70 protein-coding genes, 1 tRNA gene and 7 pseudogenes (1 of these 78 only partly in view) are annotated in these 86445 nt (G+C 69.1%); 44 read left to right on the top strand and 34 right to left on the bottom strand.

The features are described 5' to 3' along the window. Window positions 1-278 (bottom strand): hypothetical protein (locus ABT245_RS10850; protein ID WP_351731499.1); only part of this gene is annotated, 278 nt, incomplete at its 3' end. A gap of 99 nt (window positions 279-377) precedes the next feature. Between ABT245_RS10850 and ABT245_RS10845 the strand changes: the two genes are divergently transcribed. The 4 genes from ABT245_RS10845 to ABT245_RS10830 all read left to right on the top strand — a co-directional run bounded on the left by ABT245_RS10845 (window position 378) and on the right by ABT245_RS10830 (window position 2835). Next, the gene (locus ABT245_RS10845; protein WP_351731496.1) at window positions 378-1169 is read left to right on the top strand and encodes a Pr6Pr family membrane protein; all 792 of its coding nucleotides are present in this window, start codon (window positions 378-380) and stop codon (window positions 1167-1169) included. 32 nt (window positions 1170-1201) lie between these two features. Beyond that, a tRNA-Pro gene (locus ABT245_RS10840) sits at window positions 1202-1275 on the top strand. A 236-nt stretch (window positions 1276-1511) separates the two neighbouring features. Next, a complete protein-coding gene (locus ABT245_RS10835) occupies window positions 1512-2369 on the top strand; it encodes a TIR domain-containing protein (protein WP_236041878.1) in 858 nt (285 codons plus the stop codon). Between the two features lie 13 nt (window positions 2370-2382). Beyond that, window positions 2383-2835, top strand: coding sequence for a hypothetical protein (locus ABT245_RS10830; RefSeq protein WP_079088253.1), 453 nt, complete (start codon window positions 2383-2385; stop codon window positions 2833-2835). Between the two features lie 78 nt (window positions 2836-2913). Here the strand turns inward: ABT245_RS10830 and ABT245_RS10825 are convergent, their stop codons facing one another. The 3 genes from ABT245_RS10825 to ABT245_RS10815 are packed head-to-tail and all read right to left on the bottom strand — an operon-like array spanning window position 2914 to window position 5184. Beyond that, on the bottom strand, window positions 2914-4446 hold the full coding sequence (locus tag ABT245_RS10825) for a LacI family DNA-binding transcriptional regulator (RefSeq protein ID WP_058081348.1): 1533 nt from the start codon (window positions 4444-4446) through the stop codon (window positions 2914-2916). A 51-nt stretch (window positions 4447-4497) separates the two neighbouring features. Next, entirely contained in the window at window positions 4498-4878 is a 381-nt protein-coding gene (locus tag ABT245_RS10820; RefSeq protein ID WP_058081347.1) for a helix-turn-helix domain-containing protein, read from the bottom strand. Window positions 4879-4926: 48 nt separating this feature from the next. After that, on the bottom strand, window positions 4927-5184 hold the full coding sequence (locus ABT245_RS10815; RefSeq protein WP_058081346.1) for a helix-turn-helix domain-containing protein: 258 nt from the start codon (window positions 5182-5184) through the stop codon (window positions 4927-4929). A gap of 512 nt (window positions 5185-5696) precedes the next feature. Between ABT245_RS10815 and ABT245_RS10810 the strand changes: the two genes are divergently transcribed. The 6 genes from ABT245_RS10810 (at window position 5697) to ABT245_RS10785 (ending at window position 11935) form a co-directional block, all read left to right on the top strand. After that, window positions 5697-6629 (top strand): hypothetical protein, encoded by a 933-nt coding sequence (locus ABT245_RS10810; protein WP_058081345.1) that lies wholly within the window; start codon window positions 5697-5699, stop codon window positions 6627-6629. Continuing rightward, on the top strand, window positions 6626-7327 hold the full coding sequence (locus ABT245_RS10805; RefSeq protein ID WP_079088045.1) for an ATP-binding protein: 702 nt from the start codon (window positions 6626-6628) through the stop codon (window positions 7325-7327). The genes ABT245_RS10810 and ABT245_RS10805 overlap by 4 nt, the downstream gene beginning before the upstream one ends. Before the next feature lie 234 nt (window positions 7328-7561). Then, window positions 7562-8845, top strand: coding sequence for a hypothetical protein (locus ABT245_RS10800; RefSeq protein ID WP_203348981.1), 1284 nt, complete (start codon window positions 7562-7564; stop codon window positions 8843-8845). A 183-nt stretch (window positions 8846-9028) separates the two neighbouring features. Continuing rightward, window positions 9029-9520 carry a plasmid mobilization relaxosome protein MobC gene (mobC, locus tag ABT245_RS10795; protein WP_058081343.1) on the top strand — a complete coding sequence of 164 codons (492 nt, stop codon included), beginning with the start codon at window positions 9029-9031 and terminating at the stop codon, window positions 9518-9520. Further along, window positions 9517-11250, top strand: a complete 1734-nt coding sequence (locus tag ABT245_RS10790; RefSeq protein WP_058081342.1) for a relaxase/mobilization nuclease domain-containing protein — start codon at window positions 9517-9519, stop codon at window positions 11248-11250. Before mobC ends, ABT245_RS10790 begins: the two co-directional genes overlap by 4 nt. A gap of 205 nt (window positions 11251-11455) precedes the next feature. After that, window positions 11456-11935: a class III extradiol ring-cleavage dioxygenase family protein gene (locus ABT245_RS10785; RefSeq protein WP_159103823.1), complete on the top strand. Its 480-nt coding sequence runs from the start codon at window positions 11456-11458 to the stop codon at window positions 11933-11935. A gap of 91 nt (window positions 11936-12026) precedes the next feature. On the opposite strand, the gene ABT245_RS10780 is transcribed toward ABT245_RS10785, so the two are convergent. Next, the gene (locus ABT245_RS10780; protein WP_058081340.1) at window positions 12027-12848 is read right to left on the bottom strand and encodes an SPDY domain-containing protein; all 822 of its coding nucleotides are present in this window, start codon (window positions 12846-12848) and stop codon (window positions 12027-12029) included. A 37-nt stretch (window positions 12849-12885) separates the two neighbouring features. Beyond that, the gene (locus tag ABT245_RS10775; protein ID WP_058081339.1) at window positions 12886-13239 is read right to left on the bottom strand and encodes an SPDY domain-containing protein; all 354 of its coding nucleotides are present in this window, start codon (window positions 13237-13239) and stop codon (window positions 12886-12888) included. A 191-nt stretch (window positions 13240-13430) separates the two neighbouring features. On the opposite strand from ABT245_RS10775, the gene ABT245_RS10770 reads away from it, so the two are divergent. Further along, complete coding sequence (locus tag ABT245_RS10770; RefSeq protein WP_058081338.1) at window positions 13431-14135, top strand: nucleotidyltransferase domain-containing protein; 705 nt, start codon at window positions 13431-13433, stop codon at window positions 14133-14135. 48 nt (window positions 14136-14183) lie between these two features. On the opposite strand, the gene ABT245_RS10765 is transcribed toward ABT245_RS10770, so the two are convergent. After that, a complete protein-coding gene (locus tag ABT245_RS10765; RefSeq protein WP_058081337.1) occupies window positions 14184-15137 on the bottom strand; it encodes an FAD-dependent oxidoreductase in 954 nt (317 codons plus the stop codon). Window positions 15138-15147: 10 nt separating this feature from the next. Continuing rightward, window positions 15148-16593 carry an NsdA family TPR-like regulatory protein gene (locus ABT245_RS10760; protein ID WP_058081336.1) on the bottom strand — a complete coding sequence of 482 codons (1446 nt, stop codon included), beginning with the start codon at window positions 16591-16593 and terminating at the stop codon, window positions 15148-15150. Window positions 16594-16797: 204 nt separating this feature from the next. Here ABT245_RS10760 and ABT245_RS10755 point away from each other — a divergent pair, with 204 nt between their 5' ends. The 9 genes from ABT245_RS10755 to ABT245_RS10715 are packed head-to-tail and all read left to right on the top strand — an operon-like array spanning window position 16798 to window position 26048. Beyond that, complete coding sequence (locus ABT245_RS10755) at window positions 16798-17322, top strand: ATP-binding protein (RefSeq protein ID WP_351731484.1); 525 nt, start codon at window positions 16798-16800, stop codon at window positions 17320-17322. Window positions 17323-17366: 44 nt separating this feature from the next. After that, entirely contained in the window at window positions 17367-18677 is a 1311-nt protein-coding gene (locus ABT245_RS10750; RefSeq protein WP_058081334.1) for a glycosyltransferase family 4 protein, read from the top strand. Continuing rightward, window positions 18674-19672: a D-2-hydroxyacid dehydrogenase gene (locus ABT245_RS10745; protein WP_058081333.1), complete on the top strand. Its 999-nt coding sequence runs from the start codon at window positions 18674-18676 to the stop codon at window positions 19670-19672. Before ABT245_RS10750 ends, ABT245_RS10745 begins: the two co-directional genes overlap by 4 nt. Before the next feature lie 3 nt (window positions 19673-19675). Next, the gene (locus tag ABT245_RS10740) at window positions 19676-20785 is read left to right on the top strand and encodes a radical SAM protein (protein ID WP_058081332.1); all 1110 of its coding nucleotides are present in this window, start codon (window positions 19676-19678) and stop codon (window positions 20783-20785) included. Next, window positions 20785-21903 (top strand): hypothetical protein, encoded by a 1119-nt coding sequence (locus ABT245_RS10735; RefSeq protein WP_058081331.1) that lies wholly within the window; start codon window positions 20785-20787, stop codon window positions 21901-21903. The genes ABT245_RS10740 and ABT245_RS10735 overlap by 1 nt, the downstream gene beginning before the upstream one ends. 17 nt (window positions 21904-21920) lie before the next feature. After that, window positions 21921-22712, top strand: coding sequence for a radical SAM protein (locus ABT245_RS10730; RefSeq protein ID WP_058081330.1), 792 nt, complete (start codon window positions 21921-21923; stop codon window positions 22710-22712). 17 nt (window positions 22713-22729) lie between these two features. Beyond that, on the top strand, window positions 22730-24445 hold the full coding sequence (locus ABT245_RS10725) for a carbamoyltransferase family protein (protein WP_058081329.1): 1716 nt from the start codon (window positions 22730-22732) through the stop codon (window positions 24443-24445). Window positions 24446-24450: 5 nt separating this feature from the next. Beyond that, complete coding sequence (locus ABT245_RS10720; RefSeq protein WP_058081328.1) at window positions 24451-25065, top strand: HD domain-containing protein; 615 nt, start codon at window positions 24451-24453, stop codon at window positions 25063-25065. Then, complete coding sequence (locus ABT245_RS10715) at window positions 25062-26048, top strand: glycosyltransferase (protein WP_053212850.1); 987 nt, start codon at window positions 25062-25064, stop codon at window positions 26046-26048. The genes ABT245_RS10720 and ABT245_RS10715 overlap by 4 nt, the downstream gene beginning before the upstream one ends. A 7-nt stretch (window positions 26049-26055) precedes the next feature. Here ABT245_RS10715 and gltX read toward each other — a convergent pair whose 3' ends face one another. Then, window positions 26056-27429, bottom strand: coding sequence for a glutamate--tRNA ligase (gene gltX, locus ABT245_RS10710; RefSeq protein WP_237281144.1), 1374 nt, complete (start codon window positions 27427-27429; stop codon window positions 26056-26058). A gap of 609 nt (window positions 27430-28038) precedes the next feature. On the opposite strand from gltX, the gene aspS (ABT245_RS10705) reads away from it, so the two are divergent. From aspS (ABT245_RS10705) to ABT245_RS10690, 4 genes and pseudogenes are all read left to right on the top strand, one after another. After that, window positions 28039-29349, top strand: a complete 1311-nt coding sequence (gene aspS, locus ABT245_RS10705; RefSeq protein ID WP_058081327.1) for an aspartate--tRNA(Asn) ligase — start codon at window positions 28039-28041, stop codon at window positions 29347-29349. A 124-nt stretch (window positions 29350-29473) separates the two neighbouring features. After that, window positions 29474-30044: pseudogene (locus ABT245_RS10700) on the top strand (nucleotidyltransferase domain-containing protein). 206 nt (window positions 30045-30250) lie between these two features. Further along, window positions 30251-31558, top strand: a complete 1308-nt coding sequence (locus ABT245_RS10695) for a DNA cytosine methyltransferase (RefSeq protein ID WP_237280896.1) — start codon at window positions 30251-30253, stop codon at window positions 31556-31558. 404 nt (window positions 31559-31962) lie between these two features. Beyond that, window positions 31963-32271: pseudogene (locus ABT245_RS10690) on the top strand (very short patch repair endonuclease); the annotation flags it as partial. 90 nt (window positions 32272-32361) lie between these two features. Here the strand turns inward: ABT245_RS10690 and ABT245_RS10685 are convergent. Then, entirely contained in the window at window positions 32362-32550 is a 189-nt protein-coding gene (locus ABT245_RS10685) for an AbrB/MazE/SpoVT family DNA-binding domain-containing protein (RefSeq protein ID WP_079088043.1), read from the bottom strand. A 233-nt stretch (window positions 32551-32783) separates the two neighbouring features. On the opposite strand from ABT245_RS10685, the gene ABT245_RS10680 reads away from it, so the two are divergent. Genes ABT245_RS10680 through ABT245_RS10670 form a run of 3 tightly spaced genes read left to right on the top strand, consistent with a single transcriptional unit; the run spans window position 32784 to window position 37413 of the window. Next, entirely contained in the window at window positions 32784-35117 is a 2334-nt protein-coding gene (locus tag ABT245_RS10680; protein WP_058081325.1) for an ATP-binding protein, read from the top strand. A 14-nt stretch (window positions 35118-35131) separates the two neighbouring features. Then, window positions 35132-36790: a DEAD/DEAH box helicase gene (locus ABT245_RS10675; RefSeq protein WP_351731475.1), complete on the top strand. Its 1659-nt coding sequence runs from the start codon at window positions 35132-35134 to the stop codon at window positions 36788-36790. Between the two features lie 56 nt (window positions 36791-36846). Continuing rightward, window positions 36847-37413, top strand: coding sequence for a hypothetical protein (locus ABT245_RS10670; RefSeq protein WP_058081323.1), 567 nt, complete (start codon window positions 36847-36849; stop codon window positions 37411-37413). 119 nt (window positions 37414-37532) lie between these two features. Here ABT245_RS10670 and ABT245_RS10665 read toward each other — a convergent pair whose 3' ends face one another. The 3 genes from ABT245_RS10665 to ABT245_RS10655 are packed head-to-tail and all read right to left on the bottom strand — an operon-like array spanning window position 37533 to window position 43529. After that, the gene (locus ABT245_RS10665) at window positions 37533-39287 is read right to left on the bottom strand and encodes a DUF8724 domain-containing protein (RefSeq protein ID WP_058081322.1); all 1755 of its coding nucleotides are present in this window, start codon (window positions 39285-39287) and stop codon (window positions 37533-37535) included. Between the two features lie 19 nt (window positions 39288-39306). Beyond that, window positions 39307-42357, bottom strand: coding sequence for a DEAD/DEAH box helicase (locus ABT245_RS10660; protein WP_058081321.1), 3051 nt, complete (start codon window positions 42355-42357; stop codon window positions 39307-39309). Continuing rightward, window positions 42354-43529 carry a sigma-70 family RNA polymerase sigma factor gene (locus ABT245_RS10655; protein WP_159103822.1) on the bottom strand — a complete coding sequence of 392 codons (1176 nt, stop codon included), beginning with the start codon at window positions 43527-43529 and terminating at the stop codon, window positions 42354-42356. Before ABT245_RS10655 ends, ABT245_RS10660 begins: the two co-directional genes overlap by 4 nt. A gap of 947 nt (window positions 43530-44476) precedes the next feature. Here ABT245_RS10655 and ABT245_RS10650 point away from each other — a divergent pair. The 5 genes and pseudogenes from ABT245_RS10650 to aspS (ABT245_RS10630) all read left to right on the top strand — a co-directional run bounded on the left by ABT245_RS10650 (window position 44477) and on the right by aspS (ABT245_RS10630) (window position 48827). After that, window positions 44477-45166 carry a DUF488 family protein, N3 subclade gene (locus ABT245_RS10650; protein ID WP_351731469.1) on the top strand — a complete coding sequence of 230 codons (690 nt, stop codon included), beginning with the start codon at window positions 44477-44479 and terminating at the stop codon, window positions 45164-45166. Window positions 45167-45296: 130 nt separating this feature from the next. After that, window positions 45297-45841 (top strand): annotated as a pseudogene (locus tag ABT245_RS10645) (DUF8758 domain-containing protein). A gap of 23 nt (window positions 45842-45864) precedes the next feature. Continuing rightward, window positions 45865-46299 (top strand): annotated as a pseudogene (locus tag ABT245_RS10640) (nucleotidyltransferase domain-containing protein); the annotation flags it as partial. Between the two features lie 108 nt (window positions 46300-46407). Then, window positions 46408-47037: a hypothetical protein gene (locus ABT245_RS10635; RefSeq protein WP_351731466.1), complete on the top strand. Its 630-nt coding sequence runs from the start codon at window positions 46408-46410 to the stop codon at window positions 47035-47037. Between the two features lie 479 nt (window positions 47038-47516). Then, window positions 47517-48827 (top strand): aspartate--tRNA(Asn) ligase, encoded by a 1311-nt coding sequence (aspS, locus tag ABT245_RS10630; RefSeq protein WP_351731464.1) that lies wholly within the window; start codon window positions 47517-47519, stop codon window positions 48825-48827. A gap of 57 nt (window positions 48828-48884) precedes the next feature. Here the strand turns inward: aspS (ABT245_RS10630) and ABT245_RS10625 are convergent, their stop codons facing one another. From ABT245_RS10625 to ABT245_RS10610, 4 genes are read right to left on the bottom strand one after another with little or no spacing between them, the layout of a single operon-like run. Further along, the gene (locus ABT245_RS10625; RefSeq protein WP_351731462.1) at window positions 48885-49655 is read right to left on the bottom strand and encodes a hypothetical protein; all 771 of its coding nucleotides are present in this window, start codon (window positions 49653-49655) and stop codon (window positions 48885-48887) included. Window positions 49656-49692: 37 nt separating this feature from the next. Continuing rightward, window positions 49693-50598, bottom strand: a complete 906-nt coding sequence (locus ABT245_RS10620) for a radical SAM protein (RefSeq protein ID WP_351731460.1) — start codon at window positions 50596-50598, stop codon at window positions 49693-49695. Next, entirely contained in the window at window positions 50595-51896 is a 1302-nt protein-coding gene (locus ABT245_RS10615; protein ID WP_351731457.1) for a radical SAM protein, read from the bottom strand. Before ABT245_RS10615 ends, ABT245_RS10620 begins: the two co-directional genes overlap by 4 nt. Before the next feature lie 5 nt (window positions 51897-51901). Beyond that, window positions 51902-52261 carry a hypothetical protein gene (locus ABT245_RS10610; RefSeq protein WP_039654280.1) on the bottom strand — a complete coding sequence of 120 codons (360 nt, stop codon included), beginning with the start codon at window positions 52259-52261 and terminating at the stop codon, window positions 51902-51904. A 358-nt stretch (window positions 52262-52619) separates the two neighbouring features. On the opposite strand from ABT245_RS10610, the gene ABT245_RS10605 reads away from it, so the two are divergent. Further along, window positions 52620-53894: an NsdA family TPR-like regulatory protein gene (locus ABT245_RS10605; RefSeq protein ID WP_351731454.1), complete on the top strand. Its 1275-nt coding sequence runs from the start codon at window positions 52620-52622 to the stop codon at window positions 53892-53894. Here the strand turns inward: ABT245_RS10605 and ABT245_RS10600 are convergent. Then, window positions 53875-54534 carry an HAD family hydrolase gene (locus ABT245_RS10600; protein ID WP_351731451.1) on the bottom strand — a complete coding sequence of 220 codons (660 nt, stop codon included), beginning with the start codon at window positions 54532-54534 and terminating at the stop codon, window positions 53875-53877. The genes ABT245_RS10605 and ABT245_RS10600 overlap by 20 nt on opposite strands. Before the next feature lie 679 nt (window positions 54535-55213). After that, window positions 55214-55915 carry a restriction endonuclease gene (locus ABT245_RS10595; RefSeq protein ID WP_351731448.1) on the bottom strand — a complete coding sequence of 234 codons (702 nt, stop codon included), beginning with the start codon at window positions 55913-55915 and terminating at the stop codon, window positions 55214-55216. 550 nt (window positions 55916-56465) lie between these two features. Between ABT245_RS10595 and ABT245_RS10590 the strand changes: the two genes are divergently transcribed. After that, window positions 56466-57911 carry a site-specific DNA-methyltransferase gene (locus ABT245_RS10590; protein WP_351731445.1) on the top strand — a complete coding sequence of 482 codons (1446 nt, stop codon included), beginning with the start codon at window positions 56466-56468 and terminating at the stop codon, window positions 57909-57911. Then, window positions 57908-60343: a DEAD/DEAH box helicase gene (locus tag ABT245_RS10585; RefSeq protein WP_351731442.1), complete on the top strand. Its 2436-nt coding sequence runs from the start codon at window positions 57908-57910 to the stop codon at window positions 60341-60343. The genes ABT245_RS10590 and ABT245_RS10585 overlap by 4 nt, the downstream gene beginning before the upstream one ends. Before the next feature lie 744 nt (window positions 60344-61087). Here ABT245_RS10585 and ABT245_RS10580 read toward each other — a convergent pair. Continuing rightward, window positions 61088-62335, bottom strand: coding sequence for a phospholipase D-like domain-containing protein (locus ABT245_RS10580; protein WP_351731440.1), 1248 nt, complete (start codon window positions 62333-62335; stop codon window positions 61088-61090). A gap of 225 nt (window positions 62336-62560) precedes the next feature. Between ABT245_RS10580 and ABT245_RS10575 the strand changes: the two genes are divergently transcribed. From ABT245_RS10575 to ABT245_RS10555, 5 genes are all read left to right on the top strand, one after another. Continuing rightward, a complete protein-coding gene (locus ABT245_RS10575) occupies window positions 62561-63844 on the top strand; it encodes a ferredoxin reductase family protein (protein ID WP_351731437.1) in 1284 nt (427 codons plus the stop codon). 19 nt (window positions 63845-63863) lie between these two features. Next, window positions 63864-64286 carry an FMN-binding protein gene (locus tag ABT245_RS10570; RefSeq protein WP_351731434.1) on the top strand — a complete coding sequence of 141 codons (423 nt, stop codon included), beginning with the start codon at window positions 63864-63866 and terminating at the stop codon, window positions 64284-64286. Between the two features lies 1 nt (window position 64287). Next, window positions 64288-65028 carry an FAD:protein FMN transferase gene (locus tag ABT245_RS10565; protein ID WP_351731432.1) on the top strand — a complete coding sequence of 247 codons (741 nt, stop codon included), beginning with the start codon at window positions 64288-64290 and terminating at the stop codon, window positions 65026-65028. 265 nt (window positions 65029-65293) lie between these two features. Then, complete coding sequence (locus tag ABT245_RS10560; protein ID WP_351731429.1) at window positions 65294-65545, top strand: type 2 periplasmic-binding domain-containing protein; 252 nt, start codon at window positions 65294-65296, stop codon at window positions 65543-65545. Beyond that, window positions 65542-65865 carry a LysR substrate-binding domain-containing protein gene (locus tag ABT245_RS10555; protein ID WP_351731426.1) on the top strand — a complete coding sequence of 108 codons (324 nt, stop codon included), beginning with the start codon at window positions 65542-65544 and terminating at the stop codon, window positions 65863-65865. The genes ABT245_RS10560 and ABT245_RS10555 overlap by 4 nt, the downstream gene beginning before the upstream one ends. Window positions 65866-65889: 24 nt before the next feature. Here the strand turns inward: ABT245_RS10555 and ABT245_RS10550 are convergent, their stop codons facing one another. The 3 genes and pseudogenes from ABT245_RS10550 to ABT245_RS10540 all read right to left on the bottom strand — a co-directional run. After that, on the bottom strand, window positions 65890-66351 hold the full coding sequence (locus ABT245_RS10550) for a DUF7144 family membrane protein (protein WP_351731424.1): 462 nt from the start codon (window positions 66349-66351) through the stop codon (window positions 65890-65892). A gap of 814 nt (window positions 66352-67165) precedes the next feature. Beyond that, window positions 67166-68482 carry a hypothetical protein gene (locus tag ABT245_RS10545; RefSeq protein WP_351731421.1) on the bottom strand — a complete coding sequence of 439 codons (1317 nt, stop codon included), beginning with the start codon at window positions 68480-68482 and terminating at the stop codon, window positions 67166-67168. Between the two features lie 424 nt (window positions 68483-68906). Continuing rightward, window positions 68907-69518: pseudogene (locus ABT245_RS10540) on the bottom strand (aminotransferase-like domain-containing protein); the annotation flags it as partial. On the opposite strand from ABT245_RS10540, the pseudogene ABT245_RS10535 reads away from it, so the two are divergent. Next, window positions 69519-69869 (top strand): annotated as a pseudogene (locus ABT245_RS10535) (LysE family translocator); the annotation flags it as partial. Between the two features lie 143 nt (window positions 69870-70012). Then, a complete protein-coding gene (locus tag ABT245_RS10530) occupies window positions 70013-71947 on the top strand; it encodes an NAD-binding protein (protein ID WP_351731665.1) in 1935 nt (644 codons plus the stop codon). A 617-nt stretch (window positions 71948-72564) separates the two neighbouring features. Here the strand turns inward: ABT245_RS10530 and ABT245_RS10525 are convergent. Then, complete coding sequence (locus tag ABT245_RS10525) at window positions 72565-74364, bottom strand: S9 family peptidase (protein WP_351731418.1); 1800 nt, start codon at window positions 74362-74364, stop codon at window positions 72565-72567. A 136-nt stretch (window positions 74365-74500) separates the two neighbouring features. Between ABT245_RS10525 and ABT245_RS10520 the strand changes: the two genes are divergently transcribed. Next, window positions 74501-75292: an SURF1 family protein gene (locus ABT245_RS10520; RefSeq protein ID WP_351731416.1), complete on the top strand. Its 792-nt coding sequence runs from the start codon at window positions 74501-74503 to the stop codon at window positions 75290-75292. 31 nt (window positions 75293-75323) lie between these two features. Here the strand turns inward: ABT245_RS10520 and ABT245_RS10515 are convergent, their stop codons facing one another. From ABT245_RS10515 to ABT245_RS10485, 7 genes are all read right to left on the bottom strand, one after another. Further along, window positions 75324-76544, bottom strand: coding sequence for a hypothetical protein (locus ABT245_RS10515; RefSeq protein ID WP_351731413.1), 1221 nt, complete (start codon window positions 76542-76544; stop codon window positions 75324-75326). Next, a complete protein-coding gene (locus ABT245_RS10510) occupies window positions 76541-77218 on the bottom strand; it encodes a SigE family RNA polymerase sigma factor (RefSeq protein WP_351731410.1) in 678 nt (225 codons plus the stop codon). Before ABT245_RS10510 ends, ABT245_RS10515 begins: the two co-directional genes overlap by 4 nt. Window positions 77219-77666: 448 nt before the next feature. After that, window positions 77667-78719: an aspartate-semialdehyde dehydrogenase gene (locus ABT245_RS10505; RefSeq protein WP_351731408.1), complete on the bottom strand. Its 1053-nt coding sequence runs from the start codon at window positions 78717-78719 to the stop codon at window positions 77667-77669. Further along, window positions 78716-79993, bottom strand: coding sequence for an aspartate kinase (locus ABT245_RS10500; RefSeq protein WP_351731406.1), 1278 nt, complete (start codon window positions 79991-79993; stop codon window positions 78716-78718). Before ABT245_RS10500 ends, ABT245_RS10505 begins: the two co-directional genes overlap by 4 nt. Before the next feature lie 230 nt (window positions 79994-80223). Further along, window positions 80224-80883 (bottom strand): DUF5063 domain-containing protein, encoded by a 660-nt coding sequence (locus ABT245_RS10495; RefSeq protein WP_351731403.1) that lies wholly within the window; start codon window positions 80881-80883, stop codon window positions 80224-80226. Then, entirely contained in the window at window positions 80876-81475 is a 600-nt protein-coding gene (gene recR, locus ABT245_RS10490; RefSeq protein ID WP_351731400.1) for a recombination mediator RecR, read from the bottom strand. The genes ABT245_RS10495 and recR overlap by 8 nt, the downstream gene beginning before the upstream one ends. Before the next feature lie 95 nt (window positions 81476-81570). Continuing rightward, window positions 81571-81915: a YbaB/EbfC family nucleoid-associated protein gene (locus ABT245_RS10485; protein ID WP_351731398.1), complete on the bottom strand. Its 345-nt coding sequence runs from the start codon at window positions 81913-81915 to the stop codon at window positions 81571-81573. A gap of 245 nt (window positions 81916-82160) precedes the next feature. On the opposite strand from ABT245_RS10485, the gene ABT245_RS10480 reads away from it, so the two are divergent. Then, on the top strand, window positions 82161-82910 hold the full coding sequence (locus ABT245_RS10480) for an SLATT domain-containing protein (RefSeq protein WP_351731395.1): 750 nt from the start codon (window positions 82161-82163) through the stop codon (window positions 82908-82910). Between the two features lie 131 nt (window positions 82911-83041). Here ABT245_RS10480 and ABT245_RS10475 read toward each other — a convergent pair whose 3' ends face one another. From ABT245_RS10475 to ABT245_RS10465, 3 genes and pseudogenes are all read right to left on the bottom strand, one after another. Next, entirely contained in the window at window positions 83042-84571 is a 1530-nt protein-coding gene (locus ABT245_RS10475) for a substrate-binding domain-containing protein (RefSeq protein ID WP_351731392.1), read from the bottom strand. A 147-nt stretch (window positions 84572-84718) separates the two neighbouring features. After that, window positions 84719-85471: a hypothetical protein gene (locus tag ABT245_RS10470; protein ID WP_351731672.1), complete on the bottom strand. Its 753-nt coding sequence runs from the start codon at window positions 85469-85471 to the stop codon at window positions 84719-84721. A gap of 828 nt (window positions 85472-86299) precedes the next feature. Beyond that, a pseudogene (locus ABT245_RS10465) lies at window positions 86300-86445 on the bottom strand (serine/threonine-protein kinase) (its annotated part continues 1240 nt past the right edge of the window); the annotation flags it as partial.

Below are 86445 nucleotides of genomic sequence, written 5' to 3'. Positions count from 1 at the left end.
GTGCGGAGGAGCGGGGAACGGCCGACGCCGCTGGGCCGGGAGTAGCGGAGGAGCGGGGAACGGCCGACGCCGCTGGGCCGGGAGTAGCGGAGGAGCGGGAAACGGCCGACGCCGCTGGGCCGGGAGTAGCGGAGGAGCGGGGAACGGCCGACGCCGCTGGGCCGGGAGTAGCGGAGGAGCGGGGAACGGCCGACGCCGCTGGGCCGGGAGTAGCGGAGGAGCGGGGAACGGCTGACGGCGCTGGTGCCAGGCGGGGTGGCGCGGGAAGCGCACCCCATCCGAGTGCCTGACCGAGGGTATTCCGACTCCAATTCCGAATTAACCCGCCCAGCCCACCCCACATCGCCCGTTTCGCCCATTCTGCTTAGCGTGAGGGCATGACGGCTCCGATACCCAGGGAGATCCCGGAACTGCCCGCGGTTACGGGCACGCCGGTACTGATGCCCTCGTACGTCCCCGCCGCCGCAGTGATGGCCCCCCGCCCCCGCCCGCTGACGGCGCTGTACCGCCTGCTCATCGCTCTGATGGCCCTCACAGGCGTCGCACTGGAGCTGTTGCTCGGCTCCCCGACCCGCGTGCTGAGCTACTTCAGCATCCAGAGCAACGCCTTCCTGGCCCTGGTCATGGTCATCTCGGCCCACCGCGCGTGGGCGGCCCGCCGCCCCCTGCCGGCAGTCGTCACGGGAGCCGCACTGCTCTACGTACTGACCACGGGCCTCACCTACCACCTACTCCTCGGAAACACCACGCCGCCGTTCTCGATGACGGGCGCGACCACACCACCCATCCCGTGGCACGGCCAGTGGACGGCCCTCCGGCTCCTCCACACCGCAACCCCGATCGCGGCGCTCCTGGACTGGCTCCTGCTCACCGCCCGCGGCCATCTGCACCTCCGCCAGACCGCCGCGTGGCTCGTCTACCCCCTGGCCTACCTGGCCTTCTACCTCGGCAGGGCCGAACTGCTGATCCCCGGCACGGCCGGCCGCTACCTCTACCCCTTCCTGGACGCCGACCACCAGAGCTACCGCGGCACCCTCGCCAACGCCCTCCTCCTCGGCCTGGCCATGTACGCCCTGGCCATCCTCCTGGTCCTCCTGGACCACACCCGCCCGAACCCCGTCCGCCGCCGCGCCAGAACCGGATTTCGTCTCCGGCCACCGGTGGGCTAAAGTAAACGTCGTCGCCGCGACAGCAGCGACATCGGGGTGTAGCGCAGCTTGGCAGCGCGCTTCGTTCGGGACGAAGAGGTCGTGGGTTCAAATCCCGCCACCCCGACGCTGTAGTACCAGGTCAGGGGCCTGATCCGCAGAGCGGGTCGGGCCCTTGAGTGGTTCCGGGGACCATTCTGGGAGCCAGTTGGGAGCCAACTTCGGAATCCGGCTCCCATCATCGGGCTCCATTCGTTGTCAGTGCCTGCCGCTACCGTCGCTGAGGACAGTTCTCCCTCGACCGTGAGTGGTGAGCAAGACATGGCAGACCGAGTGGCCGAGGGCGGCGCAGACCCTCGCAAGGTGTTCGTGATCCACGGACGGAACGAGCTCGCGCGCAAGGGGCTCTTCGAGTTCCTGCGCGCTATCGGCCTCGATCCAATCGAATGGTCCGAGGCCATCCAGATGACTGGCAAGGGCTCCCCATACATCGGCGAGGTCCTGGACACCGCGTTCTCACAGGCGCAGGCCGTGGTGGTGCTCCAGACCCCCGACGACGTCACCTACCTGCACGAGAGCCTCACGTACGCCGGAGATCCCGAGTGCAACCCGCAGATGCAGCCCCGACCGAACGTGCTGTTCGAGGCAGGGATGGCCATGGGCCGGGATGAGAACCGCACCGTGATAGTCGAGCTCGGGCAGGTGAAGGTCTTCAGCGACATTCACGGCCGGCACGTGATCCGCCTCGACAACTCCACGAGGAAGCGGCAGGATCTCGCGACTCGTCTACAGACTGCGGGGTGCGCCGTGCGGCTGACCGGTACGGATTGGCATGACGCCGGCGACCTCACTCCGCCTGTCCCACCAGGTGGCGGGCTTCCGCTGGGACGGAAGCTTCCGTCGTCGCAAGCAGCCGGTACCCCTCGGCTCAGTGCCCGCTACGTCGACAACGGGTCGAGAAAGATGGGGACGGTCGTGATCACCAACCACGGCCCAGGAGACGTCTACGACCTGGATGTGGAAGCCGAAGAGGAGAACAGGCTCATTACCCACAGCGAGGGTGAGTTCCCCGTCCCGAAGTTGCCCGCCGGTAAGTCGGTGCGGGTAATGAGTGCTCGCTCTCTGGGGATGGGGGCCAGCTCGTACTTCAACGTCGTCCTGACGGGGAAGACCGCCGACGGGGTGCCGATCAGGGTCGAAGAGTTCGTGGATGGGGCGTGACATGGAAATTCCGATGAGCCTGCCCCTGGACCACGACGGCTTCGTGCGTCGGGAGTGTCCCCACTGCATCAACCAGTTCAAGTGGCACCACGGACCGGCGAATGAAGAGGCCGAGCAGCAGCCGTCGCCCCCTGCCTACTACTGCCCTCTCTGTGGGCAGCCGGCGGGGCCGGACTCCTGGTGGACGCAGGAACAGATCGACTACGCCAGGGGCCTGATCGCTCCCGCCGCAGCGCGAATGGTGGAGGACGAGCTTAAGAACGCGCTCAAGCCGATCCGCAGCAAGCACGTGAAGGTCGACTTCAAGGGCACCGTGGATACTCCAGAGGTTCCATCACCCCTCACCGAACCCGACGACATGGTCATCGTGTCATCCCCCTGTCACTCGTACGAGCCGGTGAAGGTACCCGAAGACAAGTCCGGCCCATATCACTGCCTCGTATGTGGTCAAGCCTTCGCAGTCTGAACCGAGGCGGCCGCAGCGGCGGTCACGAACCACGTGTGCCCCTACACGGTGATCGCGTAGGGGCACACGTTCCGAGCATCACCCAGACATCGCCAACCGGTGGGCATCCCTGCGTGTCCGCAGGAGCTCGTTGAGCACGCGCACCGGCGACGCCGGAGACAGCGCCAGTCGGGCGTCGAGCGCCGACTCCCATTGCTCGGTCAGCCCGAACTTGAGGCGCTGCCGCATGCCTGGGGTGACGTGGGCGTAGCGCGCCGAGACCGAGCCGTCGATGTGGCCCATGCGTTCATCCATGAGCACCTTCTCGGTTCCCAGGTCCTCCATCATCGTCCGGTGGGTGTGGCGAAGGCCGTGGGGCGTGAGCCCCTTGGCTATCGGGAGCCAGCAGGCGTCGGCCCGATCGCTGGCACCCCGCCCCCGTGCTGGGACACCGGGCCACGGCTCGCCGAGCAAGGGCACTGGCCGTGGCTCCTGCGGCGCCTTCTTCGGGTACCAGCCGGAGACCGCCGGCGTGAATAGCCAGGTCGCGAAACCGTTCCTGCGCCAGTGGGCGGCATGCTCCGGCACGACGCCGCCCCGCACGAACCGGAGGTCCGCGATGGCCTGCTCGACCTTTGCTCGCGTGGCCTCGGTGACGCGTTCGGGGTGGTTGAGGACGTTGGACACCGTGCCAGTTGAAACGCTGGCACGACGGGCGACGTCGACGAGCTTCGCGCCCTGGTGGCCCCCGGTACGGGCCGCGCCCTGTCCTCGGAAGACGTAGGTCTTGCCGTGGCAGGGGCACGGCTTGGGCTTCGTGCGGGCGATGTGGTTGGCGACCAGTGCCGACAGCCAGTCCATCGAGTCGATGGTGCGGTAGCTGTCGTCCTTCGGCGGGCAGCGCACCAGCTCTCCCGTGTCGAGCTCGTACAGCTGCCACTCGACCCGGACGGCTCCAGGGCGGACGAACGCGGTCTCCAGGCCGACGATCTCGCCCCAGCGCATGCCGGTGTAGCCCTTGAGGACCACGGCGACGAACTCGTCGTCGCGGCCGGAGAGCAGGGCGGCACGCTCGGCGGCCAGCAGGATGCCGAGCGCGTCGGTGACCACCTTCTCCGGACCACGGTCTCGGGAGCGGCCGGCGCGCTTACCTCGCCCGCGCCGCCGGGCAGCCGGGTTGGACGTGATCAGGCCCTCGTCGATCGCGTCCTCGAAGATCAGGTGGAGCGTCGAGCGCCAGGTCTTGACGCTGGAGGCGGCATAGAGGGCCTTCTCCGTCTTCTCCCACAGGTCGACGTCCGTACGCAGGATGCCGGCGAGCGCCTTGTCCTCGAACTCGGGGAGCAGGTGCTCCTCGATGTGGCGCTTGTAGTTCTGCATGGTCGAGGCCGCCAGGTCCTGGGCCTCGTACCAGCGGTTCGCGTACTCGCCGAAGGTCTCCTGGCCGAGGGCCGGGTCGCGCCAGTCGCCGCGACGGTACTTGTTCTCGGCCTCGGCCGCTGCCCGTTGGGCCTCGCCCTTGGTGGCGAACCTGATCGCCTTGCCGTTCTCGTCGACGACCGTGTTGTGCTTGCCGGGCGCGACCTTGTACCGGCCACGCCAGTAGTTTCCGCGCTTCTCCGCGAAACCCAAGTTCCGCTGTCCCCCTCTTGATTGTCCTCGTCTACGGCAGGTTCGATCCGGTCACGCGACAGTGCCGTACTGCTGCTGTCGACGCGGCGGGCGAGCCCGTAGGCGGGTCGTCGGAGCAACGACAGGGCGGCGACGTTGCGCGGAGCCGGTCTGCGTACCGGGCTCGGAGAGCAGCTCGGTCGCCCGCGCGGCTGTCTGCGCAGGCTGGGCCGGCCGCTCCTCGTAGAGGCGGATGATCTCGGCCAGATGCTCGGCGGTGAAGCGGTAGGCACGGCCGACCCGGGTGTGCGGTATCAGGCGCCGTCGCGCTCGGTCCTTGACCCACCAGGCCGAGCAGCCGAGGGTGTCAGCGATCTCTTCGGGGCGGTAGAGGCGGGGCGGAGGGGCGTCGGACGGCCTGTGGGGGACGGACGCGGGCGTGGATCGGTGCAAGGGGGGCGGCTCCTAGTCGCGAAGTCGGGGGACGGATGCGTGAGCGGCTCAGGTGGCGCCCGGGCCCTGCAGGAGAGCGAGGGGTGATACCTGCAGGGCTTCGGCGATAGCGACGAGGTCGTCGATATCGCATCGCCGCTTGGCGAGTTCGATGCGGGACAGCATCGTGTTGGACATAGGGCGACCCAAAGCGGAACACCGCGCGGCGAGTTGGCGCTGCCCAAGGCCGCGTTCCGTACGCAGGATTTCGATGGTGCGAGCCGCCAGCATTCCTGCGGGCCCTATTTCCAGAGATCGTGCTGCCATGGCTCCAGTTGTAGCGTGCATTCGCCGGTTTGGTTAACCGGCGATCGTCGGCTATGTTGCGCCGCGCTCAATGGGCGAGCGGGACGGTCGGGGTGCTGCGAAGGTCCGGATCCCCGAACGGGCCCCGACACCAGAGACCCTCTCTGACGTGGGGTGTTGTGTTGTAGCTTCATCGCTCGCAGGACGTCAACGGCTTCCCGATGTGATCCTTCCGGCTCGGGATGCCGGGCAACTATTTGGTCAACCGCCGATCGTGCCCTACCGTTTTCGCACCGCCCTCGCCGACTCGATTTCCAGCAGCATTTCTGCCGTGAGAGATTGCGCCGGATAGGGCTGGACTTGCGCGACCTGGGTGTGGCTATGTTGACGACACCCCCGGAAAGCGCGAGCGGCCATCAACGCACCCCGCCTCAACGGCCGGACATCCCCCGCCCTTCACGCCCGTCCCACCCCCGACCGACGGTGAACCGTGGGCACCCAGCCCACCGGTCACCGAGTGAGGACCGCCCCTCTTGGCACGAATCCGCACCATCAAGCCCGAAGCCTTCGTCTCCGAGTCCCTGGCCGCCGTCACCCTGACCGCCGAGCGCACCTTCTTCGGCCTGCTCACCCAGGCCGACGACCAGGGCCGCCACCGCGACCACGCCGCGATCATCGCCGGGCAGCTGTGGGTCCTGCGCCCCGAACACACACCTGCCGACGTCGAGAAGGACCTCGCCCAGCTCGCCGACACCAGGCTGATATGCCGCTACAAGGGCCCGGATGACAAGCGCTACCTGCACATCGTCACCTGGCGGCAGCACCAGAAGATCAACCGCCCCAGCGCGAGCCGGCTTCCCGCCTGCCCACACCACGACACGCCGGCCCGCACCGCACCCGGCGTCGGCGCCCCGACTGCGGGAGTCGGGCTCACGGAGCCCCCACCGCAGCCTCACGGAGTCCTCCGTGAGAGCTCCGGGCGAATACGCGAGCCTGCGGTGAATCCGGGCACCGATGAGGAAGTAGCAGGTCAGAGCGATTTCCGTGAGCCCTCCATGAGGCAGCAGGGACAGCTCAGTGAGGGAGCGGTGACAGCTCACGGTCCGGATCTAGGACCTAGGATCATGGATCTAGGAGATACCCCTTCGGGGGGCGCGAGCGCCCCCGCATCCGGCACCGTCTCGGCCAACCAGCTCATCGCCGAGTACGCCGTCGCTTGCGCACACCGTCCGCCCGAGAACATCCTGGGCCATCTCGGCCGGGAGGCGCGAAAGCTGCTCCTGGAGGGCATCGCGCCCGCTCACATCCGGGCCGGGCTTGACCTGCATCGCGCCAAGGGCCTGCATCCCAGCACTTTGCCGAGCCTCGTGCACGAGGCCATGAACGCGGCCTCCGCCGCGCCGGTTGTCCACAGGGCGTGGACAAACCCCGCCGATGTCGAAGCCGCCTACGGAGGTGACCTCTGACCGCCACCCTCACCCGCGAGCCCCACCGGGTCGGCCCGCTCGCCGACCGGCTCAACGGCATCCTTGCCAGTCGCGGCATCGACCTTGCCACCGCCGCCGTCGAGGAAGGGCACGTCGAGCCCGTCACCGCGCTGGAACTCGCCGCCGCCAGGATCCCCGCCCGCTACCGTCGAGCCCTGGCCGACCACCCGAAGGTCACCGCCTGGGCCGACGAGATCGCCCGCGCCGGACGCCCCGGCCCCGGCGGGCCGGGCATCGCCGAAGGCCCGTCGCTGCTGATCGCCGGCCCCACGGGCACGGGCAAGACGTACCAGGCGTACGGCGCCATCCGCACCCTGCTCGCCCGAGGGGTCCGTCTGCGCTGGGAAGCGACCACCACCGCCGACTTCCACGCGCGCCTACGCCCCCGCGCCGGCCACGACGCCGAACGTGACCTGCAGACCCTGGCGCGCTGCCCGCTGCTGTTCCTGGACGACCTCGGCGCGGCCAAGACCAGCGAATGGACCGAGGAGCTGACCTACCGGCTCATCAACCACCGGTACGAGCACATGCTCCCGACACTCATCACCACCAACCTTCCGATGGAGCAGCTGCGCGTCACCCTCGGTGACCGCGTCGCCTCCCGTCTCGCCGAGATGACGGAGCGCGTCATCCTCGACGGCCCCGACCGACGACGCCGCACAGCGCCCGCCGCCTGACTGGCCGCCCCAGCGCCCGCCCTCCTGGCCGGCCCCGCCGCATCACCCGCGCTCACACCAGCCCTGCCCGCGCCAGCCACTCGCGTAGGCGGTTGCTCGGCGCTCCGTCGATTCGCCCTTCGCCCTCAATCCTCGACGCCTTGGAGCCCCCTCCTGCCTCCTCTCAGCCCCGTCCCCCTCGCCATACGGATCAGCGGCACGCCGCTCCTCCCTGACTGGGCCACCTCCCCGGTGATGACCGTGGCGCTCCTCATCCCGCCCGTGCTGCTCGGCCTGCTCGCCGGGTGGCTGAGCCGCCAGCAGCGCCGCCGGCGGCATCACACCAACCGCTGGCGCGGGACTGTCGCGGTGCCGGTCGCGGCCGTGGCCGCGCTCGGCTGCACCGCGTACAGCGCGGACACCAGCTGGCGGTTCGCCGCCGACTACCTCGACATGGGCGGCGCCGCCGAGCGCGTCGCGATGTTCGCCGCCGCCGAGCTGGCCCTGTTCGCCACCGCCCTGATGGCCCGGCAGAACCTCAACGGCCCGAAGCAGGCACCCGGGCTGCCCGGCACCCTCACCTGGGTCATCACCGCAGTCCAGGTTCTGCCCGCCTACGCCGAGTCCGGGCTGGTCGGTGGCACCGTGCGAGCCTTCGTCGGCCCGGTCATGGCCGCGATGCTGTGGCACCTGGCCATGGGCATCGAGCTGCGCCACCGCGCCCCCGACGCCGCCTCACGCAGCCTGGCCGCCGTCCTCGTCCGCCAGGCACGCGAACGCCTCCTGGCTCGCCTCGGCATCGCCGACCAGGACGCCGATGCCGCCCGACTCATCCGCGAGCGCGCGCTGAGCGAAGCCGTCGCCCTGATCCTGCGCGCCGAGTCGATGACCGACAAGCGCGGCAGACGGCGGAGACGACGCCTGGCAGAGCGCCTGCACCAGGCTCTCGAGCGGGCCGGCGTCGACGGCGACCCGCTCCAGGACAAGCTGCTGCTGCACAAGCTCGCCACCCGCAAGCAGGCCCTCGGCCTCGCTTCCATCACGCTGCCGCCGCGCTGGGAGGTCCCGGCCTCCAACCCCGCCCGGGAATCCGGGCACAGCAGCCCGCGCGCCGGCCGCACGGCACAACTGCCGCGGGCAGAGGAAACTGCCCGCCCGCACCCGTCAGATCGGGGTGACGACGAGGTCCCTCCGGCTGCCCGCCCACAGCCTGCCCGCCCGGAGTCCGGGCTGCCCGCACGGGCAGAAACTGAAGAGAGCCGGGCGCTCACGGGCAACAGCTCGGGCAGCCCTTCGGGCAGGCACGAGCGGAAACCGGCTGCCCGGAAGAAGCGCGACGCCAGCAAAGCCCGTGCCTCCGACGAGGTCATCCTCAAGCACGCTCGCCGCATCCATGAGCAGACCGGCAGCGTCGGACGCGACCGGGTTGAGGACGCCCTGCGCGCCGCTGGCTACACCGTCTCCAGCGACGGCGTCGGACGAGTCGTCCGCGAGTTCAAGGCCCAGCTCAAAGCCGCAGCCAGCCATCCACCCCGCTGATCCCCGCCGCACCAGCACTCCCGACCACGCCCCGACCCGGAAGGCCCCATGCAGACCCCGCACCACGAAGGCCCCATGGCCCCCGAGGAATCCCTGCCGTCCAATCCTGTCCCAGGCGGAGCAAGTTGGAGGTCCGGACACTCCCCCGTCGGGGGAGCGCCCGAACCCGACCCCGCCCCAGGGGTGGCGGGGCCCGTCTGGCGCCAGGGGGCGCCGAACGGGAAGGCTGCGACCGAGGGCGGACCGCAGCCAGGCAAGGCCAGCCGCAAGGGCAAGGCCAGGAAGGGGAAGTCGCGTCCGCGTGACAAGAAGCAGCGCCCCGCGCACAGCGTCCGCCTCAACGAGCTAGAACTCGCCGTCATCCAGTCCGGCGCCGACCACGTCGGCATGAGCGTGGCCGGGTTCCTGGCCCACTCGGCGCTGGCCGCTGCCCGTGACCAGTCCCGGACCGCGGCGACCATCGCCACCGAGCGGGACATCCTGACCGCGCTGTTCGGTGTGCGCCGTCAGCTCGGCTGGGCGGGCAGCAACGTCAATCAAATCGCCAAGGCCCTCAACTCGGGTGCCCACGTACCGCACTTCGCCGCTGCCCTCGCCGACCTGCAGCGTGCCGCACAGGCGGTCCAGCGGGCAGCCGACAGGGTCGCCAACGGGCAGGAGGGGCAAGCGGCTTGATCCCCCGGATCCACCAGCAGGGCAGCAACACCCTCGGGCTTTTGCACTACCTGTACGGCAAGGGCACCCACGAGGAGCACATCGACCCGCACCTGGTCGCTTCCTTCGACGGCATGGCCCCCGACCCCGGCCGCGACCCCTCGGTCACGAAGAAGGACCTCCAGCACCTCCTCGACCAGCCCCTGTCGCTGCTCGACGCGGACCAGCGTCCCGACAAGCACGTCTGGCACTGCTCGGTGCGCGCCGCGCCCGACGACCCGGTCCTGTCCGACGAGCAGTGGGGCGACATCGCCCGCCGCATGGTCGCCGCCACCGGCATCGACCCTGGCGACGGCGCCGGCTGCCGCTGGGCTGCCGTCCGGCACGCCGACGACCACATCCACATCATCGCCACCCTCGTCCGCGAGGACGGCCGCCGCCCCGACCACCACCGCTCCGGCAAACGCGCCCAGGCCGAGTGCCGGCTGATCGAAAAGGAACTCGGGCTGCACCAGGTCGCCCCCGGGGACGGCACCGCCGCCAAGCGGGCCACCAGCGCGGAGCGGTACAAGGCCGAACGCACGGGCAGGCAGCGCCCTGCGCGCGAGGAGCTGCGGGAGACCGTACGGCGCGCGGTGGCCGGCGCGACGAGCGAGGAGGAGTTCTTCGACCGGCTGGCCGCCGCCGGCCTGCTGATCCGCAAACGCGTCGCGCCCTCCGGCGACCTGCTCGGCTACAAGGTCGCCCTGCCCGATGACCGCAACGGTGAGAAGGAGCCGGTGTTCTACGCGGGTTCCACGCTCGCACCCGATCTGTCCCTGCCCCGCATCCGCGGACGCTGGACGCTTCCTGCGGAGGCCGCTTCGGCGGACGGCTCACGGCCGGAGCAGCCCGCCCTGCCGGACGTGACAGGTCCCGCGTTCGCGCGGCGCCGGGCCACCGCAGCCACCTGGCAGGCACTGCTGATCATCGACCACGGTGACGACGGTGCAGCAGCGGCGCAGATCGCCGCTGCGGGTGAGGTCCTGGACGCGCTGGCCAAGACCTCCGCCGCCCATATCCGCGCCGAGCTGCGCGAGGCGGCGTTCGTGTTCGAGCGGGCCAGCCGCTCCCACGTGAGGGCCGTACGCGGGCACGACCGCGCCCTGCGCCAGGCCGCCCGTGACCTCGTCCGCAGCGGACCAGCCCTGGGCCGCGGGGAAGACGGCGCCACCGCCGCCATGCTCATCGACATGGCCTTCTTCCTCGCCATCGCCGCGGCGAACTGGCACGCGAAGAAGGAGCACGCGCAGCAGGCCGCCGCAGCTCAGCAGGCAGCTGAACACCTTCGGGCAGCCTACGAAACCGCAGCAGCCGAGCCGATGGCCGTCCTGCGGCAGCGAGGCAAGCGTCTGGCGCCGCGTGTTCGGCAACGGCACGCCGCGCTACTTCAGCAAGTGCTGCCGGAGCTGGCCGAGCGGATCCGCGCCGAGGCCGGCTGGGCCGCCTTGGCCGCCACCCTCGACGAGGTCCGGAAGGCCGGCCACGACCCGGCCGTTCTGCTGGCCGACGCCGCCCGACGACGTGAGCTCGACACCGCCGACTCCATCAGCGATGTCCTGGTGTGGCGCCTGCGCCGCAGTGCCCACCTGCCGGCACTACCCGCAAGCCCCGACGGAACGGCCACGATGGGCACTCGGCGCACCGCACCCCTCGCGCCCGTCACGCGACCGGCCACCAGCGCCGTGAACGACCCCAGCCGACGGCGCTGACCAGCGAAAAACGGGCGAAACATAGCCGACGATCGGCGGTTGGCCAAACCGGCGATCCTCCGGACCATTGGTGCCCCAGAAGCCCCACAACATGCCCTTGGCACCCTCGTCCCTACCGCAGTCAAGCGCGCGGCACCCCCGCCGCCGGCCCACGCTGAGCAACCACCCTTCCGCGAGCACCCTGCTTCTCGCAGCCCACACCTCCTTGACCAAGGCACCCGCACGTCATGCCCCGAGCACCACCTGCCAGCTCACCAGCACAAACCGATCTCACGACACCACACAAGGAACCACCCATGCCCTCCTCCGTTCGCCCCGAAGTCGTCCTCCTCCTCACCAAGTTGACCTCAACCACCCCGACATCCGGACGCGCCCTTACCACCGCGACGGACGCCCGTTCACCCGCGCCGAGCGCGACCTGCTGACCACCTTCACCCCGGAGGAAAAGGCCGCCGCGATTGCGCAGATACAGCTCGAAGACGAATGGCAGCGTGAACTCGACGAAATGAAGGACGCCTTCGTCGACCTGCTCATGAAGTACTTCGCCAAGCTTCCCAAGGGATCCGTGGTCAGCAACGCCGTCGCCATCATGACCGACGAGGACTACGCGGAGTTCGAACGCCTGGCCGAGATCGTCACTGCGGAAGACACCCTCGAATTCCGCGCCCTGTACGAAGGAAGCTGACCGGCCGCACACCAACGGCGGCCCAATCTGCGGGTACACGAAGCCGGGCCTCCCCGACGGGAGGCCCGGCTTCAATGCGTTGGACGGGCCCTCAGCAGGCCGGAGCGCGCAGGAGCCGATCGCGCGTACTCTCCGGCAGCACCCGGCGCAGCACCGGCGCGCTGGAGCTGAGGGAGTCGGCGAACGCGGCGACGAGGTCGTGCGGCACTCTGGCGCTGAACGACGCGGCCCACAGGTAGCCCGCGCCGAGCACCGGCTCGGCCCACGCCTGCCACCCGGCCAGGGCCGCCTCCTCCGCCTCAGCCACCAGCGCCAGTGGATCGCCATCCTGGATGAGGGGCGGCACCTCGCCGAGGCGGACGTGCGAGGCGAACGTCGGATCCACCGCGCCCGTGCTGGGCTGGTCGACGTCACGCAGCCAACCGTGCGCCGTTACCGCGTCGAGGACCAGCTCGGGGCCACCGCATGGCAGGGCGGGCTGATTGCGGGCGTCGAGCGCGGTGAGGAAGCCGGCGAGGATCTCCCCCGGGACGTCGGGGGTGAAGTAGGCCGACCACTGGGCGAGCGGACTGCTCGGGTGGGTACGCGCGGACACTTGCCAGGCGATCGGCAGGTTCCCCAGGTGGAAGGGCTCGTCCGGCAGGACCCACTGGGCCCACCGCAGGGAGTCGGGGCTGATGTGCAGGACGGTGCTGCGCAGGACCTGACGGTCCTCCGGCGCCTCCTCCGGCTCCTGGCGCCCGCGGACGAGCGTCAGGCTCGTCCAGCCCAGGCCGGCGAGTGTGTCAGCGACGGCGTCGTAGAGGCGTCCGTCGTCACCGGCCAGGTGCCGGGGACCGACCCAGTAAGCGGACGGGACGCAGGCCGGAGCGGGTGGATCGATCGGGAAATCGGGATGCAGGTATGCCTCCAAGAGGTTGGGGGGCTGGAGCGACTCGAGCCTCTGGCTGTCACACCCGCTGGGAGGTCTCCAGCACGCGCGCGACTGCGGCAGCGACGACGTCCGCCGGTGTCTCCGTGTCGAAGGACATGTGGTAGCCGCGCACCTTGGCCGTACCGGTGACGGCGATCTTCCACCCCTCGCCGTCGGTACCAGGGCGGCCGGACGGAAACCACCCGAGATAGAAGGATCCATCCTTCGAGTTGACGTGTACGTCCGCGCGGTCGTCGACGACCAGGTGGAAGTCGTCGGCGGAGAACTGATCCATCACGAGTGTGGCCTGGCCCGGGCCGAGCAGCCATTCACGCAGCCGCAGGGCCTCGACGCTGGTGGAGAATCCGGGGCCCTGGGGTGCCGCAGTCACGAGCAATCACCTCTTTGACCTGGTGTTTTGCGAGAAGGTCGTCCAGGTTCACATGCCCTTGCGGCGCTGACCAGTCATTCGTGGATCTTTGCTGTCTGCCCCCGGCGAACTGAGACGCAGAGCGCGAGACCTCGCTGTCCAGCCGCAGAAAACGGCGTGCGCCCGGTGTGGGCAGTGCTGATAGTTGCCGCATGGATGCGATCGAGGCCGCACGCGCCGTCGTGGATGAACAGCACCCCGAAACGCGCACCGCGTTCCTGGGCGGCAGCGTCGTGACAGCCCGCCGAACGGCCACGTCGGACCTCGACGTCGTGGTCCTGCTCCACGGAGCCCCAGCCCCCTACCGGGCGAGCCTCCAGTACGCCGGCTGGCCGGTGGAGATGTTCGTTCACACCGAGGCGACGTGGCACGCCTACGTCGAACGGGAGCTGCGCAAGCGCCGGTCACCGCTGCTGTGGATGTGTGCCGACGGACTGCTGCTCTTCGACACCGACGGTCTCGGAGCCCGCCTCGCCGCACAGGCCCGGAAGCTGACCACCGCCGGACCACCCCCGGTGTCGATGGAAGAGATCGACGACCGCCGCTACGCGATCACTGACCTGCTGGACGACCTCGCGGGAAGCGACGACCAGAGCGAGCGTCTCTTCATCGCGACCGAACTGGTCCGACGCACCGGTGAGCTGGCACTGGCCGTTGCCGGTTCGTGGGGTGGCGGTGGGAAGTGGCTGGCACGCCGCCTTGAGACGACCGCGCCAGGGCTCAGCACACGCCTCCACCACGGCCTACAGGAGGTATTGGACGGGAGAGTCGAGACCCTCGTGGCCGTCGTGGACGAGGTGCTCGGGCAGACCGGTGGCCGGTTGTGGGTCGGCTACAAGCGTGTCGGGGCGCCCTGAGCGATCCCGCGCTGCGGACGTCGCAACGTCTGTTCCTCCACGTGCAGATCACTCGATCGACAGCAAATCCCGGGTCTCCTCGGCGCACCCCCACGACAGCGTGACGCCGGCGCCTCCGTGCCCGTAGTTGTGCACGACCACGGTGCCATCCTCCCGCACCTCTTCCTCCACACGGACCGTGGCGCGGGTCGGTCGAGCGCCGATCCGGTGCTCCAGGACACGGGCCTCGGCGAGGCGGGACTCGACCTCGGCACAGCGGGCGAGGATGCCGGCAGCCGCCTTGTCGTCGGGGGCCAGATCGCCTTCGCCGTCGATCGCTGTGCCGCCCAGGACCACGGTGTCGCCGTGGGGGTAGAAGCACAGGAGGTCCGGAGAGAGGCCGGTGTCCTCGGAGAAGAACTCGGTCAGCCCGGGGTTGGTGACGACGACGTGCTGGCCGCGGATGGGCCGGAGGTCAGGGTCCGGAACCAGGTCGCGCGCCCCGAGGCCCGCGCAGTTGACGATCGCCGAAGCCGGACCGGCGTCCGAGAGCGACGTCAGCCGTCGCTGCTCGACCACACCGCCGGCGTCGCGGAGCCGGCGCAGGAGGTAGTCGAGGTAGGTGGGCATGTCGATCAGTGGCACGGTGAACCGGTAGCCCGCCGTGAACCCGGCCGGAAGTTCGGCCCGCTCGCACGGCCGGAAACCCGGCAAAGTGGTGGCCCAGTCTGGCGCGGCTTCTGCCGTGCGGGATGCCTCGATGCCACTGGTGAGCCGGACGCCCGTCGCCGGGTCCTGGGCCAGCTCCCGGAAGATCTCCAGGGACCGTTGTCCCCACTGGTCGACCTTGTCCTTCGGTTCGACCAGGTAAGGCCCCCACATCGCCCCGGCCGCCAGCGACGTGACCCCCGGCACCTGCTCGGCGATCACGTGCACCGAAGCCCCGGCCTCGGCGAGAACGACGGCCGTGGTGAGCCCAGCCACCCCAGCCCCGACAACGACAACGCGCTCCCCTGCGGTCATGAACCTGACCCTAACGGCCGGGTTGCGTCGATGGGGCGTGTTGGGCGAGGGCGTTCTCCAGGGCTGGCAGGAAGCCGCGCACGTGAGGGTTGCGCTGTCGGCGACGGAGGTCGGCGGCAAGTTGGTGGAGCAGCGCCGCGCTGCGAGGCGAGCGGACGACATCGAGGCGGTCGGCGGCGACCTGGCCGATCTCGCAGGCTGCCTCCAGGTCTCCGTGCGCGCTGTGTCCCAGGGCCAGCCAGGCTCCCTCGAACATGGCTCGGCGCTGGCTTGGGTCGCCGCGCGGCACGTCGTACGCCCCGGACCTGAGCATCTCGGTCCCCTGGGCGAGGAAGCGACGGCTCTTCTTTCCGCTCTCCGCCTTCTGCTGTGCACGACCCATCTGGATGAGGCCGTAACCAGCCTGGCAGTCCAGGTGGTTGTCGGTGAGGAAGTACATCCAGCGGGGCTCTTCTTGGCGGCCGTCCCGGCTTGCGATCAGTTCGCGGGCAGCGCCACGAGTGTGGGCGAAGTCGTTGTCACGGCCGGCGGCGGCGTACGCGTAGGCGAGCCGGGACAGGACGGACGCCCGGACGGCCAGCGGGGCGGCGTCGCTCGCACGGCGGGCGGCCTCACCGAGGGCAATGGCGTCCGCGGGGTGTCCTCGACTCGCCGCCTGGAAGGAGAGGTCGCCCAGGATGTGGGCGCACAGGGGGAGATCATTGACCTGATGGGCGGCACGTAGCGCCGTGACGAAGTAGCGCTGCGCCAGTCCGTGGTCGGCCGCGTCGAAGGCCATCCAGCCGGCCAGCTGGCCGATCTCCGCGAGCGCGCGGATCAGACGGCTCGCGGCAGCCGGAGAGTGGCCGCCTTCGCGAATCAGCAGCCCGACGGCCCGGAACTGGGCTCCAACGTAAGGCAGATGACGTGCCCCTCCGTGCTCGTCATCGAGCAACTGGAGCATGGGAAGGTGCTGCTCGACCTGGTCCACGAGCGGATCGGTGCCGAGCGACGACGTCATTCGAGGCGTGTACTGGCCGCGTCCCGCGGTGCCGTCGAGGTACTGGGCGACGATCGCGAGGAGTCCCGCGCCCGAGATCGCGAGGAACCGGCGACGGTCGACAAGCCCTCCCATCACCCAGTCCTCCACGATCGCCTCCATGCCCTGCGCGGTCCAAGGCCGCGCGAGATCCGTGTCCGCGGGAACCAGCGCTGACGAGTCGCCCACACGGCCCTGCCACAGTTCGGCCACCGAGACATTCCTACCCAGCTCCTGGGAGAGCACGTAGGCGGCCATCATCGGCAACGGCGAACGCGGCAGGGAGCCGGCGTCCCGCCAGTGGTACGGCGCCGACTCGGCCACCGTCCCCGCTCCGAACACCCGGTTGAGCTTGCGAGCGAGCGCCTTCGGGCTCCACCCGAGTTCGTCTAGGCACCCCGCCAGTACGACGTTCGGCTCGCCTGTCTGCGGTGCCACGTGCGACCACCCTTCACTCCAGTGGTTCGTCCCATCACTTCGCGAGCCCCATGGTGATGCCCCTGGACGGACGATTCACCACCGCCGCATGGAAGTTGACCGAGTTGACCCACTGATCGGGTCCTGCCTGACCGTCCCCCTCCTGTGTTCTTGGATCCCGGCGGAGGCGCCCGTCTTCCGAGCCGACGGAGAAAGAGGTGGGCCTTGAGACAGCACACGAGCACCTCCCCAGGCCGACCGGGCGATGTGCTGGACCGTGACGCCGGACGACCAACCTCCGCCCCCGGACGCGGGCTCGTCGCTGGCGACGGCACGACCACCCTGATCACGGATCTGCCGTACGGACCGGAAGCGGCTGAGGTCGCCCGGGGCGCCGTGACGCTGGCGCTGCGTGGCAGTGAGACGGACGTACTTGCTGACGCCCGCCTGATCGGGTCGGAGCTCGCGACGAACGCCTTCGTCTCGGGCAGTCCTCCGTTGGTTCTGTGCGTCGACCGCAGGAGTCTGGCCGGCGGCGGCCTGGAGATCGAGATCACCGTCACCGACGGCGGCTGTTCCCGGCCGGCACCCGCTTCTCCTACCGCGCCCGACGAGCAGGCCGAATCAGGACGGGGACTGGTCATCGTCGATGCCTTGGCCGATGCCTGGTCGCTGACGACTGGCACCAGCGGCTCTCGTGCCTGGTGCCGACTCACCCACAGGCCGTGCTCCTCGTCCACCGGCGCCTGATGTCCACGCCTGCCCAAACCCGTCCTCCAAGGAGGCACCACACAGTGCGCATCGACCATGCGACTTCCCCACCCTCACGCACGGCTGTGCCGGAGGCCGCTCGTCAGCCCAGGGTCGTCGTCGCTCTCCACGAGGGCTTCTACGGCGCGGAGTCGGGCACCGGCTTCAGCAACCGCGCCTTCCTCACGGCGCTGGCCCGGCTCCTGCCGACAGGCCGCCTCTCGGTGATCACCCCGCACGTGCCCGAGACCGCGGGAGCGCACAATCAGCGGTGGGTCGGCGAGGTGCGGCAGATGCTGCGGCAGGCCGCGGCCGAGGTCATCACGATCCCGAAGGTCAACGCGCCGCCGGACTCGGTCCGCGGTTCGGTTCAGCTGTGCGACCTGGCGGGCGAGGCGGCCATGCGCATCTCCGCGCTGGCGAGCCGGTGCCTCATCGTCGGCCTCGACATCCCGTTCCTGGGGCTCGCGCCCTACACGTCGCCGACCACGGATCTGCTGCTCGTGCCCCGCTCCACGACCGCGCTGACGCGGCCCAAGGATGTCTCCCGCGTCCGCTGGGAGCGGGACGCCCTGCGAGCGGCGACGCTCCGAGGTGCGCGCGTCGGGGCTATCTCCTCCCACATGCGAGGCCACCTCGTCGTCAACTACGCCGTCCCTCGGTCGAGCATCGTGAGCATCCCGAACGGGCTGATCCGTGAGGAGATGGTCAGGCCGGCCACGGCTCTGCCGCTGCCTTTCAAGGCCCGCGCCGGATTCCTTCTCGCCATGGGCCGGGCAGTCCCGACGAAAGGTTTCGAAGACCTCCTGGAGGCGTTGCGTCTGCTGAAGGAACGCGGTGTCCCCGTTCCTCACCTGCTGCTGGCTGCCGTGACCTCGGAGGAACACAAGCACCTCTCCTCGTACCAGCAGGACCTGGCGGCAGACATCCGCGCGCACGATCTGGACGCGACTCTGATCACTCGCTTCACCCCCGCGATCCGTGCCTGGCTGCACAGCCCGGCCCTGCGCGCGGTCATCGTTCCCTCTCGTGAGGAACCCTTTGGCCGGATACCCCTGGAGGCGTTCGCAGCCGGTGCGGGCCCGGTGGTCGCGACCACGGCCGGCGGCCTGGCTCAGACCGTCATCGAGGGCGAGACCGGCTTCACGGCCGCACCGCAGGACCCCAGGTCGCTGGCCTCAGCCCTGCACCGGGCCCTGACCGTCCTGCCCCGCGAACGCGATCGACTCCGGAGCGCCGGGGCGGCCCTGGTGCGCTCCCGCCACGACTACGAGGCCAGCGTCGGTTCCGTCATGGACCGCATCGCCCCTTGGGCGCTGGCCCAGTCAGCCACTGCGGAGGGCCGCGCGCGATGAACCAGCCGGTGGTGCTGATCAGCCTGGAGTCCCCGCACTCCTTCTGGCGACTGTCCTCCGAGCACGAGCGTGCGCTGTCCGCCTCATTCCCCGGCATTGAGTTCCGCAGGGCGACCGAGGAGGCCGTGCCGCACCAGCTGGCCGACGCACACGTCTACTTCGGGTGGCGATTCGCGCCCTCGTGGCTGTTCGCCGCGCCACATCTGAAGTGGATCGCTTCCCCGGCCGCCGGCACGGACCATCTGCCCGTCGCCGAGGCCCACTCCGTCGGGGTAGCGCTGACCCGCTCGTACGGCTTCCACGGCAGCCCCATGGCCGAGCACGCCATGGGCCTGATCCTGGGCTTCTCCCGCGGGCTGTTCATCAGCCAGCGAGTCCAGCGGAACCGTGCCTGGTGGAAGGACGACCTGGCCGAGGAGTTCTTCGACCTGGCGGGGGCGACGATGACCATCGTCGGCTGCGGCAGCGTCGGACGCCACCTCGCCCACGCCGCCCGGGCCTTCGGCATGAACGTCATCGGAGTGCGCCGGACACCACCTGCGGCTTCCGAGGACGGGATCACGTGGGTGCACACGACGGCGGTGCACCAGGCGGTGTCCGTCGCCGACGTCGTGGTCAATCTGCTGCCCGCGACCCCTGACACGCACCGCTACTTCGACCACGACCTCTTCTCGGCGTGCAAGCCCCGCTCTCTCTTCCTCAACCTCGGCCGCGCGGCAACCGTCGACCAGTCGGCCCTCCTGGCCTCCCTCGACACCGGCCACCTGCGCGGTGCGGCCCTGGACGTGTTCGATCCGAAACCGCTGCCTGCGCGCCATCCGCTACGGCTCCACCCCCGGGTCGTACTCACCCCGAAAAGCTCGGTGTTCTGCCGCGCGTACATGGACGAGGCGGTGGCGTTCTTCGCCGACAACCTGCAGCGCTACCTCTCGGGCCAGCCCCTCAACGGCCTGGCCGAGACGCCCGCCACCCGCTCTCCGCTCATAGGAGGCTGACCAATGCCCACCGCAGACCACGACGACCTGGCCGCCGCCTTCGCCGCCGCAGGCCGCAACCACCCCTACCTGGCCCTCACCCTGAACTCGCTGTGCAACCTGGACTGCGTGTTCTGCAAGCCCCGGTGCATGCCGGACTACGGACACAAGGACCGGCCCCTGACCGCCTCCGACTACGCGGCCATCGCTGCCGAGGCCGGGGCCTGGAAGATCAGGAAGGCACACTGCTCCGGCGGTGAACCGACCCTCCGAGCCGACATCCTCGACGTCATCGCGGGCCTCGCCGACGGCCTCGGGCCCGATGCCGCGATCGGCATGACCAGCCACGGCAACCTGCGCCGTGGGCTGAGCGCCGAACAGCTCCACCACGCCGGGCTGACCTACCTCAACCTCAGCCTCCACAGCCTCGACCCGGCGCGGTCCGCCGCGATCATGGGCGGCGGCGACCCGCGCACCACCCGGAGCACCCTCGACACCGCCCTCTCCCTCGGCCTGCGAGTGAAGATCAACTGCGTTCTTCAGCACACCTACCTGGACGACGCGTTCGCCGTGGCCCAGCTCGCCCGCGACCTGCCCGTGGCCGTCCGCCTGATCGAACTCCAGAACATCGGTCCCGCCCAAGCGCTCTTCGACACCGAGTTCATCACCGAGGCAGAGGTACGCGACCGTCTCCACGAGTGGTTCGCGAACGCCGGCGAAGTCCCCCGGGACCAGCTGGGCGTCCGCAGCCCCGGGCAGTACCTCCGCCCCGACGGATGGGCAGGATCGATCGGCTTCATCTCCAACTCCAGCTGCGCCACCTGCTCCGACGCCAACCGGATCAAAATCACGCCCACCGGAGTGGCGCGGCCCTGCATCCTGCACAACCGCGACATCCCCCTGAAGCCCCACCTCGCCGACGGCACCCTCGGCGACGCGTTCGCCCACCTCTTCCAGGCCATGCTCGACCGCAACACCAACGACGCCTGGCAGGGCTTCCACTACGTCGACTACGACCTGCGCTGGGACCGGATGGAGCGCCCCGAAGGCACTCCGGTCCTGCCCCTGCTCCCCGTTCTCCCCACGGAAGCGGCCGGCCCCTCCTGCGCCCGCGCCTCCACCGGGGAGCGGTGATGGTCGTGGTTGACGCGCCGCCTCTCTACCAGGAGCTCGGCGCTCTGTACGAACGCGAGCTGGACGCTCAAGGCGTCGGGGCCGTGATGCTCACCCACAAGTGGCAGCCGGCCGACCTGCTGGCTCCGCACTCCGACATCGACGTACGCGTCCTCCTTCCCCAGGCCCCCGCCGACTGGGAAGAGTGGAACCACCGCCTGGCCGCCGCACACGCCGCCGCGGTCGGCCGGGAAGTCTTCCATCGACGTCTCCTGGAGCACCCGCCCGGCTTCGCGTTCACCGTGACTGAAGCGGACGGGCGACTCGTCTCTGCGCCCGAACTCGCGACCTGGTCACTGATCAGCGGCAGCGCGCGGGACTTCCAGCGCTGGAAGTCCCGGGCCCAGATGGCGCCCTGGTGCGAGGTCGATGAGCGGTTCTACCGGGGAATCCTCCAGGCCCGGATGGGCGGTCGATACCAGCTGGCTGCGGACAGCACGGACAACGTGGTCGAGGACATCGCCGCGTACCGGCGCCACTGCGTGGCGTGGCACTACCTCGCCCCGTGCTGGTTCGCTGCCGCCGCACTCGCGACACGGACGCGCTGCCCCGGAAAGACGGCGACCCTCACCCAGTGGCGGCCGGAGGGACTGGACGGATACGCCGAGCTGTTCCTCCGGCACTCAGAGAACCGCTCCGATGCCCACCCACGGAGTCCGCGCCACCTGCTCCGCGCGGCCCATGTAGCTCTGGAGGCGGCCATGCGCCGCGTTCCTGACGGGGCTCGCCCAGACGGCCAGGGGCATGAGCACGCTCGTACTGACTGGGTGATGACGGCCGGCATGCTCCGTGTACGCGTCGCCCGCTGGCTGTACTACCTCGATCCGCCGCCCGGCGTGGCGACCGAGTACCTGATCCGGCGGGAGGCGAAGGAACTCCGCTCCGCCGCGCAAACGCTGACCGTGCTCGCGGCAGACGAGGCGACTGCCGCCCAGCGGCTGGCCGCCCGGATGGCGGCGCTGATCCCCACTGGACCCGCCACCGCCGACACCCTGCGCGCGACCCTCGCGCGCTGGCACCAGCAGAAGACCACCGTCCAGGACTTCCTCAGCTTCACCCCCGACGACGTCCACCTCTGACCCAAGGAGTCTCGCCAATGACCCCGCGTGCGCCGGTGCCCCGCACCCTCAAAACGGCCAAGGTCAAGATCACCACGAAGTGCAACCGGCACTGCGACTTCTGCATCTTCGCCGACGGCGCCCAGGGCGAGAACATGCCCCTGGAACTGTTCTCCACCATCCTGACCCGACTGGAGACCATCCCCTTCCAGCAGCTGCACATCAACGGCGGCGAACCCACCGTGCACCGGGACTTCCCGGCACTCAGCGACGCCGCCCGCACACGGCTGCCGGACAAGGTCATGGTCCTGGGCACGAACGCCATCACCCTGGCCCGCAACCAGCCGATCATGGACGCGACCCTCCGCTCCTACGACCAGATACTCATCGGCTGCGACGACGAACACGGGAACTACGACGAGGTGCACGCCGTCGTGCCCCGTCTCCGCGAAGTCGGCAAGACCGTGGTCGTCAACAGCGTCCTGGAAGGCATCAGTTCCACCCGGCTCACGCAGCTCGGGACGCTGTGCGAGAAGTACGGCGCCATCCACGTCACCAACCACGTGCACCACGTCGACGTCGGCCAGCCCGCGAACGAGCTGCGCGGCCTCTGCGACCGCTACCTCGACCAGCACCTCATGATCGAGATGGACGGGTCCTGCTACCGCTGCTTCAACGCCATGGCGAAGGACGACAGCGAGTTCAGCATCTGGGACGAGGACTTCGCGGCCAAGGTGTTCGCGCCCCGCGCGCACCACTTCCGGTTCTGCCTGCGCTGCCACGAGTACACCGACTCCGGCGCCGCACTCGTCCCCGCCCTCGCCGTCTGACCGGGAGGTACACCACCATGCCCGCAGTCCTCGGACTGAACTTCCACCACGACACGGCCGCCGCGTTAGTCGTCGACGGCCGCATCTACGCCGCCGAAGAGGAGCGCTGGAGCGGCGTCAAACACAACCACCCCACCCGCAAGGGCACGCTCACCGCCCCGACCCGCGCACTCCAGTGGTGCCTGGAGGCCGCCGGCATCGAACCGGAGGACGTGGACGCCGTCTGGGCCGCCTCCATGCGCCCCAACCCCGCGGCCGGCTGGTGGCTGGCTGAGGAACGGGAGGAACTCGCCGCCCTCCTGCCCGCCCCGCTCGGCGAACACCTCCGTCTCCTGTCCCACCACACGGCCCACGTGCTCTCCGGCTACCTGCTCTCCGGGCACGAGCACGCCGCGGGCCTCGTCATCGACGCCGGCGGCTCCTCACTGGGCTCCGACTTCGGCCCGGGCCGGGAGCGCATCACGGGGTACGACCTGTGGCCCGATCGCATCGACCGCCTCCACCAGGGCATGCCGGCCGTCGTGCCGGGCCCGGTCGGGCCTCGGCGCGTCCACTCCTCCCTCGGGCACTTCTACAGGAACCTCGCCCGGAGGGTGATCCCACCCGGCGACGAGCCCGAGGGCAGCATGATGGCGCTCGCCGCTTTCGGCGATCCCCAGCGCTACGGCGCACACGTCCGCGAACTGGTCCGGCTCGGAGACGAGGGCGAGGTCCGCATCGATCATCCGTGGGGTTCGGCGGACAGCAGCACACCGCTGCTGCTCGATGGCCGGGCCTGGACCGCCGACAACGTCGCGGAACAGCCGGAACACAAGCGTGCCGACCTGGCCGCTGCCGTCCAGGAGATCTTCGCCGAATCGGTCGTCCACGTCGCCCGCCACCTGCAACGACTCACTCGGGCCTCAACGTTGCTGTTCTCCGGCGGATGCGCCCTGAACTCCCACCTCAACGGCCAGCTGGCCGCCAACAGCGGTTTCGACACCCTCTTCGTCGCACCGGCCCCGCACGACGCCGGCACAGCCGTTGGCGCCGCGCTCTACGGCTGGCACTACCAGCTCGGGCAGGAGCGCCTGCCGGTGCCGACCGACGCGGCCTGGGGCCCGAACCCGGGCGCGTTGCCAACGACAACGGTGCCGCCCGGCTATCACGCCTTGCCCCACCTCGGGCTCGGACTGCCGGCCACAGTGGCGGCACTGCTCGCCGAGCACCGCATCGTCGGCTGGGTGCAGGGGCAGCTCGAATTCGGGCCGCGTGCCCTCGGCCATCGTTCGATCCTCGCCCACCCCGGTCACGCCGCCACGAGGGACCGACTCAACGCGATCAAGAAGCGAGCCGCGTACCGCCCGTTCGCGCCGGCCGTCCTCGCCGAGCACGCCACGGAATGGTTCATGTCGGCGGGCGACCCGTTCATGAACCGTGTCGCCACCGTCCGACGGTGCCGAGCCGACCGAGTCGCGGCGGTCACCCACCACGACGGCACCGCCCGCGTCCAGTCCGTCGCCGCCGACCACCAGGGCCTGCGCGATCTCCTTGAGCAGTTCCGCGACCTCACCGGACTGCCGCTGCTGCTGAACACATCCTTCAATCGCAAAGGCACCCCGATCCTGCGGACCGCTGAGCAGGCCGTGGCAGCGGCGGTGGACCTACGCCTCGACGCCCTCGCCGTCGGGGACACCCTGCTGCTCGCCGACCACGTCCCCGACCCCCGTGCCACGTCCCTTCGTACGAGGTGAGGCGGATGGACCCCATCGATCTCGACCACGTCCTGACCGTGCTCGGTGCCGCCGCGTGGGGCCCGGACGAGCAGTCCCGCGCCCGCGTGGCCGCCGGCCTCGCCCTCACGGTCTACGACGGCCATACCCGCGACCAGGGCACGCCTTATCTGGAGCACCCGCTGGCCGTCGTCAGGCTCTTGCGAACGGAGATCGGCGTCCAGCGCCCCGAAACCCTCCACCTCGCTCTCCTCCATGACGCCTTGGAGGTGTCCCCTGAGTCGGAGGCACTGCTCGTCCATCACCTCGGCGGCCCGTTCACCGCCCGCCTGCGTGACATGACGGCCGACCACCGCCTCGAACAGCGCCGCAAGTCCGACGGCGACGAGACCCGCTGGCGCGCCAAGCAAGCCGCGCTCCCGCCCGAGGACCTCCTCGTCCGGCTCGCCGACCGCCTGCACAACCTGCGCGACCTCGCCGCGTCCCCGAACCTCGACCGACGCCGACGATTCCTCCAGACCCTGGGCGATTTCCACCTCCCCCTCGCCGACGCCGCCCGTGACCTCGGCCTCCATCTGGAGACCATGCACGCGCGCCTGCACGCCGAGTACGTCCACCACATACAGGAGGTACGTCCGTGAAACGGGTCGTCTACTCGATGGAGCCGGTCGGCCGGACCGGCGGCCGGGTCTACCTACGGATGCTCCACGAGGTGACGGCCGACGACGTGGAATGGCGCACGGTCCCGGACCACAAGCGGACCTACCGGGTCCGCCGCTGGCGCAAGCTCCGCCACCTCGCCCGCCTGGCCCCTTCCATACGGGCGCTGCACGGCACCACCGGCACCTTCGTGTGGGACGACCTCAGCCTGCTGCTGTTCACGCCCGAGATGCGCGCCCGCACGGTGTTCCTCCTGCACCACTACGAGCCGCTCCAACATGACTCCGCCCCCATCGAGGCCATGCTCTGGGAGCGGCTGTTCCGCGTTCTGCCGCAGTGCGCCGCCGTCGTGTGCGTCGCCCCGTACTGGGCCGACCAGCTCCGCGCCCGAGGCGTCCGCAACGTACGGGTGATCTACAACGCCTTCGACATGGCCGAAGTAGAGCAGGCACGCGGTTACGACCGGGCCGAGTGCCGCGCCGAGTTCGGCCTACAACCCGACGTGATCGGCGTCTACGCGGGCAAGGCCGTGCACTGGAAGGGGACCGAGGAGGTCTCCGCAGCACTGGCCGGCGTTCCCGGACTGCGGGTGATCACCAGCGGCAGCAACACCATCGGCCTCGACAGCGCGCACTACGACGTCGAACGCGAGCGGTACCTGCGTCTGCTGCGCGCCTGTGACGTCGGTGTCTTCCTCCCACGGATGCGGGAGGGCTGGAGCCGTTGCGCCGCCGAGGCTTTACTCCTCGGCCTGCCCTGCCTCATCCGTCCGGTGGCCGGCCTGGGCGACCTCGCCGCACTGGCTGGCCAGCCGGCCCCGGACCTCCGCCGTCTCCCGGCACAGGTCCGGGAGCGTGCGGCGGCACGCCACACCGAGGCCAAGGCGGGGTACGAGGCCCTGGCCCGGTTCGACCTGAACTACTTCGGCGACGCCTGGGGCAACCTCCTGACGCAGGTCGCCTGACCAGCGGCTAAGCCTGCGCGACCAGCTTCTTGCTGGCAGCTTCCAGACGGGCCAGCACGCGGTCCCGGCCGAGCAGCTCCATGGACTCGAACAGCGGGAGTCCGATCGTCCGGCCGGTGACCGCGACCCGGATGGGCGCCTGGGCCTTGCCCAGCTTCAGCCCGTGCTTCTCCCCGACGGCGAGCAGGACGGCCTTCAGGTCGTCCGCCTTCCAGTCCGCGACGTCGGCCAGCTCGGCGCGGGCGTCCGACAGGATGTCGCCGGCGCCTGCCTTCATCGCCTTGTTCCACGACGCCTCGTCCTCGACCGGCTCGTCGAGGAACAGGAAGTCCACATAGCTGGTGATCTCGGAAAGCAGCGCCAGCCGGGTCTGGGCCAGGGAAGCCGCCGCCTCGAAGACGTCCTTGTCGAACGCCTCCGGCCGCCACGGCGCGTACGGGGCGACGAGCCACGGCGCGCAGGCGGCGGCGAACTGCTCCGGCGACAGGGCGCGGATGTACTCGCCGTTGAACGCCGTCAGCTTCTTCACGTCGAAGAAGGCCGGCGCTGTGTTGACGTCCTCGATCCGGAAGAGCTGCTCCAGCTCCTCGTACGGCCTGATCTCCCGGTCGTCACCCGGGCCCCAGCCGAGCAACATGAGGTAGTTCACCATCGCCTCGGGCAGGAACCCCTCGGCGAGGTAGTCCTCCAGCGCCACCTTGTCCCGGCGCTTTGACAGCTTCTGCCGCTTCTCGTTCACGATCACCGGCAGGTGCGCCCACACAGGCGGCTTGGCACCGAGCGCCTCCCACAGCAGCTGCTGCTTCGGCGTGTTCGACAGGTGCTCCTCGCCTCGGATGACCTGCGTGATTCCCTCGTCCAGGTCGTCCACGACGTTGGCGATCAGAAAGACCGGGGACCCGTCGCCACGGGCGATCACGAAGTCCTCGATCGCGCTGTTCGGGAACGCCGGCTCCCCGCGGACCAGGTCGACCACGACGGTCTCCCCCTCGTCCGGCGTCCGGAACCGCAGCGCCCGCCCCTCCTCGAAGGCCAGCCCCCGGTCCCGGCAGAACCCGTCGTACCCGAGGTGCTCCGACCCCGTGCGCTCCTTCAGCTGCTCCCGCGTGCAGTCGCAGTAGTACGCCCGGCCGGCCGCGAAGAGCTGCTGAGCCGCTTCCCGGTGCCGGTCGGCGTTGTGCGACTGGAAGTACGGCCCCTCGAAGGCCGGGGCCTCACCATGGATGCCGATCGCCGCGAGCGCGCTGATGATGCCCTCGGTCCACTCCGGCTTGTTCCGGGCTGCGTCGGTGTCCTCGATCCGCAGCACGAACCTGCCGCCGGACTGTCGTGCCACCGCCCAGTTGTAGAGAGCGGACCGTGCACCACCGACATGGAACATGCCGGTCGGGGACGGGGCGAAACGAACGCGAACCGGGGCAGTAGACATGCGCTCCAGGGTACCGACGCGGGACCTACACCCCGGACCACTCGCCCTACCTCCGCACCGACGTTTTTCGGCCGACCCCGTACTCCTCTCGCCCGTCCTCTCCCACTGCAGGTGCGTATCCGTACCTCGGCTGACCGCTCGCCAAGGCTCCAGCCGACCTCGACCGCAGCCACCCGGACACGCTCCACGCCCGCATGCATGTGCGACGCCGCGCCGGATACAAAGCCCCGCGACGCTGCCCTCGCATTCTCGATTGCGGACGCGATCGTGGCGTTCGTATCCTTCCGGGCAACGCGTTGACGGAGACGAGTAGCCAGGGACCACGCGAGCAGAGAGAGCCGCCGGCAGCTGGGAAGGCGGTCTCGCGCCCCGAGGCGAAGACCCTCCCGAGCGCGGGGAGGAACGGCCCCCTCTTATGGCCCAATGCCCCGCCGGTCGGCCCCCGTCACCGGGCCAGAACGAGGCCGCCACCTGGTGGCGGTGAAAGTGCGGTGGTACCGCGAGTTGCCCTTCTCGCCCGCACTCCCAAGGGATCATGACGATGTCCTTCGGAGGACCGCAATGATCCAAAGCCGCGTACACGTCTCCGACCTGCGAGAACACGTCGGCCGTACCGTCACCGTCTGCGGGTGGGTGAACACCCTGCGCCTGCAGAGCAAGATGCAATTCGTCGTCGTACGCGACGGAACCGGCATGGTGCAGGTGACCCACAAGCGCGACAACGGGCCGTTGGAGGCCCGACTCCAAGCCCTCACTCCCGAATCCGCCGTCAAGATCACCGGACGGGTCGTGGACGCCGCCCAGGTCAAGCTCGGCGGCCTGGAGATCGTGCCAGAGGCCGTCGAGGTGCTGAACCCGGCCGCCACCCCGCTGCCGATCGACAAGCAGACGGGGATCGAGCATCGGCTGGACTGGCGCTTCCTGGACGTGCGCCTCCGTCCCGCCGCCCAGCTGATGTTCGCCGTGCAGACCACGCTGGAGCAGGGGATGCGCGAGTACGCCTACACGCAGGGCGCCACGGAGATGCACACCCCCAAGCTCATGGGCACCGCCTCGGAGTCCGGAGCGGAGGTCTTCGAGCTCGGCTACTTCGGCCGCAGCGCCTACTTGGCCCAGTCGCCGCAGTTCTACAAGCAGATGGCGATCTCGGCCGGAATCGAGAAGGTCTTTGAGATCGGTCCCGTCTTCCGTGCCGAGCCGTCGTTCACCTCCCGGCACGCCACCGAGTTCACCGGCGTCGACGTAGAGCTGGCCTGGATCGACGGCGTCGAGGACGTCATGGCGTTCGAGGAGCGGATGCTCGCCCACGCGATCGCCAAGGTGGCCGACGCCCACGGCGAGGCCGTCCGCGAGCGGTTCGGTGTGGAGATCACGGTCCCCACGACGCCCTTCCCCCGCATCACCATGGCCGAGGCGCACGAGATCCTTTGCAAGGGCGGCTGGCACCCGGAGGGGATCAAGGAGGACTTGGACCCGGAGGGTGAGCGGAGTATCAGCGCCCACATCCGGCAGGGCACCGGCCACGAGTTCGTGTTCGTCACGCACTACCCCGTGGGCATCCGGCCCTTCTACCACATGCGGCCGGCCGACGACCCGAGCGTGACCCTGAGCTTCGACCTGCTCTGGAAGGGGCTGGAGATCACCACCGGCGCCCAGCGTGAGCACCGCTACGACGTGTTGCTGAAGCAGGCCGCCGAGAAGGGCATGAGCCCGGAGCCGATGCAGGACTACCTGAACGCGTTCCGGTACGGGTGCCCGCCGCACGGCGGGCTGGGCATGGGCCTCGGACGCGTACTGATGGTCATGCTCGGCCTGGAGTCGATCCGCGAGGCCACCTTCCTCTTCCGCGGACCGAACCGTCTCACCCCGTAGCCAACCGCCGCATTCTGCCGACCTGCGATGTTCCGCCCAGCGCCTCGTTCGCTGAAAGCATGGACGGGTGAGTGTTCATGAATTGGGGCGCTGGGTGCCGGCTCGTCCGGAGGACCTGGCCGTGATGTTCGCCGAAGCCGACTTCCCGTGGTGGATCGCCGGCGGGTACGCGATCGAACTCGCCGTAGGTCGCGAGCTACGCCCGCACGGTGATCTCGACGTCCTTGTCCTTCGTCGCGATCAAGCGCTCGTGCGAGACGTGCTGAGCAACTGGGACATGTACGTTGCGTGCGGACCCGCCTGGCGCGGGGCACCTACGTCCCTGGCGTCTGGGGGAAACGCTTGAACATCCCCTCCACGACATCTGGTGCAGACGTACACGTAACGCGCCCTGGTCGGTGCAACTCATGCTGGACGAGGCCGAGGGCGCCCATTGGGTCTCGCGGCGCAACCCAGGGGTCCGACTTCCGCTCGGCCGAGTGGGGCGGAGGAGCCCGACCGGAATCCCTTACCTTGCGCCCGAGGTCCAGCTCTTTTACAAGGCCAAGGCCACACGGGCCAAGGACGAGACTGACTTCGAAGCGGTATTGCCACTACTGGACGAGTCACAACGCGTCTGGCTAGCGGATTCGATCGCGATGACCGTCCCAGCCCATCCCTGGAGGAAACGTCTCTTGTCCGCAGACCGAACGTGAAAGGCCAGCCGTCCTGCGCCAATGCCCTAACTGCCCTGCCTGAGCCAGGCTCGCTCCGACGCACCGTCCAAGTTGCCTCGTACACGTCCATGCGCTCTTGACTCGCATGGTGAATCAGTGCACTTGGCTTCCCAGAGGGACCTACTCCGCGGTATGGTTTTACAATGTCTGAGCAGCAAGAAGAACGATCTCCTGACCGTACGGCGGTGGAGCTGTTCGCCGGCGGTGGCGGCCTGGCCATGGCCGTCGGGCGAGCGGGGTTTAGGCCGCTCCTCTACAGCGAGGTCGCCACACGCGCCTGCGAGACGCTGGAGGCCAACGGCGCCAAGGAGCGGGGCGATGAGGAGTGGATCCCCGATCCAGGTGGGCCCGTGCCCCTCGTCAAGGGCGACGTCCGCAGGCTCGACATGAACTACCTGTGCGGCAAGGTGGATGTCTTGGCCGGCGGGCCGCCATGTCAGCCGTTCAGCTTGGGGGGCATCGCCAAGGGGGACGAGGACAAGCGAAACATGTTCCCGGAGATGTTCCGGGCCGTCCGCGAGATTCAGCCGAAGGCCGTCATCTGCGAGAACGTCGTCGGGCTTCGACGTAAGTCCTTCGAGCCCTACTTCCAGTACATCCTGCGGGAGTTGTCTTACCCCTACCTGAAGCGCGACCCGGACAGCACGTGGCAGGAGCACGACGCCCTCCTGCGCTCCTACGACGCTGGTTTGAGGGACGGCCGCTCCTCCGATCCGTCCGGGGGCCACGAGCTCTACGACGTGGTGGCCACGACCGTCAACGCGGCCGACTATGGCGTACCGCAGATCAGGAACCGGGTGATCATCGTCGCGTTTCGTCGAGATCTCGGCGTGGACGTCGAGGAGTTCAAACGGAGCGTGAGGCCCACGCACTCCTACGCGGCTCTGGTCCACTCCATGCGGAAGGGCGATTACTGGGAGCGACACCGTGAGATTCGCGGCCACGCGGTTCCCGACCACGTGCGTGAGCGCGTCATGGCCGGTCTCCCCAAGCAGGTCGAGTTCGACACGGAGGAGGCTTCCCGCCTCCCGTGGCGGACTTTCCGTGACGCCCTCGCCGGACTGGACGGCGAGCCGCCGCTCCCCCAGGACCTTTGGAGCTACCTGGACCGCAAGGAGCACCGCCTGAGCGGCGTGACGAACCACATCGGTTGGCCTGGGGCGCGTATCTACAAAGGGCACACTCCGAACGAGCTGGACCGCCCGGCGAAGACGGTGAAGGCGGGTGTCCACGGAGTACCGGGCGGGGAATCGGTGATGCTGACCGATGATCGCGTTCGCGACGCTTCCGTTCCGGGCGGATGGAGGTACAAGCATCGGTACATGACCGTGCGAGAGACGGCTCGCGTGATGACCTTCCCTGACAGTTGGGTATTGGAAGGCCCGCGGGGAGAGCAGATGCGGCAGCTCGGGAACGCCGTTCCCGTCCTGTTGGGCGAGTTCTTCGCGAAGGCGGTGGCCAACGCCCTGGACAACGCACGGAGCACGAGGTGACCTCCGTGAAGGCACCCCCCCACCAGGGTCGTTGGAAGGACAAGCAACCACCCGCGAGGGCATGGAAAGGGCGACCCGGCAGGACAAGGGCCCAAGCCACGGCGGAGCAGGACAAAGCCGCTGGCGGACCTGACCGACGCTGGGTGGACTTGGGTGACGGGCGCCGGGCGCGCGCCTCCGTCGAGCTGAAAGTGTTGACCAAGACCCGACGGATCCGCGCCTATTTGCGCTGGTCCGACAAGGGGTCTACCCGCAAGCCGATCTACCTCGGGGAAGTCGAGCACGAGACCCGTCGCGGGAACCTCGCCGAGGCTTGGCGCAGGGCCATCGAGCGCGGTCACGTACTGCCCCAGGAAGAAACGCCGGCGTCCTCCTGGGCGGCGAGCCGCTCGGTTCGCGCCTCCATGCGGGGCAATCGCTCGCGTGACACGACTCCGGAGAAGCTCCTACGCAAACACCTGCACGAGCGGGGAGTGCGATACCGCGTGTCGCATCGCCCTATGCCTAGCGTGCGGCGAACCGCTGACGTCGCCTTCCCCGGCGTGAGGGTGGCCGTGTTTGTGGATGGATGCTTCTGGCACGGATGCCCGGATCATTGCCGGTGGCCAGGAACGAACGAGGAGTTCTGGCGAGAGAAGATCGAGGGGAACCGCACGAGGGATTCCGAGACCAACCGCCTGTTGGAGCAGTCGGGGTGGCTGCCTGTGCGAGTCTGGGAACACGAGGACCCATCGGAGGCGGCCGACAAGATCATCGCTCTCGTGAGAGCCCGGCGACGCGTCAGCGCTCCCAAGACGCGTGCTTCACAGGTCGCCCTCTCCCAGAAGGTCGGCGACGGCGTCCTCAGCGCGACGCAGCATGATGCGGCCGTCGCCCGCGCTATAGGCAAGCAGACGGCTGCCGCAACCAAGGCCGGCCTCCGCCAGTAGCCCCATGGGCAGCTCGACCCGACCGTTCTCGTCGATGGTTACCTCGGCGGGCTCTCGGATCATGAGAACCAGTCTGGCATGCGTGAGGAAGGATCGTCGGCGGTGCGTCGCCGCTGGTGCGCGGGCTGATCCTGCGGATCCCGAACTGATTGTCAGTGGGCGTCAGTAGAGTGAACGCATGCTGACGCGAGGTATCTCGGGGGGCGAGTCGCGGGCAACGCGAAGCTCAAACCCCGCCGGTCAAACGCACTTCACCAAGCACGACGCGGTACACGGCACCCGGGGAGCGACGACGCATGTCTGAAGGCCAGTACATCAACGTGATGCCGCACCCCCGCATCCTCGGTGTCCTGGGGGACATCGAGTTCGCGGCCTGGCAGTGCCTCGCCGAGCTCGTGGACAACGCCTTCGACGTGTTCCAGTCCTCTCCCGGGACGGGCGGCGAGAGGCCCACCGTGAGCATCTCGCTGCCGACCGCGCAGGACTCCCGGTCTACGGCTGAAGTGATCGTCCAGGACAACGGCCGAGGCATGAGTCTGGACGAGGTGCGTAAAGCGATCAGCGCCGGCTGGAGCGGAAACGGCCGACACGGCGCGCTCGGCCTGTTCGGCATGGGCTTCAACATCGCGACCGCCCGCCTCGGTCGCAAGACCGTCGTCCGTACAGGGCGTTCCGGCGACTCCTACTGGACCGAGGTCACGCTTGATCTTCCACAGATCGAGGCGTCGGCCGCCTACCAGGCTCCGTACCGCCAGGTGCCCAAGGCGAACCCTGATGAGCATGGGACCGTCATCACCATCAGCGACCTCAAGGGGGAGCAGTTCGAGGCGCTTCGTCGCCCCAACGCCCTCAAGGTGATCAGGGAAAAGCTGGGTGATGTGTACAGCTACCTCCTCACCGAGCGGGGCTTCCGGCTGACGATCAACGGGAAGAAGCTGCCTCCTAGGAAGCCCTGCGTCTGGGAGGAGAAGCGCACCGTCACACGGCGAGGCGTGGAGATCAGCGCCGTTCAGCGCATAGACGTCCCCCTCTCGGACAAGAAGGCGTGCATGGCCTGCGGGTACTGGAACCCGCTCGACGTTGATCGCTGCCGTGAGTGTGACCAGGACCGGCTGGAGGTTCGTTCCCGCCGTATCTGGGGCTGGCTCGGGATCCAGCGCTACGTGCACCGCACGGACTATGGCATCGACTTCCTGCGCAACGGCCGGAAGATCCTACTCAAGGACAAGCGGGTCTTCTACTGGACCGACGAGGACGGCCTCGGCGAGCCGGAACTCGAGTACCCCATCGACTCCAAAGCGGCGACTGGGCGCATCGTTGGGGAGATTCACTGCGACCACGTCACCCCGAACTACCAGAAGACGGCTTTCGAGTTCGAGACCGCCGAGTGGCACCAGGTGCTGCGGGCCATTCGTGGGGAAAGCCCGCTGCGCCCGGAGATCGCCAAGCGACGCCAGCTCCCGGAGAACGACAGTCCGCTCGCGCTCCTGTACTCGGGCTTCCGCCGCCAGGACCCCGGCCTGAACTACTTGGTACCCGGAAACGGCAAGGAAGCCATCCACGAGAAGACCGTCCAGTGGGCGAAGCTGTTTCGGGACGACCATCCCGACTACCAGAGCGACGACATCTGGTACGAGGCGGCCTACAGCCACGATCATCCACACCAGGACGACCGGGGTTCCGACTCGGACAGCGACACCGACGAGCTCCTGCCGGGCCTTGGGCCCATAACTCCTGGTGAGGAGGACGACGATCAGGAAGTCCCCGGGGCAGAGGACGTACCGCTGGCCGACGATCCGGCGCCGGCAGAAACCTTCGAACAACGGCTGCAGCGTTATCGCGACAACGCGGACCAGTTCCCCGACCTCGCCGGCGAGTACTTGATTCCCGAGATGGGTCGGATCGAACTGAGGGTCTGGGCCGTGCGGGACCAGCGACTCACCAACGCCAAGGATCAGGAGACCCCGGCCTTCGCCATCATGCTGCGCTCTCCGCAGCTGGAGGTCTTCGTCGACTCCGATCACCAGCTCTACCGAGAGCACGGGGCGGACATGCGTGACGTCGCGCTGCTGGAGGCGGCCGAGTACATGCGCGTCCGGCAGAACGACAACTCCACGCCGCTGTCGCAGTTGCTGCTCCTGTTCAAGGAGCGCTCCTCCAGCCCCCGCCTCACCCCGACCGCGATGGCCGACGAGGCCGAGCGGTTGTTGGAGCGGATCCGCACCCTGATGGCCCCGGTGATCGCGGAGACCCCTGCTGTTCACTGGCTGCAACTACGAGCGGACGAGAGGGAGGCCGCTGAGGAGCGTTTCGCCTTGGAGTCCGAGCCCGGGCTCGACTGGAACGAGGCGGTGAACAATGGCGACTTCATCCGTTTCGCTCCCGCCAGTGCCGTCCTGCGCGTCATCAGCGAGTCGCCGGCCCTCTTCATGGACGGAAAGGTCTTCCGACGCTCCTATGCCGCGCTGTCGGCCTCGGACGCCCGCGACTTGATCGTGGAACGCTTGATGAACCCTCTGAGCGACCTGGCGCTCCTCGCACAGCACCGGCCGAAGGTCACTCCAGAAGAGTTGGGGCGCATTCGCGTCAGCTGCCGCTTGATCGCCCGTGACCTCGCGGACGACAGCTGAGGATCGGAGAGGCGATGCACAGCTTCCTGGACCCGGGCCCACTTCTCGACGCCGGGCCACTGCAGTTCCCTAGGCGTGTCGAGCGGCTCCTGTGGCATCTCGGTTTCACGGACGTCGCCGTTATCGATGGCTCCGGTGACGAGGGTGGCGACGTCCTCGCTCGTCGGAAGGGAGAGCTGTGGGTCTTCCAGTGCAAGTGGAAGCGACGGGGGGTCGTCGGCGCTGACGCCGTGGACGAGGTCGACAACGCGCGAGACCACTACAGCGCGCATCAGGCCGTCGTCGTAACCAACAGCCGCTTCAGCTCGGAAGCCCGGCGCCGAGTCGACGTTCTGTCCCGTATCCGTCCCAGCATCCACCTCTGGGAGGGCGGTCACCTCGCCCGCAGCTTCAAAGGGATCCCGCCCCGCTTCGGGGAGGTGACGCCTCGCCCTTACCAGGCCGAAGCCCTTTGGGCCCTGGACAAGGACCTGGACTCACACGGACGCGCCCTGCTCATCCTGGCTACGGGGCTCGGCAAGACCGTAGTCGGCGGCGAGGTCATCGCGGCGCACCTCCGCCGTCACCCTACGGATCAGGTTCTCGTTGTCGCTCACGCCAAGGATCTTGTCCAGCAGCTGGAGCGCGCCCTCTGGCGACACCTCCCCAAAGACATCCCGACCCGTCTCCTCACTGGGGACACTCGACCGGACGACCTGTCCGGAGTGACGTGTGCCACGGTGGGCTCCGCTCTGCCAGCCGCCCGCTTCGGCTACCGGCCAGCACTCGTCATGGTTGACGAGGCTCACCACGTCGGCGAGGACGGTCAGTACGACGAGTTGCTCGACGTGCTGTCTGCCGCTAGGCAGTTCGGAGTCACGGCCACACCCTGGCGAGGGGACTCGCACGACATCAGCCACCATTTCGGGCCGGCGAGCTTCACGCTCGGCATCGAGGAGGGCATGCGTCGGGGTTACCTGGCACAAGTGGATTATCGGTTGTTCGTCGACAACGTCGACTGGGATGTCGTTAAGGCGGCTAGCGAGCACGAGTACGGCCTGGCTGACCTCAACGCCCGCCTCTTCCTGCCACAGCGGGATGAGTCCATCCGTGATGAGCTTGCTGCCGCGTGGGCGGCAACCGCGAATCCCCGAGCCATCGTGTTCTGCCGCACAGTTGAACACGCCGAGCGACTGGCCGAACTACTGCGTCGCACCCCCTTGTGGTCCGGCGCCCTTGCTCTGCACGCCGGCCTGGCCAAACGTGAGAGGCAAAGCCGCCTCCTAGCCTTCCGCAGCGGCGACGTCCCCATCCTCACCTCGGTTGACATCCTCAATGAGGGGGTGGACGTCCCCGACGTCAACATCCTCTGTTTCGCCCGAGTGACTCACTCCCGGCGTATCTTCGTCCAGCAGCTGGGGAGGGGGCTCCGACTCCGGGACGGCAAGGAGCGCGTGACGGTGCTGGACTTCGTCAGCGATCTACGCCGGATCGCGGCGGCCCTCAACATGAAGCGAAGCCTGGAGGGCGGCGAAGTCGAGGTCCTGGACCAAGTCACCCCATCACAAATTGAGTTCAACGACCAACGGGTTGCGACCCTTATGAAAGAGTGGATCAAGGACGCGGCCAGTCTCGAAACCGCGTACGACGAGCACCGCCTGCAGTTCCCGTCCGCCCTCGCCGCCTTGGAGTAGCCGCCTTGCCGCAGCTCAACCTTCCGGAAGCTCTTCGACGTCGCATTCTCCTCAGCATGTACCGCACCGCCGACGAGCTGGATTGGGAGTTCCTGAGTAACCCCGGGAAGACCGCTCAGTACCGCCGATGGTTCGATGACGCAGACATTGGCGGGGAGCTCCGAAGGTTCGCCAGCGACCAGGACGTCCGGGTATGGATCAAGGACGTACCGATGAAGGAGTACGCCAGGGCTCAGGAGGGTATCGGCAACTTCGTCCCGTACGTCCGCCGCCGCTTTCGCGGGGCGGACGAGATCGTCCAATTCTTCTGCGGGACTGATTGGTCAGTTGTCCCGGACTCGGTGGAGGGCAAGCCCAACCACTGTCTCGCCACTGACGGCAACGCCACGCGATACATCTGCTGGGGTAAGGCCGGGGTCTTGAAGGACCTCATCTGGGCAGCGCTGCACGAGGCCATCGACTCACCCACGCGCCCCGGCATCGTGATCACGACCAGGGACGGCGAGACGATCTCCCAGCACGCGCGCGAGCGTCATGCTCGGCTGGCGAATCACTGCGGCGTCGATCTCGATCACCTGCACCGCTCCATGATCGATAATCCCGACCTGACCACGATGCCATAGATCACGACCCTCCGGATCATCCACAGCCGCCCAGCTCCGCAGGCCAAGGTCCTGGAGGATGAGGCCGGCGCTCGCCCCACCTGGTTGGAAGGGCGAGCGCCGAGGCGATGGCGTTCAAGTTACGGCTTGTGGTGTGCGGTGGTGGCGAGGAAGCCGTCGGGGCCGAAAAGGGCAGTGCGGTTCAGGTATCGATTGAAGTGGTCACACGCTGGCTCGCCTAGGTGCAAACAGGCGGGGCAAGCGCCGCCATTACGCTCGCAGGCCGGATCCATGGCACATCTGGATTCGGCGCCAGCGATGCTGCCGAGCAGAATGTGTAGGTCGTTCTCAAAGACAGCTTGCAGGCCACCCAGGACGAAATCGCCGCGGCTGGCAGCGAAAACGAAAAAGCCGTTGTGTCGAGGGATGAGGTATTCACCCAGTCCTTCTCGGTCGACACCAGCGAAGACAGCGAGTTGGCGGATAGCCCGGTGTGCGTAGGAGTGGATGAGGGTGAGAAGGTCCCGGCCGACAGGCGACGCATCCTCCGGGTCACTAAAGCGAGAAGGCGGGGTCACGTGGGCGGCGAGAACAGTGCGGGCGGTGCGCGGGTCACTTGCTGGCGGGAGCACATGCCCGCGTTGACGCAAGGCGGTGTGGACTAGGAGCGGATCGAGGCGGAAGAACAGCGCCTCAGTGGATCGTAGATCAGCATAGATTCGTCGCCCGCTCTTTCCCGTGAACAGACTCAGGCGGGAGGTACCAGGCTCACCCCCACCTCTTGTATACCCGTATACGGCCTTGAGGACGGGGAAGTCTGTGAACAGATCCACCCCCGAAAGGCCAGCGCGCCGCAGAGCCGCAGGATAATCGACTTCATAGCGGGTTCGAACGGTGAGCGGAGTCGCAGGGGTGATGAGGTCGGCAATACGCTGGCGGGAGCCCTTCTCGGTCGCCGCCAAGGCGACGTCTACGGCCTCCCGTTCAGCGGCCTCGATTTGCAGGCTGGGGGCACTGGCGAGTTCGCCGAGGTCTTCCTCAGCACCTAGTTCACCTGCTTCGCCAGCCACAGCGGCCATCTTCTCGGCAACCGCGCGGGTCAGCCCAGAAGCGACGAGCTGGTCGACTAGGGAGGTCTCGGTCTGGCGGCCCGCGCCTGGCCGGGAGTCCTCAAAACCACCCAAGGCCCAAACCAAGGCACGACGCGGTCCCCCAGACTCGGTTACACGGCGCATCGCGGCGCGGCTTGCTGGGTTGATTTGCGTGAACGTCTGCGGCGTATAAACGCTGGCGGATCGATGGACGTTGTAGCGCAGGTACTCAGCGTTCTTGGCCTCGGAGTACCTACGCCCGCAGGGACACTTGCGCCATGCGAAGCCCTTCTGGATCTCCTTCTGGCAGACCGGGCACTCGAAACGGATACGCGCGGCGTCCATGCTCGACTGATGGGGCATGCGGACCTGTCGATGCTCACGGCATAGAGGAATCGCTGGTTGTTCCAGCAGTCCACAATCATGGAATCCGACGAAGTGCAGCTGTCGCCAGTGATTGTTCCCGCACTGGCAGGTCTTGGCGGCGCCGGTCTCTACACGCCGGCATACTCTGCACACCCATATCAAGGGAAAGCGCTCGACGCGCACTCCTCGTTCGGGATTAACCCCGACGACTTCGACCGGACCGCCCGCGCGCAGGTAGTTCACCGCAGTGGCGTCCAAGCCGCGGCCCACCCAGCCCTCGAGTTCGGAGATCAGGCGGCCCCTGATGATCGAGTCCTCGACGTCAACGGGGCGCGGGTCCTTCCATTCGGTGGTGCGCCAGATTCCGCCCTTCAGGTCAGCGGTCTGCTGCGGGAGGAAGCTGTAGAGGATCTGGGATCCGCTGCGCTCGTCCTTCATCGCTGTGCCTTCCCTGTGGTTAGTCGTCGCTGACGGGGATCTGGGCTTCGACATCGCGCAGGGAACGCATGGGGGCGCGCGCGAGCAGCTGGTTGGGCCACTTGGCCCCGTCTCCGGGGTTCTCGAGACGCATGAAGTAAGTCTCGAGCTGCCGGGAAACATCGGAGAAGGCCAGATGGTGTTGTTCAGCCACGCCCAGGGCGGCGGCGCAAGCTCTGGCCTCCTCCTCGGCGGTCAAGCCTGTCTGGGTGGTGAACTTGCGAAGCAGGTCCACGGTGGTCAACCGTCCGCCAGCGGAACGCGGTTCGTGGACGAACAGACGGCGGGACTCGATTGCCGCGCTCGTAGTCAACTCCAGTACACGACGGCTGGCGCGGGTGATGGGAATGGGTTCCACGAAGCGGTCGCCCTGCTCGATGAAGGGCCGGAACTGGGAGAAGACGGCGGAGTCTCGTTCGCGGCCGATCTTGTGGATGACGTAAACCAAGCCGGGATGAGCGCGTCCTACGCGGGCCGTAGCCTGAATGAACTCCGCGGTTGTCAGCGGCACACCGAGCACCGTCATCACGTTCAGCCGGTCGACGTCCACGCCGTGCGAGATCATCGAGGACGCAGTGACGACGTGCAGGCGCTCCAGGAAGTTGGCCTCCGGGCGCAAGAGGCGCTGCAGGGTCTCGCGCACTTCTTCGAAGGGAGTCTGCCCTGTGAGTTGGGCGGCGTTGAGTGGGCTGACGGGGACCTGGGTTCCGAGAGAGCGCCGGGCGGCCTCGACATCGCGCACGGTATTGCCGTACACGACATGAGTGCCGTAGAGGTTCAGGAGCATGGGCACGTGGACGAGGTCGACGCCTGCCTGAGCGCATACGGCCTGGGGCTCGTCGAGCAGGCGGCGTACGGACTGCTGGAGGATGGTCGTAGTGCGGTCTGAAACCCACTCGAGTGTGACCCCGCGCGGCCACACCGCGACGAACCTGCGCAGCAGCCGATCCGTCTCACGAGACCAAAAGGACTCGCGAGCGGAGGGCCCAGGAACCGGGAAGACGCGCCCTCGTCGGTTGTACAGAACCTCCACCTGGCGCTCAAATCCAGTGAGAGTCGCCGACGAGGCGATGATTTTCGGGGCTCGGCCGGTGAGTTCCGTTTGCAAGGCGTCCAGCAACGACTCGTAGTGAGAGTCCACCGCGCCGAGGGAGTCCCGGAGCAGGTGCAGTTCGTCTTGCAGTCGGAAAGAGGGGGCGAATCGCGCACGGTCCCGAGCTGCCAGGGGGGTGGTGTCACCAGGGCAATCGGGGACCAGACAGCCGGTTGGCCGTTTGGCTCGCTTCGCGTAAGTGAACCCATGGCCAGGACGTGAACAGCGCCCGGCCGGCCCCTCGAAGAATCCCCGCATGCCTCCCTGCATGGCGATCAGAGCGGCCTTGTCCAGCGTGCCGATAACGACGGTGGGCAGGAAGCGATAGATCTCCTGGTCGACGACGTACACCGGTAGCGGCTTGCCTTCGCTGGGGCACCCAGCCGCGACGCACAGGTGGCGCAGGGTCCAGTCACCGCGGTGGAACTTCATGCGGATCTCCTTGGACCCGCAGAACGGGCAGGCCGTGAGGACCTGGTAACGGTCTGCCATACGAGGCTCGTCCACATCGATGGGGTTGTGATCGGTGGGCGCGGTAGGAACTTCGTTCGGGGTCGCGCCAGCGCCGATGAAGTAGCCCAGGGAAATAGGCTCTCCACCGATCGTGCATTCGCGACGCACCAGCTCGGCTGCGGCCAGGGCATCCGCGAAGCGCTGGGTCTGCTGGAGGGACAGCATGCGTAGCGGGAATCGACTCCAGGCCGTGATGCCTGCGAGCTTCCCGCGTAGCCGATCGTAAAAGGCGGCTAGGACGAGCAGACCGAGATACGTCTCGGTCTTGCCGCCACCGGTGGCGAACCACACGATCTCAACCTGCTGCCAGTCTTCACCTTCATTCACCAGGGAGGGCAGCACTGAGAGGATGAAACCGATCTGGAACGGGCGCCAGCCGACGTAGCGCCCACGGGCCGCGCGGCGCATGGCGCGGTTCATGAGCTGGAAGGCTTGGCGTAGATCGGCGTCCCGTTCCAGAACGGCCACGCCGGCACGTAGCCGCTGGAGTTCGGCCGTATGCTCCGCAGCGGCTCCCACGGCTTCTTGAAGCATCTCCGGCTTCCAAGATTCCTCTGTGGAGCGGCGTTGCAAGGCTTCCGAAGTCCAGTGCTCAAGCCCCCATGCCTCGTACGCCTCTACCAGTCGCGCGAGGGTGGCCACCGGTTCTTGGGCAAGGTTCTCGAAGGTCAACGGCAGGAGCCGTGCGTCTGTTCGCTCAAAGGCGTATTCAGGACGGTATCGGTCGACAACCACCTGATCGGTCGTTACAAGTTCATTGGCGCTCCGGACAGCAACGCCACAGTTGATGCCGATGGCCGGCAGGCGCCGGTCGTAGCGAAAACTCTCGGGCAGGGATTCGAGCAGGAAGGGAGTGGTCAACAGGTCGAGGACCGTCAGTTCCACCTCGAAGAGATGGCGCTCGCCTCGCTGACGTGAACCCTCAGGCGTGGTGTTCACGAGTTCCACCACGAGCTCAGGACTGCCGCGCCAGGACTCATCTGTCACGCGCACTTCCGCACACGAGCCCACCGCCCCCGCGGCATCAAGGGCCTCGGCGATCTGGCGCCCGCCGAAGGCCGCTCCCGCAGCGCCCAAGGGGACTTCGATCGGCAACACTACGTCGATCGACGCCGTCTTCTCCCACTTCTCGCCTCGTCCCTCCGAACCCCGCACCTGGTTCCAGGCCAGCGCCCGCACGCGCGCCCGCAAGGTCCATGGCCCCTCGCCCTCAGGCCGCACTCGCAGGCCAATCGCGCATGGGTCCATGCGTCGCTCCCTGCGTACTGTGGCCGCCTCGCTTTCCGGAGCCAGCCGGCCCAACCAGTACACCCCGGCAGGGTCCGCGTCCAGGACGTCGTCCCGATCGCCTCGACCCTCCGCAGTTACCTGACTGTCGAGCCAGTCCACGAACCGGCTCTGTGCATCCACCGCGTCCTGCGTCACGCCGCCTCCATCGCCAAAAACTCCAGCGTCAGCCGCTTAAGGCGGCAGTTATCCCGCAGACGCTCGAGCAACTTCTTCTCCAGTTGCCGCACCCGCTCACGAGTGCAGCCGAATTCCTTGCCCAGCGCCTCCAGCGTCATGGGATCCTCGCCGTCCAGGCCGAACCGTCCCTCCAACAACCGCGCCAAGCGTGGGTCAGCGTCAGTGAGCATGGCGCCGATCGTCCCCAAGATCTGATCCTTCAAGAGCCGCCGAATGATCTCGTCCTCCGGCCGTTCCGCCTTGGACGCGAGTACCAGATCGCCGAGCGTGGCGCCGCCCTCCTCGTCTACCGGAATATCCAGGTGGATAACCGGGGCGGAGTAGTCCAGTAGTGCGCGGATATTCTCCGGCTTCTCCCCCAGCCCCTCGGCCAGTTCCACCACGGTGGCGGAGCGCCCATTGCGCTCCTCGAAACGTCGCGCGTACTGCTCCACGCGGCGCAGGTCGTCACGGACATGCACCGGCAAGCGCACCACGGAGCCGGTGTTCGCGATGGCCCGGGTTACCGACTGCCGCACCCACCAACTCGCGTACGTCGAGAACTTGTAACCCATGGTCGGATCGAACTTCTCCGCCGCGCGGTTGAGACCGAGAACCCCTTCCTGGATCAAGTCATCAAGTTCCAGGTCGCCAGCACTCGGCAGGTAGCGCCTCGCGATGTCGATAGCAAGGCGTACGTTGTGCCGGACCAGTGTCTTGCGAGCTTCCTCGCCGTCACGAATCAGCTCAGCCACATCACCGGACGCCTCACAGTCGGCTGCGGACTCTTCCGTCCGCAGAGACTCCTTCGCCCGCAGCCCCATCTGGATGCGTCGCCCCAGGGCCACCTCTTCCTCGGCCGCCAGGATCCGATGACGTCCCAGCCGCCCCGGGTAGGCGTCTGACTCTTCTCGACCGCTGAACGCCGTGGGCTTGACGTCCGCCTCGGCTCCGCCACGGGCCAAAGCGTTGTTCTGCGGTTCTTCGCTCAGCACCCCGTGCTCACGCAGGACGGCCAGGACACGGCCCAGCCGCTGCGGATCAATACCCCGGCGGCTGGCCACCTGCACTACGTGAGCGCGCTCAAGTCGGCCAAGGCGCTCACTGTCCTCCAGCAACGCCTCGACGCAGGCTTCGATCACGTCTTCCACGCTGAAGACGCCCTCCCCTGAAATCAAAAACGAGTTTCCTGGCGCCGAGCGATGCTGTTCCCCGCCCCCTCGACCCAGTGCAAGAAAGCTAGGACCGCAGATCTACCGAGCGCAAGCGGAAGTTCGATTTATGGCTACTCAACGCCTTTTAACGCCGACTGCCGGAATGCTTCCCAGGAAGGCCAATATGAGAGTTAGGCCCGACTCGTTGACTCGCCGCCTCCGGGCCGCTACATTTGCCGCACAGGCTGAAACTCGATCTTAGACCATATGTTCGAGGAGTGCCGCGTCAGCGGCTGACAACCTCGCCTTGTACGCGCTCGCAGGCCGCTCGTCGCACACAGAATTCCCTGCGCACTGGCGCATGCACTTTCTGACGTCCGCTATCACGTGGTGAAAGAATCCGCGATCGACGTCCGCCAAGTCCAACTTATCGTGGGCGGACTCTGAGGCTCCTCTCAAAAGCCGGCGGGTGGAGGACTCATGTGAGCCAGCACCGCAGAATGAGGCGGGCTCGGCAGCCGCAGGGAGACGATGCTGGGAGCCATCTGGGAGCCAACCCGCTCCCCGAGCCCCTTCGAGCCTACGCGAGACCAACCGTTCCCCCGCCTCTGACCTGCGGAAATGTCGTCGCTGCTGGCAGGCTCACCAACCGAACCTCATTCGGGACGAAGAGGTCGTGGGTTCAAATCCCGCCACCCCGACAGTGAAGTACCAGGTCAGGGGCCTGATCCGCAGCGCGGGTCGGGCCCCTGAGTGGTTCCTGGAGATCGCTTGGGAGAAATCTGGGAGAAGATCTTGGTCGGCTTCTCCCAGGAGCAGTCTTCAGTGCCGCAGGAAGAGCGGTGCCTGCGCGCCCTCGGACCTGCGCGTTCGCGAATCCAGGGCTCGTAGCTGACCAGGAACACCGCGGCGGGCCGCCCCAACGGTCGTTAGGAACACCGCACATGGCAGGTCATCGCTCAGCGCCTCCCCACGACCACGCCCGTGCGCTCGCCCGGCGGGTACGGGCGTTGCGGGAGGACCGCGGGTGGACGCGGGAACGGCTGGCCAAGGAGGCGGGCATCGCCGTCGGGACGTTGGGCCGGCTGGAGAGCGAGGGAGCTATCCAGCCAGGTTTCTTCACCGTCGGCGCGGTGGCCGAGGCTCTTGCGGTCTCCCTCGATGATCTGTACCGGGCGGCCCAGATCCCGCCCGTCACGCCCGGTCTCTGGTCAGCCGGATACGAAGGGCGGGACATCGACTCGTTCGTCGCCTCGCTCGTCGAGAGCCGCATCAGTGTCGTGGCGGACGTACGGCTAACCCCGATCAGTCGCAAGAAGGGCTTCAGCAAGACCCGCCTCGGGGAGGCTCTGACCGAAGCCGGCATCGAGTACACGCACCTGCGTGGCCTGGGCAATCCGAAGGACAACCGGGAGCCCTTCTGGGACGGCCGCGTCGAGGTGGGACGGGCGCGCTTCCGTGGCCTGCTGCAGTCCGAAGAGGCCCAGGCCGATCTTGACCGCCTCGCAGAGCACGCCCGAGCGTCGCGGGTCGCGGTGCTGTGCTTCGAGAAGGACGAGAGCCGCTGTCACCGGCAGGTCGTCCTGGAGACGGTCCGAGGCCGGGTCTCGGTCCCTGTGAATCCCCTGGCCTGACTTCGCCCCCGGCTTTCACACGCGCCCTTGCCAGCGGTGCATGCCTCTCTTCCAATCAGATCGGGGAGACCGATGGAGGGGGCACGCCATGGCGTCGTCGGCATTCGGGAAACGGCAGCGCGCACGGATCATGATCACGGTCAAGACGTATCCGGAGCTGTCCAACAAGTACCGCGAGACCAGCTGCGTGGCCGGCATACGCCTGGACCAGGGCGAGCCGCAGCACGTACGGCTCTTCCCGGTGCCCTTCCGGCTCCTGGCCGAGGACGCCCAGTTCTCCAAGTATTCGATCATCGAGGTCGACGTCGAGCCGCACAGTCCGGAGCGAGACTCACGCCCGGAGAGTCTCCGGCCCGACCTCGACACCTTGGAGATCGTGGGTGAGGTGCCGTCCGACGGCGGCTGGAAAAAGCGGTACCGGTATGTCGAGCCGCTGGTCGCCCCATCGCTCTGCGCCATCAAGCGGGATCAGGAGAAGCGTGGAACTTCTCTGGGGGTCTTCCGGCCCGCCGAGATCAAACGCTTCCGGCTGACCGGATGTGTGCCCCGAACCGGGCCGTCCACTTCTTCGTAGGCAACATCGCGGCCCATCCCAAGACGTTCATGCTGCTGGCCGTCTTCTACCCGGAGCGGAAGGTCGTCGAGTACGTGCAGGACAGTCTGTTCGGTGAGTGACGCGCCCCAGCCGGAAATTCCGCGCCGACGGGCTGCTGCTCTTCGACATCGACGGAGTCGGCGCCCGCCTCGCTGCTGAAGCCCGAAGGCTGACCGCCGCCGGACCGCCCACCGTGTCGGCCGAAGAGATCGATGACCGCCGCTACGCGATCACCGACCTCCTCGACGACCTCTCGGGAAGCACCGACCAAGGCGAGCGGCTGTTCATCGCCACCGAACTGGCCCGACGAACCGGTGAGTTGGCCTTGGCCATCGGCGGGTCTTGGAATGGAGGCGGGAAGTGGCTGGCTCGTCGACTTGAGTCCACGGCACCAGGGCTCAGCATGCGCCTGCATTACGCCGTCCGTGAGGTGCTGGACGGTCAGATCGAGCCCCTCCTCGACGTGGTGGACGAGGTACTCGGGCAGGCCGGCGGCCGGTTGCGGGATGGCTACAAGCGCGGCGGCGTAGCGCCATGAGCGGGCTGGAACCTGGCCGGGCGAGCGGCCTCGCTCGGCACCCGGCGCAGGCGGGGAGTGCGCAGAAACGGGTCGAGAGAGACGCTGAGGCGCTGGCACTCTGGGGCGATGTTGTTCAAGCTCACCGGGTCCAGCTGCTCGGGCAAGACGACGCTCGCTTACGCCGCGGTCGGCAGGCTCCGGCAGATCGTCGTGCACGACTTCGACGAACTCGGTGTGCCGGAGGGCGCCGACCTTCACTGGCGCCATCGCATGACCGAGATGTGGGTGCGACGTGCGCTGGAGTACCAAGAACGCGGCGTTGACCTTCTGCTCACGGGGCAGTCTCCTCTGGGCGAAGTCCTCGCCGTGCCCTCCGCGCCACTGCTGAACGGCATCGCCGTGTGTCTGGTTGATGTCGCCGACGAGGTCCGGCGCGCTCGCCTCGCCGAGCGTTCCCCCGGCCGGTGGGACGCTCCGGCGGTCGACGCCTTCCTCGGCTGGGCCGCATGGCACCGCAAGCACGCCCTCGACCCCCGCCACCGGCCCGACGTCATCATCGACAACAGCTGGCCCGAGATGGCCTGGCACCGCTGGACCAGCTGGCACGCCGGTGATCCTCGATGGCGCACTCAGCTGCTCGACACCACGGACCAACCAGTCACGAAATCCGTGGCCCAGGTCGAGCAGTGGGTCAACGAGCAGCGTGACGTGCATCAGGCTGGCCAGCTCGCCCTGAAACACGGTTGGGCATCATGATCCGTGCCGTCCCTTCTCACGACCATCGATCGCCTCTCGGCGTAGTCCAGGGCTCCGTCGGGCAGGGACGCGACAGTCGGCGGATCCGGTGAGTTCCTCGGCATCGGCGACCACCGTTTGTCACACGGACACGCTCACGGCAGGTTCTCCCCTCCACAAATGAGTTTCTTGATTGCCACCGCTGCCGCACGCTCCGTATCCTGCTGGGCAACGCGTTGAAGGAGACGAGTAGCCAGGGATCACGCGAGCAGAGAGAGCCGCCGGAAGCTGGGAAGGCGGTCTCGCGCCCCGAGGTGAAGACCCTCCTGAGCGCGGGGAGGAACGACCCCGGCTGGTGGTCCAATGCCCCGCCGGCCGGCCCCCGTCACCGGGCCTGAATGAGGCCGCCACTTTGTGGCGGCGAAAGTGCGGTGGTACCGCGAGTTGCCCTTCTCGCCCGCACTCCCAAGGGATCATGACGACGTCCTTCGGAGGACCGAATGATCCACAGCCGCGTACACGTCTCCGACCTACGAGAACACGTCGGCCGTACCGTTTCCGTCTGCGGGTGGGTGAACACCCTGCGCCTGCAGCGCAAGATGCAGTTCGTCATCGTGCGGGACAGCACCGGCATGGTGCAGGTGACTCACAAGCGTGACGACGGGCCGCTGGAGGCCCAGCTCGAAGCCCTCACATCCGAGTCCGCGGTGAGGATCACCGGCCGCGTCGTCGACGCTGCCCAGGTCAAGCTCGGCGGACTGGAGATCGTCCCCGAAGCGGTCGAGGTCCTGAACCTGGCCGCCACGCCGCTCCCGATCGACGAGCACACCGGCCTGGAGCAGCGGATGGACTGGCGCTTCCTGGACGTGCGCCGCCGTCCCGCCACCCAACTGATGTTCGCCGTGCAGACCACCCTGGAACAGGGCATGCGCGAGTACGCCTACGCCCAGGGCGCCACCGAGATGCACACCCCCAAGCTCATGGGCACCGCCTCGGAGTCCGGCGCGGAGGTCTTCAAGCTCGGCTACTTCGGCCGCAGCGCCTTCCTGGCGCAGTCGCCGCAGTTCTTCAAGCAGATGGCGATCGCGGCCGGCGCCGACAAGGTCTTCGAGATCGGGCCGGTCTTCCGCGCCGAGCCGTCGTTCACCTCCCGGCACGCCACCGAGTTCACCGGCGTGGACGTGGAGTTGGCCTGGATCGACGGGGTCGAGGACGTGATGGCGTTCGAGGAGCAGATGCTCGCCCATGCGATCGCCAAGGTCGCCGACGCGCACGGTGAGGCGATCGCCGAGCACTTCGGTGTCGAGGTCACCGTGCCCACGACGCCCTTTCCCCGCATCACCATGGCCGAGGCGCACGAAATCCTACGCAAGGGCGGCTGGGACCCCGCAGGGGTCAAGGAAGACCTGGACCCGGAAGGCGAGCGGAGCATTTCGGCCCACATCAAGGAGGCCACCGGACACGAGTTCGTGTTCATCACGCACTACCCGGTCGGCATCCGGCCCTTCTACCACATGCGGCCGGCCGACGACTCGAGCGTGACCTTGAGCTTCGACCTGCTGTGGAGGGGCCTGGAGGTCACCACGGGCGCGCAGCGCGAGCACCGGTACGACGTGCTGCTGAAGCAGGCCGCCGAGAAGGGCATGAGCACCGAGCCGATGCAGGACTACCTGAACGCGTTCCGGTACGGGTGCCCGCCGCACGGGGGCCTCGGCATGGGCCTCGGCCGGGTGCTGATGGTCATGCTCGGCCTGGACTCGATTCGCGAGGCGACCTTCCTGTTCCGCGGGCCGAACCGGCTTACTCCGTAACTCGGTTGTGGCTGCGTCCCACGACACGGGGAGCGCCTCGTGTCGTGGGACGCCGTCTCAGTAGCAGACATTGCGTAGGTCGTGCATCCACGCCTCGGAGGGGTTCTTGTCCCAGTAGGCCCGCAGTGCCAACTCCCGCTCAGAGAAGCGTCCTTGGTGGCACAAGCCACCGTGGGAAAGGGTGACGCTCATGGCGAGCTCCGACTTGGTGGTGACCCAGTGGGGTGTCAGAGCGTGGCTCCACAGCTGGTCTCCGGGCCGCATGGTGACGGAGTGGCGATCGGCCACATCGTGCTCGGGCGGTTCCTCGCCGGTCGTCTCACCGACGACCGCGGCGTCGGCCGACAAATGCTTGTCGGGGTCGAGGTAGCTGTGGAACGTCTTGGTGCCGTGGACCTGCCAGACCAGTCCGTGCGAGTTGTCATTGTGGTACGTCGAGGACGCGCCCTCGGTGGACAGGAACAGGATGGGTGCCAGACGCTGCCAGGTGAATCCCCGGGCAGACAGGTGGGTGCGCCAGGGGACCATGACCTCATCCTGAAAGCCGCTCAGGAGGTCGTCGTAGAAGCGGCCGGGATTGAAGTGCACCAGCCGGAACGGCCAGGTGACGACCTCTTCGAGCGGGGCGGTGCGGAAGGCGGCGGTACGGTCCATGCGCACCTGCCAGTCGTCGTCCCCGAGGATCGTGAACCGGACCTCCTCGTCCTGGCGGATGTGGTCCAGTACGTCGACGGCGGGCAGGAACGTGTAGTCGAAGCGAACGTCCAGCGGGAAGTTCGGCGGCTGCCGCCACCGGCGGGTGAAGTCATCAAGTGTCGTGATCGTCATAGGGCAGTCCATGGAGTCGTGTGCGGGCAGCCCGCCCTCACGCCTGCGTGGCGCACGACGCACTGCGTTCCTCGGACGCGGCGAAAGGGCGGCAGATGGCAGCGCAGTCCGGGGTTACCCGGTCCTGCGCCGGAGCGGTCAGGAACTGTCCGATCTCGGCACGGGGCGCGTGGACGCTGACAGACGCCTGGCCGTAGGGGCAGCGCCGCATGTGGCCGTCAGCGGACACGTACACGGTCGCCGAGCGGCACGACCAGCGATCGCCCCCTGTGGCGGGCAGCTGGAGATCCCGCAGCTCGCCGAGGTACTCCCGGTACCGGTCGGACAGATTGAAGTAGCGGCCCAGCACGTCGGCGTCGAGATGTTGCTGGACCAGATAGTCCTGCACCGACTTGCCGTCGCGGCGCAGGGCGCGCTCGTCGAGGACCACCGGGCTGAACTGGACCTCCACTCCTGCGTCGGATACGAGGCCGGCCAGGTCTCGGCACTCGCTGTCGCTCAGGCCCCAGCAGGTGACATGCAGGATCTTCGTCTCGGTGCTGATCGCGCGCAGCGTGTCGATGCCCGAAACAGCTGTGCGGGTAGTGCGTCCCAGCAGCATCGCGCCTTGTGAGTCGGCGGAGACGGTCACGTTGGCTAGCAGGTGCGCCACCGTGGTGAGGGTGACGACCTCGGCCACGGCCCGAGCCGAGGTCACCATCGACACCGACATGCCGAACTGGCGGGCCAGCCGTACGAGCTGCCTGAGCTGCGGATGGTGGGTCGGTTCGCCGCCGGTCAGGCATACGCCGTCCACGCCCAGCTCTTTCAGCCGCGACAGGGTGCGGGTGTAGGTCGCGGTGTCGAGGAAGCCGTGGGCGCGGTCGGCACGGAAACAGAAGCCACAGGCCACCTTGCAGTGCCCTGCGGTGGAGATCAGGGCCGTGCGAACGGGGGCGTTCATTGGACCCCCGTGTTGTCCCACACGGCGATCTCCACGGTGCTCGTGTAGAACGCGCACATCTCGAGGTCCGGGGTATTGCCACCAATGAGGGCCTGCTCGTTGCGGGACGGGCCGCCACAGATGGCGAGCGCCGGGCAGTTCCCGCACTCGGGGATGGGGGCGACCTTCTTCGCCACGCCGGTCAGGCTGTCCGGATCGGCTCGCACCTCATCGAGGGTGCGCAGGAACGACGGCTCGGTGAAGTTGATGTCGCACAGGCTGACCCGGTTGCCGGGCAGCAGGGCGGCGTTCAGGCTGCGGTCGCCTTGCATGTGGTCGAACAGCATCGGCCGGCGGGTGTCCAGGGCCTGGAAGGCGCGGTCCAGGACGGAGAACAGCATCCCACCCCGTGCCAGTGCGGTCAGCCGGGCCTCGTACAACTCGCGCGCCAGATCGGTGCCGTTGACTTGCCAGCGGCCCGCAGTAGGGATGGGCGTGTTGACGTAGATGAACTTCAGCCCGAGGTCATCGATGATCCACCGGACGGTCTCGGCGAGGCGTCCGATGTTCGCGGCCGTCGGGGTGAGGTTGCAGCCCACGTGCAGCCCATCGGCCTCGACGAACCGGGCGACGTTGCGGCGGATCCGGTCGTCCGCGGGCTGGCCGCCGAGCAGAAGGCGGTGCGCGGAGTTGATTCCCGGGGGACCGTCGATGGAGATGCCGACTCCGTACTCGTACGCCACGAAGTGGTTGAGGGCATCGTCGGTCAGGCGGGCACCGTTGGTGACGACCGTGCGCCGCACCCTCGCCACGTCGTAGCGGTCGGCGAGCGTGTCGGCGAGCCGGTCGCCGTACTGCATGAGGTCGAAGCGGATGGTCGGCTCGCCGCCGAACCACTGGATGGACACCTCTTCCTGCCCGGCGTTCTGCTCGAACAGGAACTCCAGGCCCTCCGAGAGCTCTTCCTTCGTCATGTCCGGCTTGCCGGTGTTGGTATCGACGAAGCAGTAGGTGCAGGCCATGTTGCAGCGGTCGGTGAGGACCACGCGCAGACCGCTGATGCGAGAGGGGCTGGCGTCCAGGCCGAGGAATCGAAGACGGTCACGGAGTGCGTCGCGCCGGTCGGCCACGGGGCCGCCGGGGGTGAAGCCGAGCCCTGCAAGGGCTTCATGAGTTGCGGTCGGGGGGACCCCGGCGAGGTCGTTGACCTCGCCGGAGTCGATGAACACACTGTCCAGCGCGACCGGGTCGAGGAGAACCGCTTCCCCGTCCCGCTCGTACTGGAAGTATTTCCCCCACAGCATCCGGGGGACGGCCATGGTGGTCAGGCCGCCGTTTCCTCTTCGGCGATCCCGAGTTCGCCCATGACCTCGCGGACCTTCTCCTCGGCGGCGGCCTGGAGCTTCGCGGAGGTGGCCGGCGAGCCACCGTCGGCGAGGACGATCACACCGGGCAGCGTCGGGTTCGGCGCGATGACCGTGATTCCGGCCGGGTCGGTACCGATGACCATGACCGCGTCCTTCAGCTCGACCCAGTCGGTGCGCTCCTTGAGCGCCTCGATGATGCGGCCCTGCTTCTCCTGGAAGGAGGCGCGCTCCCCCATCCACACGCCCGCCTTGGACTTGGAGTCCACGACGTCCGCGTAGATGAGGTGGTCCTTCTTCTCTCGCCTGGCTTGAGGCATGGCTGATCCTTCCTCGTGCGCTGGATGTACTCGAACAACCCCCGGAGACCGGCGGGTGCCGCCCCGCTCGGGGGGTGCGGGCGGGGCGGCGCTTGGCAGCACTGCGACAACCGGGCACGGGGTTGTGCAGGCCCCCGGTCTTCAGCCCCGCCGCTCTGCGGTGCACAGCAGCGTGGTGAGACGTGGCTTCGCAGTGACGTGATGACATCATGCTGACCCATGAGGTCCTATTCGAGGACTCTGACAGGTCATCAAGAGGACTTGTACGGGACCTTGTTGCTCTCTGGTGGGTGTGTTTGCGCCACGATGAGGACATCGCATGTCGCTCTCTGACGAGAGCTCGTCCCAGAGGAGATCCATGGCGCGTCCCGCAGGCAACATCAAGCTCAAGGCCGCCCGTCTGGCTGCCGGATACAACTCCCAGCAAGCCTTGGCCGACGCCATCACCAAGGTGGCGCCAAGCCTCGGCATCAGGGGACTGGCTGTCGGCGTCCGGCAGATCCGGCGCTGGGAATCAGCCTCACCGCCCTGGCCGCAGCCCGATGTGCACCGGGTCCTGACCCACCTCTTGGGGCAGAGCATGGAAGACCTCGGATTCACACCTCCGTGGGGAAGCGCACGGACCCAGCCCAGCACCGCGACCGGCAACACCTCCCGAGCACCCCTGGCCGGAGCCAGGCTCGCTTCCGTCCCCGCTCAAGGCGGAGCCACAACACAACCGACGACTGTCGGCAGGGATTTCGAGGCTGTCACCCGCGCGCATCGGCACCTGTACTGGTCCGTCGCCCCTGCCGTGCTGCATCCGGCGATCCTGGAGCATGCCCGTCTGGGGTGCGCTCTCCTCCCAGAGACGGCGAACCCAACCCGTCAGACCGTCGCGGCCGCACTGGCCGAGTCCTACCTGCTGGCCGGCCGTATCGAGTTCTTCGACCTGCAACAGCCAGGGCAGGCTTCAGAGACCCTCCTGCGGGCTCTACAGGCAGCAGGAGAAGCGGACGACCCTCTGCTCGGAGCAGCCATCCTCGCGCACATGGCCTTCATCCCGGGCTGGGCGGACGACCGGGAAGCCGCAGTCGAGCGCATGCTGGCCGCCCGTACCTACGCCCGCCGCGGGCACGCATCGGCGGAGTTCTGGGCGTGGCTGGATGCCGTAGAGGCGGAATGCGAGACCCGCTGCGGAGATCCTCACGCAGCCCTGCGCTTGATCCGCCGCGCAGAGGACACACTCGCCGAAGGCTCCGAACATGCCACGCCCGACTGGATGGACTGGTTCAGCCCCGTCCGCCTGTCCGCGTTCAAAGGCAACACACAGTTGAAGGCCGGCCACCTGCCGCAGGCTCGCCAGACGCTCCACGACGTACTCGACGGTCTGCCACCCGAGTCGGACAAACAGCGCACCGTCGTCCTCGGCGACCTCGCTGCGGTCGAAGCCGCGGACGGCAAACCGGAGGAGGCATGCAGGTACGCCATCATGGCCCTCGACCAGTTGGCCATCACTTGGTACGCCACTGGTATGGATCGCATCCGGGAGGTCCGGCGCACGCTCGCCCCCTGGCAGAACGAGCAGTGCGTCCGGAACCTCGATGACCGTCTCTACGACTGGGGCACGACGGTCAGCGCCCTTCAGCGTTGAACTTGGCGATCTTCTCCGGCAGTTCCGCCAGCGAATCAATGCGCATCGTCGTGATCGCGTCCGCGTCCGGGTCGCGCTGCTGGATCGTGCCCCAGGGGCCGCGCCGGATGAGTGCGGTCAGGAGCCCCGCCTGCACGGCAGGGCGGATGTCGTTGTCGAGCCGGTCACCGACGTAAAGGATCTCGCCGGGCTCGGCAGGCGTCGCCTCGATGACGTGCTCGAAGAAGCTGACGTCCGGCTTTGACGCCCCCCAGTCGTCACTGGTGGCGATCATGTCGGAAGGAAGGTCCAGCCCGCGCAGCAGACCGCCGGCCCGCACGGTCTGGTTCCCGGCGATGCCCACCCACAGCCCCGCCTCCCGCAGGGCGGCCAGAGTGGGCCGGACGTCCGGGTAGAGATCATCCTCGCCAAACCACTCCGGCTTCCCGGCAGCCGCGCGCTTCTCCCGCTCCTCGGTCAGGTCGAACCCGGGCCGGAACTCCTGGAACGTCTCCCGGTAGTCGCGCCCCTGCGCGATGACCGCCCCGAACATCGCCGCGAAGGTGTGCCGTGGCACCCCCAGCCAGTCCGCCCACGTCCCATACTCCCGGGTCTCGTCAACCAGACACTCGCCCACGTCGAATACCACCGCACGAATCATGCTCCGCAGGTTAGACGGTTCGGCACGACGGGCGAAGGGGAGCCTCTCGGACCGCAAAGGTCTCGACCGACGGCTGGTGAGCAGTGGATTCGGAGCATCCGGATGGGGAAACCGAGGACACGGGCCGGAGCTACCGGATCTGGCCCGTGTAGAGCGTGGTCAACGTGGTGCCAGTCACCAGGACGGGCAGGAACAGCACCTGGAGGCGCCGAAGCCGAACCGGCAGACGTATTTTGCCGATGCCGCAGCACCCATCCGATCTAGCCCAGCAGCTTCCGGAGAGGCCGTTGCCGCATGGTGTTGATCACTCCGCCATCCTCCGTAAGACCGTGGGAGCGACGGCGTCGACGATTGCCCGCGGCGTCGTGATCAGCGCCCGGTCCGGGCCTTCCAGGTAGCGAGGTTCCTCCTGGCCTTTTCCAGACGGCCCAGCATTACGAGCAGGGGGTGACGATCCCGGTTGCCCTCCCCTGCTCGACCGCCGCCAGGGCGTTGTGCCAGCCCTCGCACAGGGCGCGGCTCTCGAACGGTGCTGCCGGTCGACGTACGCCTCCACCACCTCCCAGTCATCTCGGCAACGGGCGAATTCAGCCGTTGCCGACAAGGTCCAGGACTGGGTCCGAAGACCCCGGGGGCAGCAAGCGCCGACACAGGCACCCATCCAATAGGCGAGGGGTCCCTACTCGTATGTCTCCTTCCAGCGGGCACGATGCCTACGGTCACCCTGCCCCGACCCGTTCACCTGGCTGAATGACAGGATCGAAGCGCCGTTGTTCCACAAACCGAGGTGATCACGGTGGACCGCGATCATGCCATTCTGCACTGCGGTCTGCTCAGCCGGTCCGGTGAAGTACGTGGTGGTGACGAAGATCGCGACATCGGTCTTGAAGTGAACCTGGGCCCCTAGAAGGTTTCGGACCTCAGGGCTCGAAACCCTGCTCTTCGGCGAGTAGCGCTTGCACTGGATCACCATGCTCCGGCCGTCCGGCAGACATCCCAGCACGTCCGCGCCATCGTCATGCGTGCCACCTACCCGACGAACCTCGGTGCATCCATTCCGTCGGCACAGGTCCACGACAAAATCTTCGAACTCGCCCCCCAACATCGCATCCACCTCGGTGAGGGACCGGTGGCCGGCCTTGACGGCCTCCTCCTGGCGCCACTGGTGATCACGGCCCTTGACCAGTCGGTTCGTACGCCATAGCCACCACCCGCCGACGGCGGCCCCACCGACAACGAGCCCGCTCACGAGGTACGGCCAGACCATCTGCCAGAACACGACCAGCAGGGCGAGGATGCCCGCACCGCCAATCAAGCTGACCTTGAGCCGCTGCTCGCGGCGCTTCCGCGCAACCGATCGACGTCGTTTACGTGCCGCCACCCAACCCCTCCCCGTCTTCTGAGGAGCAGTCTCTGCAACGCCCGCGGACCTCGATAAGGGCGCAGATCAGCCAATGGCTGACTTCGCCGACGGTGCTGTTGCACGGCCGCCCACGACGCATGAACAGTCTGGCAGTAGGTCGTCACGGGGAGTCGTCATCCCGGCCTCGGCGCCGTTGCACGAGCGCAGGTCTTTGGGCCAGGGCATGCGCCACCGCGAACCCACTCGGCCGTCACCGAGACACCTTCGTCACCCGTGGGCGCCCCGGAGGCATGATCGGAACGCACTGAAGCTGGATCGCGAGGTACGGCCGTGTCAGTGGCGGCCGGTACGGTTGCCATCAGTGTTAAAGACTCCGTGACGAATGTCGCGAGTCGGGCGGACGTAGAGGGAGTGGTCGACGGTGGCGAGTGGGCGCCTGACCCTGTCGTGGGTCGGCAGGGATGAGGCCCTGCTGAACACAGCGGACGGCGGATATGAGTGGGTATCTCGCCAAGACCCCCGGATTACGGAGGTGCGCCTACTCCGGGAGACCGGCAAGACGGGCGAGGTGACCGGAACTCCGACGGACAACCTGCTCATCCATGGCGACAGCTACGACGCCTTGCATGCCCTGACTCGCACTCCGGAGTACAAGAAGCACTACCGGGGAAAGGTCAAGCTCGTCTACATCGACCCGCCTTTCAATACCGGCCAGGCGTTCGAGCACTACGACGACGCACTTGAGCATTCCGTGTGGCTGACGATGATGCGGGACCGCCTGCTCCTCATCCATGATCTCCTGGCTCCCGACGGCTCTGTCTGGGTGCACTTGGACGACGCGGAGATGGCGTACTGCCGCGTACTCATGGATGAAATCTTCGGGCGAGGGAACTTCGTTGGCACCGTGGTATGGCAGAAGATCCACGCCCGGAACAACTCCGCCCAACATTTGTCCGCGGTTCACGACTACCTGCTCGTCTATGCCCGTTCCAAGAGTGACCTCGTACTCAACCGGATCGACCGCACTGAGCTGAGCGACCAGGAATTCTGGAACCCGGACAACGATCCTCGCGGACCGTGGCGCAGGTCGGACCTCACCGCGTCGCACGCTTATGAGGACGGCCGTTACGAAGTAGTCGGGCCGCATGGCGATGTGTTCGCTCCACGAGGAAACCGCTGGTGGTCGTGTTCGAAGGAGACCTTCGAAACACTGAGGCAGGACAATCGTCTCTGGTGGGGAAAGACCGGGCGTACCTTTCCCTTCCGAAAGAGGTTCCAGTCGGAGCTGGGCGGTCTGGTACCCACCACGTTTTGGACCCACGACGAAGTTGGGGACAACCGCCAGGCCAAGGGTGAGGTGACTCGCCTGTTCGACCGTTCGCGGATCTTCTCCACTCCAAAGCCTGAAGCGCTGCTGAAGCGAGTAATCCAGATCGCCAGCGACCCGGGAGACGTTGTCGCCGACGTGTTCGCCGGCTCCGGCACCACGGCAGCAGTCGCGCACAAAATGGGGCGCCGTTGGGTAACCGCCGAGCTTCTCGCAGAGACAGCAGACACCTTCACCCGTCCGCGATTGGAGAAGGTCGTCTCTGGCGACGACCCCGGAGGAGTAACGAAGGCCGTAGGCTGGGTAGGCGGAGGCGGCTTCCGGAGCCTGCAGGTGGCCCCGCCCGCGTTCGAAATCGCCCTTGGTCGGGCCTTCCTCGCCGACTGGGTCCACGGGGAAGACTTCGCAGCAATGGTGACTGCCCAACTTGGCTTCACCTTCGATGGAGTGAACAGCGGACCGTTCTGCGGGAGCCAAGGCCGGACCCGCTTGGCCGTGGTGGATGGTGTGGTGGACGACATCGTGGCCCGAAGCATTCTCGGACAGCTGGACGAAGGAGAGCGCGCAGTGCTCGTGGGCAAGGGAGTTACTCCCGAGGCCGAAAGTCTCGTTTCGGACTTGAGCCGTGGGTCCAAGGTACTGAAGGCCCCCCGTGACCTGGTGCGTCGTGGGAAGGTCGTGCGATGACGTGGATCAGCTATGACGCCGGGCTCGTGGACGACATCGCCGCGAGGCTCGACCTTCGGACGCCCAACGCCGGAGCCATCCATGCGGTCGCCGAGGCGATCGTGGATGGGGACGGCCGTGAGGTCGTCTGCGACCTGGCAACAGGCGTGGGCAAGACCTACATCCTCGCCGGGCTGGTGGACTATCTGGCCTCACAGGGGGTTCGCAACATCCTGGTGGTCACGCCGGGGACAACCATCCAGGACAAGACGCTCGCCAACTTCACTCCAGGGCACCCGAAGTACGTACCTGGCGGTGAAATCGAGCCCCTGGTGATTACCACTGAGAACTTCGCCCGCGGGCAAGTGGGCGACGCCCTGCACGACGACACCGTCACAAAGTTGTTCGTCTTCAACGTGCAGCAGCTGATCAGACCCAGCGACAAGACCTCCCGTCGCGTCCGCGCGCAGGACGAATTCATCGGCACTGGCCTGTACCAGCATCTCCAGCAGGTCGACGACCTCGTCGTGATCGCTGATGAGCATCACGTCTACAACACCAAGGCCAAGGCGTTCAACAACGCGATCGAGGATCTCGGGGCCCGGGCTGTGGTCGGCCTCACCGCGACCCCCGCACCCGGCGTCGAGCCGATCTTCCGGTACTCGCTGGCCGAAGCCATCGCCGACGGCTACGTGAAGATTCCCGTGATCGTCTATCGCCCCGACGGGCGCAAGGACGAGCAGACGGTACTGGCAGATGCCTACCACCTGTTGCGGATAAAGGACGCCGCGTGGACCGCCTGGGCGGAGAGCCAGGAGGAAGCTCCTGTCCACCCCGTGCTGTTCGTGGTGTGCCGCGACATCTCGGACGCCGATCGGGTCGCGAACCGGCTAACCGCCGAGGACATGTTTCCTGGCGAGGGACAGGTTCTCACCATCACCTCGCAATCCAGCGACGTCGCGCTACGGGCGCTGGCCGCCGTGGAGGAACCCGACTCGCCAGTGCGTGTCGTGGTGTCGGTGAACAAGCTGAAGGAGGGCTGGGACGTCAAGAACATCGGCGTCATCGTCGGTCTTCGGGCCCTCGCTTCGGAGACCCTGACGGAGCAGGTTCTCGGCCGTGGCCTGCGACTGCCCTACGGGCGTCGGGTCGGCACGCCGATGGTCGACTCGGTCGACTTGGTCGCCCACGAGTCCTACCGGCAGCTGTTGGCCAACAAGGAGGCGCTGCTCCAGCAGGTTCTGCCTGCTGGCGGCGGTGAGATCGACGATGATCGTCCCCGGCTTGCCGTCCCCGCATCTGGTCAGCCGGGCGGCGAGGGGCAACAAGCACAACAGGACATGCTGAACTTCACCTCCAGGCCGCGCATCGTCGGCGACGACTTGGTGGACGGCTCACTGCTGCTGCAGGTCGAGTCGATGGATGACGCACTCGCCCAGGGCGAACGTGATAAGAAGGCCGCCGCCACGCTTCGTGCCAAAGTGCCCGGTGCACCAACGATCCGCTTCCCTCGGCGTGAGCGAGAGATCCTGCCGGTCAAGTTCTCGTTCAGCTACATCGACAACTCGTCTGCCCGGGCAGAGGGAGCCGCCTACGCACAAGAGTTCAAAGTCACGCTCGCCCGTCTGGAAGCGGATCCTCAGCGCCGCATGGACGGAACGCTCGGAGTGCATTGGAAAGCCGCCGAATCGGTGGATGCCACACAGAAGCACATCCCGATTTCCGCGTTGCGCAGTGACCTTTTTGACCGGATCTGGAACAGCGGTTACGTGGACGAGAACCTCGCGGAGGTTCGGGCCGCCGAGCGCGTCGTGCGCGAGTTCCTAGCTGGCGCCGGCGTCACCGCAGAAGACCAAGACCACCAGTGGGGAGAACTGCGGGCCACCCAGGCCGCCACCGCCCTCGGCAATCTTGTCGAAGCCGCCTACAACAACCGCAAGCTCCAGCCCAGTTATGCCTTCCGACCGGTCGACGTGCCGACCGTTCCGCCGCCGCCCATGCCGTCGAACGTCGTGAGTAAATGGGAGAAGTTCCGCAAGGACCTCTGGTACGCAGACTGGGAGCATTCCATCGAACCGGTCGCCTCCTTTGATGCCCGCAGTACCGAATACACCTTGGCGCACCTGTTCGACGGTAGCCCCAGCATTCAGTGGTGGTTGCGCAACTACGATCCAGGCCCCATCTGGATAGAGCGGGACAACGGGAAGAAGTACTACCCGGACTTCATCGTCCTGGACACACAGGGCACGTACTGGGTCGTGGAAGGGAAGGCCAACGACCGGGCCAACGACCCTGAGGTGCAAGACAAGAAACGGGCCGCCGAGGACTGGGCTCGCTTCGTCCGGGACTTCGAAGAATTCGGCACGTGGCGGTACATCTTCGCGACGGAAAGCATCATCAAGAACGCCCAGAATTCTTGGGAATCGCTCCTCGCACTCGCCAAACCCGAGTAGAGCCACGTATGGCAGACCCACGTATGGCGGGGCTTTCCGTTTCGGATGGCCCCGCCACCGCTGTATCCCAGTTGCAGATGCCCGAGGACTCTGGTGCCTTCAGCCGACCACAGTGACGCCCGCGCCCCTCCGGCTCGGCCATCGACTTCACTCATTCCGGCGCTCGGGCCCGCGGCCTCGACCGACTACGAACCTACCCCGCCTGTTGTCCGCCCTGCAGCAGGCGGGCTATGTGAACGCAGCGCGCTTCACCGTCACGACCTCGCCCGCTTCCTTCAGTTCATGCTGCAGTCGGCCAGCATCTCCGGGTGGGCCGGATTCGGCCCTGCCTGGACTGCACGGTCGCTCTGATCTCCCACAGCATGGCCCTCGGTGACTCCCACTTGGTCGTCCTGCCGATCAGCCCGATGCGTAGTAACCACCGGCCCGCACCCTGCCTACCTACCGGTCGCGTCTCCCAAGGTCGACGAGCTGAACACGCTGCCGATCTGTACGGCGCGCCGTTACGTCTACACCCAGCCGGGCAGTCCCCTGCGCCCCTTCATCACCCGGCAGATCCATGAGCGCGAGTGCGCCGAGAGATGGCCTTCTGTCGGGTGACCGTGAAACCGCTTTGGGGTCAGACGTCCTGGTCGAGTCGCCAGGCCGTGCGGTACTGCCACCGCCACGATCGGCACCGTGGACTCGACGTTCCTGCTGCCGGATCCCGCGGCAGCGGCAAGCGGGAGGCACCACGGCTGACAGTTATCGGCGCTGGTCAGCGATCAGCTCAAGGTAGCGGGCGTACTGGGTGTCGGCGATCTGGCGGTTGCGGACGAGGCTTCCTTCTTCCATGCGGTAAGTGCGTTCGGGGTCACCTTTGAAAGAGAGCCAGTTGAACGACGTGGTCACCCAAACGTCGTCGTGGACGAGAACCTTGGCGTGGGTGCTCTTCAGGCGCGTGAAGCTGAGTTTGTCGCGGTAGCGGTCGGCGAGGTTGGTGAGTTTACGGACGGAGGCCGGGTCGGTCTTGGTGTCGTTCTCCTCGTAGCCGTAGGCAATGTCCACTTTGACGCCTTGTTTGACCCGTCGTTCGAGTTTGCTGAGGAAGTCGGTGGTGATGATCGCGTTCTTGATCCACGGTGAGATGATCAGGAGTCGGCGACGGGCGTTGGTGAGTGCGTCGTCGAGGACGTCCGGGTGCTCAAAGACGCCGATGGCTCGGATCTCGTCTGCCTGTGGCTGCTGAACTGCCGGCGGACCGGGCGTGGGGGCTTGAGCGCCGAGCTGGAATGCGGCCTGTTCTGCCCGGTGCTGGATGACCTCCTGCAGCGGTACGCGGGCCTTTTCAAGGTCGGGGTCCAGGAGAGGGCGTTCGGGGGGCAGCGCGACGGTGATGCCGAGGGCCTTGGCACCACCGTGGCCGATGAGGGCGAGTTCGTGGGCCTGACTCAGCTCGCCGTCGACGACGATGCCGACTTCGACATCGGTACGGTCCGCGTCGGCGTACACCAGGAGTTTGACCGGCAGGACGCGGCGGGCCGGAGCCTGGGAGATACCTTTGACCTGGAGGACTTCGCGGTTGTTGTTGCCGTTCTCGCGGAGCAGAGCGGTGATTTCGGCTGCGGTGACGTCTCCGTCGTTGACGGGCCCAGACCGTGCGACGGGCAGCATGATCATGCCGTTTTCCTCGGCCTGCCCGCGCGGGATGGTGGTGCGGCGGTCGTAAGGGGCTACTTTCCACAGCATCTGGTCATAGACGAGGGGCTGGTTGACCCGCACGGGCGCTACCGCGGCGGCCTTTTGAGCGGTGAGGTGGCCCTTGTCTGTGAGCCGCAAGCCGGGGGCCCGGCCTGCGTCTGCGGCGGTGGGGCGGGCCCATTTGAGGTCGTCCGAGCCGAACAGCACAGCGACGGTCCGGTCGACCATGTTTTCGGGCAGGCCGAGCAGGCCGGCGATGCCACGCGCGCTGCTCACGTTGTGGTCGACCAGCCGCAGTACGAATTCCTCCATGAGCGGGAGGTCTTTGCTGTCCTGGGCGAGAACCTCGGCGGTGATCCGGGCGACGGGCAGTGCGACGTCGGCGATCTGGATGAGTTCGAGTCCGGGACGGGTGTTGTGGAAGCGGAGGGCCAGGAGGCTGTCGTCACCGAAGGCGGGGCTAGACTAGGAGCTGCCGTCCCGTGACGACCGTCCAATCACCCCCTGCGCCCCCCCACGGCGATACGCCCCAGGGTGGTGGCCCGCACGGGCCTGTACGCGGTGCTCGCCGTCAACGCGGCCGTGGTCGCCTTCTTCTTCGTCCAAGCGGGCTTCGCCTCGAACGCCCTGGTCGTCATCGGCCGCTTCGCCGGCCTGTACGCCGCCCTGGTCATGGCCTTCCAGCTGGTCCTCGTGGCCCGCCTGCCCTGGCTCGACCGCCGCATCGGCATGGACCGGCTGACCAGTTGGCACCGCTGGACCGGCTTCGCCCTGCTGTGGACGCTGCTCGCGCACGTCGTCTTCATCACCTACGGCTACGCCGCGGGCACGGGCGTCGGCCCGATCACCTCGCTCATCGACCTCGCCCGGACCACCGAGGGTGTGCTGCGCGCGATCGTCGCGTTCTTCCTCATCCTCGTCATCGGCGCGGTCTCCGCCCGCTACGCCCGTCGCCGTCTCGCCTACGAGACCTGGCACTTCATCCATCTGTACGCGTACGTGGCCGTGGTGCTCGCCTTCACACACCAGGTCGCGATCGGTACGACGTTCACCTCGTCGCCTGCCGCGACCGCGTACTGGTACGGGGTGTGGGCCGTGGCGCTCGGCTCGGTCTTCCTCGGACGGGCCGCCCTGCCGCTGTGGCGCAACTGGCGCCACCGGTTCCGGGTCTCGGAGGTCGTCCGCGAGTCCGAGAACGTGGTCTCGATCCACATCACCGGACGGGACCTCGACAAGCTGCCCTCGCAGGCCGGCCAGTTCTTCCTGTGGCGCTTCCTGACCAAGGACCGCTGGTGGCAGGCCAACCCCTTCTCCCTGTCCGCCGCCCCCGACGGCCGAAGCCTGCGCCTGACCGCCAAGGCAGCCGGTGAGGGCAGCGCGGCCCTGCGCCACCTGAAGGTCGGCACGCGCGTGTTCGCCGAGGGCCCCTACGGCGCCTTCACCACCCTGCACCGCAGGCGCACCGAGTCGGTGCTCATCGCGGGCGGCGTCGGCGTCACCCCGATCCGCGCGCTCCTGGAGGACATCGAGGGCCATACGGTCGTCATCTACCGGGTCGCCGTCAAGCGCGAGGCCGTCCTCTACGACGAGCTGCGCGACCTCGCGTTCGCCAAGGGCGCCGAGCTGCATCTGGTGACGGGTCCCGTCGTGCCCAACCAGCTGTCGTGGCGCAAGGTGCGCCAGATGGTGCCGGACATCGAGGAGCGGGACGTCTTCCTGTGCGGGCCGCCGCCGATGATGAACTCCGTTCTGGAGACGCTGGACCATCTCGGCGTGCCCAAGGAACAGATCCACTTCGAGCGCTTCAGCCTGGCCGGCTGAGACAGACGAGGACACCATCGTGAAGCGAGCCATACCCGTCGTTGCCTTCAGCGTCGTCGGCCTGATCTCCGTCTGGCGCTACGAGCCTTCCCTCGGCCCCACGGAACCCGCCGCTGCGCCGGCCCCGACATCCTCCGCATCCGCCTCCGCGGGTTCCTCAGGTTCCTCGGGTTCCTCCTCCACCAACGTCGTCAAGGGGACGACGATCACGACGGAGAAGGGCCCGGTGCAGGTCGAAGTGACCTTCAAGGGCAACAAGATCACCACAGTGAACATGCTGCAGCAGCCCAACCACCCGCAGACCAAAGCCGCCGTACCGAAACTGATCGCGGCAACACTGAAGACACAGACCGCGAAGATCGACACAGTGACCGGCGCCACAATCACCAGCGAGGCCTACAAGAAGTCCCTCCAGGCCGCCCTCGACGCAAAGGGCGCCTGACATGCGCCGCGTCGAACACGTCATGGGGTTCCCCGTCTCGCTGCGGATCGACGACGTGGACGTGGCGGAGGAGGCCGTGGGCGCGGTCTTCGCCTGGCTGCGCGAGGTCGACGAGCGGTTCAGCCCGTTCAAGGCGGACAGCGAGGTGTCGCGCCACGGCCGCGACGAGCTGGCACGGCACGAGTTGAGCGCCGACCTCGTGGAGGTGCTCGACCTGTGTGAGCACTACCGTCTCGCCACCGGTGGCGCGTTCGACGTACGGCTTCCGGGGCGCGGGTTCGACCCGTGCGCGGTGGTCAAGGGCTGGTCGGTGCAGCGGGCCGCCGAGTCGCTGCGCGCGGCTGGTGTGCGGCGGTTCTGCCTCAACGCCGGAGGCGACGTCGTCGCGTCCGGCGGGCCCTGGCGGGCCGGGGTACGTCACCCCGAACACGCCGACCGGCTGTGCGCCGTCCTGGAGTTGACCGACACTGCAGTCGCCACCTCCGCCCGCTACGAGCGCGGCGACCACATCATCGACGGCCGCACGGGGCGTCCGGCGACGGGCCTGCTCAGCATGACGGTCGTGGCCGCCACCCTGACCGAGGCGGACTCGGTCGCCACGGCCGCCTTCGCGATGGGCGCCGAGGGCATCGAGTGGGCCGCGTCCCTGCCGGGCTGCGAGGTGTTCGCGGTGGACGCCGACAGGCAGGTGCTGCGCACGCCCGGCCTCCCGGTGGCCGAGGAACCCTCGGCGGCCGCCTGATCGCCTGCCCGGGATGACGGACGGACCCCGGTCCTTCCGGAGCCCACTGGGGAGCCAACCCGCTCCCCGAACCTCACCCAGGGCCTTCGAATGGCGCTACCTGGACGACGAAGGGACTGAGCACATTGGAGTGCCCAAGGACACGACGTACTTCACTCCACCTTCGGGCTGAAGCACTGCGCGGCGAGACCACGGTCGGTGTGATGCAGGGCCTGTACGCGGGCCTCGCCACCGCGCTGGCCCGCTTCCACCGCGAGCACCCGGGGTGACGGTGCGGCTGCGGCAGACGCCGGCCGAACGGACCCCGCAGGGCCTGCGCGACGGCGCCCTCGACCTGGCCGTCGCCGCGCTCGACGCGTACCGGCTGCACGGGCTGAGCACCCGGTTACCGGCCCGGGAGGAGATGGTCCCGGTGACCGCGCCTGGCGCGGGCCCGGGCCGACGGGGACGGCGGGGACAGCGGAGACAGGGGGGACAGGGGGAACAGCGGGGACGGCGGGGACGGAACGGGCGGTGACTACGCCGGCCGAGGCGGCGCGGCTGGCCCTGGGGAGCTTTCCGCCGGACTGGGCGATCCGGCACGCGGTCGACCGAGCCTTGCGGTCGGGCTCCCCCGAACGCACCGCCGCCTTCGAGGTGAACGACCTCATGGCGGCAGCCGAGCTGATCCGGCACGGGCTGGGCGTGAGCATCATGCCCCCGTCGGTGGCGGTGTGGTTCCAGGAGCCGCCCACGCGGCCCTTCCCCGCGCACGCCCCGGTGTGGACGCTCAGGCTCGTCCACACCCGTGCGGAGCAGCCTCCCGCGATCACCGCGCTGCTGCGTCACATCGGGTGACCGGACAGCGGGCCGGCGGGAGCCTCAGGTCACCGCTGTCTGGCGGGAGGCCAGCGCCCAGATCACGAACAGCGCGATCGCCATGATGACCAGGGACCACAAGGGCGCGTACGGCAGGAACAGGAACTGGGCGATCAGGACGAGCGCGGCCAGGAACAGGCCCGCGTAACGGGCCCAGGCCATGTCCCTCAGCAGGCACAGGCCGGTCACGACGGCGAACGCGCCGAGCACGATGTGGATGATGCCCCAGCCGGTCAGGCTGATCTCGTAGATGTAGCTGCCGATACGGGCGTACACGTCGTTCGCGGCGACCGCCGCGACGCCCTGGAGTACGGCGAGGACGCCGCCGCACAGCAGCAGGACAGCGGCGAAGACCTCCCCACCGGTGACCCGGGCGCCCGCCGGCCGCGTGGCCTGTCCTGGCGGTGGCTGGCCTCCGGGGCCGGGGTGTGGGGTGCCGGACGGATGTGCCGCGTGGTCGCTCATGAGCGGTGTTCCCTTCTCCCACCCCGGTCGGCTTCTGCTCGGGTTCTTCTTGGGTTCTGCCGGGTTCTGCTCGGGTTCTGCCTGGCTTCCGTCATCACGCCGGATGCCGCTCGCTGGCGGGCGGCGTGGCCGCGTCGGAGCCGCGCGCCTCGTCTACTCGCCGGGTTTCCGAGCCTCGGGCCCGTCGGGGCGTCCGGCCAGACGACGAACACCGAACGGGTGAGGGCCGCAGGCCCGTGCGAGCGGCATACGGGGCTCAGGCCGAGGACCGGGGCGGGGTCGGCCGCGGCGCCTGGGCGAGGACCGGGGCGCAGTCGGCCGCGACGCCTGGGCGAGGACCGAGGTGGGGTCGGCCGCAGCGCCAGGGCGAGGCCCGGGACGCGGTCCGCCGCGGCGCCAAGCCGAGATCCAGGGCGCAGTCAGCCACAGCGCCAGGCCGAAGCCCGCGGCACAGTCGCCCGTGGTGTCAGGGCGAGGTCCGCGCAGTCGTTTCCGCAGCGCCAGGCCGAAGCCCGCGGCACAGTCGGCCGTGGTGTCAGGGCGAGGTCCAGGGCGTAGTCGGCCACAGCGCCAGGGCAAGGCCCGGGACGCGGTCCGCCACAGGGTCAGGCCAAGACCCAGGGCGCAGTCAGCCCCGGTGTCAGGCCGAAGGCCGGGGCGCGGTCCGCCGCGGCGCCAAACCGAGATCCAGGGCGCACTCGGCCACAGCGCCAGGCCGAAGTCCGCGGCACAGTCGGCCGTGGTGTCAGGGCGAGGTCCGCGCAGTCGTTTCCGCAGCGCCAGGCCGAAGCCCGGGACGGGGTCCGCCGCGGGGTCAGGGTGAGGGCCGGGGTGGGGGTGGCTGTGGTGTCTCCTGCTGCGTGGCGTCGTCCTGTGCCGCGAGGAAGTGCACGACCGCGAGGGCGAACAGCAGCGCCAGTGCCAGGCCCAGCACCACCCAGCCCGTGGGACGGCTCCACAGCAGACAGGCGAGGACGGCCGCGGCGACCAGCACCCAGGTCAGCCACCGGCGGTGGCGGCGCGCGAACGGCCCCACCGGACCCGTACGCAGCCCGAGCCGGTCGGCCGTGCCGCGGGCGGCGCCGAGGCCCGCGTGCCACAGCCGTCGTACGGCACTCGCGTACCGGCCCGGTCCGGTCAGCCACGCGGCGAGCGCGACGACCACGCCCAGCGTCACCACCGTCCGCACCGTCGTGCGCAGGAAGCGGGTGAGCGTGTCGTACACGGCCCCGGCGGCCGGACGCGAGACGCCGGCCGGCAGGGCGTCGAGGTAGAAGCCGCGGAAGACGGTCAGCACGATGCCGAGCAGCAGCGTGGTCACGGCGATGCCGAGAGCGCCGGCGACCAGCGCGCGGCGGCGCCGTACGGCGAGCAGCACGCCCGCTGCGACCAGCAGGACCGCGATGACGGGCAGCCAGTTCCCGGCCACCTGCAGCAGTCGCAGATACGTCCTGGCCCGGCCGACGTCGTGCGCCTGGGCGATGGTGAAGTCGGTGTGGACCGCGGGGATCTTCTGTGCGACGGTCAGTCCGGCGTCGACGAGCCGCTTCTTGACCTGGTCGATCACCGGGGCGAGGTCGACGGTCACGGTGTCGCCCTGGAGCTTCACCGCGCCGCCGCCGTGCCCGGTCAGGGCCTTCTCGACGGTGCCGTGGATGCGGCGGTTGGCGTCGGCCCAGAAGGTCTGGAAGGCCCCCGAGGCCAGGACGTCCTCCGCCTTGTCGTGCACGAAGGCGCGGACGGCGCCCTCCAGGGCCCCGCCGAGACCGCCGAGGGCCTGCCGCAGCCGGGGGCGGTCGGCCGGAGCGACGTCCGCCAGCAGGGCGTTGAGGTCGAGGTGGGCCATCAGGGCGTCGGTGACGCGGGTGGCGGCGGCCGCCCGGACGGCGGGCTCGGCGGCGAGCGGGGCGACCGTGGCGACGTAGCGGTCGGTGTCCTCGACGGTGTCGGCGCTCCACGCGGCCAGCACCCCGAGGGGGGCCAGCGCACAGCCCACGACGAGGAACAGTACGGCGAGCAGCGAGCGCGCCCGGTGCCGGGCCGGGCGTGGTTCGCGCCCGGCCTCCAACGCGGCCACCCGGGCCCGCAGTCGGGCCAGTTCGTCCGCGTCCGGGACAGGCTGCTCCGGCATGGCGATCTCCTGGTCCTCGCTACGCCCGCGCTGGCAGGGCGGTCTGGCGGGCCCCGGCTACCGCCGCTCGGGCAGGGCGGGCTGCCGGCCCTGGCTACGACCGCTCCGGCAGGGCGGTCCGGCTACGGCCGCTCCTCACAGCACAACCGCCCCCGAACCCCGGGTCGACCCCAGCGCCCCCACCCGAGTGACCCGCGCCCACCTCCGCCCCGAAACCGACCCCGGCACACCGGACCACCGCCCCGGTAACCGGCCCAGGCACACCAGATCACCGCCCCGGTAACCGACCGCAGCGCACCAACACCACCGCCCCGTAACCAGCCGCAGCGCACCAACACCACCGCCCTGCAACCAGCCGCGGTGCATCACGCAACCGCCCCGGAGCCGATCGCGGCACACCACACCACACCACGGCACCCGGTGCTCAGCTCTCGATCTGGTCCTCCGGGGTGGAGCGGGCCAGGGCGGCCAGGGTGGTGAGGGCCAGGGCCAGGGCCTCGGGCGGAGGTGAGGCCAGGGCCAGCCGGACGGCGGGCGGAGCCTGCGGGCCGACGGTGAACGCGGTGGCCGGCACCACCCCGATGCCGTGCCGCGCAGCGGCGGCGACGAAGGTGTCCGCGCGCCACGGCCGCGGCAGCCGCCACCAGCAGTGGTACGAGTACGGCTCGCCCCGCACGGCGAAGCCCTCCAGGTGCCGGCCCGCGATCTCCTGGCGCACGGCCGCCTCCCGCTGCTTGGCCGTCACCAGCGCCCGCACCGTGCCCGCCCGCTGCCAGCGGTCGGCGGCCTCCAGGGCGAACCGCATCGGGGCCCAGCCGCCCGAGCGCAGGGCGGTCGCGATGCCGGCCGCGAGGTCGTCGGGCGCCACCGCGTAGCCGAGGGTCAGCCCGGGGGCGACCCGCTTGGAGAGGCTGTCGATCAGAACGGTCCGCTCGGGCGCGTACGCGGCGAGCGGCGGCAGGTCGTCGCGCAGGAACGCCCAGACGGCGTCCTCGATCGCGGGGACACCGAGCCGCCCCAGCACCTCGGCCAGTTCCCGCGGGACGTGCCCCACGACTCGCCGCGCAGGCTGTTCACGATGGGTCTGATGACGAACCTGCTCAACCCCAAGATCGCCATCATGTACCTGTCACTGATTCCGCAGTTCGTCGATCTCGACCGGGGGCACGTGCTCCTCCAGGGCCTCGTCCTCGGCTCGGTGCAGATCGTGGTCAGCGTCGCGGTCAATCTCGGGATCGTCCTGGCGGCGGGCACGATCGCCGTCTTCCTCGCCCGGCGCCCGTCCTGGCTCAGGGCACAGCGCTGTCTGATGGGCACCGTCCTCGGCGGCCTCGCCGTCTCGCTCGCCCTCGACTCCCCCGACGCCGCGCATGCCGCGGCAAGGTGACGGCCCGTCACTGAACTGTGCGGTGCGGGCCTCCGGCGGCGCACTGAGCGTCCGCCGCTGGAACCGCCCGTCTCCTTGAGGCAGTCTTTCCCCTCGTGGTGAGCGTTCCGATGCAGGGTGGACCGGGTGGCGCACCCGCGCCCATGGTGGTGTGCGGCGACGACGGGCTGGCGCACCGGCTGGCCGCCGAGTTGCGCGGGGTGTACGGCGCGCAGGTCACGCTTGTCGTACCGGCGGGCGCCCGCACGGCGCGGCCACCGGTCGTCGGGCGGGCCCGGGCCGCGTCGGCGGCGCTGCTGGACCGGGTGAACGCGGCCGTCGGCCGCGCCGCGGGCAACGGCACCGTGCTCGGCGCCCTCGGCTCGGGCGGCTCCGGCGGCTCAGGTGGCTCAGGCGGATCGGGGGGCTCAGGCGGATCGGGGGGCTCCGGTGGCTCAGGTGGTGAACCCGGGCGCGCCGACAGGGTGTTGGAGGCCACCGAACCGACCGAGGCGGTGCTCGCCGAGGCGGACGTGGAACGCGCCGCCGCGCTGGCCCTCGTGTACGACGACGACGAGACCAACATCCGGGCCGCGCTCACCGCCCGCCGGCTCAACCCGCGGCTGCGGCTCGTGCTGCGCCTTTACAACCGGCGGCTCGGCCAGCACATCGAGGAACTCCTCGACCAGGCCTCCGCATTGGCGGCCGGGGACGAAGCCGGCTCCTCGGGCGACGCGTCCACGACCGTGCTGTCCGACGCCGACACCGCCGCCCCGGCACTGGTCGCGACCGCGGTCGCCGGCACCAGCAAGGTCGTACAGACGGACGGGCTGCTGCTGCGCGCGGTGGAACGGCCGCCGCCCGCACCGGGGGTGGTCGCCGACCCCGGGCTGTGCACGCTGGCGCTGCTGTCGGCGACCAGCAGCGACCCGGCCGGCGCGGACGGCTCCGAGGGCAGCGGGGAGCGCGGGCCGCACCTGCTGCCCGACGAGGCCGACGTGACGGCCGCCACCGGCCGCGGGGCCGTCGTGCTGGAGCAGGTCTCGTACGCCGCCGGGTCGCCGCTGCCGGCCGGCCGCACCGGCGTCGTACCGCCGTTCGCCTCGCTGTTCTCACGGCGGCTGCGGTGGACGCTGGCCGGGCTCGCGGGATGTGTGCTCGCGCTGGCCGTGGCGCTGTGGCTGGTGACCGGGATCCATCCGCTGGGCGCGTTCTATCTGACGCTGCTCGACCTGTTCGCGATCGACGATCCGGCCCTGGGCGAACCGCTCGGCCGGCAGATCCTGCAACTGCTGTCCGGGCTGGTCGGGTTGCTGCTGCTGCCGGTGCTGCTGGCGGCCGTGCTGGAGGCGCTCGGCACCTTCCGGACCGCATCCACGCTGCGCAAGCCGCCGCGCGGGCTCGGCGGGCACGTGGTGCTGCTCGGTCTTGGCAAGATCGGCACCCGGGTGCTGACCCGGCTGCGGGAACTGCACATCCCGGTGGTGTGCGTGGAGGCCGACGCGGACGCGCGCGGCCTCGCCACGGCACGGCGGCTGCGGGTGCCTGTGGTCCTCGGGGACGTGACGCAGGAGGGCGTGCTGGAGGCCGCCAAGATCCACCGGGCGCATGCGCTGCTCGCGGTGACCAGCGCGGACACCACGAATTTGGAGGCCGTGCTGTACGCCCGGTCCGTCCGGCCCGACCTGCGGGTGCTGCTACGGCTGTACGACGACGACTTCGCTACCGCCGTCTACCGGACCCTGCGGGCCGCGCATCCGGGGGCGCTCACCCGTAGCCGCAGCGTCACCCACCTGGCCGCGCCCGCCTTCGCCGGGGCGATGTTCGGGCGGCAGATCCTCGGTGCGATCCCCGTGGAGCGGCGGGTGCTGCTGTTCGCCGCCGTGGAGGTCGACGGGCATCCGCAGTTGGAGGGGCGCAGCGTGGCCGAGGCGTTCCGGGCGGGGGCCTGGCGGGTGCTCGCGCTGGAGGGGCAGCAGCAGCCGTCCCCCGACCATGTGCTGCGCTCCGGTGACCGGGTGGTACTGGCAGCGACCCGGCGGGGCCTGGCGGAGTTGCAGGGCCACCGCCGCGGGTCGCACCCTGACGGGCCTGCCTGAGGGAGCTGCCGGGATCGTGTCGAACGAGGGTTTTCGGCGGAGGGGTGCGGTTGCGTTGTCGTGTGCGGGTGGTACTCGGCCGTTCGCGCAGTTCCCCGCGCCCCTGGATGGAGTGGTGCAGGTCCGTCGTCAGGTGCGGGTTGTACGTGGTTGGTCGCGCAGTTCCCCGCGCCCCTGAGGGGGGTGCAGGCACGTTGTCGAGTGCCGGTTGTACGTGGTTGGGCTGGCCAGGTGGTGCGCGCGGCCTGTGGCTGCCGAGCCGCGGGGCGGTCAGCGCGTGCGCACTGAGTCGCCCGGCCCGACGCCACCGGGCCAACCAGCCCGCGAGGACCGAGCCGCCCCCGGCCGACGGAGCCGCCCCGCCCCCGCCGAACCCCCACCCCAACGGACGGAGCCCCATCCCGCCCGACCGCACCACCCGCCCGAAACCGACCGAACTGCCCCACCCCCGCCGATCAGATCGGCCCCCACCGGTCGCACCGAAGCCCCGCCCGCCAGGCCAGCCCCCACCGATCGAGACGAAGCCCCGCCCATCAGGCCGACCCCCGCCAGTCGAACCGAAGCCCCACCCATCAGGCCAGCCCCCGGGGGCGGTCAGGGTTCGGGGGTTGGGGCGGTCAGCCCTGGAGGTGGCGGTGGGCGAAGTTCAGTTCCAGGCGGACCTGTTTGATGCGTTCGTCGACCACCAGGGAGCCGTGGCCCGCCTCGTAGCGGTACACCTCGTGGACCGCGCCCCGGGATTCGAGCCGTTTGACGTAGTTGTCGATCTGGCGGATGGGGCAGCGCGGGTCGTTGACCCCCGCGGAGATGTAGACGGGGGCCTTGACGTCGTCGACGTAGGTGAGCGGGGACGAGGCCCGGAAGCGGTCGGGGACCTCCTCGGGCGTGCCGCCCAGCAGGGTGCGGTCCATGGCCTTCAGCGCCTCCATCTCGTCCTCGTACGCCGTCACATAGTCGGCGACGGGGACCACGGCGATGCCCACCGTCCAGGCGTCCGGCTGGGTGCCGAGGCCGAGGAGGGTGAGATAGCCGCCCCAGGAGGCGCCGGTGAGGACGAGCCGGCCGGGGTCGGCCAGGCCCGAGGACACCGCCCAGTCGCGGACCGCGGCCACGTCCTCCAGCTCGATCAGGCCCACCCGGTGCTTCAGGGCGTCCGTCCAGGCCCGGCCGTAGCCCGTCGAGCCGCGGTAGTTGATCCGCACCACCGCGTAGCCGTGGTCCACCCAGGCCGCCGGGCCCGCGGCGAACGAGTCGCTGTCGTGCCAGGTCGGGCCGCCGTGCAGGTCGAAGACCGTGGGAAGGGGACCGCTGGCCCCGGCCGGCTTCTGGATCAACGCGTGGATGCGGCCGCCGGGCCCGGTCACCCACGCGTCCTCCACCACGACCGAGGGCGGGCAGGGCATCCCGGGCGGGTCCAGGACCACCCGGCCCGTCGTCGAACGCACCGCGGGCGGCTCGGCGGCCGAGGACCACAGGAACTCCACGCTGCCGTCGGGCCGGGCCGTCGCGCCGGAGACCGAGCCGGGCGGGGTCGGGATCCTGGTCAGCTCGCGGCTCGCCAGGTCGTAGCGGAACAGTTCGCTGCGCGCCTCGAAGCTGTGCGCGATGAGCAGCGCGGTGCCGTCCGGATACCAGTCCGCGCTCACGTCACCGGGGAGGTCCAGGGCCAGCTCGGTCTCCTCGCCCGAGGCCACGTCCCAGACCAGGGGCTCCCAGCGGCCCCTTCGCTGGTGGCCGATGAGCAGCCGGGTGTCGCCGTCGACCGGGGCGAAGCCCAGCACCTCAAGGCCCAGCTCCCGCGTGCCGCCCTTGCTGTCGTCGAGTTCGGCGACCGCCGTGCCGTCCGGGCGCAGGACGCGCAGCGCGGAGTGCATCGCGTCGCCGTGCTCCGTGTGCTCGATCGCGATCAGCGAACCGTCGTGGGAGAGATCGCCGACGCCCGCCGACTCGCGGTGCCGGTACAGCTCGAACGGCTCCTCGCCGCCGCGGGCCACATGGATCGTCGTGCCCTCCTCGTCCGTCGAGCGGCCGACGATCGCCGTGCGGCCGTCCCGGGCGAGGGCGAGGCCGGCCGGGTAGGAGGGGGCGAGGCCCGGCGTGGCGGGCTCGTCCGCGCCGCCCGTGAAGGGCTGCCGGCGCCACACGCCGAACTCGTCGCCGTCCTTGTCGTCGAACCACCAGATCCAGGCGCCGTCCGGGGAGAGCAGCCCGTCCGTCGTGCCGTTGGGCCGGGCCGTCGCCTGACGCTGCGCTCCCGTCGCACGGTCCCACGCGTACAGCTCGTACGTCCCCGTCGCGTTCGACACGAACAGGGAGCGGTCGGGCGCGTCCTCCGCCCAGTCCGGCAGCGACACCCGCGGCGCGCGGAAGCGCTTCTCCCAGTCCGGCATGCTGCTCTCGTTCTTGGCCCCAGTCATGGCCCCATAGTGCCTGCTCCCACCGGCCGTCCGCTGCCGAGTGCTCCCAGCCTGTGGACAACAGCCTGTGGACAACTTCCCCGTCCGGCGCCGCCCCGGCGGCCGAAGCCGCGCCGGCAGCCCGTACCGTGGTGGCGTGTACCGGTTTCTGCTGACACCCCGCTGGTGGGGCATCAACGTCTTCGTGCTGCTCGCCATCCCGTTCTGCGTCTTCATGGGATCGTGGCAACTGGGCCGGTTCGAGGACCGGGTGCAGGACCACCGTGACGCGACGGAGCAGGCCGCGGCGGGCAGAACGCAGGCGGCACGCCCGCTGGCCGACCTGCTGCCCGTCGACAAGGCCACGTCCGGCAAGCGGGCCACCGCGACCGGCCGGTACGGCAAGCAGCTTCTCGTGCCCGACCGGGAGCTGGACGGCAGGAGCGGCTACTACGTGCTGACGCTGCTGCGCACCGACTCCGGCAAGGCGCTGCCCGTGGTGCGCGGCTGGCTGCCCGGCACCGCGGACCCGGCCGATGCGCCCGCCCCGCCGGCCGGCGAGGTCACCGTCACCGGTGCGCTCCAGGCGTCCGAGACGCCGGGTGACAACGGGGTCAGCGCCGCGAGCGGGCTGCCGTCGGGGCAGACGGCGGCGATCAGTGCGGCGTCCCTGGTGAACCTGGTGCCGTACCGGGTGTACGACGCGTGGATCACGCTCGACGAGGGCGACTCGGGGATGACGGCGGTGCCGGCGTCGGCGCCCGGCGGCTCGGGCCTTGACCTGAAGGCGTTCCAGAACCTCGGCTACACCGGTGAGTGGTTCGTCTTCGCGGGTTTCGTGGTCTTCATGTGGTTCCGGCTGCTGCGCCGTGAGGCGGAGTTCGTCCGGGACGCCGAGCTGGGCCTGGTGCCGGACGAGGAGAAGGTGCCGAGCCCGTCCGGGGTCTGATCCGCCGGACCCCCGCCGCACCGTCCCGGGATCATGTCCCGGCCAGCACTCCGGTCCAGTAGACCGTTCCCGCGCATGCGTTGGGCACCGTCGTGGCGACGGTCGGCGCGCCCGCCTGGGTGGTGTGCTGCACCTGGATGCTGCCGTCGGCCGTGCCGTCCTCGGTGAGCAGCTGCGTGCTGGTGCCGGTCGTGCCGCCGGTGGACGTATCACCGGTGGCGCCCGGGTCCTGGCTGCTGGGGCTCGGGTCGGCGCTGGGCCCGCCGGTCTCCGAGCCGCCGGTGCCGCCGCCGGTGGGACAGGTCTCCGAGGGTACGAAGGCGAACTTCTCCTCGTAGGCACTGCCGGGCGACAGGAGCAGGTTCGTGTTCTCCTGGGACGGGTCGGGCAGGCCGGCCGCGGCGTCACCGGCGACATGCCGGACCGCACTGATCTTGGCCTGGTCCGCCGCGCCCTGGGCGAGGACGCTCACGGTGCCCGCGCCGCCGACCCGGCAACTGGTGCCGGAGATGTTGGTGACCCGGAAGGAGCCGTAGACGACGCCCGTGGAGTCGGGCGCCGCGGCGGTGCCGGTGCCCGGGCCCAGCTGGGTCGCCGTGCACAAGGGGATGTCGGTGCGCTCGGGGGCCGAGGGGCCGGTGCCGCCGGCCGAGCCGCCGCCGGCGGCGTGTCCCTTGTCCCGCTCCTCGTCCTTGGCGCCGCCTGTGGGCCGGTCGTTGGCCTTGCCGCTCTCGCCGCCGGTGGCGCGCTCCCCGCCGTCCGGGTCCTTGCCCTGGCCCGCGCCGCCCTGGGCCTGCGAGGCCTGGCCGGCGATGGAGGTGTTGGGGTCGGTGCCGCCGGAGGTGGAGACATGCACGAAGGCCGGGACCGCGGTGCCGACGAACAGGGCCGCTGCCGCCATGCCGACCGCCGCGTGCCGCTTGCGCGCCCGCCGGGCGGGCACCGCGCGCCGCAGGTGGTCCAGCGTGCCGTCGCGCGGCTCCAGGTCCTCGACCGCCGCGTGCAGCAGCCTGCGCAGGCCCAGTTCGTCCTGGTCCAGTTTGTCGAGCCCGTCGAGCCTCTCGGGGCCCTTGTCGTCGGGGCCGTGGTTCACGGTTGCTTTCCCAGCGTGCGATGGCGTGTGCTCGTGCCGCGGCGGCGGCTCGTGCCTGGCGTGGGGCTCCTGACGGCCGTGGGAGTCGCCCTGTTCGGGACGCTCGGAGTGTTCGGGGTGTTCAAGGTGTTCGGGGCGCTGTTCGGGGCGCTCGCTCATGTGGTCGCCTCCATGGCCAGCCGCAGCGCCGCGATGCCGCGGGAGCCGTACGCCTTCACCGAACCCAGCGAGATGCCGAGGGTCTCGGCGACCTGCGCCTCGGTCATGTCCGCGAAGTAGCGCAGCACCAGGACCTCGCGCTGGCGGCGCTGCAGCCCCTTCATCGCCTTGATCAGGGAGTCGCGCTCCAGCTGGTCGTACGCGCCCTCCTCCGCGCTCGCCATGTCGGGCATCGGCTTGGAGAGCAGCTTCAGACCGAGGATGCGGCGGCGCAGCGCGGAGCGGGACAGGTTGACGACCGTCTGGCGCAGATAGGCGAGGGTCTTGTCCGGGTCACGGACGCGTTTGCGGGCCGAGTGGACGCGGATGAACGCCTCCTGGACGACGTCCTCGCAGGAGGCGGTGTCGTCGAGGAGAAGCGCGGCGAGGCCGAGCAGCGAGCGGTAGTGCGTCCGGTAGGTCTCGGTGAGGTGGTCGACGGTCGTACCGGCCGCCTCCGCGGCCTCCTCGGCTCCGTCGCGCTGGCTGGGGATGCGGGCGGGCCGCGCTGCGGGCATGGGCGCGATCACCGGCATGCCGCCGGGCGCGCCGGGTATGCGGGGACGCAGCGCCGCGGGGCGGGGCCGCAGGGTCGTGCCGCGCACCGCGCTGCTGAAGTCGAGTACCTCTGCCACGCCAGTTGGACACGCTCACCCCCGAAGGGGTTGTACGTGCCGGACGTCACTTTCCCGTCGGGCGGCGTGATTGACGACTTCTTCACAGCGGGCAGCACGCCCGACAGTGCCTCATATGTCGCCATGCGCCCCGCTCTTCCCCTGTATCCCATATGAACGGGCGTCCCCACGCCCTGACCACGGCGTCCCCACGCCTGGGTCATCGCGTCCCCACGCCCCGGCGGGGCGAGCACAACGCCCCGAAGGAGCGAGAGCAAAGACGCTCCCCGCCCTGCGCGCGGTTGCGCAAGGCGGGGAGGAAAATCTTCGGACGCCCGGGGCATCTAGTTCAAGTGGTCCGGACCATGCTTCCGGCCACATCTCCCCGCAGATCCTACAAATGGATCCGCCGGCGGCCAGGACATTTCCGGCGCCGCAGCACCCTCACGAAAACTCCGCCGCCGCACGCTCACGAAAACTCCGCCGCCACCAGCTCCGCGATCTGCGCGGTGTTGAGCGCCGCCCCCTTGCGCAGATTGTCGCCGCAGACGAAGAGTTCGAGGGCCGTCGGGTCGTCCAGCGCCCGCCGTACCCGGCCCACCCAGGTCGGGTCGGTGCCCACCACATCGGCGGGAGTGGGGAACTCACCGGCGGCCGGATTGTCGAACAGCACGACGCCCGGCGCCGTGGCAAGGATCTCCCGGGCGCCGTCCACGGTGACCTCGCCCTGGAAACGGGCGTGCACGGTCAGCGAGTGCGTGGTGACCACCGGCACCCGCACACAGGTCACGGCGACCGGCAGCTTCGGCAGTCCGAGGACCTTGCGGGACTCGTCCCGCACCTTCATCTCCTCCGACGACCAGCCCTCCTCCCGCAGCGACCCGGCCCAGGGCACCACGTTCAGCGCGACCGGCTCCGGGAACGGCCCGGTGCTGTCCCCCACGGCCCGGCGCACATCACCGGGGCTGGTCCCCAGCTCCGTGCCCGCGACCAGGGACAGCTGGGCCCGCAGCGTCTCCACGCCGGCCCGGCCCGCGCCGCTGACCGCCTGGTACGACGACACCACCAGCTCGCGCAGCCCGAACTCGGCGTGCAGCGCGCCCAGGGCGACGATCATCGACAGCGTCGTGCAGTTGGGGTTGGCGACGATGCCGCGCGGCCGGACCCGGGCCGTGTGCGGATTGACCTCGGGCACCACCAGGGGCACGTCCGGGTGCATCCGGAAGGCGCCGGAGTTGTCGACCACCACCACGCCCTTGGCGGCGGCGATCGGCGCCCACTGCGCGGAGACCTCGTCCGGTACGTCGAACATGGCGACGTCGACGCCGTCGAAGGCCTCCTCGGACAGGGCCACCACCTCGACCTCCTCGCCGCGCACGGCCAGCTTGCGGCCGGCCGAGCGCGGCGAGGCGATCAGACGGATCTCGCCCCAGACGTCCGCGCGCTGGGACAGGATCTGGAGCATGACCGTGCCGACGGCTCCGGTCGCTCCCACGACCGCGAGCGTCGGGCGCACGGTCATCGGCCGGTGCCCCCGTAGACGACGGCCTCGTCGCTGTCGGAGTCGAGACCGAAGGCGCTGTGCACCGCGCGGACGGCCTCGGCCACATCGTCGGCCCGGGTGACCACCGAGATACGGATCTCGGATGTCGAGATCAGCTCGATGTTCACGCCCGCGTCGGACAGCGCCTCGAAGAACGCAGCGGTGACCCCGGGGTTGGTCTTCATACCGGCGCCGACCAGGGAGATCTTGCCGATCTGGTCGTCGTAGCGCAGGGAGTCGAAGCCGATGCCCGAGCGGTTCTTCTCCAGGGCGTCGATGGCCCCCCGGCCCTCGGTCTTCGGCAGCGTGAAAGAGATGTCCGTGAGGCCCGTGGCCGCGGCGGACACGTTCTGCACGACCATGTCGATGTTGATCTCGGCGTCGGCGATCGTACGGAAGATGGAGGCCGCCTCACCGGGCTTGTCGGGCACGCCGACGACCGTGATCTTGGCCTCGGAGGTGTCGTGCGCGACACCCGAGATGATGGCCTGCTCCACCTTCTTTTCCCCTTGCTCGATGCGCTCGCTGCTGACCCACGTGCCCTTGAGCCCGCTGAAGGAGGAACGGACGTGGATCGGGATGTTGTACCGGCGGGCGTACTCCACGCAGCGGTGGAGCAGCACCTTCGACCCGGACGAGGCCAGTTCCAGCATGTCCTCGAAGGAGATCCAGTCGATCTTCCGGGCCTTCGTCACCACGCGCGGGTCGGCGGTGAACACGCCGTCCACATCGGTGTAGATCTCGCACACCTCGGCGTCGAGCGCGGCGGCGAGCGCCACGGCCGTCGTGTCGGACCCACCGCGGCCGAGGGTGGTGATGTCCTTCTTGTCGGCGCTGACGCCCTGGAAACCGGCGACGATGGCGATGTTGCCCTCGTCCAGCGCCGTACGGATGCGGCCCGGGGTGACGTCGATGATCCGGGCTTTGTTGTGGACCGAGTCGGTGATGACGCCTGCCTGGCTGCCGGTGAAGGACTGGGCCTCGTGCCCCAGGTTCTTGATCGCCATGGCCAGCAGGGCCATGGAGATACGCTCTCCGGCGGTCAGCAGCATGTCGAACTCACGCCCCGCAGGCATCGGGGATACCTGCTCGGCGAGATCGATCAACTCGTCCGTCGTGTCGCCCATCGCGGAAACGACCACAACCACCTGGTTGCCGTTCTTCTTCGCTTCCACGATCCGCTTGGCGACGCGCTTGATGCCCTCGGCATCGGCTACGGAGGAGCCTCCGTACTTCTGCACGACAAGGCCCACGTGCGCTCCTCGCTCATTTCGTCGATTGCCCGCCCAGTCTAACGAGCGCCCGAAATTCCCCTCCCGAGTACCGCATGGTGAGATGTCCGGTCGCCGCGCCGAGCGCTGTCCGGTGAGTCCCTGCCCACTATCGCGCGGCTGAAGACAGCGCGTTGATTTTTCACCCCGTGACATGCGGCTCCGCGCCCCTTCGGGGCGCTGCACCACGGCCCGTCCCGCGCAGCGCCCCGCTATCGGCGCGAGCGCAGTCCCAGCGGGGTGGCGATCTCCTGCTGCATCACACGGCCCGCCTCGATCTCCAGCGTGTCGTCGCCCATGCCCTGGTCGGTGTCGAGGCCGTCCAGCTCCTCCAGGGGCTGGTCGAGCCGGACATGCGCGAGGACCGAGTGCAGGGCGCGCAGGCTCGCGGAGGCGATGGAGCCCCAGTTGGAGAAGTAGGAGAACTGCCACCACCACAGCGCTTCCGTGGCGCGGCCCGCGCGGTAGTGCGCCATGCCGTGCCGCAGGTCGGTGACGACGTCCGCGAGGTCGTCGGAGATACGGGCGGGCACCGGCGCGGTACGCGGCTCGTAGGGGTCGAAGACCTCCGAGTAGACGTCGACCGGCTCCAGCAGCCGGGCGAGGTTCTCGCGCAGCTCGTCCACGTCCGGGTCCGGGCCCGTGTCGGTCTCGTAGCGCTCGTCCGGGACGATGTCCTCGTGCGCGCCGAGGCGCCCGCCGGCCAGCAGGAGCTGGGAGACCTCCAGGAGCAGGAAGGGGACCGCCGAGTCCGGCTCGTCGCCCTTCGCCACCTCCGTGACGGCCACCAGGAAGCTCTCCACCTGGTCCGCGATCTGGACCGCGAAGTCGTCCGGGTTCTGCGTCGTGGCGTGCAGCGTGGCGTCAGACATCTAGGAGTCGTCTCCCCTCGAAGGCGCGGCCGAGGGTGACCTCGTCCGCGTATTCCAGGTCCCCGCCCACCGGGAGGCCGCTGGCCAGGCGGGTGACCTTCAGGCCCATGGGTTTGATCATGCGGGCGAGGTAGGTGGCCGTCGCCTCGCCCTCAAGGTTGGGGTCCGTGGCCAGGATCAGCTCGGTGACGCTGCCGTCGGCCAGGCGGGCCAGGAGCTCCCGGATGCGCAGGTCGTCCGGGCCCACGCCCTCGATCGGGCTGATCGCGCCGCCGAGCACGTGGTACCGGCCGCGGAACTCACGCGTCCGCTCGATCGCCACCACGTCCTTCGGCTCCTCGACCACGCAGATGACCGAGAGGTCCCGGCGGGTGTCCCGGCACACCGCGCACAGCTCTTCCTGCGCCACGTTCCCGCAGGCCGCGCAGAAGCGGACCTTCGCCTTCACCTCCAGGAGCGCCTGGGCCAGCCGCCGTACGTCCGTCGGCTCGGCCTGCAGAACGTGGAAGGCGATCCGCTGCGCGCTCTTGGGACCGACGCCGGGCAGCCGCCCCAGTTCGTCGATGAGGTCCTGGACCACGCCTTCGTACAACGGACTGCCCTTCCTGGAGTCTTTCCCGGTACGTACGGTAGATGGCTGCCGCCCGTCCTAGGAAGGCGGTACGGGTGTCCTGCCGGTGGCGAACATCAGAACGGCAGACCCGGGATGCCGCTGCCGCCGCCCAGGCCCTGGGCGAGCGGGCCGAGTTTCTGCTGCTGGAGCGTCTGCGCGTTCTCGTTGGCCGCGTGCACTGCGGCGACGATCAGATCGGCGAGGGTCTCGGTGTCCTCCGGGTCGACCGCCTTGGGGTCGATCTTCAGCGCCCGCAGTTCGCCGGCGCCGGTCACGGTGGCCGTCACCAGCCCGCCGCCCGCCTGCCCGGCGATCTCCGTGTTCGCCAGTTCCTCCTGGGCCTTCGCGAGTTCCTCCTGCATCTTCTGGGCCTGCTGGAGCAACTGCTGCATATTGGGCTGGCCACCACCGGGAATCACGATCAGCTCCTGGTTCGATCTCGTCTTCCTCCGTTGAGCACGAGCCTACGTGGTCCACGCGGCCCTCGCCCCGCCACTCTTTCGGGTGAGAACGTGCTGACTCCTATACCTGATCAAGGCCCCCTTCCGGGCGGAAAAGCAGTGAAAGCGCCACCTTCGCCACCCATTGGGCGGTAGGAAGGACGCCGCGCGTCAGCAGCCGATGTCACACAGCGTGACCGGTCGTGATCAGTAGGGAGTGCCGGGTGGGTCAGCCGGAGATGCAGCCCGAGGGTCCGCCTCAGGACGGGCGGGGCGAGGGCGCGGCCGGGCTGCGGCCGGGCGACCTGGCCGGCCGGGCCTTTCCGCTCGGGGACTGGGCGGAGCCGATCGAGCGGCTCGACGAGCTGTACCGGTGGGTGGAACGGGGGGCGCTGGAGACGGCGGCGTGGTATCTCGCGGACCGGGTGTGGAAGCGGCGGGCCGCGCGCGGGCTGCGGGCCGGGGCGGCGGCGGGCGCGGTGGGCGGGGCCGCGCTGCCCCTGCTGGGTCTGACCGGGGTGGTCGCCGGGGCGGCGCCCTGGGGGTATCTGGCCCTGGCGCTGGCGGTGGCCTGCCTGGGGGTCGACCGGTTCTTCGGGGTGACGTCCGGGTGGATGCGGGACGTGGCGACCGCACAGGCCGTGCAGCGGCGGCTTCAGGCCCTTCAGTTCGACTGGGCGTCGGAGAGCGTGCGCGAGGTGCTGGGGCCGGCGGAGGGCACGGCGGCGGAGGCCGCCGACCGGTGTCTCGGGGTGCTGCGGCGCTTCTCGGAGGACATGACCGAGCTGGTGCGGACGGAGACGGCGGACTGGATGGTGGAATTCCGCACCGGGACGGCTCCCCTCGGCCTCCAGGCGGCCCTGCCCACCGGCCCGCGCCCCGACGCCCCCGGTGCCCCGAACCGCTTCCCCGCCCCGCCCGGCACGCCCACCCGCCCCAACATGCCCCGCCAACGCCCCCCGGAACCCCGGTGACTTACCGGTGAGCCCGGTGACTTACCGGTGACCCCGGTGACTTACCGGTGACCCCGGTGACTTACCGGTGACCCCGTGACCCCGGTGGCCCCGCGCCGACGACGGCCCAGGCGCCCCGCAGGGCGTTCCGGTCATGCGCAGATTTTCATTCCCTCGGGGGTCCAGCAGGGGACATGGCCGTGGGTGCGGATGATGTCCTGGCCGTTTCCGCGGGAGAGGTAGGTCAGAAAGCTGGAGACCAGGGAGTCGGCGGGCGGCTGGCCGTAGGTGTAGGCGTACTCGATCTCCCGGTACGGGTACGGGCTGCCGCCGTGTTCGATGTCGTCCACCGACGGGGCGTCGCCGTCGAGGCCGAGGACGTGCAGGCCCGCCGTGGAGTCCGCGAGGTTCAGTTCGCTGTAGCCGATGGCGCCCGGCAGCTTCGCCACCTGGGTGAGCACCTGCTCCGTGGAGTCCAGTTCGCAGCGCGGCACCGTCGCGGTCGGGTCGTCCACGGTGACGCAGTCCACGGACGAGTTGGCCGTCTCGCCCCGGCCGAGCACCCGCCGCTGGAAGACCTGCCGGGTACCGGAGTTGGCGTCCCGGCTGACGAGGTGGACCTCGAGGTCCGGGCCGTCCAGCTGCTTCCAGTTGGTGATCTCGCCGCGGTACAGCCGCCGCACCTGGCCCGTGGTGAGGTTCTTCAGGCCCACCTTGTCGTTCACCACCAGCGCGAAGACCGACACCGCGATCCGGTTCTCGCGCAGCTCGGGCATGTCGTCCGGTTTGGGGCCGTCGGAGAGGGCGACGAGCGGGGGCGAGCCCTTCTTGTGCCACTGGGTCCCGGTGGCGTCCAGTTCCCGGATGCCCGCCGTGGATCCGTGCGGGTCCACGGTGATCGCCGAATCCACGCAGTCCGCCTCGTACTTGTCCGCCACCTCCCGCAGTACGGGCGCGAACGCCGTGGAGCCGGTGGCGGTCAGCGAGCCCTTGGCGCAGCCGATCGGCGGTGGCGTGTCGTCCCGGGCCACGACGATGGTGGCGAGCGTGACGACGCAGACGGTGAGCATGATGGTGATGAGCCGGGAGGCCCGGCTGAACAGCGGCGGCTTGTCGTCCGGCGTGGCCGAGCGGTTGGGGTGGACCTCGCCCTCCCGGATGCCGCCCGTGATCCGTATCGGCCGCCCGACCTCGCCGCCCGACAGCAGCACCAGCAGCTTGAAGTGGTCCCCTCTGTTGAGCGGGACACGCGGGATGCGCAGGCTGTTGCCGGAGTAGGAGAAGCCCCGCTCCGCGGAGAAGTGGTCCCTCAGGTGGTCGGCGTGGGTCGGCTGCGTGACCGACACGCCCCGCACCGTCCGGTCGGTGAACACCGCGGTCAGACCGTGCTGTTCGGGGCCCGTGTAGTCGTCCCGGTCGATGCCCTGCGAGCCGTCGTTCTCCACGCGCAGCAGCACGAGCGTGGCGTCCGCCATGTCCGGCGCCTCGTCGAACAGGCCCAGCCGCCGGTTGAGGCGGCCCGACCGCTCGTCGTCCCCTATGGGGTTGTCCATCTGGACGCGGTAGCCGATCCGTTTGCGGCGCGGCACCCGGCGCTCGTACCAGACCATGCCCGCCGACGCGACGATGCCCAGCACCGCCGTCCCGACGGCTACGACGTTCTCCGTACTCAGCCACTCCATGTGGGTGCCCCCGCAACTCCCCGGAGTCAAGGTGGGGTCACCGTACGCGCACGGGAGCGGACATCGCGGTCTGGTACGCAGAAGTTCTCCGGACGTTCAACCGCCATGCGGACAACGGGAGTTCGGCGCACCGTGGGGCCGCCGGGCTCACCGCCGGGTGTACGTCAGGTTCTCCCCGCCGCCCAGCTGCGTGCGCCGCAGCCGGCCGTCCGGCAGCAGCGTGACCGAAGTGGCCTCGCCGGGGCTGCACGACGACAGCGGTGCGCCGGAGGCGACGGTGGACGGGCCGATCCCCAACGGGCCGTCACCGCTGGGCTGTTCGGCCAGCTTCGCCTCGAACACGCAGTGGTAGGTGCCGCCGCCCTCGGCCGGCCCGTCGGCGACCAGCGTCAGCACGGTGTCGCCCACCTTCCCCTGGGCGATGGTGAGTTCGCGGGTGTTGTACCCGGCGGCGTTCTCGATCGACGCCTCCCATGTGCCCAGGTACGCGGCCGGGATCACGCCGCCCGCGGGCGCCGAGGAGGTCGGCGCCGAGTCCGTGGGCGACGGTGTCCCGCCGGTGGGCCCGCCGCCGGTCGGCGGGGCGGAGGTGGCGGTCCCGCCGCCGCCCTTGTCGTCGGTGGCGCCGCCCCCGTTCAGCAGCGCGTACACCGAGCCGCCCGCGGCGAGCGCGACGACCAGCGCGATCACGACGAGCAGCGCCGTGGACCGGCCGCTGCGCCGCTCGGGCGCCGGGGGGCCGTACGGCTCAGTGGCGCCGAGGCCGCCGGCGTACGGCTGCTGCGGGTAGCCGTACCCGGCCGGCTGGAGGTGCTGCTGCGGGTGGCCGTGGCCGTACGAACCGGGAACGCCGGCAGGCCCGTACCCGGAGCCGGGCGCGGGCGTATGGCCTGCGGCCACCGTCGGGAGATGGCCGACCGGGTTCCCCGGCGACGGCGCCGCGGCGTCGTCCCTGACGGGGGCATGCTCCGGAAAGCCCCCGTCAGGAACAACACCCGAACCAGGAACACCTGACGCGGAAGCCCCCCAGGGCAAAGCCCCCGAAGCGGAAGCGGCGGAACCGGGACCCATCGGACCGGGAGTCCCCGACGCGGGAACGGCGGGCCCGGGAACGCCCGGACCGGGAGTCCCCGACGCGGGAGCGGCCGGACTGGGAACCGCCGGACCAGGAGCCCCCGCAGCGGAAGCGGCGGAACCAGGACCCACCGGACCGGGAGTCCCCGACGCGGGAACGGCGGGCCCGGGAACGCCCGGACCGGGAACCCCCGGACCAGGAACGGTCGGGCCATGGGCAGCCGGAGCGGAAGCGGCGGGACCGGGACCCAGCGGACCAGTAACCCCCGGGCCAGGGGCCCCCGGGCCAGGAATACCCGAAGCAGGAACGCCCGGACCGGGAGCACCCCAAGCGGAGGCGGCGGGACCGGGACCCACCGGACCGGGAATCCCCGACGCGGGAGCGGCAGGGCTGGGAACCGCCGATCCAGGAGCCCCCGCAGCGGGAGCGCCCGAAGCAGGAGCCGCCGGACCAGAAACCCCCGGAGCGGGAGCGGTCGGAGCGGGAGCGGTCGGGCCGGGAGCGGTCGGGCCGGGAGCGGCCGTACCAGGAGCCCCCGAACCAGGGGCGCCCGGAGCGGGAACGGTTGGGTCGGCAGCCGCCTGGCCTGGAACGAACGGCATTCCGTCCTGAATTGCCGTGCTGCCGTCCCGGACGGGCGCATCACCGCCCCTCGCCGGAGGTCGGCCGGGCGCCCCCGCGCCCTGAGCGCCCACCCCAGCCGCCCCATCCACGCCGCCGGCACCAACGGCACCCCCCGGACCCACACCCCCAACGCCTCCAGCGCCCCACGCACCCACCGCACCCGCAGGACCCACAC

It is taken from the genome of Streptomyces sp. NPDC001508 (assembly GCF_040298665.1).
Lineage (GTDB): Bacteria > Actinomycetota > Actinomycetes > Streptomycetales > Streptomycetaceae > Streptomyces.
Note: the sequence above shows the minus strand (reverse complement) of the source record. Positions and strands in the feature narration are given on the sequence as shown.

Bases quoted from the DNA above. Each gene is read 5' to 3' on its own strand.
- ABT245_RS10845 (WP_351731496.1), top strand. From the start codon at position 378: ATGACGGCTCCGATACCCAGGGAGATCCCGGAACTGCCCGCGGTTACG.
- ABT245_RS10830 (WP_079088253.1), top strand. From the start codon at position 2,383: ATGAGCCTGCCCCTGGACCACGACGGCTTCGTGCGTCGGGAGTGTCCC.
- ABT245_RS10815 (WP_058081346.1), bottom strand. From the start codon at position 5,184: ATGGCAGCACGATCTCTGGAAATAGGGCCCGCAGGAATGCTGGCGGCT.
- ABT245_RS10800 (WP_203348981.1), top strand. From the start codon at position 7,562: ATGACCGTGGCGCTCCTCATCCCGCCCGTGCTGCTCGGCCTGCTCGCC.
- ABT245_RS10770 (WP_058081338.1), top strand. From the start codon at position 13,431: ATGGATGCGATCGAGGCCGCACGCGCCGTCGTGGATGAACAGCACCCC.
- ABT245_RS10765 (WP_058081337.1), bottom strand. From the start codon at position 15,137: ATGACCGCAGGGGAGCGCGTTGTCGTTGTCGGGGCTGGGGTGGCTGGG.
- ABT245_RS10745 (WP_058081333.1), top strand. From the start codon at position 18,674: ATGAACCAGCCGGTGGTGCTGATCAGCCTGGAGTCCCCGCACTCCTTC.
- ABT245_RS10740 (WP_058081332.1), top strand. From the start codon at position 19,676: ATGCCCACCGCAGACCACGACGACCTGGCCGCCGCCTTCGCCGCCGCA.
- ABT245_RS10735 (WP_058081331.1), top strand. From the start codon at position 20,785: ATGGTCGTGGTTGACGCGCCGCCTCTCTACCAGGAGCTCGGCGCTCTG.
- ABT245_RS10730 (WP_058081330.1), top strand. From the start codon at position 21,921: ATGACCCCGCGTGCGCCGGTGCCCCGCACCCTCAAAACGGCCAAGGTC.
- ABT245_RS10725 (WP_058081329.1), top strand. From the start codon at position 22,730: ATGCCCGCAGTCCTCGGACTGAACTTCCACCACGACACGGCCGCCGCG.
- ABT245_RS10720 (WP_058081328.1), top strand. From the start codon at position 24,451: ATGGACCCCATCGATCTCGACCACGTCCTGACCGTGCTCGGTGCCGCC.
- gltX (WP_237281144.1), bottom strand. From the start codon at position 27,429: ATGTTCCATGTCGGTGGTGCACGGTCCGCTCTCTACAACTGGGCGGTG.
- aspS (WP_058081327.1), top strand. From the start codon at position 28,039: ATGATCCAAAGCCGCGTACACGTCTCCGACCTGCGAGAACACGTCGGC.
- ABT245_RS10685 (WP_079088043.1), bottom strand. From the start codon at position 32,550: ATGATCCGAGAGCCCGCCGAGGTAACCATCGACGAGAACGGTCGGGTC.
- ABT245_RS10680 (WP_058081325.1), top strand. From the start codon at position 32,784: ATGTCTGAAGGCCAGTACATCAACGTGATGCCGCACCCCCGCATCCTC.
- ABT245_RS10675 (WP_351731475.1), top strand. From the start codon at position 35,132: ATGCACAGCTTCCTGGACCCGGGCCCACTTCTCGACGCCGGGCCACTG.
- ABT245_RS10670 (WP_058081323.1), top strand. From the start codon at position 36,847: ATGTACCGCACCGCCGACGAGCTGGATTGGGAGTTCCTGAGTAACCCC.
- ABT245_RS10665 (WP_058081322.1), bottom strand. From the start codon at position 39,287: ATGAAGGACGAGCGCAGCGGATCCCAGATCCTCTACAGCTTCCTCCCG.
- ABT245_RS10650 (WP_351731469.1), top strand. From the start codon at position 44,477: ATGGCAGGTCATCGCTCAGCGCCTCCCCACGACCACGCCCGTGCGCTC.
- ABT245_RS10635 (WP_351731466.1), top strand. From the start codon at position 46,408: ATGTTGTTCAAGCTCACCGGGTCCAGCTGCTCGGGCAAGACGACGCTC.
- aspS (WP_351731464.1), top strand. From the start codon at position 47,517: ATGATCCACAGCCGCGTACACGTCTCCGACCTACGAGAACACGTCGGC.
- ABT245_RS10625 (WP_351731462.1), bottom strand. From the start codon at position 49,655: ATGACGATCACGACACTTGATGACTTCACCCGCCGGTGGCGGCAGCCG.
- ABT245_RS10620 (WP_351731460.1), bottom strand. From the start codon at position 50,598: ATGAACGCCCCCGTTCGCACGGCCCTGATCTCCACCGCAGGGCACTGC.
- ABT245_RS10615 (WP_351731457.1), bottom strand. From the start codon at position 51,896: ATGGCCGTCCCCCGGATGCTGTGGGGGAAATACTTCCAGTACGAGCGG.
- ABT245_RS10610 (WP_039654280.1), bottom strand. From the start codon at position 52,261: ATGCCTCAAGCCAGGCGAGAGAAGAAGGACCACCTCATCTACGCGGAC.
- ABT245_RS10605 (WP_351731454.1), top strand. From the start codon at position 52,620: ATGGCGCGTCCCGCAGGCAACATCAAGCTCAAGGCCGCCCGTCTGGCT.
- ABT245_RS10600 (WP_351731451.1), bottom strand. From the start codon at position 54,534: ATGATTCGTGCGGTGGTATTCGACGTGGGCGAGTGTCTGGTTGACGAG.
- ABT245_RS10585 (WP_351731442.1), top strand. From the start codon at position 57,908: ATGACGTGGATCAGCTATGACGCCGGGCTCGTGGACGACATCGCCGCG.
- ABT245_RS10580 (WP_351731440.1), bottom strand. From the start codon at position 62,335: ATGGAGGAATTCGTACTGCGGCTGGTCGACCACAACGTGAGCAGCGCG.
- ABT245_RS10565 (WP_351731432.1), top strand. From the start codon at position 64,288: ATGCGCCGCGTCGAACACGTCATGGGGTTCCCCGTCTCGCTGCGGATC.
- ABT245_RS10550 (WP_351731424.1), bottom strand. From the start codon at position 66,351: ATGAGCGACCACGCGGCACATCCGTCCGGCACCCCACACCCCGGCCCC.
- ABT245_RS10545 (WP_351731421.1), bottom strand. From the start codon at position 68,482: ATGCCGGAGCAGCCTGTCCCGGACGCGGACGAACTGGCCCGACTGCGG.
- ABT245_RS10530 (WP_351731665.1), top strand. From the start codon at position 70,013: ATGGTGGTGTGCGGCGACGACGGGCTGGCGCACCGGCTGGCCGCCGAG.
- ABT245_RS10525 (WP_351731418.1), bottom strand. From the start codon at position 74,364: ATGACTGGGGCCAAGAACGAGAGCAGCATGCCGGACTGGGAGAAGCGC.
- ABT245_RS10515 (WP_351731413.1), bottom strand. From the start codon at position 76,544: ATGAGCGAGCGCCCCGAACAGCGCCCCGAACACCTTGAACACCCCGAA.
- ABT245_RS10505 (WP_351731408.1), bottom strand. From the start codon at position 78,719: ATGACCGTGCGCCCGACGCTCGCGGTCGTGGGAGCGACCGGAGCCGTC.
- ABT245_RS10495 (WP_351731403.1), bottom strand. From the start codon at position 80,883: ATGTCTGACGCCACGCTGCACGCCACGACGCAGAACCCGGACGACTTC.
- ABT245_RS10475 (WP_351731392.1), bottom strand. From the start codon at position 84,571: ATGGAGTGGCTGAGTACGGAGAACGTCGTAGCCGTCGGGACGGCGGTG.